The 115,343-nt window shown below is 56.8% G+C and carries 106 protein-coding genes (2 of these 106 only partly in view); 44 read left to right on the plus strand and 62 right to left on the minus strand.

All coding sequences use genetic code 11. The annotated features are described in order from the left end of the window. The 10 genes from OO306_RS03500 to OO306_RS03545 form a co-directional block, all read right to left on the minus strand. On the minus strand, positions 1–294 hold the 5' portion of the coding sequence (locus OO306_RS03500; RefSeq protein ID WP_265967708.1) for a transglycosylase. It extends 261 nt beyond the left edge of the window; 294 of the gene's 555 nt are visible here — the first part of the coding sequence; its start codon is at positions 292–294; its stop codon lies off the left edge, out of view. Beyond that, on the minus strand, positions 276–995 hold the full coding sequence (locus tag OO306_RS03505) for a TIGR03759 family integrating conjugative element protein (protein WP_265967709.1): 720 nt from the start codon (positions 993–995) through the stop codon (positions 276–278). The genes OO306_RS03500 and OO306_RS03505 overlap by 19 nt, the downstream gene beginning before the upstream one ends. Before the next feature lie 10 nt (positions 996–1,005). Then, entirely contained in the window at positions 1,006–1,677 is a 672-nt protein-coding gene (locus OO306_RS03510) for a hypothetical protein (protein WP_265967710.1), read from the minus strand. Beyond that, a complete protein-coding gene (locus OO306_RS03515) occupies positions 1,674–2,189 on the minus strand; it encodes a PilL N-terminal domain-containing protein (RefSeq protein WP_265967711.1) in 516 nt (171 codons plus the stop codon). The genes OO306_RS03510 and OO306_RS03515 overlap by 4 nt, the downstream gene beginning before the upstream one ends. A 130-nt stretch (positions 2,190–2,319) precedes the next feature. After that, complete coding sequence (locus OO306_RS03520) at positions 2,320–3,036, minus strand: hypothetical protein (protein WP_265967712.1); 717 nt, start codon at positions 3,034–3,036, stop codon at positions 2,320–2,322. A 64-nt stretch (positions 3,037–3,100) separates the two neighbouring features. After that, complete coding sequence (locus OO306_RS03525) at positions 3,101–3,595, minus strand: JAB domain-containing protein (protein WP_265967713.1); 495 nt, start codon at positions 3,593–3,595, stop codon at positions 3,101–3,103. 66 nt (positions 3,596–3,661) lie between these two features. After that, positions 3,662–3,919 carry a hypothetical protein gene (locus OO306_RS03530; protein ID WP_053867982.1) on the minus strand — a complete coding sequence of 86 codons (258 nt, stop codon included), beginning with the start codon at positions 3,917–3,919 and terminating at the stop codon, positions 3,662–3,664. 67 nt (positions 3,920–3,986) lie between these two features. Further along, the gene (locus OO306_RS03535; RefSeq protein ID WP_265967714.1) at positions 3,987–4,520 is read right to left on the minus strand and encodes an STY4534 family ICE replication protein; all 534 of its coding nucleotides are present in this window, start codon (positions 4,518–4,520) and stop codon (positions 3,987–3,989) included. A gap of 741 nt (positions 4,521–5,261) precedes the next feature. Further along, positions 5,262–7,229 (minus strand): DNA topoisomerase III, encoded by a 1,968-nt coding sequence (locus tag OO306_RS03540; protein WP_265967715.1) that lies wholly within the window; start codon positions 7,227–7,229, stop codon positions 5,262–5,264. Between the two features lie 97 nt (positions 7,230–7,326). Then, on the minus strand, positions 7,327–7,641 hold the full coding sequence (locus OO306_RS03545) for a helix-turn-helix domain-containing protein (RefSeq protein ID WP_265967853.1): 315 nt from the start codon (positions 7,639–7,641) through the stop codon (positions 7,327–7,329). Here OO306_RS03545 and OO306_RS03550 point away from each other — a divergent pair. Then, positions 7,576–7,743, plus strand: a complete 168-nt coding sequence (locus tag OO306_RS03550) for a hypothetical protein (RefSeq protein ID WP_265967858.1) — start codon at positions 7,576–7,578, stop codon at positions 7,741–7,743. The genes OO306_RS03545 and OO306_RS03550 overlap by 66 nt on opposite strands. Before the next feature lie 391 nt (positions 7,744–8,134). Here OO306_RS03550 and OO306_RS03555 read toward each other — a convergent pair whose 3' ends face one another. The 18 genes from OO306_RS03555 to OO306_RS03640 all read right to left on the minus strand — a co-directional run bounded on the left by OO306_RS03555 (position 8,135) and on the right by OO306_RS03640 (position 23,777). After that, positions 8,135–8,563, minus strand: a complete 429-nt coding sequence (locus OO306_RS03555) for a single-stranded DNA-binding protein (protein WP_265967716.1) — start codon at positions 8,561–8,563, stop codon at positions 8,135–8,137. A gap of 5 nt (positions 8,564–8,568) precedes the next feature. Then, on the minus strand, positions 8,569–9,063 hold the full coding sequence (locus OO306_RS03560; RefSeq protein ID WP_265967717.1) for a DUF3158 family protein: 495 nt from the start codon (positions 9,061–9,063) through the stop codon (positions 8,569–8,571). Beyond that, complete coding sequence (locus OO306_RS03565; protein WP_265967718.1) at positions 9,060–9,815, minus strand: PFL_4669 family integrating conjugative element protein; 756 nt, start codon at positions 9,813–9,815, stop codon at positions 9,060–9,062. Before OO306_RS03565 ends, OO306_RS03560 begins: the two co-directional genes overlap by 4 nt. Positions 9,816–9,966: 151 nt before the next feature. Next, positions 9,967–11,184, minus strand: coding sequence for an STY4528 family pathogenicity island replication protein (locus OO306_RS03570; RefSeq protein ID WP_265967719.1), 1,218 nt, complete (start codon positions 11,182–11,184; stop codon positions 9,967–9,969). Beyond that, positions 11,178–11,729: a DUF2857 domain-containing protein gene (locus OO306_RS03575; protein WP_265967720.1), complete on the minus strand. Its 552-nt coding sequence runs from the start codon at positions 11,727–11,729 to the stop codon at positions 11,178–11,180. The genes OO306_RS03570 and OO306_RS03575 overlap by 7 nt, the downstream gene beginning before the upstream one ends. A gap of 16 nt (positions 11,730–11,745) precedes the next feature. After that, a complete protein-coding gene (locus OO306_RS03580) occupies positions 11,746–13,284 on the minus strand; it encodes a ParB family protein (RefSeq protein WP_265967721.1) in 1,539 nt (512 codons plus the stop codon). A 14-nt stretch (positions 13,285–13,298) separates the two neighbouring features. Next, on the minus strand, positions 13,299–14,177 hold the full coding sequence (locus OO306_RS03585) for a ParA family protein (protein ID WP_265967722.1): 879 nt from the start codon (positions 14,175–14,177) through the stop codon (positions 13,299–13,301). A gap of 3 nt (positions 14,178–14,180) precedes the next feature. Then, positions 14,181–14,396 (minus strand): AlpA family transcriptional regulator, encoded by a 216-nt coding sequence (locus OO306_RS03590; protein WP_265967723.1) that lies wholly within the window; start codon positions 14,394–14,396, stop codon positions 14,181–14,183. 113 nt (positions 14,397–14,509) lie between these two features. Continuing rightward, positions 14,510–15,247 (minus strand): hypothetical protein, encoded by a 738-nt coding sequence (locus tag OO306_RS03595; protein WP_265967724.1) that lies wholly within the window; start codon positions 15,245–15,247, stop codon positions 14,510–14,512. A 673-nt stretch (positions 15,248–15,920) separates the two neighbouring features. Continuing rightward, positions 15,921–16,562, minus strand: coding sequence for a TetR/AcrR family transcriptional regulator (locus OO306_RS03600; RefSeq protein ID WP_265967725.1), 642 nt, complete (start codon positions 16,560–16,562; stop codon positions 15,921–15,923). Positions 16,563–16,727: 165 nt separating this feature from the next. Then, positions 16,728–17,552 (minus strand): CoA ester lyase, encoded by an 825-nt coding sequence (locus tag OO306_RS03605; protein ID WP_265967726.1) that lies wholly within the window; start codon positions 17,550–17,552, stop codon positions 16,728–16,730. Continuing rightward, on the minus strand, positions 17,549–18,391 hold the full coding sequence (locus OO306_RS03610; protein WP_265967727.1) for a MaoC family dehydratase N-terminal domain-containing protein: 843 nt from the start codon (positions 18,389–18,391) through the stop codon (positions 17,549–17,551). Before OO306_RS03610 ends, OO306_RS03605 begins: the two co-directional genes overlap by 4 nt. 19 nt (positions 18,392–18,410) lie before the next feature. After that, positions 18,411–19,367 (minus strand): electron transfer flavoprotein subunit alpha/FixB family protein, encoded by a 957-nt coding sequence (locus OO306_RS03615; RefSeq protein ID WP_265967728.1) that lies wholly within the window; start codon positions 19,365–19,367, stop codon positions 18,411–18,413. Beyond that, the gene (locus tag OO306_RS03620) at positions 19,368–20,117 is read right to left on the minus strand and encodes an electron transfer flavoprotein subunit beta/FixA family protein (RefSeq protein WP_265967729.1); all 750 of its coding nucleotides are present in this window, start codon (positions 20,115–20,117) and stop codon (positions 19,368–19,370) included. A gap of 48 nt (positions 20,118–20,165) precedes the next feature. Further along, positions 20,166–21,368: a CaiB/BaiF CoA-transferase family protein gene (locus tag OO306_RS03625; protein WP_265967730.1), complete on the minus strand. Its 1,203-nt coding sequence runs from the start codon at positions 21,366–21,368 to the stop codon at positions 20,166–20,168. Between the two features lie 61 nt (positions 21,369–21,429). Further along, positions 21,430–22,593, minus strand: coding sequence for an acyl-CoA dehydrogenase family protein (locus OO306_RS03630; RefSeq protein ID WP_265967731.1), 1,164 nt, complete (start codon positions 22,591–22,593; stop codon positions 21,430–21,432). 69 nt (positions 22,594–22,662) lie between these two features. After that, positions 22,663–23,259 carry a thiamine pyrophosphate-dependent enzyme gene (locus OO306_RS03635; protein ID WP_265967732.1) on the minus strand — a complete coding sequence of 199 codons (597 nt, stop codon included), beginning with the start codon at positions 23,257–23,259 and terminating at the stop codon, positions 22,663–22,665. Next, entirely contained in the window at positions 23,247–23,777 is a 531-nt protein-coding gene (locus tag OO306_RS03640; protein ID WP_265967733.1) for a thiamine pyrophosphate-binding protein, read from the minus strand. The genes OO306_RS03635 and OO306_RS03640 overlap by 13 nt, the downstream gene beginning before the upstream one ends. A 217-nt stretch (positions 23,778–23,994) precedes the next feature. Between OO306_RS03640 and OO306_RS03645 the strand changes: the two genes are divergently transcribed. Further along, positions 23,995–24,924, plus strand: coding sequence for a LysR substrate-binding domain-containing protein (locus OO306_RS03645; protein ID WP_265967734.1), 930 nt, complete (start codon positions 23,995–23,997; stop codon positions 24,922–24,924). 373 nt (positions 24,925–25,297) lie between these two features. Here the strand turns inward: OO306_RS03645 and brnQ are convergent, their stop codons facing one another. From brnQ to OO306_RS03660, 3 genes are all read right to left on the minus strand, one after another. Further along, the gene (gene brnQ / locus OO306_RS03650; protein WP_265967735.1) at positions 25,298–26,629 is read right to left on the minus strand and encodes a branched-chain amino acid transport system II carrier protein; all 1,332 of its coding nucleotides are present in this window, start codon (positions 26,627–26,629) and stop codon (positions 25,298–25,300) included. A 30-nt stretch (positions 26,630–26,659) separates the two neighbouring features. Beyond that, positions 26,660–27,850: a pyridoxal phosphate-dependent aminotransferase gene (locus OO306_RS03655; protein ID WP_265967736.1), complete on the minus strand. Its 1,191-nt coding sequence runs from the start codon at positions 27,848–27,850 to the stop codon at positions 26,660–26,662. Positions 27,851–28,219: 369 nt separating this feature from the next. Then, positions 28,220–28,840, minus strand: coding sequence for a LysE family transporter (locus OO306_RS03660; RefSeq protein ID WP_265967737.1), 621 nt, complete (start codon positions 28,838–28,840; stop codon positions 28,220–28,222). Between the two features lie 333 nt (positions 28,841–29,173). On the opposite strand from OO306_RS03660, the gene OO306_RS03665 reads away from it, so the two are divergent. Beyond that, entirely contained in the window at positions 29,174–29,647 is a 474-nt protein-coding gene (locus OO306_RS03665) for an Lrp/AsnC family transcriptional regulator (RefSeq protein WP_265967738.1), read from the plus strand. 39 nt (positions 29,648–29,686) lie between these two features. On the opposite strand, the gene OO306_RS03670 is transcribed toward OO306_RS03665, so the two are convergent. The 7 genes from OO306_RS03670 to OO306_RS03700 form a co-directional block, all read right to left on the minus strand. Continuing rightward, a complete protein-coding gene (locus tag OO306_RS03670; RefSeq protein ID WP_265967739.1) occupies positions 29,687–30,388 on the minus strand; it encodes an ABC transporter ATP-binding protein in 702 nt (233 codons plus the stop codon). After that, positions 30,389–31,156: a high-affinity branched-chain amino acid ABC transporter ATP-binding protein LivG gene (gene livG, locus OO306_RS03675; RefSeq protein ID WP_033702628.1), complete on the minus strand. Its 768-nt coding sequence runs from the start codon at positions 31,154–31,156 to the stop codon at positions 30,389–30,391. Continuing rightward, the gene (locus OO306_RS03680; protein ID WP_265967740.1) at positions 31,153–32,409 is read right to left on the minus strand and encodes a high-affinity branched-chain amino acid ABC transporter permease LivM; all 1,257 of its coding nucleotides are present in this window, start codon (positions 32,407–32,409) and stop codon (positions 31,153–31,155) included. The genes livG and OO306_RS03680 overlap by 4 nt, the downstream gene beginning before the upstream one ends. Next, entirely contained in the window at positions 32,406–33,329 is a 924-nt protein-coding gene (gene livH / locus OO306_RS03685) for a high-affinity branched-chain amino acid ABC transporter permease LivH (protein ID WP_265967741.1), read from the minus strand. The genes OO306_RS03680 and livH overlap by 4 nt, the downstream gene beginning before the upstream one ends. Positions 33,330–33,494: 165 nt before the next feature. After that, positions 33,495–34,817, minus strand: coding sequence for an MFS transporter (locus tag OO306_RS03690; protein WP_265967742.1), 1,323 nt, complete (start codon positions 34,815–34,817; stop codon positions 33,495–33,497). An 87-nt stretch (positions 34,818–34,904) separates the two neighbouring features. Then, entirely contained in the window at positions 34,905–35,822 is a 918-nt protein-coding gene (locus tag OO306_RS03695; RefSeq protein ID WP_265967743.1) for an NAD(P)-dependent oxidoreductase, read from the minus strand. A 24-nt stretch (positions 35,823–35,846) separates the two neighbouring features. Next, on the minus strand, positions 35,847–37,280 hold the full coding sequence (locus OO306_RS03700) for an aldehyde dehydrogenase family protein (protein ID WP_265967744.1): 1,434 nt from the start codon (positions 37,278–37,280) through the stop codon (positions 35,847–35,849). Between the two features lie 192 nt (positions 37,281–37,472). Between OO306_RS03700 and OO306_RS03705 the strand changes: the two genes are divergently transcribed. Beyond that, a complete protein-coding gene (locus tag OO306_RS03705; RefSeq protein ID WP_265967745.1) occupies positions 37,473–38,399 on the plus strand; it encodes a LysR family transcriptional regulator in 927 nt (308 codons plus the stop codon). Positions 38,400–38,871: 472 nt separating this feature from the next. Here OO306_RS03705 and serA read toward each other — a convergent pair whose 3' ends face one another. Next, entirely contained in the window at positions 38,872–40,101 is a 1,230-nt protein-coding gene (gene serA, locus OO306_RS03710) for a phosphoglycerate dehydrogenase (protein WP_265967746.1), read from the minus strand. Positions 40,102–40,809: 708 nt separating this feature from the next. On the opposite strand from serA, the gene OO306_RS03715 reads away from it, so the two are divergent. From OO306_RS03715 to OO306_RS03730, 4 genes are all read left to right on the plus strand, one after another. After that, on the plus strand, positions 40,810–41,727 hold the full coding sequence (locus tag OO306_RS03715) for a LysR family transcriptional regulator (protein ID WP_265967747.1): 918 nt from the start codon (positions 40,810–40,812) through the stop codon (positions 41,725–41,727). 199 nt (positions 41,728–41,926) lie between these two features. Beyond that, positions 41,927–42,823: an NAD(P)-dependent oxidoreductase gene (locus OO306_RS03720; protein ID WP_265967748.1), complete on the plus strand. Its 897-nt coding sequence runs from the start codon at positions 41,927–41,929 to the stop codon at positions 42,821–42,823. Between the two features lie 47 nt (positions 42,824–42,870). Beyond that, positions 42,871–43,452 carry an amino acid synthesis family protein gene (locus OO306_RS03725; protein WP_265967749.1) on the plus strand — a complete coding sequence of 194 codons (582 nt, stop codon included), beginning with the start codon at positions 42,871–42,873 and terminating at the stop codon, positions 43,450–43,452. A gap of 94 nt (positions 43,453–43,546) precedes the next feature. Beyond that, positions 43,547–44,554 (plus strand): 2-hydroxyacid dehydrogenase, encoded by a 1,008-nt coding sequence (locus OO306_RS03730; protein ID WP_265967750.1) that lies wholly within the window; start codon positions 43,547–43,549, stop codon positions 44,552–44,554. A 199-nt stretch (positions 44,555–44,753) separates the two neighbouring features. On the opposite strand, the gene ggt is transcribed toward OO306_RS03730, so the two are convergent. The 3 genes from ggt to eutH all read right to left on the minus strand — a co-directional run bounded on the left by ggt (position 44,754) and on the right by eutH (position 48,258). Then, entirely contained in the window at positions 44,754–46,481 is a 1,728-nt protein-coding gene (ggt, locus tag OO306_RS03735; RefSeq protein WP_265967751.1) for a gamma-glutamyltransferase, read from the minus strand. Between the two features lie 127 nt (positions 46,482–46,608). Beyond that, positions 46,609–46,965, minus strand: coding sequence for a DUF1937 family protein (locus tag OO306_RS03740; RefSeq protein ID WP_265967752.1), 357 nt, complete (start codon positions 46,963–46,965; stop codon positions 46,609–46,611). 48 nt (positions 46,966–47,013) lie between these two features. Continuing rightward, positions 47,014–48,258 carry an ethanolamine utilization protein EutH gene (eutH, locus tag OO306_RS03745; RefSeq protein ID WP_265967753.1) on the minus strand — a complete coding sequence of 415 codons (1,245 nt, stop codon included), beginning with the start codon at positions 48,256–48,258 and terminating at the stop codon, positions 47,014–47,016. 435 nt (positions 48,259–48,693) lie between these two features. On the opposite strand from eutH, the gene OO306_RS03750 reads away from it, so the two are divergent. Further along, on the plus strand, positions 48,694–49,467 hold the full coding sequence (locus OO306_RS03750) for a DeoR/GlpR family DNA-binding transcription regulator (RefSeq protein ID WP_265967754.1): 774 nt from the start codon (positions 48,694–48,696) through the stop codon (positions 49,465–49,467). A gap of 133 nt (positions 49,468–49,600) precedes the next feature. Here the strand turns inward: OO306_RS03750 and OO306_RS03755 are convergent, their stop codons facing one another. The 4 genes from OO306_RS03755 to OO306_RS03770 all read right to left on the minus strand — a co-directional run bounded on the left by OO306_RS03755 (position 49,601) and on the right by OO306_RS03770 (position 55,373). Then, complete coding sequence (locus OO306_RS03755; protein ID WP_265967755.1) at positions 49,601–51,073, minus strand: amino acid permease; 1,473 nt, start codon at positions 51,071–51,073, stop codon at positions 49,601–49,603. A gap of 228 nt (positions 51,074–51,301) precedes the next feature. Next, positions 51,302–52,717: a glycerol kinase gene (locus OO306_RS03760; protein WP_265967756.1), complete on the minus strand. Its 1,416-nt coding sequence runs from the start codon at positions 52,715–52,717 to the stop codon at positions 51,302–51,304. A 27-nt stretch (positions 52,718–52,744) separates the two neighbouring features. Continuing rightward, a complete protein-coding gene (locus OO306_RS03765) occupies positions 52,745–53,983 on the minus strand; it encodes an NAD(P)/FAD-dependent oxidoreductase (RefSeq protein WP_265967757.1) in 1,239 nt (412 codons plus the stop codon). After that, the gene (locus tag OO306_RS03770) at positions 53,970–55,373 is read right to left on the minus strand and encodes an NAD(P)/FAD-dependent oxidoreductase (RefSeq protein ID WP_265967758.1); all 1,404 of its coding nucleotides are present in this window, start codon (positions 55,371–55,373) and stop codon (positions 53,970–53,972) included. Before OO306_RS03770 ends, OO306_RS03765 begins: the two co-directional genes overlap by 14 nt. Before the next feature lie 614 nt (positions 55,374–55,987). On the opposite strand from OO306_RS03770, the gene pyk reads away from it, so the two are divergent. The 5 genes from pyk to gpmI all read left to right on the plus strand — a co-directional run bounded on the left by pyk (position 55,988) and on the right by gpmI (position 62,929). Next, entirely contained in the window at positions 55,988–57,436 is a 1,449-nt protein-coding gene (gene pyk / locus OO306_RS03775) for a pyruvate kinase (RefSeq protein ID WP_265967759.1), read from the plus strand. A 180-nt stretch (positions 57,437–57,616) separates the two neighbouring features. Beyond that, a complete protein-coding gene (gene eno / locus OO306_RS03780) occupies positions 57,617–58,918 on the plus strand; it encodes a phosphopyruvate hydratase (protein WP_265967854.1) in 1,302 nt (433 codons plus the stop codon). A 13-nt stretch (positions 58,919–58,931) separates the two neighbouring features. Beyond that, positions 58,932–59,696 (plus strand): triose-phosphate isomerase, encoded by a 765-nt coding sequence (gene tpiA / locus OO306_RS03785; protein ID WP_265967760.1) that lies wholly within the window; start codon positions 58,932–58,934, stop codon positions 59,694–59,696. A 67-nt stretch (positions 59,697–59,763) separates the two neighbouring features. Further along, positions 59,764–61,386, plus strand: coding sequence for an NADP-dependent glyceraldehyde-3-phosphate dehydrogenase (locus OO306_RS03790; protein ID WP_265967761.1), 1,623 nt, complete (start codon positions 59,764–59,766; stop codon positions 61,384–61,386). A 13-nt stretch (positions 61,387–61,399) separates the two neighbouring features. Next, positions 61,400–62,929 carry a 2,3-bisphosphoglycerate-independent phosphoglycerate mutase gene (gpmI, locus tag OO306_RS03795; RefSeq protein WP_265967762.1) on the plus strand — a complete coding sequence of 510 codons (1,530 nt, stop codon included), beginning with the start codon at positions 61,400–61,402 and terminating at the stop codon, positions 62,927–62,929. Positions 62,930–63,126: 197 nt separating this feature from the next. Here gpmI and OO306_RS03800 read toward each other — a convergent pair whose 3' ends face one another. The 3 genes from OO306_RS03800 to OO306_RS03810 form a co-directional block, all read right to left on the minus strand. Further along, complete coding sequence (locus OO306_RS03800) at positions 63,127–64,749, minus strand: choline dehydrogenase (RefSeq protein ID WP_265967763.1); 1,623 nt, start codon at positions 64,747–64,749, stop codon at positions 63,127–63,129. 153 nt (positions 64,750–64,902) lie between these two features. Beyond that, positions 64,903–65,853, minus strand: coding sequence for a delta(1)-pyrroline-2-carboxylate reductase family protein (locus tag OO306_RS03805; RefSeq protein WP_265967764.1), 951 nt, complete (start codon positions 65,851–65,853; stop codon positions 64,903–64,905). Between the two features lie 97 nt (positions 65,854–65,950). After that, positions 65,951–67,987 (minus strand): NADH:flavin oxidoreductase, encoded by a 2,037-nt coding sequence (locus tag OO306_RS03810; RefSeq protein ID WP_265967765.1) that lies wholly within the window; start codon positions 67,985–67,987, stop codon positions 65,951–65,953. 455 nt (positions 67,988–68,442) lie between these two features. On the opposite strand from OO306_RS03810, the gene OO306_RS03815 reads away from it, so the two are divergent. The 4 genes from OO306_RS03815 (at position 68,443) to OO306_RS03830 (ending at position 72,354) form a co-directional block, all read left to right on the plus strand. After that, the gene (locus OO306_RS03815) at positions 68,443–69,075 is read left to right on the plus strand and encodes a TetR/AcrR family transcriptional regulator (protein ID WP_265967766.1); all 633 of its coding nucleotides are present in this window, start codon (positions 68,443–68,445) and stop codon (positions 69,073–69,075) included. 224 nt (positions 69,076–69,299) lie between these two features. Next, entirely contained in the window at positions 69,300–70,295 is a 996-nt protein-coding gene (locus tag OO306_RS03820) for a glycine betaine ABC transporter substrate-binding protein (RefSeq protein ID WP_265967767.1), read from the plus strand. Between the two features lie 81 nt (positions 70,296–70,376). Next, positions 70,377–71,264, plus strand: coding sequence for a proline/glycine betaine ABC transporter permease (locus tag OO306_RS03825; RefSeq protein ID WP_265967768.1), 888 nt, complete (start codon positions 70,377–70,379; stop codon positions 71,262–71,264). Further along, positions 71,257–72,354: a glycine betaine/L-proline ABC transporter ATP-binding protein gene (locus OO306_RS03830; RefSeq protein ID WP_265967769.1), complete on the plus strand. Its 1,098-nt coding sequence runs from the start codon at positions 71,257–71,259 to the stop codon at positions 72,352–72,354. The genes OO306_RS03825 and OO306_RS03830 overlap by 8 nt, the downstream gene beginning before the upstream one ends. 177 nt (positions 72,355–72,531) lie before the next feature. Here the strand turns inward: OO306_RS03830 and OO306_RS03835 are convergent, their stop codons facing one another. After that, complete coding sequence (locus tag OO306_RS03835) at positions 72,532–72,915, minus strand: VOC family protein (RefSeq protein WP_265967770.1); 384 nt, start codon at positions 72,913–72,915, stop codon at positions 72,532–72,534. A gap of 72 nt (positions 72,916–72,987) precedes the next feature. Beyond that, positions 72,988–74,100: an S-(hydroxymethyl)glutathione dehydrogenase/class III alcohol dehydrogenase gene (locus OO306_RS03840; protein ID WP_265967771.1), complete on the minus strand. Its 1,113-nt coding sequence runs from the start codon at positions 74,098–74,100 to the stop codon at positions 72,988–72,990. A gap of 140 nt (positions 74,101–74,240) precedes the next feature. On the opposite strand from OO306_RS03840, the gene OO306_RS03845 reads away from it, so the two are divergent. After that, complete coding sequence (locus tag OO306_RS03845) at positions 74,241–75,248, plus strand: GlxA family transcriptional regulator (RefSeq protein ID WP_265967772.1); 1,008 nt, start codon at positions 74,241–74,243, stop codon at positions 75,246–75,248. 3 nt (positions 75,249–75,251) lie between these two features. Here the strand turns inward: OO306_RS03845 and OO306_RS03850 are convergent, their stop codons facing one another. The 4 genes from OO306_RS03850 to OO306_RS03865 all read right to left on the minus strand — a co-directional run bounded on the left by OO306_RS03850 (position 75,252) and on the right by OO306_RS03865 (position 80,036). Then, complete coding sequence (locus OO306_RS03850) at positions 75,252–76,136, minus strand: aldo/keto reductase (protein ID WP_265967773.1); 885 nt, start codon at positions 76,134–76,136, stop codon at positions 75,252–75,254. Between the two features lie 73 nt (positions 76,137–76,209). Then, positions 76,210–77,595 carry an MFS transporter gene (locus tag OO306_RS03855; protein WP_265967774.1) on the minus strand — a complete coding sequence of 462 codons (1,386 nt, stop codon included), beginning with the start codon at positions 77,593–77,595 and terminating at the stop codon, positions 76,210–76,212. 154 nt (positions 77,596–77,749) lie between these two features. Then, entirely contained in the window at positions 77,750–79,078 is a 1,329-nt protein-coding gene (locus OO306_RS03860; RefSeq protein WP_265967775.1) for an FAD-binding oxidoreductase, read from the minus strand. A gap of 73 nt (positions 79,079–79,151) precedes the next feature. Continuing rightward, on the minus strand, positions 79,152–80,036 hold the full coding sequence (locus OO306_RS03865) for a dihydrodipicolinate synthase family protein (protein ID WP_265967776.1): 885 nt from the start codon (positions 80,034–80,036) through the stop codon (positions 79,152–79,154). 432 nt (positions 80,037–80,468) lie between these two features. Here OO306_RS03865 and OO306_RS03870 point away from each other — a divergent pair, with 432 nt between their 5' ends. From OO306_RS03870 to OO306_RS03915, 10 genes are all read left to right on the plus strand, one after another. Beyond that, the gene (locus OO306_RS03870) at positions 80,469–82,481 is read left to right on the plus strand and encodes a sigma-54-dependent Fis family transcriptional regulator (RefSeq protein ID WP_265967777.1); all 2,013 of its coding nucleotides are present in this window, start codon (positions 80,469–80,471) and stop codon (positions 82,479–82,481) included. Between the two features lie 424 nt (positions 82,482–82,905). Then, positions 82,906–83,580, plus strand: coding sequence for a hypothetical protein (locus OO306_RS03875; RefSeq protein WP_265967778.1), 675 nt, complete (start codon positions 82,906–82,908; stop codon positions 83,578–83,580). Between the two features lie 30 nt (positions 83,581–83,610). Further along, the gene (locus OO306_RS03880; protein WP_265967779.1) at positions 83,611–83,940 is read left to right on the plus strand and encodes a cupin domain-containing protein; all 330 of its coding nucleotides are present in this window, start codon (positions 83,611–83,613) and stop codon (positions 83,938–83,940) included. Positions 83,941–83,970: 30 nt separating this feature from the next. Continuing rightward, positions 83,971–85,491, plus strand: a complete 1,521-nt coding sequence (locus OO306_RS03885) for an FGGY-family carbohydrate kinase (protein WP_265967780.1) — start codon at positions 83,971–83,973, stop codon at positions 85,489–85,491. Between the two features lie 99 nt (positions 85,492–85,590). After that, on the plus strand, positions 85,591–87,216 hold the full coding sequence (locus OO306_RS03890) for an NADP-dependent glyceraldehyde-3-phosphate dehydrogenase (RefSeq protein WP_265967781.1): 1,626 nt from the start codon (positions 85,591–85,593) through the stop codon (positions 87,214–87,216). Positions 87,217–87,516: 300 nt separating this feature from the next. After that, a complete protein-coding gene (locus OO306_RS03895) occupies positions 87,517–88,365 on the plus strand; it encodes a glycine betaine ABC transporter substrate-binding protein (RefSeq protein WP_265967782.1) in 849 nt (282 codons plus the stop codon). A gap of 74 nt (positions 88,366–88,439) precedes the next feature. Next, complete coding sequence (locus tag OO306_RS03900; RefSeq protein WP_265967855.1) at positions 88,440–89,507, plus strand: glycine betaine/L-proline ABC transporter ATP-binding protein; 1,068 nt, start codon at positions 88,440–88,442, stop codon at positions 89,505–89,507. A gap of 29 nt (positions 89,508–89,536) precedes the next feature. Further along, the gene (locus OO306_RS03905; protein WP_265967783.1) at positions 89,537–90,382 is read left to right on the plus strand and encodes a proline/glycine betaine ABC transporter permease; all 846 of its coding nucleotides are present in this window, start codon (positions 89,537–89,539) and stop codon (positions 90,380–90,382) included. Further along, positions 90,375–91,223: a proline/glycine betaine ABC transporter permease gene (locus OO306_RS03910; protein WP_265967784.1), complete on the plus strand. Its 849-nt coding sequence runs from the start codon at positions 90,375–90,377 to the stop codon at positions 91,221–91,223. Before OO306_RS03905 ends, OO306_RS03910 begins: the two co-directional genes overlap by 8 nt. Before the next feature lie 289 nt (positions 91,224–91,512). Then, on the plus strand, positions 91,513–92,502 hold the full coding sequence (locus OO306_RS03915; protein ID WP_265967785.1) for an isopenicillin N synthase family oxygenase: 990 nt from the start codon (positions 91,513–91,515) through the stop codon (positions 92,500–92,502). Positions 92,503–92,545: 43 nt separating this feature from the next. On the opposite strand, the gene pdxY is transcribed toward OO306_RS03915, so the two are convergent. Next, positions 92,546–93,412, minus strand: coding sequence for a pyridoxal kinase PdxY (gene pdxY, locus OO306_RS03920; protein ID WP_265967786.1), 867 nt, complete (start codon positions 93,410–93,412; stop codon positions 92,546–92,548). A gap of 141 nt (positions 93,413–93,553) precedes the next feature. Between pdxY and yddG the strand changes: the two genes are divergently transcribed. From yddG to OO306_RS03945, 5 genes are all read left to right on the plus strand, one after another. Then, on the plus strand, positions 93,554–94,480 hold the full coding sequence (gene yddG / locus OO306_RS03925) for an aromatic amino acid DMT transporter YddG (protein ID WP_265967787.1): 927 nt from the start codon (positions 93,554–93,556) through the stop codon (positions 94,478–94,480). A gap of 148 nt (positions 94,481–94,628) precedes the next feature. Beyond that, positions 94,629–95,519 (plus strand): alpha/beta hydrolase, encoded by an 891-nt coding sequence (locus OO306_RS03930; RefSeq protein ID WP_265967788.1) that lies wholly within the window; start codon positions 94,629–94,631, stop codon positions 95,517–95,519. Positions 95,520–95,590: 71 nt separating this feature from the next. Then, positions 95,591–97,534 (plus strand): methyl-accepting chemotaxis protein, encoded by a 1,944-nt coding sequence (locus OO306_RS03935; protein WP_265967789.1) that lies wholly within the window; start codon positions 95,591–95,593, stop codon positions 97,532–97,534. Between the two features lie 357 nt (positions 97,535–97,891). Beyond that, positions 97,892–98,944, plus strand: a complete 1,053-nt coding sequence (locus OO306_RS03940; protein WP_265967790.1) for a GlxA family transcriptional regulator — start codon at positions 97,892–97,894, stop codon at positions 98,942–98,944. Between the two features lie 246 nt (positions 98,945–99,190). Further along, complete coding sequence (locus OO306_RS03945) at positions 99,191–100,066, plus strand: EamA family transporter (protein WP_265967856.1); 876 nt, start codon at positions 99,191–99,193, stop codon at positions 100,064–100,066. 9 nt (positions 100,067–100,075) lie between these two features. Here OO306_RS03945 and OO306_RS03950 read toward each other — a convergent pair whose 3' ends face one another. The 4 genes from OO306_RS03950 to OO306_RS03965 form a co-directional block, all read right to left on the minus strand. Next, on the minus strand, positions 100,076–100,318 hold the full coding sequence (locus OO306_RS03950; RefSeq protein WP_265967791.1) for a hypothetical protein: 243 nt from the start codon (positions 100,316–100,318) through the stop codon (positions 100,076–100,078). 270 nt (positions 100,319–100,588) lie between these two features. Next, positions 100,589–100,843: a hypothetical protein gene (locus OO306_RS03955; RefSeq protein ID WP_265967792.1), complete on the minus strand. Its 255-nt coding sequence runs from the start codon at positions 100,841–100,843 to the stop codon at positions 100,589–100,591. A 32-nt stretch (positions 100,844–100,875) separates the two neighbouring features. Continuing rightward, complete coding sequence (locus OO306_RS03960; protein WP_265967793.1) at positions 100,876–101,187, minus strand: non-heme iron oxygenase ferredoxin subunit; 312 nt, start codon at positions 101,185–101,187, stop codon at positions 100,876–100,878. Between the two features lie 12 nt (positions 101,188–101,199). Further along, the gene (locus OO306_RS03965) at positions 101,200–101,799 is read right to left on the minus strand and encodes an oxidoreductase C-terminal domain-containing protein (protein ID WP_265967794.1); all 600 of its coding nucleotides are present in this window, start codon (positions 101,797–101,799) and stop codon (positions 101,200–101,202) included. Between OO306_RS03965 and OO306_RS03970 the strand changes: the two genes are divergently transcribed. From OO306_RS03970 to OO306_RS03985, 4 genes are all read left to right on the plus strand, one after another. Next, on the plus strand, positions 101,792–102,460 hold the full coding sequence (locus OO306_RS03970) for a hypothetical protein (RefSeq protein ID WP_265967795.1): 669 nt from the start codon (positions 101,792–101,794) through the stop codon (positions 102,458–102,460). The genes OO306_RS03965 and OO306_RS03970 overlap by 8 nt on opposite strands. A gap of 315 nt (positions 102,461–102,775) precedes the next feature. Continuing rightward, positions 102,776–103,690 (plus strand): DMT family transporter, encoded by a 915-nt coding sequence (locus tag OO306_RS03975; protein WP_265967857.1) that lies wholly within the window; start codon positions 102,776–102,778, stop codon positions 103,688–103,690. Positions 103,691–103,892: 202 nt separating this feature from the next. Beyond that, complete coding sequence (locus OO306_RS03980) at positions 103,893–104,087, plus strand: 4-oxalocrotonate tautomerase (protein WP_265967796.1); 195 nt, start codon at positions 103,893–103,895, stop codon at positions 104,085–104,087. A 50-nt stretch (positions 104,088–104,137) separates the two neighbouring features. Next, positions 104,138–105,418 carry an FAD-binding oxidoreductase gene (locus tag OO306_RS03985; protein ID WP_265967797.1) on the plus strand — a complete coding sequence of 427 codons (1,281 nt, stop codon included), beginning with the start codon at positions 104,138–104,140 and terminating at the stop codon, positions 105,416–105,418. A 7-nt stretch (positions 105,419–105,425) separates the two neighbouring features. On the opposite strand, the gene OO306_RS03990 is transcribed toward OO306_RS03985, so the two are convergent. Then, a complete protein-coding gene (locus OO306_RS03990; protein ID WP_265967798.1) occupies positions 105,426–106,085 on the minus strand; it encodes a GntR family transcriptional regulator in 660 nt (219 codons plus the stop codon). A gap of 122 nt (positions 106,086–106,207) precedes the next feature. Here OO306_RS03990 and putA point away from each other — a divergent pair, with 122 nt between their 5' ends. From putA to OO306_RS04005, 3 genes are all read left to right on the plus strand, one after another. Continuing rightward, positions 106,208–110,170 carry a trifunctional transcriptional regulator/proline dehydrogenase/L-glutamate gamma-semialdehyde dehydrogenase gene (gene putA, locus OO306_RS03995; RefSeq protein WP_265967799.1) on the plus strand — a complete coding sequence of 1,321 codons (3,963 nt, stop codon included), beginning with the start codon at positions 106,208–106,210 and terminating at the stop codon, positions 110,168–110,170. 29 nt (positions 110,171–110,199) lie between these two features. Next, a complete protein-coding gene (proC, locus tag OO306_RS04000; protein WP_265967800.1) occupies positions 110,200–110,991 on the plus strand; it encodes a pyrroline-5-carboxylate reductase in 792 nt (263 codons plus the stop codon). An 84-nt stretch (positions 110,992–111,075) separates the two neighbouring features. Continuing rightward, complete coding sequence (locus OO306_RS04005; protein WP_265967801.1) at positions 111,076–111,924, plus strand: VOC family protein; 849 nt, start codon at positions 111,076–111,078, stop codon at positions 111,922–111,924. Positions 111,925–111,967: 43 nt separating this feature from the next. Here the strand turns inward: OO306_RS04005 and OO306_RS04010 are convergent, their stop codons facing one another. Continuing rightward, positions 111,968–112,570, minus strand: coding sequence for a TetR/AcrR family transcriptional regulator (locus tag OO306_RS04010; RefSeq protein WP_265967802.1), 603 nt, complete (start codon positions 112,568–112,570; stop codon positions 111,968–111,970). A 303-nt stretch (positions 112,571–112,873) separates the two neighbouring features. On the opposite strand from OO306_RS04010, the gene OO306_RS04015 reads away from it, so the two are divergent. The 3 genes from OO306_RS04015 to OO306_RS04025 all read left to right on the plus strand — a co-directional run. Further along, positions 112,874–114,055 (plus strand): FAD-binding oxidoreductase, encoded by a 1,182-nt coding sequence (locus OO306_RS04015; protein WP_265967803.1) that lies wholly within the window; start codon positions 112,874–112,876, stop codon positions 114,053–114,055. Positions 114,056–114,146: 91 nt separating this feature from the next. Beyond that, positions 114,147–114,821, plus strand: a complete 675-nt coding sequence (locus OO306_RS04020) for a GntR family transcriptional regulator (RefSeq protein WP_265967804.1) — start codon at positions 114,147–114,149, stop codon at positions 114,819–114,821. A gap of 23 nt (positions 114,822–114,844) precedes the next feature. Further along, positions 114,845–115,343, plus strand: the 5' portion of a protein-coding gene (locus OO306_RS04025; RefSeq protein WP_265967805.1) for a helix-turn-helix domain-containing protein. The gene runs 251 nt beyond the window's last position; the window shows 499 of its 750 coding nt (coding positions 1–499); the start codon lies at positions 114,845–114,847; its stop codon lies off the right edge, out of view.

Here is a 115,343-nt window from a genome sequence, read left to right on the forward strand (position 1 = left end):
GACATCAATGCGCTTGGGATCGTGACGGATCAAGGCCTGTTTGAGTGCGGCACACGCCTCATCACGGCGGGCGAAACGCTGCGGCGTACCAGCAACATTCAGGGTCCAAGGCCAGGGCATGAGGTGACCTCGCAGCGGCGTGCCGCTCTCTTGGAGGGCGATGGCGAACAGCACTGACGCGGGGATGCCGGCGCGTGCGGCGGCCAGTTGATACGCCGGCGGTGGCAGCGCGTCGGCGTGAACGGCCGTGGCGCAGGTCAAGGCCAGCGCGAGGATCAGTCGATGCGCTGCCATTTCCCGTCCACCTGCTGGTAGCGTGCCGGTAAGGGGCGGCTGGCGCCCAGGGCGAACCAGCGGCCACGGTCATGGTTGAGAGTGACCTGGCCACTGCTGACCTGGGAGGGGGTAATGCCCGCGCCCCGAGCCCACCGGCGTAGACGCGTATCGTCACCTTGGCTGCCGACCAGGTACACATCGAAGTGCGCGCCGCCTTGCAGCCATTGCTGGGTGTTGGCGACGCAGGGCGGGCAGCGTTCCTCGACAAACAGGGCAAAGCGGCCGGCAGGGGTGGCTGCTGGATCGTCGGCCATGCCCTGCACGGGCAGCATACCCGGGAACAGTCGCGCCCAGGCGGCCGTGTAGGCTTTTTGGTAGGCCAGTTCGCGCTCGGCGCGTTTGGCTTCGAGACGGACCTGCAGCTCGGCGTAGCGTTGCCGTTCCTGGTCCGAGTCGGTTTCCACGCCGAGGGTGGTGAGCGGGTCGAGCTGCGGCGACCAGTAGTGGCGGGGCCCAGCCTGCAAGCGCTCGAACTTGGCCCACTCATTCTCCGTCAGCCCCCAGGCCTTGGCCCGAGCCGCGTCGGATGCCTGCCGACCCAGTGGCATCTGTTCGCTGAACTGCGGAGCCGAGTCGACCAGTTTTGGCGCGGTCCACGCCAGTCCTGCGAATAGACAGGCGGGGAGCAGGATGAGCGAAAGGCGGGAGAACCGAGCCATAAGCACCTCGTCACGGCAGGGGCAGTGTGTGGTCGCCCTGTCCGGGGACATGGAACACCACCTGGTTCGTGCGGATCGCGCGCAGCTGCCAGCTGTTCAAGCTGTCGCCAGGCTGTAGCAAGTGCACGGTCGTCAGCGAATGCCCCCCCGCGGGCAGGGCGGTCACGAACCTGACGTCACCTCGGGTCTCGATACCCAGCAGGGTGAAGGGTGGGGCCAGAGGCTTGGCCTTGGCTTTCTCACCGCTGGAGGCCTGCGGTTGCGTATTGGTGGTTTCAGGCGCAGAAGGGCGGGTCGACAGTTTCTCGAGCGTGGCCTCTGCCGCGGCCAACCTTTGTCCCAAAGCCGTCAGATCGTTGCTGCTCGGTCCTGGCGGTGCTGCCTGGAGCGCCTTGAGCGAGGCGGCTAGCTCATCCTGCTGCTGGCCGAGGGCTGCCTGCGCCGCAGTGTGTCGATCTTGTGCGTCGGCCAACGCCACGACCTGCGGCTGCAGCGTTGTGAGCCGTTCGGCCAGCGTATCGATATCGCGGCGCAGGGCCGGCGCTGGGTCGGCCGGGGCGTTGCGGGCCGAAGCCTGAAGCTCGGCCAGTTGTTGATGATGGTTGTAGGTCTCGGCGGCGAGCACGGCGGCGCCCAGGCACAGGGCACCGACCACCAGGGCCTGAAAATGGAGGACCTTCATGGCGTGAGCTCCAGGGTCGAGAAGGGGGGAGCGGGCGACGGCACGCGCAGGACATAGCACACGGTCCGTTCGACTGGATCGATGTCGAGTCGCCAGGCCGGGCCGCCGATGATGGTCAGGGCGTCCAGCAGCGAGATCGGTCCGAGCTGGTGCTGGACCGCGGGCAGAGGGCGACGGAACAAGCGATCCACCGCTGCGCTATCTGCACACAGCGTGTAGCCTGAGCGTCGCAGCACGTGGCCCAGGGCTTCACCGACGGTGGCATGCAGGGCTGGCGCAATTTGTACGTTGACCAATTGATACAGCGGCTGGCGCTGCTCCAGCCTTGGCCGGGTGGTGACCAGGGTGTAACGGTCCTGGCGCACCCAGGCCGGCAGCTGGGCTTTCGGCTTTGGCAATGCCGCCGGCAACGCGGCTGGTGCTGCGGGTGCCGGGGCTGGAGGCGGTGGCGGCGTGCTGCAGCCCGCCAGGGCGATCATCAGTCCGAGGGTGGAGAGTGTGGGTGTGTGCATGACCGTGTCTCGACAAATATTGCCGATACGATGGCGAAGGCGTGAGTCGAGTCCCCACTGGAAAACCGAATCTGGCCAGCCAGCTTTTCAGTCGGCTACCACAAAAAAGGCGCCCGGAAGGGCGCCTTGGTCAGTCTTCGGTGAATAGCGGTAGCTCAGCCAGTGGTGCGGCGTCAGGGTCAAAGATCAGCAGGCGGGTGTCTGCCTGGCCTGCCAGCATCAGCAGCTGGAGCAGCACCGGCGGAACATGGTCATCGCGCATGCGCGCACAGACTTCGCCGGCGCTCCAGCCGATCCTGCTGGCTTCATGTGCCGCTACCCAGGGTGTTGAGTACAGCTTGCACCCCACGGCATGGTTGCTGTTGAGCTCGAAGCACTCGAAGAAGCGCGCTGGCGAATTGCACCAGGTGCAAACCTGCAGGAACTCGAACTCGTCTGCGGGCAGGTGCGCGCTGCTGATCTCCCAACTGCGGCTGTAGTGTCCGGTGGCAAAGGACAGTTGCTCGATCAGGTTACGCGCCGCCTCGACGTTGCCGAGGTCGCCTAAATGCATCGGGCGCCCGAGCTGATTGCCCATGATCTGGTAGAGCACGGTGTTCACAAGGCCGTCGGCCGGGCAGCGCATGCGCAGAAACTCGGGGACGCACTCACCGTCGGTGATCACCGCGACGTCGTCATCGAACAGGCACGGCTGCAGGCTGATGGCGTCATCGGGCAGCTCGTTTTGAGCCGGGTGCAGCGCGCGGTAGCACGGCGGGCAATCGTCGGCATAGCTGATCTGCAGGACACGCTCATAGCGCAGGTCTTGGAAACCGCGAAGAAACGGATTGGGCGGGGAAGTGTGCATGGTCGTTCTCCGAAAGCGCCGAGGCCACCCCGAACGGGCGGTGACCTCAGGGCAAGGTGGGCTGTCACATCCAGCCATATTCGGCCAACGAAAGCGGGGTGCCTTCGCCGACGATGATGTGGTCCAGGACGCGCACCTCGATCAGGGCCAAAGCCTCGGTCAGGCGGGTGGTGAGCACCCGATCGGCGCCGCTCGGTTCCGAGCAGCCGGAAGGGTGGTTGTGGCTGAAGATCACGGCGGCGGCATTGTGTTCGAGTGCCTTGATGACCACCTGGCGGGGATATACGGAGGCACCGTCAATGCTGCCGGTGAAGAGGATGTCGAAGCTCAGCACACGGTGGCGCGAGTCTAGGCAAAGCAGGGCAAACACCTCGTGGTGGTAGGGGGCGAGCTGCAGTTTCAAGTAGGCCGCAGCATCGGCGGGGGTTATCAGCACCTCGCCGCGCTGGAAGTGACGCTGGTCCAGCAGCTGCAGGGCCTCGGTGATCAGCGCATCCTCACGGGCGCGTTGGGCCAGTACGGGATTGATCGGGTCGACCAGGTTCAAGGCGGTGTTCATGGGCAATTCCTCGTGAGAGCTGAGGCGCCTCCTGAGGGCGTGCCCCAGGCTGGTTTAAGTGTGTGATCAAAGGCGCGTAAAGCGATGTCGAGTGCCGTGCAGCGGGCTTTGGCAGCCCTCGCACGGTTGCGTGGAGAAGGCCTCGATACCGGCGCCGGTCTGCGGATCGAAATCGGCGCTCAGGGGTAGCAGGGCTTGCAGTTGGGTGCGCATGTGGGTGATGCGTTGCTCGACTTCAGCCTCGCTGTAGTACAGCGACAGCCCGCTGAAGTCGTCGTAGGCGACCGCCTGCAGGCAGTCCTCGCAGAGCCAGAAGCTTTCCATGGCGACCTCCGACATAAAGGAACAACAGGCGCTCATAAGAGCGCCTGCTGCGGGCGGCCAAGCTGCCTTAGGCAGATTGGCGAGCGGCTGTGGATTTACATGCAACGGGTGGGGTTGGCTGGCCTTGGTCAGCCTCACCGTCCGCTTGTTCCGACTCTGCTTCTTCAGCAGCCTCAGAGGCGGCGGCAGCGTCGGTGCGAGCTGGCGCACGGTAGCTGAACTGGCCATCGACTTTGATCCACTCGATGAAGATCAGGCGACCTTTGAGGCTGGCGCCGGGTTGCCCCTTGCGCTCGCCTTTCTCGTACATGAAGGGATCGACCCAGAGGTCGCCGATGCGAAACGCGATGAGGACCTTGCGTTCAGCGCGGACGTCTTCCAGGTGTTCACGGATCAGCCGGTCTGCTTCACCGCTGGCGACCTTGCAGTCGAAGCGGGTGTACTCGACGTCGTCCGAGGCACCGTGCAAGGCAGCGATGTCACAGGCCATGAACGCTTGGCCGCGGCGAACCGGGACTTCGCGAACACGGTTCAGATAACCGATGCCTTGGGTGTGCAGGTTGAAGTAGGTGGTGGGGGCGTTATTGCTTGCAGTAGTCATGATGGAGCTCCTGTTCAGCAGAACGCGGACATCCACCGGCCCTGGCGGCTGGTGAGTTCCGCAAGGGGAGGTGCAAACATATGATCGGTCGAGAAGGCGCTCATCACCGATGGGACGGTGACCGTGCGAGCTGCCGAGCGCGAGTCGCACTTTGGGGGAGAACCACCCGAAACGGGCGTAGCCTTGAAGGTCCTGGCTACCTGGGTGCTGTCAACGACAGCGGTGTGCAGCTCATCTATAAAACGCCGCGAAAGGCACGTCAACCATGGTCTTCAGGCGCTCTGAGCGGGCGGAATCGGGTGGCTTTCGGTGGATTCTCGGCGACGAAAAAATAGCCCGACGGTCATCAGGCTAGGAAGAGTTGGACCACCCTTGACCCGGCGATGTGGCACCGGAGTCCGTCGCAGAGCTCCACTGCCGATCCACCTGGATCAACCGACCCTTGTCGTGGCCTGGGTCGGAATCAACTGGCACGCATCCGCGCACAAAAGGTGCCCAGTGTTTCGCCGGCGGGCACCGGAGCTGAGCATCGTCGCCGAAGCGGATGACCCCTATGGCCTGGTACAAGCCGCACGGGTCATCCACCTGGGAGACTTGGAGCGCTGAGAAGTCATCCGCGGATGCGCTGAAGTGTGGCTCCGAACTCTAGGAGTCTGACCGAGCTGCCCGGAGCGAATCGGTCTTGGTCGCCAAGCGGCGAGGGGCCAGATCACTACATCAGCGCTGCGGTTTGCCGTCAAGTCATGTGTGTTTCGCCCGCTTGGCTTTCGCCACCGGTTTGGTGCCCTTGCACTCGGGGTAGCGGATGCAGGACCAGAAGCTGCCGGTGCGGCCTTTGCGCTGGCGCATGGCACTGCGGCACACCGGGCAGAACGGCCCCTTGCTGGGGGGCGGGCATAGGGTGAGCGTGGCGTTACTGCGCACCAGTCGAGTCAGCCATTCTGCCTGTTTGGCGAGAAAGGTCTCGACGCTCAGCTGGCCCGATTCGATGCGATCCAGCGCCTGCTCCCACAGCGCGGTCATGACTGGATCGGCCACCTCCGGTGGCACCGCTTCGATCAAGGTATGCGCCGCCGCTGAGGCAGCCAGGCTGCGTTTCTTCTTGATCAGGTAACCGTGATCGATCAATCCCTGAATAATGGCCGCGCGGGTGGCCTCGGTACCGAGCCCGCAGCTGTCCTTGAGCTTCTGCTTGAGCCGCGGATCGGCCACCTGGTTGGCGATGGTTTTCATCGCTTTGACCAAGGTGCCTTCGGTATAGGCCTTGGGCGGTTGTGTGCGCTGTGCGTTGAGCGTGGCGTCGATCAGCGCCACCGCCGCGGATTCACGCAACGTCGGCAGTTGCTGCGCCTGTTCAGCCGGCTCGTTACCGTCGGCCTCGTTGATCACTGCCTTCCAGCCGCGAACTAGGATCTGCTTGCCACGGGCTAACAGTTGGTCTGCCTGGCTGTGCAGCAGCGCCTGGGTTTTCAGGTACTCATGCTCGGGCATGAACTGCGCGAGGTAGCGTGCGCGAATCAGCGTGTACACCGCCCGCTCGCGTTCGGAGAGCTGCGCCAAATCCAGCGACACGGCAGTGGGAATGATGCCGTGGTGCGCGGTGATCTTGCTGCTGTTCCAGGCACGGGAGCGACGGCTTGGGTCGACTTCCTTGAGCACTGACCCCAGCGATGGTGCAGCGGCGGCCAAGGCGCGGAGCACGCGCGGCACCTCATCGAGCATGCTCTCCGGCAGGTAGCCGCAATCGCTTCGCGGATAGGTCGTCGCCTTGTGGGTTTCATACAGGGCCTGGGCGGTGGCCAGGGTCTCCTGTGCACCGAGCCCAAGCTTGGCCGAGCAGATCTCCTGCAGTGTGCCCAGGTCAAACGGCAGCGGCGGGCCTTCCCGCACGCGCTCGACCTCGACGCTGTCGATCTGCGCGCTGCGGGATTGCGTGAGGCGCCTGAGCGCCTGCTGCGCGGCGGTTTCGTCGATACAGCGTCCAACCGCATCACTGGCCGCGGCTGTGGGTTGCCAGCGCGCGTGAAAGCGGATCCCGTTCTGCTCCAGGTGCGCATCGACGGTCCAGAATGGTTGCGGCACAAAGCTCGCGATCGCCCGGTCGCGCTCGACCACCAGGCGCAGGGTGGGCGTCTGTACGCGTCCCACCGGCAGTAGTCCATCGAAACCGGCGCGGCGGCCGAGCAGGGTAAACAGCCGGCTCAGGTTGATGCCGATCAGCCAATCGGCACGGGAGCGGGCCAGAGCACAATGGTACAGCGGCAAGGTCTGCTCCCCTGGACGCAAGGCGCCCAAGGCTCGACGGATCGACGCCACATCCAACGCGGACAGCCACAGGCGCAGAATCGGCCCCTGATACTGGCATCGTTCGAGAATCTCCCGGGCGATCATCTCGCCTTCGCGGTCGGCGTCGGTGGCGATGACCACTTCGCTGCAGGTTCTTAGAAGTTGGCTGATTACCTTGAGCTGGCCTGCGACCTTGGGCTTGGCCACCAGTTGCCAGCGGCTGGGAATGATCGGCAGATCGTCCAACGACCAGCGTTTGTAATCGCCATAGGCTTCAGGCGGCGCGGTTTCCAGCAGATGGCCGACGCACCAGGTGACGGTGATGTTCTGGCCCAGCAGACAGCCATCGCCGCGGCGGCTGGCCTGCAGCACACGGGCAATGTCGCGGGCTTGGGAAGGTTTCTCGCAGATGAACAGGCGCATACACGGTCCCTCTCGGTGGGTACCGACAGGGTGGGGGTGTGATCGCGGAACGCCAGGGTAAATCCGAAGGTGGCGACTTCATATCGGCGGGCGAGCGCTACTTGCGTTGCGCGAGGTGACTGGCCAGCGCTTTCAGAGACTCCAAGGCGAACTGCTTATCCGCTTCATTGAGCTCCTTGATGATCGCGTTTATCTGCACCCCCAGGTCCTGTGGCCGAGGGCTGATTGCCAGGAGTAGCTCATCGACGGGACAGCCGTACAAGTCGGCCAATTGCAGCAGCTTGGACACCGAGAGCTCAACGAAGCCTCGCTCCAAGCGCGATACAGCTTCGCCGGAAATCCGCAGATGCTCGCCCACCTGCGCCTGGGTCAAGCCTCGGGCACGGCGATACTTCGCCAGCTGGCGACCGATTTGATGTGGGCTAGGCTCTTTGACTGGCAATGGGAGGCGCTCTTTATTTCGACCTATATGGTCGAACAGCAACCCAAAGATATGAACGACTCAGAAGGTTGACTCACAACGCTACGAGGCGTATCACTGAAAATATGTTGGATGACTCGACCGTCACCACGGAGACAACGAATTGCACGGATCACACCAGAGTGAGGCGGATGCGTTAGCGATCAAGGCCTATGAGCTGTTCATGGCCACCCATCTGGAACCGGACAATGGGGGCGCACGCGCCCGGTTGATTGCCTGGGTTCAGGAGAGTCCGGCGCACTGGCGGGCGTTCCTTGCCCTGGACCAGTACTTGGAGGAAGTGAAGCAAATGCTAGAAAGTGAGCGGAGCAGAAGCGCCCGGCGAGAATGAAATAACGGCAGCAGCCGATGCTGCCCGCTGAGCTGTCTGTACTGTTTGAGTGATATCGCGCTGCGGGTGGCGATTCCACTGAGTACCACACAATTATCCCGATTTGCGTGGCGCTTTCTTACCACTCCCCTTGCGCGAAGAACTGGCGTTGTCGCTGGCTTTCTCGCGCATGGTCACCGAGGTCAGGCGGTGCGGCAGGATACCAATGCGACGCGCCTCTACCTTGAACGTCACCCGAGCGTTGTCTTCGCTGTCCTCCCATTCCTCCTTGACCATGCGCCCTTCGACCAGGACGCGCATGCCCTTCTGGTACAGCGTGCTCCAGTGTTCGGCGTCGCGGTTCCAGAGTTCCACGGGTGCCCAGTAACCGCCGCGATCCTCGTAGCCGCCTTCTCGCGGTACCGGGTTGTCGAAATAAACATTCAGCCGCAGCAGGCGCCGCGGCTCATCCGGGTTGGTGTTGAACTCCTGGAATTCCGGAACGCTACCGATGTTGCCTTCACCAACAAACAAAGTACTCATACGGGTTACTCCTCGGTGGGGGAACGGATTAGGGCGAGCTCGGCGGCCTCAAGCTTGCTGGCACCAGTGATGGCCTGGCGATACAGCGACTGCAGACTGCTCATCTGCAGGTTCAGCACCACGCGGTTGGTCTCCAGCTGATACAACGCCTGCCGCAGTTCCGGGTGCAGCCTCGGTTGAACCACCGCCTCCTGCCACACCTGTACGCCCATCCGCTGAAAGTCCGGGCTGCGCCAGCGGAGGAAATCAGTGCCCGTCGCGCTGTGCTGGACGACCATACGCAAGTCCAGCAACGAGAAGGGTGGCTGAGCCATGATCGCCAGCATCACCGCCATCAACTCGGCTACCTGGTTGCGCAGGCGAAGGAGCGTCTCGGCGAACTGATGCAGTTCCCCCTTACCCTTAAAAGGCTTTAAAAGGCCTTTTAGGGAGGCACCTTGTGCGAACTCGCGGTAGGCATCCGCTGACAAACGCCGCGCGATGGCTTCGGTTAGGGTCATGCATCACCCCCGTCAGCCGCAGCGCCCGGGGTGGGTTGTTCATCGACCTCTGACGCACTGGAGCTTTCGTTCTCCGGAGTAGCGTTGTTGTGTGCGATCGGTGGAGCGAACTGGGAGCGGCGCGTCCCTTGGAGAATGTCTTGCGGGGGCATGCCGAACTTGTCGATGGCTTCGCGAGCGCGGGCGTTATTGGCGGCCATGTCGTCCCGGCTGACGCCGGCCACGCGGTAACGCTGCGCGAGGCCGAACAGGCTACGCAGCAGATGCGCACCGCCATCGATCCAAGTCTCCATGTCGACCCGGCCAATCAGCGCGGTATGGTGGGCGAGCAGCACCCTGCGGACAAACGAGTCGTAGTCGGTTAGCAGGTAGATCGCGAGAAAGCCCAGCTGGCTACCGATGAACAGCGGAAGGGTCACCGGATGGATGTTGAGGTTGTCGCCGACATCGACCTGAGTGGGCATGGCGCGTTCGACCTGGCTGACCTGCTGAGTCAGGCCCCCCATTTCACCCCTGGCCTGCAGCAGCTTCTCCTCCAGCTGCAGCATGAACCAGTCGGCATACGGATCGCCCTGACTGCTGGCATGCTTGAGCAGGTTGGTAACGCTGATGTAGCCGGGCATGCCCAGAATCGGGTGCACCCCTTCACGGCCACTGCGACCCTGCCACAGCCGCGCCGCGTGATGGGTGTGCAGGGTGAGGGTGATGCTGCTGCGCAGAGAACCTAGATTGAGCTGATAGTGATCGGCCATCGCCAGTACCTCGTCGTCGGAATGAGGCCGACGATGGGCGTATCCGCGATGCTCCGCGCGGATCAACGCGAAGATGCTTTGCCCGTATTTTTCAGGTAATGGACTTCCTTGGAAATGATCGCATCGGCATTGATTCCACCGACTTCCAGCCCTAGCTAGCCACACCGGCGCCGCGACAGCGTTGCTTCAGTTCCTGCAGACAGGAAAGGGCGAGGGGTGAGGCGGTGCGCTGACCGTTGCGGCGTGGCCGTTCGCTGAGCGGCTCCGACACGGTTTTCGGGTTCAACGCCGGCGAAGGTACGGACGCTGCGGGTGCCGTCTCGGCGCGAGCGGCCCACAGGGTGAACTCCCCTTGGCAGGCACGCTTGATCAGGCCCATCAGGTAGGCGATCGGTTTTCGGATCTCACCGCGGGCGCAGCGCACCGCTGCTTCGTTGATGACCGCTTGTTGCTGTTCGGGTTCGAGCTGACGCATCGCCTGGGAGGCCATGCGTCGCTCGGTCGGGTTGAGGGGTAGATCCTCAGGCCATCGCGCTCGTCCAAACTCCACCTGCGCCAGTACCGTATTTTTTTTGCTTTTGACTTTCTGTACTGTACAGTCGGCGTCGGCATTCCGAATCACAGCCGAATCCGGCGACTTGCCGCAGAGTTTGGAATCGGTTGGCGAGAGTTCAGAATTCCGAACGGTGTGGTGTTCGCTTGGTTCGGAATTGTTTGCAGCCTCGCTCGAAAGCTGCAGCACCTGTTGTTGCGCCGACGGCCTAGGTGAGACGAGTTTCTCCTTGTCGACCTGTGCGACCTGCGGGTCGGCCTGGATTTCCGCAAACACATGCTGCGTCACCTCACGTACGCCTTTGGTCGCATGGGTGAGGTTTTGCTGTAGCAGCGCCGCATAGCCGGCGTCCAATTCTAGCTGTTCCGCCGGGGTCAACGGATCGCCATGCAGCACGTAGACGCAGCCACGCAGGCAGCCTTGCGCATCGCGCGTACGTTCGACCAGGCTGAGCCAGCGGGTCGTCCGGAGGACGTTGAGCGCGCGGGCGATCGTTTCACGCGACGCCTGGGTGCCACAAGGACTCGTTGCCAGGTAGGGCTGCAGATCCTGATAACGCGGCGTTTTTACCTGGCGCTCGGTGATCAGCCAGCGCAGCACCTGCCAGGTATTGCGCTCCAGCGGGGTCAGGCGGCGATCGAGCAGCAATGCCTGGGGTAAAGGATTGTTGTCGCCGTAGTAGATCGTGCGCAGCGCGGGCTCCTCCGTGGCCGCCTGCAGCTGGGCCTGCGTCGCCTGCCACTCGAGACGGCGCCGGAGCGCGTCGTAGCACTGGCGCACAACATCCTGCCAGTCGACCTCGTAGAAGCTCAGCATGGCGTACCTCCGTACAATTCGACCTGCTGCCAGACCAGGGTCAGGCTGATAAGCTGTTCCTCCGCCAGCATCATCATCGTGTCCAGCGGATCGTTTTCCGGATCTTCCGCACGCAGCTGGCTCCAGCGGTTCCATACGGCGTGCTCCTGAGCTTCGCTGAGCTGAACCGGTCGGCCGCGGTGGGTCTCGATCTTAAGCACGCGGCGCCGCAGTGCGGTTTCCGAATGGTCCAGGCCGAAGCAGCGGTACATGATGTTGGAGCTCGCACCCAATTTGAGTGCCCGGTTGATCAGTCCCTCGTTCTGCTCGTCACGGTCGGCCTGGGCGATGAGCCGTCGCAGCACGGTCGTGTCGACTTTCACCTCGACCCAGGCAATTGACGAGTGCGCCAAGTGGGAGAGGGTGGTGGGCGGCAACGACTGAAGCACCTCAATGTCTTCATCGGTCAGACCCAGGGCCTTGCAGCGCTGCAGACGGCCATGGCGCAGCTCATGCAGCACCTGATTCAACATGGCGTGGTTCAACAAATTAAAGGTTGTGGTCATGAGGTTGCTCCTCACGTTAGCGAGTGGGCGACAGCGTCAGCTCGATCAACCGTCGGGCGTGACGGATCAGCGTGAAGAGCTGCTCCAATTGGGCGTCGGGCAGTCGCTCAAGGCCGATCGTCAGGGCAGGGCGTTCGGGGAACGGCATTTCATAGGCGCCGATTAGCAACTGGCCGAACAGCGCGGCCGGTATTTGCTGACGTTGGTGCCAGGTCACCTCATCCTGCAGGCGCAGCAAGGCGGAGAGCAGCAGCTGAATGCCGGTGTGTCGCGGGCTGAGCAACTCAATGTGATCCGGTGACAGGCTGAACCCGAGGCCATCTGCACAGGGACCGACCATGGCACTGGCGTCGGCGTACGCGGCGAGATCGGCCGCCAGCGCGGCGCATTTGTCCCGCAAATTGCTGATCTCATCCTGCGAAGGCCGGCGTGACAAAGAGGGACAGACTGATGCTTGAGCGCTTTGCATGGCGTCTTGCGGCATCGCTGAAAGAGGGTCGTCGTTCAGCGCCTGGCGTATGCTTGGGAGGCGTGGTTCTTGCGCCGCGGTGGTATCGCTACTACTCCCCGCATGATCTGGGCTGGGCAACTCATCCACTGTTTCAGAGACGTCTTCGAAGGCAGATGGCTGTCGTGAGGCCTCGCCTGGTGGTTCCTGCGACGGAGCTTGAACAGTGTTCAAGCGCGGGGGCGAGAGGCGCGGCTCCTGGTGCATGTCTAAGGCCAGCAGGCGCGGTGTTTGCTTCAAAGTCACCGCCATTTTCGCAATCAGTTCGTCCTGCAGCTCGCTCGAATCCAACTCGGGCTTTTCACCGTCGAACGCCGATAGCACTGCAAACCATAACAATGCAAACTCATGAGCGTCACCGAAATACTGGTTCCAGACCGATTCCGCCCGGCGCCGCAAGCTGATGAGCCGTTCGATGGCGGGTTTGCCCAGACCGGCATACAGCACCTGTGGAATTGCTGGCAGCAAGTACTCGAGCGCATCGAACATCCGACTGATATGGGACTGTGAGATCGGGTAGCCATCCTGGCTCAAGCGCGCGGAGAGCTCGCGCTGACTGAGGGATTTGTCCGGCTCCTGAAGCATGTCCTTGAGTCTTGCGACGGCGAGCGCCCGTTCGATGAAGGTGAGCTGGCCGTGCAAATCACTCTCGGCCAGGTGTCCGAGCAAGGCATGCGACTCGGACTGCCAAGGACGGAACAGGCAATGGATGCGGAAAAAACGCTCCTCATGGGTCTCCTGCCAGAGCTCACCGAGGATGCTCAAGCGCGTGTTGCCACCGTTCCGGATGATGAAGTGCTGCTCGTCCGGACGCCGGGTGATTGCGGGCGGCTGGTCCAGGCCGCGTCCGCGGATCGAGGCTTTCAGCTCGTCATACAGCGGGTTACGGATTACGCGTGGGTTCAGCTCATAAGGGCGCAGTTGTTCAAGGCTAACCACCATCGGCGTGTCGCCGACCGGCACGGCCGTGATGGCACGGCCGTGTTTTTCTGGGAAATGCGCCTGCTGCAATTGACGCGTGATGTCATCGGAAGTTGGCGGCTTCATCACACAATCTCCGATCAGGCGCGACGGATCAGTCGACGGCCGCCAGCAGGCGGTTGGCCGGATACGTGCGCGCCCGAGGCGACAATTCGCTCAGCCCACTGCGGGAGCAGCTCGATCGCCAGCGCACGCATGACCTGCGCAGCGCAAGGTCCGCGGCTGCCTGGGGGTGGGATGGGCTCGACTCGGTGCGCAGGCAGCCCCATCGAAGCGGCATTGAGGTAGGCCACCCGGTCGGGAATCACCGTGCTACAGACGCTGACATGGGGATCCGCTTGGAAGGATGCCCTCAGGCTCTGAGTTATCAAGCGGGTATCGCGGCGGTTGGCATTGACCTGGTTGAGCAACAGCTTCACCGCCGGCAACGCGACACCTAGGTAGCGATACGGCTCCAACTCCTCGAACAGCCCCAGCGTGCCACGGCGCAGCTCGCGCGCAGCAAGCATTTCTGGTGGGACCGGGCACAGGGCGCAATCGGAAGCGAGAATAACCATCTCCACCACCACGCTACGTGCGCCCTGGGTATCGATAATGAGCACATCGTAGTGATCCTGGAAGGCGGGCATGAGATTGCGTAGCCGCAGGCGGCCATCAGGGGCATGTAACAGCAGGGTGCTGATGTGCCCGGCGCGATCGTTGGACACGATCAGGTCGAGGTGCTGGATGACTGTGGTGCTGACGACTTGCTCAACGGCCGTGAGCCGCTGGGCGATGAGTTCGTAGCTACCGACTTCACGCGGGGTGCTCAAGGCGTAGTAGCTGGACAACGTCGGTTGGCTGTCGAGGTCGAGCAGCAACACCTGCAGCCCAGCGTCGGCAAGCAGTCCACCCAGGTTGGCGGCGACGGTGGTCTTGCCCGCGCCGCCCTTGGTCGATATCAGCGAGAGGACGTTCATGGGCTACTCCCTCACTGACAGTCGATCCTGAACCCACTGCTCGATCTCCACTGAATCCCAACCGACGGCACGCGTGCCAATGCGTCGGCACAGGGGGAATTGTCCGGCCTTCATCAGGTTGTAGATATGCGAACGCTTGAAGCCGGTTTTCTGTTCCACCTCATCGCGGCGCATGATGTGGCGGTCGACGGAAACTGCGGCAGGGCTGGCAGGTTGCATGATGTCACTCCGTAGCACCATGTGGTGCGCAGTGGGATGTGACAGTCAGTGAAGGTCGATGCGGGAGAAAAAACATTGTCAGGCAATGCCGAGCATTGCCTGACAATCTTGCGTTAGCCCTGTGTGGCTTGGGCCAAATAGCGTCGCGCGTCGGCAAATCTCCGATCAAGGGTACTTTTGCTCAGACCGGGCTGACCCGGAAACCGTCGGGTAATCTCTTCGACCAGAGCGCTCTGGGACGTGTAGATCGATTGCACACGGCCGTCTTTGGATTTCCCCAATGTCACTTCCAGCATGGTGCCAACGAGCATATTGTGCGTACCTTCAGAGGCCTCCGAGGGAATGCCCTGGGCCTCAAGTCGCGCTGTCAGCTCGCTGTTACACGCAGTGAGCGTTGCCACCTCTTCAACCCTTGCTGCAAGCTCGTCGCGCAGCTTGTCGATCGTGCGCTCAGCAGCAGCTAGCTCTGCTTGTTGTACCAAATGAGCACTCAGGCTGACGCATTCCGGATGGTGGGGCGTTCGCGAAAATAAGAATGCGGGCTTGTTGTCTGGGTAATTGCGTGCGAACCAAACCAATAGATCAGCACGGCGAATGGACCAGTACTGGCGGTGTATTTGGTGCTCTGCGGTAATCGGACGGCCCAGACAGGTTGCGGGCAACTCTCCGCTGACAATAGCGTCGTAGATGCACTCAGCGTAGACGTGCAGAATCGGCCATTGTGGAAAGTGCTTGAGCAGGCTTCCGGGTTGCGAGAGGTCAACCCGTAGTATTTCATCCTCGTGGTCTGCGAGGTCACTCCAGAGAATGGCGGCATCAATCGGATGGTATGAGCTTTTAATCGAGATCATGGCGCACAGCCTCCTGCTGTGTTCGTCCTGGAATCGCTGGCGGCGGCTGTTCTTGAATATGCCTCTATCTAGCGAGCCTGATTTCAATAAGACCTTTTAAGGATCCAATGTTCGTGACAGTTAGCCGATCCATAGGTTCAGAATCAGAGAAATGAGCGCGACATATTTCGACGCGATGCCTTCAGGCTCAGTGCTGACGTAACGTTACGCAGGACGAGTAGATCAAACCGGTGGGCCGGAACCAGGCTCGATGCGCGCCTATCAGGATCGTCCTGAACTCAACGCGGATGTTTTCTTCACACCGCCAGTCGATCACTTAGCCTGCGTACTGTGCCACAAGGAGATGAGGCATCTTGACCGCGCCGATAGGCAGATCGTCTGGGCCGCTTTGCCTCTTGCTCCTTCGTTGACGAACGACTTCTGATCGGGAGTCGGGGCCCAATAGAGCAACTTAGCCATTTTGGGCTATTGCCCGGGCGGTGCTCCTGTTCGCGTAGGCGTTTCCTGTGGCACAGCTTGACGAGGTTTGGGATAACCATCGATGTCGATGGGCGTCATCCGTTGTGCGTTCTATACGATTGGTGGCGACGCGGATAGCCTCCGCAGGTGTTGGAGTCGGCCAGCTGGATAATCGGTTGGCCGAAGGTGGGCAGGCCGCCCTGCAAGAGCATTTCTAGCGGCTGTCTTCATTCTCTGGCTGTCCTTGTGTCACTTCGAACCATGTGGGAATTGCTGAAGGCTGCAGGGCCTGCCGTAATAACACTTGACTTGTACTCAGCAGCCAAGTTTCTACCCCTTTTTCATCGATGAGTTCTTGACATTGGCGCAAATTTTCGGCTGTAACTAGCAGCGAAATGATCGCGTCGTGCAGGTTGCAGTCCTCCGGAGGCTCGAGGGAGTTGCGAGTTGCACAGCTCTTCACGAATAGGCGCAACGGCTCCTGCAGACGCTTCAGCGCCTGATCGAGCCAGGCGCGCTGCGTTTTGTTCAGATGGCGCGCTTCATGTCTTAATACCAGTTCCTCGTTGGGATGGGAGCGTTGCCGCGCTAGCAGAAAGCGCAGATATCCCTCAAGGTCTCGCGTGAAAGCGCACGTCCGCCATGCTTCCAGTCGCTGTGCGTGAATGTTCAGCAAAACATCCAACAGCAAGTCTTGCTTGCTCGTAACGTGATGGTAAAGGCTGCCAGGTTGCAGGCCAACGCGGGCGGCCAGCTGGCGCATGCTCATGGCGCCATAGCCGTGCTCCGCCATCAGTTCACCGGCCGCATCCAGCAGAAAATGCGGGCAGTCGAGTGTGCGCGCGGCTTCAGGCATAGGCTGGCAATCTGGAAAGCGCACGCAGTAGCCGGCAGATAGCGCGGCGGCAGCGGTTACGTGAAGGGCTCTTTTTCATTTGTTTACCTCCAAGCAAAAAAACAGGCAGGCTGCCAAGAGTCCGTCAGAACTGCGGAGGCAGCCTGCCTGGGGAAACCGTTTTGATCAGTCGTCTTGCGTGATGCGCTCGAGCGTGGCACGAGCACGCAGTATCACTGGGGCATCGACCATCTGCCCGTCGAGGGTGAACACGCCGGCGCCGCTTTCGGCGCCCGCAACCACTCGCCGCGCCCAGTCCACCTCGGCGGCCGAAGGTTGCAATGCCTGGTGAATGACCTTGACCTGGCTGGGATGGATACACAACGCGCCGCCAAAGCCCATGTCACGCACGAACCCGGTGTGCCGGCGCAGGCCTTCGGTGTCCTGGATAGACGGGTACACGCCGTCCAACGGAGCGGCAAGCCTTGCCACTCGGGTGTGCAGCAAGACGGCGTAGCGGGCGTGCGCCAGGACCTGCTCGGCGGCCTCGCTGCCGGTGCACAGGTTGAGGTCCAGCCCCAGGTCAAGGCTGCCGAAAGACAGCCGCTCGACGCCGACGCTCGCCGCCAGTTGCGGCAATGCGACCAGCCCGCGTGCGCTTTCGATGATCGGCCAGACGGGCTTGCCGGTCGCGTGTGCCAAACGGATCTGCTCGACGGTCTCGGCCTTGGGCAAGAGCATGCCGCGCACCCCCGCATGACGTTGGCACAGGGCCAGGTCTGCCTCATGCGACCAGTGCTCGGGGGCGTTTACCCGGACCAGTATCTGGGCCTGAGGATGCGTTAGCAAAAACGTCTCGAGGTTGTCCCGGGCCTGCTCCTTGGCGGCCTCTTCGACGGCGTCCTCGAGGTCGACGATCACCCGATCGGCGCCACTGGCCAACGCTTTGGGGATGCGTTCCGGCCGGCTCGCCGGGACGAACAGGGCACTGCGTACGACTGCCTGGCTCATTGTGCGGCTCCTGTGCTGAACGCCACTTCGCCGGATTGCGCCATACCGGCCGCGGCGGTCGCCCACACCTGCGCCTTGCCGGTTTCCAGCAGACGTCCACCGACTTCGAACGCGTCAGGTGAAATCAGTGGGCGCAAGCCGCGGAAGTTGAAGCGATGTACGCGTGCATCTGGATTGGCCTGCTGGAAGGCCCGCAGGCTGAGGGTAGCGATCAGCGGGCCATGCACCACCAACCCCGAATAGCCTTCTGTCTCGGTGACATAAGGCCAGTCGTAATGGATGCGGTGGCCATTGAAGGTGACCGCCGAATAGCGGAACAGCAACGTCGCATTGGGCTCGACAGTCTCCTGCCAGGCGCCTTCAGGGGCGGCCTCGGTGCCGCCGAGTTTGGGCGGGGAGGGCTCGCGGTAAACGATATCCTGCTCTTCCACCAACACGTTACGGCCGTCTTGAACAAACTCGTGCTTGACCGTGACGAACAGCAACGAACCGGTCCTGCCGTGTTTCTCTTGTACGTTGAGGATGGTCGAGCGGCGCGATACTTCGGCCTCCACGAGCAACGGCGAAATGAACTCCAGCCGGCTGCCAGCCCACATGCGGTTGCGGTTGTCTGCGGGTGGCAGGAAGCCGCCGCGGGCAGGGTGGCCATCACTGCCCAGGCCCACAGCGTCGACGGTGTCCTGGAAGAACGCCCAGTGCCAGAGCAAGGGCAGGGCGTCGCCTGGCCCAGGTGCCGGCTCGCTCAGGGTCGCGGCGATGCGCTTGACCAGGTTGTGGGTTATACGGTCGTGGCTGGTTTCGGTGCGGCCGATCCAGGCGCTGAGGTCTTGTTTGGTCATTGTGCGTGTCCTCGTCTGATCAAAGATGGCTGGCGAGTTCCGGGACGGCGTCGAACAGATCTGCCACCAGGCCGTAATCGGCCACCTGGAAGATCGGTGCCTCTTCATCCTTGTTTATCGCGACGATCACCTTGGCGTCTTTCATGCCGGCCAGGTGCTGGATCGAACCCGAGATGCCGACCGCGATGTACAGCTGCGGAGCGACGATCTTGCCAGTCTGGCCAACCTGCATGTCGTTCGGCACGAAGCCTGCATCGACCGCGGCGCGCGAGGCACCAACGGCGGCGCCGAGCTTGTCGGCCAGGGTGTACAGGTGCTTGAAGTTGTCACCGTTGCCCATGCCACGGCCGCCGGAAACGACGATCTTGGCAGCGGTCAGCTCAGGGCGATCGGACTTGGCCAGCGCTTCGCCGACGAACTTCGATGTGCCGGCATCGTGGGCAGCAGCGATGGCTTCAACCGAAGCCGAGCCACCTTCAGCGGCCACCGGGTCGAAACCGGTGGTACGCACGGTGATCACCTTGATGGCAGCGCTGGACTGCACGGTAGCGATGGCATTACCGGCATAGATCGGGCGCTTGAAGGTGTCGGCCGACTCGACCGAGATGATCTCGGAGATCTGGTCGACATGGAGCAGTGCGGCAACACGCGGGAGGATGTTCTTGCCATTGGTGGTGGCTGGGGCCAGCACGTGGCTGTAACCCTTGGCCCCGCTTTCTGTCACAAGAGCAACGATCAGCGGCGCGACGTTCTCGGGCAGCAGGTGAGCGTAGGCCGCATTGTCTGCAACCAGCACTTTAGCCACCCCAGCGATCTTGGCGGCAGCTTCAGCCACGCCACCAACACCTTGGCCAGCGATCAGTACGTGGACGTCCCCACCCACCTTGGCGGCGGCATCGACAGTGTTCAGGGTAGCCGGTGCAACGGCACCGTTTTCCGGACCTTGTAGAAGGTCAGCGACAACTAGGATAGTCATTTAGATTACCTTCGCTTCGTTCTTCAGCTTCTCGACCAGTTCGGCCACCGACTTGACCTTGATGCCAGCGCTGCGGGCAGCCGGCGCTTCAACTTTCAGGGTCTTGTTGGTGGAGGCGAGGGAAACGCCCAGCGCGTCTGGAGTAACGGTCTCCAGCGGCTTCTTCTTGGCCTTCATGATGTTCGGCAGCGACGCATAGCGCGGCTCGTTCAGGCGCAGGTCGGTGGTGACGATGGCTGGCAGGTTCAGCGATATGGCCTGCAGGCCGCCATCGATTTCACGGGTGACGTTCAGCTTGTCGCCAGCCACTTCCACCTTGGAGGCGAAGGTGCCCTGGGCATAGTCGGTCAGCGCGGCCAGCATCTGGCCGGTCTGGTTGTTGTCGCTGTCGATGGCCTGCTTGCCAAGGATGACCAGCTGAGGCTGCTCTTTGTCGACAACGGCTTTCAGCGCCTTGGCCACCGCCAGGGAGTTCAGCTCGTCCGCGGCTTCTACCAGGATCGCGCGGTCAGCACCCAGGGCCAGTGCGGTACGCAATTGCTCCTGGGCAGTGGTCGGGCCGACGGAAACGACGACGATCTCGGTCGCAACGCCTGCCTCTTTCAGGCGCACGGCTTCTTCCACGGCGATTTCGCAGAAGGGGTTCATGGACATCTTGACGTTAGCCAGGTCGACGCCGGAGTGGTCCGCTTTGACGCGAACCTTGACGTTGTAGTCGACCACACGCTTGATTGCGACCATCATTTTCATGGGCAGTTTGACTCTCGATTATGGTTCCAAAACTGCAAAAAAGAGGGGTCAGATGACCCCACAATTGCGCAGTTCCTCAATACGTTCGGCAGACAGGCCGAGCTGGGCGAGAATGCTCGCGCTGTGCTCACCCAGGTCTGGCACGGCATCCATGCGAGGGCTGAAGGCGTTGCTGCTGGCGGGGGGGAGCAGGCTGGGAATACTGCCGTTGGGCGTCGCCACGTGCCGCCAGCGCTCGCGGGCCTGAAGTTGTGGGTGCTGCCAGACGCCCTGCATGTCGTTAACGCGGGCGTTGGCGATGCTGGCTGTGTCGAGGCGGGCGATCACGGTGTTGAAGTCGAGTGCGGCGAACGCTTCGATGATCAGTGCGCGCAAGGTGTCGCGGTTTTCCACCCGCTTGAAGTTGGCCGAAAAGCGCTCATCGTCGGCAAGCTCCGGCTGGAGCAGGACCTGCTCGCAGAACAGCCGCCATTCACGCTCGTTCTGCAACCCGAGCATGATGGTGTTGCCATCGCCAGTAGGGAAGGGGCCGTAGGGGTAGATGGTGGCGTGTGCCGCGCCCGCACGAGGCGGCGGCGTTGCACCTTCATAGGCGTAGTACAGCGGATAGTTCATCCACTCCACCAGGCTCTCCAGCATCGACACGTCGACATGGCTACCTTCACCTGTCTTGCCACGCAGCAGCAGGGCGGAGAGCACGCCGGTATAGGCGTACATGCCGGCGGCGATGTCGGCAATCGAGTTGCCCGCCTTGGCCATCTGATCGTCGCCCGGGCCGCCGGTTACCGAAAGAAACCCGCCTTCGCTCTGGATCAGCAGGTCGTAGGCCTTCTTCTGCTCGTAGGGGCCACCGGCGCCATAACCTGAAATGTCGCAGACGATCAATTTCGGGAAGCGCGCGTGCAGTGCTTCAAACGACAGGCCCAACCGCGCAGCGGCGCCCGGTGCCAGGTTTTGCACCAGTACATCAGCCTGTTCCATGAGCTGGTCGAGAATGTCGCCGGCGAGCTCCTGCTTGAGGTCAAGTGAAAGACTTTCCTTGGAGCGGTTGGTCCAGACGAAGTGTGAAGCCAGACCATTGACTCGCTGGTCGTAACCACGCGCAAAGTCGCCGACACCCGGCCGTTCAACCTTGATCACCCGGGCGCCGAGGTCGGCCAGTTGACGGGTGCAGAAGGGCGCGGCGATGGCATGTTCGAGGCTGATGACGGTGATACCGTCGAGAGGGCGGATGCCCGTGGGCTGGCTCATGGTTATTATCTCTCTTGTCATGGCAGGCCCCTGCCGCCTGGGCGACAAGGGGCGACTTCGGTCAGAACGAGCGTGGCAACTCCAGCAGGTGCTCGGCGACATACGACAGGATCAGGTTGGTCGAGATCGGCGCAACCTGGTACAGGCGGGTCTCGCGGAACTTGCGTTCGACGTCGTATTCATTGGCAAAGCCGAAGCCACCGTGGGTTTGCAGGCAGGCGTTGGCGGCTTCCCAGCTGGCCTTGGCGGCCAGGTACTTGGCCATGTTGGCGGCAGCACCGGCGTTCTTGCCGCTGTCGTATTCTTCACAGGCACGCCAGCGCATCAGGTCGGCGGCTTCGATCTCGATATGCGCCTCGGCGATCGGGAACTGTACACCTTGGTTTTGTCCGATCGGGCGGCCAAACACCACGCGGTCGCGGGCATACTGGCTGGACTTCTCGACGAACCAGCGACCATCACCGATGCATTCGGCGGCGATCAGGGTGCGCTCGGCATTGAGGCCGTCAAGGATGTAACGGAAGCCTTTGCCTTCTTCGCCGATCAAGCTGCTGGCAGGGATCTCCAGGTTGTCGAAGAACAGCTCATTGGTCTCGTGGTTGACCATGTTGGCGATCGGCTGCACGGTTAGGCCGTTGCCGATGGCTTCGCGCAGGTCGACGAGGAAGATCGACATGCCTTCGGATTTCTTCTTCACCTCGGCGAGCGGCGTGGTGCGGGCCAGGAGGATCATCAGGTCGGAGTGCTGGATGCGCGAGATCCACACCTTCTGACCGTTGATCACGTACTTGTCGCCCTTGCGCACGGCAGTGGTCTTGATCTTGGTGGTGTCGGTGCCGGTGGTGGGCTCGGTGACGCCCATCGACTGCAGGCGCAGCTCGCCGCTGGCCAGCTTTGGCAGATAGTAGTTTTTTTGCTCCTCACTACCGTTACGCAGCAGCGTGAACATGTTGTACATCTGACCGTGAATGGTGCCGGAGTTGCCCCCACAGCGGTTGACTTCCTCGAGGATCACCGAGGCCTCGCCCAAGCCCAGGCCCGAACCGCCATATTCCTCAGGGATCATCGCCGAGAGCCAGCCAGCGTCGGTCATGGCTTTGACGAAGGCCTCTGGAAAGCCTTTTTCCTCATCAATCTTGCGCCAGTACTCGGCAGGGAAGTCGCCACACAAGGCGCGCACGCCTTCACGGATGGCATTGAGTTCTTCGTTATAGTAGTCGCTCATTATTGTTCTCCAGGCGAGGCAGGTTTGCAGCGTCGTCGTGGTTCCGCTGCAAACCTGCTCCTAACGCGGTCAGAGAGGCTGGAAGCCGAGGGCAGCGCGGAAGCGGTTCTTGATGTAGTGACCGTCGCGCGGCGGGAGCACCCGCGGCGGGTTCTCCGCCTTGATCTTGACGGTGGCCAGTTTCACCCCTTCACGGCTGGCGAAGCGTTCGCGCAGGTCATGCACGCCTTCCATCTGGCGAATTTCACTGGTCCAACAGAAGCCGCAGGTTTGTGCGACCTGGTCGAGCTTGATGCCGAAGCCGGCATGGCTGACCTGCATGCCCGTTTCACCGAAGTGGCCGTTGTCCAGCACCACGATGGTCAGGTTGGCCGGTTTTTGCAGTGACACGGTGGCCAGCGCACCAAAGCCCATCAGCAGCTCACCGTCACCGGTAATCACCACGACCGATTTTTCCGGCTGGGCATTTGCCAGGCCCAGGCCCACGGTGATGGCGCTGCCCATTGCGGCCCAGAGGTAGTAGTTGCCGTCGTGGTCACCGGCGGCCATCACGTCGTAGGACGCAGAGCCCAGGCCGGTCACCACCAGCACGTCCTTGCGACCGGCGAGCAGGGTGCGGACTACTTCACGGCGGCACAGGGTGTGGCTAGCGCTTACTTGACCCATTTCTTTTCTCCGATCAGGCGCTGACCCAGCAGCAGGGCAGTGGCGGAATCGCCGTTGAATGCCATGGTGGCCGCGCCATGGAGCAGCGGCGCGACGTCTTCGGGCTTGTCTGCCCGCCAGGTCATCACCTTCATCAGTTGCAGGGAAGCCTCGGTGGCTTGCCCCATCGGGTTCTGCCAGGCGTTGAACTCGGCCCAGTCGCCGCGCATGGTGACCACCATCAGCAGTGGGAAGCCGGCGCAGTTCTGCAAGGCAAGGGTGTTGATGCAATTGCCTACACCACTTGACTGCATCAACAGTGCGCCACGCTCGCCGCCGAGCCACGCGCCGGCCAGGTAGCCAATACCTTCCTCTTCGGTAGTAAGGACGACTGCCTTGATATCGGGATCCTGATAGGACATGCGGATGGCCGCCGAGTGGCCGGCGTCCGGGACGAATACGACATGCTTGACGTCGTGAGCCTTGAGGACGCGGAAAACGTCTTCTTGCCAGCTTTGTTCAGCTTCTTGCGATGACATGGGTGTCTCCAGTGCTGCTTTTATTTCCGTTCATCATGGCTGTCAGGAGGTACGACGACGAATACCATTTTTGTCTTTTAGATATGCTGGTTTGGCATACCTGTGGCACGGTTTTAAGTCGAAATTCTCATGGCTCTTGTCTTTTCCACGCATGCCTATAGCCGATGGGCACAGCTCTGGTTAGACTCGGAAGTTGACCCTTTCAATAAGCGTGGTTATGCCCGTGGATGTCGTTCAGCTCAAAACCCTTATCCACGTGGCCGAATTGGGAAGCTTGAGCAAGGCATCAGAACGCCTGCATATTGCCCAGCCGGCGCTCAGCCGGCAGATACAGCAGTTGGAAAAAGAGTTGGGTGTATACCTGTTCGAACGCCATGGCAGAGGCATGCTCCTGACTGACGCGGGCAATGAAGTTCTATTGCACGCAAGCCGGATCATGAACGAGCTAGAGGCCATTCGATGCACCGTAGCCGGCGGCGGCGCCAGCTTGCGCGGCTCAGTGGCGGTAGGCACCCCACCGACCATCGCCGAAATTGTCACAGTCCCCCTGGTCAAGCGTATTCGCGAGGCGCACCCAGACTTGTCCATCCGTTTTTCTTCGGCCTTCAGTGGTTATTTGCTCGACTGGCTTCAGCGAGGCGAGCTTGAACTCGCAATCTCATACGACCTAGAGCCTCGTCACAGCTTGCGTATCGTGCCGGTGATGATGGAAAGCTTGGTGCTAGTCGGGCCGCCGGAAGCGGGGCTGAGAATGGACAGCCCCGTGCGTTTTGCGAGCATTGGTGATCAGCAGGTTGTGCTACCCAGTGCCCGACATGGGCTGCGCAAGATCATCGATGAATGCTTGGCAGAGGTAGGGGTTAAGATCATCACGCAGGTTGAAGTGGATTCCTTCGGCGCGATGATCGACCTGGTGAGGCATGGCTTCGGATTGACTACCTTACCGCTCGCTCCAATCTATGCCCACGTGCAGGGGGGGACGCTTAGCGCCGCTCCGTTGGTGGACCCAACGCCCATGCGAAGGCTAGTGATGGTCACGCCAGCGGACCGGCGTGTTAGCTTGGCGACCCGGCACGTCGGCGATACTTTCGTGCAGCTCGCATCAGAATTGGTGGGGCAGGGGATCTGGGCGGGTCATATGATTTGACGCCAAACCGTGCCTTCCGAGTAGAGTCGGGGGCAGTTGACTTCGCGGGATGTATCGTCGCGGCCGTTACGCCTCAGAAATAGCTGAAACTGTACTGATACGCCTGGAGTAGCATCAGGGGCTACAGTGGTCCGCAACTTGAAAGTTGCAGTTTCCTGCAGGTGCGGCTAATGCAATCTTCGGCTATTTACGTGAAATGGTAGGGCTTCCACTACCTGGCGAGTAATGGTTCTGTATCAAATAACGGGGGTGGTGCCCTAGCATTTTGATGTGGAGCTAGACACTAAATGATGTCTGTCGCGGCCTCTATAGATTCTAAATCTGGACTGCCACGAGGCAGCCAGACTCACTGAAATTTAAAGTCGGTGCTGGGTCATACGGCATCCTCGGGATGGGGGGAGCGCGTCGGTCGAGTGGAACTTATCTGGTCAAGAGTACATGCAATGATGAAAATGATAGTGGTTGGTACTAGCCAGCTGAGATTTGCCTCTGAAAGAGGCAGCGAAGCTACTAAAAACTTAAGCGATGGGATGTTCAAGCCAAATGCATTGGCGCCGTCTATTACGCCAAATAGAAGCGAACAAAGTGCGGCTGGTGCTATAATACGCTTTGGTTCTTTGAATTTGTGCGATATCAAGCTAAAAACTACCAGGGCAATACACGGCGGATAAATTGTGGTCAATACGGGTACTGAGTAGCTAATTATTTTGCTTAGTCCAAAATTTGATATAATCAGTGCGCCGGCAGTGAGGGTGATGGTGATGGCTTTATAGCTATACGGCAAGATGCCGGCGAAGTAGGTGGCGCATGCTGCAATAACGCCAATTGCTGTAACTAAGCAGGCTATAATAATTAGGAGCGATAGCAAGATATAGCCTTTTTGGCCATAGGTGTGGCTTACATAATGACTGATGAGTGTTGCCCCATTGGTTGCTCCCTCTGCTAGGGTACTGCTGTTTAATCCGAGTTTGAAGAGGCTAGCATAAACTAATGATAAGCCTAGTCCTGCAATGCAGGCAGCGATACAGCTGTATTTGAGGATTTCTTGTTTAGAAGTTATGCCCCGACTTTTGATAGCGTTGACTACAATGGCCCCGAACACAAGTGCTGCTAAGGCATCCATAGTCAGATAGCCTTCTGTTACGCCTTTTTGAAATGCGGATGAGTCATATGGAGCTACTGGCAGGCTTGGGTCTCCGATCGTCCAAATAAAGGCACCGATGCCTAGGACTGCTAATGCCAAGATTTTTACGGGTGCGAGACCGCGCCCTACTGTATCTAACAGGCGGTTCGGGTAAAGTGAAAACAGTAAAACTACTGCGAAGTATATGGCGCTGTACAAAGGCAACAGGCTTGCAGAGTCGCCTAGCCAAGGTTTGAGTCCTATTTCAAAAGAGACTGTAGCAGTTCTGGGGACAGCGAAAAATGGTCCTATGGAAAGGAAACAGATTATTGCTAGCGTACGTGCAGCGGGTTTTCCAAGAGGGGCAGAGAGCTGATCAATAGATCCATCGAATCTGGCGAGCGCAATTATTGTAATGACGGGTAGGCCCACTGCTGTGAAAAAGTAACCGCAAGCAGCAATCCAGACGTTTTCACCTGCCAGTAGCCCAATCATTGGTGGGAATATTATATTTCCGGCCCCGGCAAACAGCGCGAAGGTCATAAAGCCTAAGGCAGTTATGTCTCGATAAGATAGTTTCATTTGGTTGTCCTGCTAAAAGCTTAACTTAGATTAGCGATTAAGAAATTTTTGAAAGCGTTCAAGGCCTTCTTCCAATTTGGTGCGCTCGCACGCATAGCACCATCTAAGGAATTTGTCTGCATCTGAGCCAAAGGCAAGCCCTGGTGCGAGACCTAATCCTGACTCACTGACTAGGCGCTTACAGAAACTAAGGCTGCCGTCCTGACTTGGAGATGGGAAAAATAAATACATAGCGCCTTGTGGACTTGCTATAGGCTCTTGAAGTATCGAACTAAGTTCAGTTACAAGAAAATCTCGTGATTGCCTGAGTTTTGACCTGAATTCGGCCACGTCTTTTTCACTGTGTTTCAGTGCTTCAACACCTGCAAGTTGGATAAAGGCCGGGGCGCAAGATGTGTTGTACTCAATCAGTTTTTCTAGGTTTATAACGATGTCTGTCGGTGCAACGATCCATCCGAGTCTCCATCCTGTCATGAGCCAGCTTTTGGAGAAGGAGTTGATACAGATTATACGCTCGTTGCGGTCTGTAATATCTATAAATGATGGGGAAGCAGGTTCTTCAGATTCATAGTGTAGGCGTTCATATACTTCATCTGAAATAATCCATATGTTGTGCTTGCGGCAATGCTCCACCAGGGAAATTTGTTCTGCTCTTGACATCGTCCAGCCGGTGGGGTTGTTAGGTGAATTTATCAATACCGCTTTTACGTCAGGCGTAAGTGCTGTTAGCAACAAGTCGAGATCAAGCCCCCAACTACCGCCATTGAAATTCAAAGATACACACTCGACTTGGCAGCCTAGGATTTTCGGTATTTCTACAATATTTGGCCAAAGGGGGACCAGTGCGACAACTTTGTCACCTTTTTCCATTACTGATTGGGCAGCTAGCATAATTGCACTGACGCCAGCGCTTGTGACGGCGATTTTGTCAGGCTCAGTATGTCCGTGTAATTTAGAAATGTAACTACTAAGCTCTTGGCGAAGCTGAGGAAGTCCAAGGTTCTGAGTGTAAAATGTTTCGCCGCTTGTAATTGCAGAAATGGCTTTGTCGGAGATCTGCGTAGGAGTGGCGTAGGTAGACTCCCCGAACCAAAATGCTATAACGTCTTTATTGTGCATCCCAGCATTTGCCACCTCGCGAATGTAGGAAGGACGAAGGCTCTGGATAGATACAGGCGAAAGATTGCGTTCTGAACTGCTTACAAAGGATGGTTTACTCATGATGACTCCATTTTTTGTGATTGTCATGGTGAAATAAATCGTGAGTATTTAAGGTCGGCGTCGAGTGTGGCAGAGTACAACTAGAGCAATAAGTACAGTTACAAGTCTTAAGATTTCACTGTTTTCAGGGCTCATCACTCAATAATTGCCTTCTGTCATCAAGCGGTTGAGGTAACTGCCAAGTGCTGATAGTTGACTCATAAAATAGCAATTGCACTCGGAATGAGTATTGCAATAACGCTTTGTTTTTTTTATTTTTTTGAGACGTTCATTTCGCCAATTTGGTTTATTTGGTCTGTCTATTTTGCCTTTGCAAAATTATGCTGCGTTGTATCCGACTGTATTATATTGGTATGCATGATGATTCAACTAGATTTTTACGAGGCAAATCATTGTTGCCATGGCTGCGAAACATGTTCCGAACGCTTGATTTATTCTTTTCATGGCAATTTCATTGCTTATAAGGTTCGTGGCCTTGCTTGCAATGAAGGTATAGAAGATCATTACTGCTGCATCAATGCCGATCATGGTTATTCCCATGATTGTATACTGACTCACGATAGATTCTCGCAGGTCAATAAATTGTGGCAAAAGAGCCAAAATGAAAATCATGGCCTTGGGGTTGCTGAGATTCGTTAATAAACCTTTTGCGAAAATATCGAAACCCGATGAGCTGTGATTGATCTGTTTTTCAAGACCAGTAGTTGATGCGGATCTGAACTGACTAAACGCCAGATAGAGGAGGTATGCTGCTCCCCCCCATTTTACTACGGAAATTGCAACCTCTGAAGAGGCCAGTACTGCACCTAAACCGCAAATTACCGCAATGATTTGGAGTGAAAGGGCACACTCCAGACCTGCAAGGTTCCAGAGGCTACAAGTGAACCCTTTATTCAGGCGAGTTGAAATTGAAGAGATTACGCCTGCACCAGGTGCCAAGCTAATGAGTAAGCAGGTGATTGCATACGCGGTAAATGTTTCAGTGCTCATGTCTATCTACGCTTATCAGTTTGCTGAATTCTTTTGTTATAGGGGATGTGGTGTAGAAATATAAAAAAATTCCAGAAATTAATGCTGTGCTAATTGCCAGGCATGGGCTCGCGTACGAGTAAAGTGTAAAAAACACACCCGCGCTGACTACTAATGCTGCAGCAAATGCTAGAGCATTATGCAATGAGGTCTGACTGAGGCTTTGCATGTGGGAAACCTGATCTTCTTTGAGTGTTTCTAATGTATCCTGTGGCGAGATTTGGATTGTGCTAAAATTGCGCACGGATCAGTGGTATTTTAGAGTGATCAAGTTGCGATCATGGAGAAGCTAGAATGAGCGTTTCAAAACCTAAGCTTGATCGTCTCGATCGGGAGATTCTAACCGCTCTGCAGCGTAATGGTCGGCTTTCGAGCGCTGAGCTCGCTGAGCTCGTTAGCCTGAGCGCCTCACCTTGTTGGAGGCGTGTGAAGCGGTTGGAAGAGACTAGCGTTATCCGTGGTTATCACGCAGATATCGACTATGAAAAATTAGGCTACGCGATTACTGCTTACGTTCAAGTGTCCCTTACGCAAAAAGATATGACTAGTATGACTAAGTTTGAGCAGTCAGTCACTTGTCATGAAGAAGTGGTTGCATGTCATTGCATATCGGGCGGCTATGATTATCAGTTAACAATAAGGGCGCCAGATCTCGCTCATTTTAATGAGTTTATGAGGGAGTATATTAACTCTTTTGTTGGTGTTAAAGATGTGTGCACTTCTTTTGTTATGCGTCAAATTAAAGCACCTGTACATTCCGGAATTTGAAACTATAAAAAAGCGGTGCGGTCTGAGACCGCACCGACCTCACCCCCCCAAATAGGCTTCTTTCACTCCGCTATCGTTAAGCATAGAAGTTCCTGTGCCTGACATAACCACCCGACCATTTTCAAGCACATAAGCGCGGTCAGCGACCCTAAGTGCCTGGTTGGCATTCTGCTCCACCAGGAAAACGGTCACGCCATCGCGGCGCAGCTGTTCGATGATGTCGAAGATCTGCTGGATGATGATCGGCGCCAGGCCCAGCGAAGGTTCGTCGAGCAGCAACAGCTTGGGCTTGCTCATCAGCGCCCGGCCAATGGCGAGCATCTGCTGCTCGCCACCGGACATGGTGCCGCCACGCTGGATGTAACGCTCCTTCAGGCGCGGGAACAGCTGCAGGACTTTGTCCAACTGCTCCTGGTAGTCGCCCTTGTCGGTGAAGAAACCGCCCATGGCGAGGTTTTCTTCGACCGTCAGGCGGGCGAACACGCGGCGCCCTTCCGGGACCACGGCGATACTCTTGCGCATGATGTGCGAAGAGGTCTGGCCAACCAGCTCTTCACCCAGGTACTTGATGCTGCCGCTTTGGGCCTGCGGCGAGCCGCACAAGGTCATCAGCAGCGTCGATTTGCCCGCGCCGTTGGCGCCGATCAAGGTGACGATCTCGCCCTGGTTGATCTCCACGTTGACGCTGTGCAGCGCCTGGATCTTGCCGTAGAAGGTGGAAACGTTCTCGAACTTCAGCATTTACGCTTCCCCCAGATAAGCCTTGATCACTTCAGGATTGTCGCGAATCTGCTCCGGCGTGCCATCTGCCAGGGGGGTGCCCTGGTTGATCACCACGATATGGTCGGAAATGCTCATCACCAGCTTCATGTCGTGCTCGATCAGCAGCACGGTGACGTTGTGTGACTCGCGCAGATAGGCGATCAGTGCCTTGAGGTCTTCGGTCTCTTTCGGGTTAAGGCCCGCTGCTGGTTCGTCGAGCATGATGATCCGTGGCTGGGTCATCATGCAGCGGGCGATTTCCAGGCGGCGTTGCTGGCCGTAGGCGAGGGTGCCGGCGGTACGGTTGGCGAACTCGGTCAGGTTGACCTTCTCCAGCCAGTACTGCGCGCGCTCCATGGCCTCCTTCTCGCTGCGGCGGAAGCTCGGGGTCTTGAACAGGCCGGCGAAGAAGTTGGTGTTCAAGTGCCGGTGCTGGGCGATCAGCAGGTTCTCCAGCGCGGTCATTTCCTTGAACAGGCGCACGTTCTGGAAGGTACGCACCACGCCCTTGCGGGCGATCTGGTGGCCGGCCAGGCCCTGGATCGGCTGGCCATCGAGCAGGATGGTGCCGCCGCTGGGCTTGTAGAAGCCGGTCAGGCAGTTGAACACCGTGGTCTTGCCGGCGCCGTTCGGGCCGATCAGCGCCACCACTTGCTTTTCCTTGACGGTCAGGGCCACGCCGTTGACCGCCAACAAGCCGCCGAAGCGCATGCTCAGGCCGCTGACTTGCAGAATTTCGCGGCTCATCGACGCAGCTCCAAATGTGGACGTTGCATAGGCAGCAGGCCTTGCGGACGCCAGATCATCATCAACACCATCAGCGCACCGAACATCAGCATCCGGTATTCGCTGAACTCACGCATCAGCTCGGGCAGCAGGATCATCACGATGGCCGCGAGAATCACGCCCAGTTGTGAACCCATGCCACCGAGCACGACGATGGCGAGGATGATCGCCGACTCGATGAAGGTGAACGACTCCGGTGTCACCAGGCCCTGGCGCGCAGCGAAGAAGCTGCCGGCGAAACCGGCGAAGCAGGCACCCAGGGTGAATGCCGAGAGCTTGATCACAGTGGGGTTCAGGCCCAGTGCGCGGCAGGCGATCTCGTCTTCACGCAGGGCTTCCCAGGCGCGGCCGATCGGCATGCGCAGCAGGCGGTTGATCACGAACAGCGCGAGCAGGGCCAGCAGCAGGGCTACCAGGTAGAGGAAGATGACCTTGTTGATCGAGTTGTACGCCAACCCGAAGAACTCATGGAAGGTCTGCATCCCCTCGGCCGCACGGCGTTCGAAGGTCAGGCCGAAGAGCTCGGGCTTGGGGATGTTGCTGATGCCGTTGGGGCCGCCGGTCCAGTCGGTGAGGTTACGCAGGAACAGGCGGATGATCTCGCCGAAGCCGAGGGTCACGATCGCCAGGTAATCACCGCGCAGGCGCAGCACCGGAAAGCCGAGCAGGAAGCCGAAGGTGGCGGCCATCAGGCCGGCGATCGGCAGGCAGACCCAGAAGCTCCAGCCCAGGTAGTGCGAGAGCATGGCGTAGCTGTAGGCGCCGACGGCATAGAAGCCGACGTAACCGAGGTCGAGCAGGCCCGCCAGGCCGACCACGATGTTCAGGCCCAGGCCCAGCAACACGTAGATCAGGATCAGCGTGGCGATATCGACCGCACCGCGCGAGCCGAAGAACGGCCACACCAGTGCCGCAACGATCAGACCAATGATCACATAGCGCTGGGTCTTGGGCAGGGTCAGGTAGTTGCTGACGGCCGGCGGGGTAAGCTTGCGATCCGAACGGCGGCCCATCACCGAACTCCACTGCTTGTCGAACAGCACGCGCAGGAACATCAATACCGAGCACGCGGCGATGATGCTGATGGTGAACGAACCCTGGCTGTGCACGACCAGGCTGATGCCGTCGATGCTCAGTTTCAGGCCCAGTACCGGGAAGGCCACGGCCCATACCAGCAAGGCGCTGAAGAACGCCTGTTTGAGATTTTTGTTCATACTTTTTCAACCTCCGGGCGGCCCAGGATGCCGGTCGGCCGGAACAGCAAGACAAGAACCAACAAGCCGAATGCCACCACGTCCTTGTACTGGTCGCCGAAGATGTCAGCGCCAAAGGCTTCGGCTACGCCCAGCACCAGCCCGCCGAGCATGGCGCCCGGAATGCTGCCGATGCCACCCAGCACCGCCGCGGTAAAGGCTTTGAGGCCCACCAGGAAACCGGCGTTGGGGTTGATCACCCCGTACTGCATGCTCAGCAGCACGGCCGCCACCGCCGCCAGGGCGGCACCGATGACGAAGGTGAGGGCGATGATGTTGTTGGTGTTGATGCCCAGCAGGTTGGCCATCTTGATGTCTTCGGCGCAGGCGCGGCAGGCGCGGCCCAGGCGGGAGCGGGAGATGAACAGGGTAAGCAGGGTCATGGCCACCAGGGTGACGACGAACACCAGGATCTGCATGTAGCTGATCAGGACTTCTTCAGCCCCGCCCGGCCCGAAGGAGATGCTCCCTGGGATCAGGTTGGGGATGGATTTGTCCTTGGAGTCCTGGGAAAGCAACACGGTGTTCTGCAGGAAAATCGACATGCCGATGGCAGAAATCAGCGGGATCAGACGGTTGCTGTTGCGCAGGGGGCGATAGGCAACCCGTTCGATGCTGTAGCCATAGGCACTGGTGACGAAGATCGTCGCGACGAAGGCAACGGTCATCAGGATCGGCAGCGAATGGATACCCATCATGGCCAGGCCCGCCAGGGCGATGAAGGCCACGTAGGAACCGATCATGTACACCTCGCCGTGGGCGAAGTTGATCATGCCAATGATGCCGTACACCATCGTGTAGCCGATGGCGATCAAGGCATAGGTGCTGCCGACTGTAAGGCCATTTATTATTTGTTGAATCAGATAGTAGTGCTCATCCATTGCGGATATCCAGTTGTTATAATTATTAAGGGCTCTGAGTTGTCGATTGATTTGTAGTATGTTCTAGAATGCTATGTCTCATTGTGGAAGCTAGGGTGGGAAGCCGGGAGCGCACTTGCACGGTGGTTTCTGAATTTGCAAGTGCGCTCAAAAGAGAACAAAAATTTAACTGGCTTCTCTGTGTCCAAGATGACCCTCAGCGCGTGAGTTGGAGCAAATTTCGTTCTGCGGGCGACGAACCAATGCGTAATGGATGACCGCTGCGCACACAGCTACACATCCTGTGACAATGAGTGCGCTCTTGAAATTTCCACTGTGTTGAGCAAGGTATCCGGTAACAATCGGTGCTGCAGATCCTGCTAAGTAGCCTCCGAAGTTTTGGGCCCCGCCCAGCGAGGCTGTTTGATTTGACGGAACAATACTTGTTACGAGCGCCCATGAAGATGCACATGCTAGCTGAATAAAGAACTGCGCCAAACTAATGTAAATCGTAGCTACAACGACGGTCGACGCGTAAGCTGCAGGGATAGTGAAGGCGGCGGAGAGCAGCAAGCCAATGGTAACTAAGCTTTTCCTGGTCTGTATAATTTCGGCGCCTCGCTTGATCCAGCGCTCTGAGATGAAACCTGAACTAATCGAGCCGGCAATGGCGAATAAGAATGGGATTGTAGTAAACCAGGCTGTTTCGGTTAGTGAGATGTTGAAGGAACTATTTAGATAAGCGGGTAGCCAGCTGAGATACATCCACATAACATAAATAATGCCCATGAATCCAAAGATCACACCCCACGTTGACCTGTTTTTGAAAAGATTAAGCCAGTCTTTGCTTGTCGGTTTTTCGTTACTAGATTTCAATGATCCTTGGTCAAGGTGCTCCACTTCTTCGGGCGATAAATTGTATTGGGCTCGAGATTTATAAGCTACAAGCCAGATAATCCCCAGCAAAATCCCAGAGACCCCCATTATGATAAACATCCAGCGCCATCCGAATGTAAGCATTAGGCCAGTCAGAATGGGTGGGGCAAGTGCTGTTCCCATTGATGCAGATGATGTGAATATTCCAACAGCGCGACCGCGCTCTTTCATGTTGAACCATTCAGATATGCACTTTGCCGCAGCTGGAAATTGAGGCGCTTCGCCGGCGCCGAGTATTACTCGCGTTAGAAGAAGCGTTTTGAAATTATGGGTTAGGCCTCCGGCAAGTTGAGCTGCTGACCATACGATCAAACCGATACCTAACAAAAGTCTTGAGCCGGCTCTGTCGAGAAAAGCTCCGACAGGTAGCTGCAGGAAAGCATACGTTAGAGAAAAGGCAGATAACAGATAGCCCATCTCTATTTTGCTAAGACTGAATTCGTCGCTAATGGCCGTGTTAGCAATTGCTAACGTGGCCCTATCCATGTAGTTGATAATTCCGATTATGACTAGAAGAAATAGTAGACTGCGCTGGATCTTTTTGATTCGGATGTTGTTGTTTTTATTTTTCATCTTTTTTGGATTCCAGATGTGAAAAGCCCCAAGGGATTGACATATTAAGGAATGGCAAAATTCTTGGGGCTGAGCGGTATATTAAGATTAGTTGTCGAGTGTCCAACCTTCCGGGGTGCGTGGTTTATTTATGTTGGATAGATTGCAGATTACATCTGTAATGCCGGTAAAATCGTAATGGCCAAATTTAGCCGCTCGAGCTTGACTGAAGAACTCATAAACACTGGCTGCGAGTGGCATGGGTAGAGAGTTGGTATGAGCAGACCCTAGAACAAGGCTCATGTCTTTATGCGCCAGATCGATAGTGAAGCCAGGGGTTAAATCATTTGCCAGAACTTTGTTAGGGAAGTTTAGCCGCAACTGCCCATTCGTTGCGGAGGTGCCATATAACACGTTGAGAGTTTTTGTGAGGTCCAAGCCAAAACTTTGGGAAAGGGCCAACGCTTCGCCATTCATCTGGCAGAGCGAGATAACCATGAAGTTATTGACAAGCTTGGTCTTTCCACCGCTGCCGACAGGTCCGCAGTGGTAAATGGTAGTGCCCATGGCTTTTAGCAGCGGTTCAACTCGTTTAAAGTCCCCGTCACTGGCACCCACCATGAAGAGCGACTCCCCACGATCAGCATGGATAGCGAGGCGACCAACGGGGGCGTCTACGACGCTGTGGCCATGAGTGAGTGCAATTTGGTGAAGACGCTCAGTGCTAGCAGGATCAACAGTACTCATGTCCAGAAGGAGTGTGCCGCGCTTGGCGTTGGCAAAAATTCCATCATCCCCTAAAGTGACCAGTTCTACTTCTTTCGAACTGGGGAGCATAGTCACAACGATGTCGCACTCAGTCGCAATTTCTTTAACTGAGGAACTGACCTGTGCCCCAGCGCTTTTCAATTCAGCAGTTGCGGAAGTGTTTAGATCAAAAATGAAAAGCTCAAATCCTTTTTTACAAAGGTTGAGTGCCATTGATTTGCCCATGCGGCCTAGGCCAATAAAGCCGATTTTGCTCATTGTTGTTGTTCTCGCTTGTCGTGGTTAATGGTGGCTTACATATGCCGTTTTCATGCGGGTGTAGAAGTCAATTGCACGCTCGCCCTGTTCGCTAGAGCCGAAACTCGAGGACTTAGTGCCATTGAGCGGAACATGATAGTCAATGCCTGCTGTAGGAAGGTTGACCATAACCAGTCCGCTCTTACTGTTTAAACGGAAATCTGTAGCGTAACGATGACTTTGAGTGCAGATGCCCGCGCTCAAACCGAATTCAACGTTGTTGGCTACTTGCAGGGCTTCTTCATAATCCGTAACACGAATTACGCTCGCAAACGGCCCGAAGATCTCTTCTTGGTTTATCCGCATGGCGCCATGGGTGTGTGTAAAAAGAGTTGGCTGCATATAGTGGCCTGTGCGGTCCAGTTCCAGACGGTGCCCGCCGTGTGCAAGCTCAGCCCCTTCGCCTTTACCGACTTCAATATAGTGCTCAATCATTTGCAGCTGTTTCTCACTAATGACAGGTCCGATATCTGTAGTCTTCTCCAATGCTGGACCTACCCGCAAAGACTGCATTCGCTTGCAAACGCCCTCCACGAAGCGGTCATGGATTTTTTCTGTGACAATGAAACGACTGGACGCGGTGCAGCGTTGGCCTGCGGAAAAGAACGCGCCGTTAACCGCGCATTCAACGGCGGTATCGAGATCGGCGTCATCAAGAACAATCAGGGGGTTCTTGCCTCCGAGTTCCAACTGGATCCGGATCATGCGTTGCCCGGCAATCTCGGCAAGTTGTCGGCCGGTGGGAACACTTCCCGTGAAGCTCAATGCATCAATGCCGTCGAGTAATGCATTACCGGTCACCCGACCTGGCCCATTTACTAAGTTGGCCACGCCCTTGGGGAGACCACAACGTTCCATGATCTTGAAAACTTCGGTAGCAATACCGGGAGTTTCTTGCGAAGGTTTCAATACTACCGTGTTACCGTACGCCAAAGCTGGGGCGAGTTTCCACGATGCAATCGCAATCGGGAAGTTCCATGGGGTAATGAGACCGATGACGCCAACAGGTTCTCGGCTGGTCATGATACCGATGTTTGGCCGAGTCGAAGGAATATTTTGGCCACTCATTCTCAGCGCTTCACCGGCAAAATAGTGAAAAACTTGGCCGGCTCGGGTCACTTCACCAATGCCTTCAGCGCGAGTTTTGCCAGCCTCGCGCGATACAAGTTCGCCTAGCTCTTCCTTCCGGGACAGGATTTCAGTGCTAATCCGCTGAAGCAAATCACTTCTCACCTGAATAGTGGTGCTAGCCCAAGATGGTTGCGCGTCGCGTGCTGCGGCAATCGCGCGCTGTACATCCTCGACTGTTGCAGCACTATAGATACCTACTAAGTCGGTGACGTCCGATGGGCTCCTGCTCTCAAACGTTTCAGTTGCGGATACCCACTCACCGCCAATCAAATTTCGCTGTACTTCCATTTCTCTTCTCCTCATGGTTTCGAAGACCTTTCCAGCGACATTGGGCTGCCGCGTACGAACTGGATCCATCATAGAAACGCATGGAAGCCTGGGTCGAATAGCATTTACTGATGACTCCATCATCTATGGCTATACTGTCTTTTCTCGGAGCAGCGCGTGCTGACGTTGGTCCCTGCCAGGAGGAGAAGCGCATTGGATATACGTCAAATTCGGGCTTTTTTAGCAATCTCTGACACTGGGAGTGTTACGCGGGCGGCGGAGATGCTGCATCTGGTTCAGCCGGCTGTGTCCCGCCAACTGAAACTGTTGGAGGAGGAACTGGGCGTTTCACTATTTGAAAGGGGGCGCAATGGGATGGAGTTGACGCCTGAAGGGGAAATTCTCAAGGTCCGCGCAAGCAGAGCTGTACGTGAACTGGACTCAGCTCGGGTAGAGATTCGACCATCAGGGGAAATTTCGGGTAACGTCACCATCGGCTTGCTGCCAAGTAGCTGCGAGGTGATCGCGGCTCCATTAACCCTTGCCCTGAAAGAACGCTATCCCGGTATTCGTTTGTCAATATCGGTAGGGTTCACTGATCATCTGATGCAGTGGATGGAAACCGGTGAAATTGATTGCGCATTACTTTACAATTTAAAACCTTCACCTGCGTGGCATTCGATACCATTGCTTCACGAAAGGCTGTGGCTCTGTGGTTCTCCTGCTTTAGCTGAAGCACTCGACTCTGCAGATAGTCTGCAAACGTTAGGTGAATTTCCAGTGATTTTGCCGAGCCGGCAGCACGGCTTGCGGACATTGGTAGAGCGAGTTTGCTCAATGAATCGTATCCCCTTGAATATTGCTGCGGAAACAAATTCATTATCCGTGCATAAAGCGTTGCTGGTTAGCGGGTTAGGTGTCAGCGTGATTCCTAAAGTTGCTATCGGTCAGGAGGTTTCTGATAGGCTGTTATGGGCGGTACCTATACCTCATCCGGAATTTACCCGGCGGATTGATCTGGCCTTACCTAGTTCTCGGCGGACGAGTCCGGCTGTAGCATGCGTCACTGATTTACTGCAGTTGAATATGCGTAAGTCTGTCGACTCTGGCTTTTGGTTAGATGCCGTATGGGTAGGTTGATTGGCAGCGAAATGGGAGGACTGCCACAGGCGGACCTGTTATTCATCGTCTATTGAATACTGCCTGCCATGTATCGCACCGAACACCTACCCCATACGCTTATTTTGGAAACACTGGGTTGCTACGCCCGCTGCTTCGGCCATACAAGGTCTATCCGTAAACGCCCTATTTTTTCGGGGTAGCAGATTGGTCACTGATGGCGCGCCCCTGGACGGGCTTTACCAATTAAAACAGGCAATCGCGAAGACAGGCACGTAACAGACGAGAACAATCATCATTAAAACCTAAGAGTTTTTGTTGCAAGGGCTTTCGCGGCAAGGCTCGCGATTGATGGTATTGCTGCGCACGTGTCGTTACGATTGCTGGATCTATGCCAGGGTTTAAGCTCAGGACAATGACACGTGGCCAAGCCTGCCGTTTCAAAAATGGCCCGCGATCGGGCCATTCGGGGGGAGCGCTGAGTAAGCCTTCTTCAGTACAGAATACGGCAGCGAACGGTCCCGTCGATGTCCTGGAGCTTAGCCAGGGCCAATTCGGAGTGCTCAGCATCCACGTCTATGACCACGTAACCGATACCGCCTTCAGTCTGAAGGAATTGGCCGCTGATATTGATGCCGTTTTCCGCGAACACTTTGTTTATCTGACTGAGTACACCCGGGACATTGCGGTGAAGGTGCAGTAGGCGGTGTTGACCAGGATGAGAGGGTAGGGCCACTTCCGGAAAGTTTACAGATGTGATGGTCGTGCCGTTGTCGCTATATTTGGCCAGTTTCTCCGCGACCTCCAGGCCAATATTGGCTTGAGCTTCGGCGGTTGACCCGCCTACATGTGGCGTCAAAATTACGTTGTCCAGGCCGCGCAATGGGCAGTCGAAAATGTCCTGATTGGAGCGTGGCTCAACCGGGAAAACATCGATAGCCGCGCCTGCGAGATGTTTATCTTTTATTGCACTGGCGAGGTGATTCAGCTCCACAACGGTGCCGCGCGAGGCATTGATGAGCAAGCTGCCTTTTTTCATAGATCGGATTTCTTTCTCTCCTATCATCCATTGGGTAGACGGGAGCTCGGGCACATGAAGTGAAACGATGTCAGCAGCCTCCAATAGCCCCTGGAGGCTGCTGACCTGGACCGCGTTGCCCAATGGCAACTTGGTCATTGGGTCGTAGTAGATCACGTGCAGGCCGATGCTTTCGGCCATCACCGACAGCTGCGCACCGATTGAGCCATAACCGACAATGCCTAATGTCTTGCCGCGCACTTCGAACGAGTTGGCGGCACTTTTGATCCAGCCACCGCGATGGCAAGACGCATTTTTTTCGGGAATACCGCGGGCCAGCACCAGTATTTCGCCCAAGACCAACTCGGCGACCGATCGGGTATTGGAATAGGGGGCATTGAAAACGGCAATACCTCTGGTCCGGGCCGCGTCTAGGTCGACTTGGTTGGTGCCAATGCAGAAGCAACCGACGGCAATAAGCTTCTTGGCTTCGCCAAAAATCTCATCAGTGAGCTGCGTACGAGAGCGTATGCCCAAGAAGTGTACATCTGCAATCTTAGCCTTGAGTTCTGCCTCCGGCAGCGAGCCAGTCAGGTGCTCTACATTGGTATAGCCGGCAGCCCTCAGCGTACCCACCGCGTTAGGGTGAACACCTTCGAGGAGGAGAAATTTGATTTTGCTCTTGTCGAGGGACGTTTTGCTCATCGTTAGAACCTGTGCTCTGAATGAATATGCAGTGTCAGGCCAGTGTCTGCATCCCACCGGCGGACCTAAACTAGCATGGGTACCCGCTGCGGGTGGCTTCGTTTGATATGAGGCGTATTCAGGCGGAGTATGATTATTTTTGGCTTGAGCGGGTGCACCCAAAGCCGCTATCCGCGACCCTCTCTAGTCTTATCTGATTCGACTGTAAGCCTTGATTGACGAGGGGTAACAGCATTTAGCCTAACGCTGCTGGGAGATGAGCAGGGCAGCTCATGGGCATCCTATTCATTCATTTGAAGGAAGACGATGAGGCAATGGCATAACATGAGGGCATAACCTATCGCACATTCAGCATACGATGGGTCGTGCTACAGCTCTATCATCCGTGCTTCTCAAGCCGCTTTCAGCGCTAGGTCAGTCTGGGTAGCGCGCGGTTGAATGAGGTCAATGTGGCACTGCTGAACGGCGCGCATTCGACTTGAGCTGATGTAGCGTTCGTGCGCTGGAGGAGAACTGCTCGCGAACAGCTTGTGAGGCGTCCACTTCTTAAAGTTCCTGATTCACGCTATAGATCGATTCTGCATCGCCATTTGGATACAGCGACCCAGCCGGAAATCAATCGGTGGGCCTATAGCTGCTTCCGCCATCATTTTGACTGGAGAGTGACAGGCTGTCGGCACTCCTGGTTGTAGATAGTCAGGTATAGTAATGAAATTTCGCTTGCGTCAGATGGAAGTATTCCGCGCCGTCATGCTTACGGGCTCCATTAATGGTGCCTCCAAGCTATTGTTCACCTCCCAGCCGGCCATCAGCCGCATCGTGGCCCATACCGAGCAAACACTGGGCTTGAAACTGTTCGAGCGGGTAAAGGGTAAGTTGATTGCTACCCCTGAAAGCGAAGCGCTTTTCCATGAGATCGAAGAGTTTTATCAACATGCTTTGAGGGTCGACGAGTTCTCTCGTAATCTGGCCGAAGGCCCGTCAGGCACACTGAGCATCTCAACCAGCCCATGCCTGAGCAAAGGCCTGATGCCAAGGGTTATCACTCTCTTTCAGCAGCGCTACCCAAAGATTCGCATCCATTTCCACGCCACTTTATTGAACAGTATGGCCCAGGAGGTGCTGAGCAATAAGGTAGACATGGCCGTCTCAGCGCTCCCGCTGGAACACGCCCATCTGACTGCAGTGCCATTCACGGAGGGGCGGATGGTGTGCGTCGTTCCACGAGGGCACGAATTAGGACAACAGAAGTCGGTGAGCATGGCGGACATGGCTCGCTACACGATCATAACTCATGACCCGGGTGTGCCGTTTGGGCAATTGGTCTGTGCAGCCTTCAAGAAAGCCAACGTTGCGTTCAATAGCCGAATCGATATTCATCAGACGGACGTTGCCTGTTCATTCGTGAGGGCAGGTGCAGGGATTGCCATCGTCGACGAGTTCACCGTGGAGGGCCTCGGGTGGGACGAGTTGCAGGTAATTCCACTGGTTGATGAAATCAAGCTGACGCCGAGTATCGTTCGCTCGAAGTTTAGCCACGGCCGCACGTACGCAGACAAATTCGTCGAGATGCTGCTGCAGCAAGTGGCCAGGGAACGCGGGCCGTTGACTGGCACCAACCAATAACGCTGCCCCCAAGGTACCTCGGACAACTGCGGTGTCCGAGGTTCTCGCTTTGCACATTACATGTTGAAAGTCGAGACAGGCATTAACCTAAAGGCATAGGGTGGCGCCAATTCAGCACTCGTCGTGGGCCGCCCGCGCTCCTAGTATCTCTGGCCATCGCCCTGTAACACCGGGCCTTTCAACTGGAGATATCTTCCTCATGAAGATCGGATTAATCGGGGTTGGCAACATCGGTATTCACTTTGCCAACCGCTTGCTCGCGGCAGATCACGAGTTGCTGGTAAATGATCGGAACCCTGTTGCCTTGGCGAAGCTGGCTGAAAAAGGAGCAACCGTTGTTGAAAGCGCCAAGGACCTGGCGTCCCGGGCGGAGATCGTGCTGCTCTGCCTCCCGCTGCCGCGCATCGTGGCAGACGTGGCGGCCGAAGTAGCCCAGGGCAGTGCCGTACGCATCGTGGTCGACTTGTCCACCACCGGTCCAACTGTTACCCATGAGGTCGAAGCAGTCCTCAAGACGCGCGAAATCGCCCTTGTCGGCGCCCCCGTCAGTGGCGGCACCGTAGCGGCTGAAAAAGGCACCCTGGCCATCATGCCGGCCGGCCCTGAACAGGCTTTCAAGGCAATCGAGCCGTTGCTTCAGGTGCTTGGCAAGAACATCTTCTACCTAGGCGCCGATCCAAGCCTGGGTCAAACCATGAAGATTATCAACAACACTCTGTATGCCACCACCATGGTTGCCAGCAGCGAAGCACTCGTCTATGGCGTCAAGGCAGGCCTCGATCCGAAAACCATGCTGGACGTGATCAACGTTTCCAGTGGCCGTTCCTTCGCCACGCTCGAGCGCATTCCGCAGTGCGTTCTGGACCGTAGCTTCCCGGTTCGCTTCACCACGGAGCTGCTCCACAAGGACGTGAAAATGTGCATGGACGAAGCCGAGAAGCTCGGCGTGCCCATGCAGGTCAACCCGGCCACCCGCCAATTCCTAGCTTTCGCGCTGTCGCAAGGCGACGGTAACAAGGACAACGCCTACCCCATTCGCCATATCGAGCAGTGGGCGGGCGTAGAGTTCGGCGCCAAACCGGCCGATGCAAAGTAACAAAAAGACTTCCACAAACCTCTCTCGTACCTGCCAAGGAAACTGCAATGTCCTTCATCAAAATCCGCAAGAAACTGTTGAATGTCGAAAACATCTACCACGAAGGCGGTCCGGTTCGTCACGAGCCAATCAAGCAAGGCTCGATCTCGGTCATCATTGAGAACCCCTACGCCGGGCGCTACGTTGAAGACCTGTCGCAACTGGTCAATGAGGGTAAATCCCTGTCCGAGGTACTGGTTCAGGAGCTGATCGAAGCACTGGGTGGCATCGAAAAGATTCAGGGTTATGGCAAAGGGGCGATCGTTGGCCTCAATGGCGAACTGGAGCACGGTGCAACCTGGCATGAAGCAGGTGGCTGGCCGATGCGCGCTGCACTGCCGAAAGCCAAGTCGATTGTGCCATCGGCCAAGATCGTCGCTGCGGCCGGGACTCGCCTGTACATTCCGGTGCATCATATCGAAGCTGCTTATGTACGCAGCCACTTCAGCACAGTTGAAGTCGGTACCGTTGATGGTCCGCGTCCAGATGAGCTGCTGTTTGCCCTGGTGATGTCCACCGGTAGCCGAGTCCATGAGCGCCTGGGCGGCCTGCGTCCAGAGCAGATCTCTGTGGGTGACGGCCAGCGCTGATCGCCGGCGCAGCTTCAACAAGTAGTTAGCTGTGCCGCAGGTGCCGATAGGCGCATCCGGCAGAGCCGGTCAAACAAGAAGAAGGAGATATGCCGTGGAGCGTTCCGCTTTGCAGCCGCCATTGAAACCATCCGCCAACACTGTTGGCGGTAAACCGACCTTGCTCGTTCTGGTGTTCCTTTCCGAAGAGCACCGAGAACTGGTGGACCAGCAGTACGAGCTGCTTTACTCGCCCAATGAAAACCTCGGCGCAGATCGCAGCAATGGCGCCGCGCAGATCGCTGCGCGCGGAAACGACATTCGAGTGGTCCTGACCAACGGAACCAATGGCCTGCTCGCCGCCGAAATCGCCGCGCTGCCGAATCTTGAGCTCATCTGCACATTGGGGGTTGGTTTCGAAAACGTTGACCTTGGCGCTGCACGGGACCGTGGCATCCCGGTCTGTAACGCGGCCGGCACCAACGCGCCTGCAGTCGCTGATCACGCCATGGCTATCCTGCTGGCGGCCATCCGTCGTGTACCTTTTCTAAACAGCGGAGTACGTAACGGGCTGTGGCGTGATGACATTCCGCGCCCGCCCCATGTCTCCGGACGTAAACTCGGTATTTTCGGCCTCGGCTCGATCGGTAAGGAAGTGGCCAAGCGTGCACGTGGCTTCGATATGGAAATCGGCTATCACAGTCGTACCCGTCGTGATGAAACTGGCTTCCAGTGGTTCGACGATATTGTCAGCTTGGCTGAATGGTGCGACTTTCTGGTCATCGCTGCACCTGGCGGCAAAGCTACCTACCATATCGTCAGTCATGATGTCCTCAATGCCTTGGGCACGCAGGGCGTTCTTGTCAATGTAGCTAGAGGAACATTGGTGGATACTGAAGCCGTCTCCGACGCGTTGCGCGAGAGTCGTATCTGGGCTTGTGCCCTGGACTGTTATGAGAATGAACCGACACCGCCGGGCCGCTTACTGCAATTCGACAATGCCGTGCTTACACCACACATCGGTGGTATCTCGCCCGAGGCTATTCACGCCTCTGTCGTACGTTTCCTTGAGAATGCTGAGCTTCACTTTTCTGCTCAGCCGTTGCTGACTCGAGTGAACTGAACGTCCATTTGAGAATTGGGGATTTCTCAAGCAGTTGATGGTCGACGAGCATGGCTTGTATGGGCGGTGAATCCTGCCACGGTAGGGTTTATCTATAAAAAATGCTCCGCATCTACATACGCGGAGCATTGGCTAGTTGACCAATTTCATCGCTAGCTTGGCCATAGTGGCACGGGCTATTGTTTTGGCATGTGTTTCTTCAGTAGCCCAGCGCTTCACCCGTTCCACGACGTGGATCGTTTGCGCCATAGTAGCGATTGTTGCCCACAGGCTTACCGTCCAAGGATGGTGCTCCTACCAGGATTGCGGCGACGTGGTTGAGCGGTTGTGGCCCAGTGAATTTGTGCCCCCAGCCTTCCAGGATTCTTCGAGTGTCGGCGCTGATGGCAAAATCTTCTAGGTGGGTTTCCTCTGGCAGCCACTGCTGGTGGAACCTGGGTGCGTCAACTGCTTCCTGAATATTCATTTTGTAGTCGACGGTGTTCAGGATTGTGAGCAGGGTGGCGGTGATGATACGGCTGCCGCCAGGTGTACCTACGACAAGCACCGGCTTCCCGTCTTTGCTCACAATCGTTGGGCTCATCGATGATAGAGGCGTTTTGCCTGGTGCGATGGCATTGGCTTCGCCTTGTACCAGACCATACATGTTCGGCTCGCCCACCTTCGAGGTGAAGTCATCCATCTCATCGTTGAGCAAAACTCCGGTACCGCTAGCCATGACCACGGCGCCAAACCAGTCATTCAAAGTGTAGGTAACCGAGACCGCATTACCCCATTTGTCCATGATGGAGTAGTGAGTAGTGTTGTTGCCTTCGTGAGGGGCCACGCCGGTGCCCAGCTTGGAAGACTCAGCAGCTTTATTCGGCTCGATCGCGGCTCGAATTTTCGCGGCGTAGCTCTTGTCGAGCAGACGGTCGATCGGGTTTTTCACGAAGTCTGGGTCACCCAGGTAGCTATTGCGATCAATGTAGGCATGTCGCATAGCTTCTATCTGGTAGTGAATTCCCTGGGCCGAGTGATAGCCCAGCTCACCCATGGGGTAGCCCTCAAGGATATTCATGATCTGGCAGATGACTACACCGCCTGAGCTCGGTGGCGGAGCGGATACCACATGGTAGCCACGGTAGTCGCATTCAACCGGCGCCAGCTCGCGGGTTTTGTAGTGATCGAGGTCTTTCTGAGTGATGATGCCTCCACCAGCTTTGCTGGACTTCACAAGCGCATCGGCTACCCACCCCTTGTAAAAACCGCTTTCACCCTTGTCCGAGATTTCACGCAGAGTTTTGGCAAGATCCTTTTGGACAAGACGTTGGCCGACCTCCATGGGCTTCCCGTTGGAAAGGAAGATCGAGCCTGAATCCTTCATGTCTTTCTTGAAGTCTTCGGTAGCAGTAACTAGCAGGTCGACATCCCCCTGCTCAAGCGTGAAGCCTTTCTCCGCCAAAGTGATTGAGGGAGCGATCAATGATGAACGGAATTGTGTACCGTACTTTTCCCGAGCGTATTCAAGGCCTGAAACGGTACCGGGCACGGCAACGGCTAACTGCCCGCGGGAGCTCAGCCCGGGAATGACGTTCCCAGCTTTGTCCAGGTACATGTCGGCGGTAGCAGCGAGGGGTGCTTTTTCACGGAAATCCAGGAAGGTCTTCTTTCCATCGGCGAGCTGAATGGTCATGAAACCACCCCCCCCCAGGTTGCCGGCGGCGGGATAAACCACTGACAACGCATACCCAACTGCTACGGCAGCATCGACTGCGTTGCCGCCTCGCTTAAGGACATCGACGCCTACCTTGCTCGCCAGGTATTGGGCGGTGACTACCATGCCGTTTTCTGCTGCTACCGGCGCTTGTGACGCAGCATTTGAGACAGAAACCGACAGCACCTGCACTGCCGCGAAGATGGACACACCAATTTTCTTATAATGCATAGCGAATTGATCCTGCAATTGCCGCTGGAAACTGTGCCATTGGGCAGGCCGTGACGCTGGCACAAGAAGCGTTAGAGGGTTGGAACGAGGGCGAAAATGAAGAAGGAGGCCACTGGCCTCCTTCGTTTTACTGGAACTCGTGGTTCACTTCAGACCACAGGCTTACCTTCTGGCCACGGTTTTTGAAGAATTCAATTTCACGTTTGATGCCCGAGCTCAGATCCCAACCTGGCAGGTCGAGGATGATCAGCTCTTCCATCACATCCATGAACACTGCATCGACAGGAGCCCAGAGCTTACCAATTGTTGCGTTGTCCTTGCCTTCGAAGGCCAGGTTGATAGGGTGCGACATCGACACTTGGCTGAATACGGCGTTGCCCGATTCAACAATCTTGGCAGCGACCTTGTTGCACTCCAGGAAGCGCTCATGGGTCACGTTTGAATCGGCGTGGCTATAAGGGCAGGCCAGGAAAATCTTACGCATGTTTACCTCTGTTTAAATACGGCGAGTGATCGCCTTTTGGGATACCGGTCAGGCGGAGCGGGGTGCTGCCTGCAAGCAGTCGATCTCGTCCTTCTCTGCACGTTCTTGCGCTTCGTAACGAAGGGCCGCAGGCACGGAAATTTTGATTGCGATACCTACTGCCAGCAGGCCGCCGAAGAGCTTGGCCAGAAGCACTGGCATGATCAGTGAGGGTTGGAAGTTGGCGGTGAATGCCAGGTGATCGCCAATGGTTGCTTGGGCGCATACGCCCAGAGCGACGCAAAGCACTTTGTCTCGGGCATTCAGGTTTTTGAACATGTGGTACACCGCAATAATGTTGGCGAATACCATGACGAATGCGGCCGCGCCTGGACCTGAAAGGCCGAACTGCCTGCCCAGTACTTCCATGGGCCGGCGGCAGTGCTGGTTGAACAGATAACAAATGGGGAAGGTGCCGGCGAGCATGATGCCGATGTAGCCCGCTATCTCGATGGCCCGGAACAGCTCTTTTTGGTCAGCGAACATCGGATCGAAGCCCCAGACCCCGAAGTTCTTCATGAAGAAACCGGTGAAGTGTTCCACGATCGCCAGCGCAAGAACGATCTTGATGAAAGCGTCCATGATTTTGCCAAACACCAGAAAGCCGGTGACCATGAGGTTGGCTTTGTACCGCAGCCCAGCTGCCAGGACGAAGCAGAAGACGAATAGCGGTGCGAGAAGCTTGAGGCATGCAACGAAGTCGAGGGTCAAATAGTGCAGGGCTGGGGAATTGGTCGAGACGATTTCACGTACAGGCAGGTTGAATGAGGTGATCATCACCAGCGATGCCAATACAGCGAACGGAATGCTGATCAGACCCGCCATCGCACCCAAGGCCAGGTACTTATGATCCTTGCGATCAAGCATCATCAAGCCTACCGGAATCAGGTATACGATGGTGGCGCCAGAGGTGTAGCCGACGATCATTGCTGTGATCCAGACGTCGCGGTTCGCAGCGATAGCGTCTGCAAGTTGATACCCGCCCATGTCTACAGCGATGATCGAGAGTGCAGCAATCGAGACGTCTGAGCCCATCAAACTGAAGTAAGGGCCGAGCGCCATTTCAATGAATTTCGACAGGAAGGGAATCGAGATCATGATCCCTGCCTGAGCCAGGAACACGGGACCGATTGAGTGAATTCCGTTCACGAACTCTTTACCCAAACCGCTTTCAGGCTTTAGAACCGATGCGCATGCACCGATCACCGCGCCCATCATGATCAGATAGATCACAAAATTTCCAAACTCAGCCATGGCTTCACCTTCATGTCCGCATTGGTCAAGGCCGTTGAGTCGCCTTGCCTGGAACTTTTTCTTGTTTAGCTCCTGGTCCGCTGAACCAGGAACACCTTCAACGTGAACGCGAATCGCAGGAGATGAACCGTAAGTCGGTTGTAGGATTCTGCCTGACGTTTCTGACCGTTTACTAACCACATCACATGCCATTCGTTGTTTTGGTGTGGTTTTGAGCTTGTAATGATCTGGATTCAGTCATGTTTGGGGCGTATTGTGACTGAAGTCTGCAAAGGCCCAGGTTGTGGTGACCTTGGGCAACTTTCGGTAATCACAAGGTTTTGAACGCTGTTGATGGCAAGCGTCCACCGTTAAGCGTTACCGATGCTCCAAGTGTGTGCATCGGTAACACGTATCGCTTCGTTTGGGGGCGCCAACACGTGTTAAGGAGTAGAGATGCGACCTAGTGAAAGGCGTCAACACATTCTGGAGCTGCTGCGGCAGCGAGAGCGTATATCGGTAGAGGAACTGGCCCGCTCTCTCAGCACGTCTCAAGAAACGATTCGACGTGACTTGACGGTGCTCTCGGAGGAGGGGCAGGTCACCAAATATCATGGCGGTGCTTCCCTTCCACCTCGCGGAGAGCACGAGAACACATTCCAGACGCGCATGAACGAGTTCTCGCCTGAAAAGCGTATCGTTGCTCGGTACGCGGCTGGACTCTATTCCCCTGGGGATAGCATCCTGATCGATACGGGCACCACGACTCTCTTCTTCGCGCGTGAGCTTGCAAAGCTCAGCCGGATTACCGTTATCACAAACTCGTTGATGATTGCCGAAAGCATTGGTGCTAGCGGTAACCGGGTGTTCATGATTGGCGGGGAGTATCGTCCTGAATCAGCTCAGAACACCGGGGCGTTGGCAATGGAGCAGATCGCACGCTTCAACGCAGAGCACGCGGTGGTGACCATCGGAGCGCTCAGCGCGGACGGAGCTTTTGACTTTTCGATCGAGGAAGCTGAGATCACCAGGGCGATGATTGCGCGCACCCGTTACCTTACGGTGATCGCCGATTCTTCAAAAATGGGAAAGCGAGCATTGTTCCAAGTGTTCCCATTGGAGCGCATCGACCGGTTGATCATTGATCGAAAGCCGGTGGGAGAGTTGGCGAAGGCACTCGCTGAGGCTCATGTAGAGGTTCACGAGGTGCTAGCGAGCAATCGTCCATAGTTGTTCGTGCGTCGTACCCTTGTGCTGCCCAGTTAAACGGGAAACCCGCCGTTTAGTGAACCGCCTGGCTGGGCTGTCAATCTGAAATCGGCAGCCCAGACAGGCAGGCTCTGAAACGATAGCTCTGGGTTTCTTACAGATAGGTTCCCAAGGGGGGCATGCGTTCCAGCTGCTTCCTGCGGTTAAGCCATACGGCCAAGAACACCACGACACCGACCAGCATCGAAGCCAGGACGTACATCTGCGCTACGCGGAAATCGCTAGGGATGATGAACACGCACATATCAACGGAGAGCCAGATGCATGCGCCGATTACTACAGGCCATTCCCACTTACCCAGAGTGAAGTCATCAGGGTGGTGAACGTGCTTATGCCGAGTGAAGATGTACAGGAGTACGGTTCCGCTATAAAGCAATGCTGGGAACAACGTTGCTGCCCCTAGCAATTGTGTCAGCGCGTCGGGAACGCTGTAGAAGCTCAGCACAATCCCAACAGACACAACACATGCCAGCAAGGTCGCCCAAAGCGGGCCGCCAGTTGGGCGCGGCACGATGGAAAGTTTTTCGGAGAAGGGGAGGCGGCCATCCCGAGCCATGGCATGAATCAGCCGGCTGTTGCTGGTCATGATCACCAGTCCGCAAGCGAAGATTGCCACGCACACTACCACCAGTACGATCTTGCTGAAGACATCACCTAAGGTCATTCGGATGACGCCGGCTACCGGGGCAGAGCTGTGAGTCAACTCTTCAACATGATCGCCTAACCCCAAGCTCACGACGATCAGAAACAGGGTGCCGAGCACGCCGCTGACCAAAACGGCGTTGATCATTGCCTTCGGTACTACCTGCTTAGGGTTATGGGTCTCTTCAGCAAGATTGGCTGCAGATTCCCAACCCACCAAAGTGAACGCACCTAGCAGGCCCGAGAGCATGAAGGGGCCGAGCCAGCCGTAATAGTTGTCGTTGTGTACGATGCCGGTGGATACCAGGTTTGAAACGTTACCCCTGCCGAAGAATGCCACGGCGGCACCGATAGCGATGATCAAACCGAAGACGGCAATGACTTCGGCGCCGACTGCCATGTTGTTGATCTTGGTGAGGATTGGTGTCGACCAGATGATCAGGCCGGTCTGGATGAGGATAAGGATGAGGGTGGTGATAGCGCCCGCCGATGCGCTGTACTCCCAGCCGAGTAACGGGAACAGGGCGACTTGGGCTAACCCATAATCCACGGCAACGGTGACGATAGATAGGAAGGCGAAGCTGGCCCAGCCAAACCACCAACCAAGCACCGGGTTTACAAGGCGACTGGCCCATTGGTAGCTGAAGCCTGACAAGGGAATTTTGCTAGCCAGCAGACCGAATACTAGTGCTACCAGGATGGTGCCTAGCGTAACCACTGGCCACGTCCATATCCCGATCGGGCCACTAGAGGTCAGCATGCTGCCGTAAGTGGAGAACAATCCCGTGGTAATTGAGATGAAGGAGAACGCTACGGCAAAGGATTCGAACTTGCCTAGGGTTCTTTCGAACTGCGCTTTGTACTGTTCTTCGGCGGGTGGGCTGTCGTTGAGTTGCGCCCGAGTATTCGTTGCATTCTCAGACATCTGGATGTCTCCTGAAGTGTATTCACTACAAGCAGACTCGTCCCGATTATGATTGTCAGGGTGAGTTATTTTTATCGACGTACGCGGTATGGAAAGGAATTAAATGGTGTGGTTTTGTGTTTTTACCTCATCTTGAGCGGACATTTAAAAGCAGTGATCTGGGTAAAATCGCCCACAAGACAGAGTACAAATCTCTGCCTTGCTGACCACTGACAAAGACGGATTAGGTTATCTCCAGCTTCTGCATCGTTTCACGGCATCAGAGAATGTTTCGCGCCATTGCTGGGCCTCGGCTGGACTGATGCGAGGGCGGAATTTTGTGCTGGTGTTACGCGGAGGGTTCAGTTCGATACCGATTCCCTTTGCAGCCAATGCGGCGCAGCCAAATGACGTCAGTTCATCGAAGCGTTGGGTCACAATGCAACGCTGCAGCGCATCAGCCAAGAATTGGGCAAAGTAAGGGCTGCGAGCGAGGCCGCCATCGATGGAGAGTTGATCGGTTACGTTCAGGAACCCATCCATGGCAGAGATCACTTCGACACTGCGAAGTGCGACGCCTTCCAGCAGTGCCTGGCACATATCTTGGCGGGTGGTGCCGCCGCTCATGCCGACCCACAGTGCAGCTGCGCTGCGATCCCAATGGGGGCAAGCAAGACCTGACAGCGCTGGTACAAAAGTGAGGCGTCGCGAGATTGCAGGAGGCTCGTCAAAGCCAGCGAGTTCGGAAAAATCGCTGAACAGCCCGAGACGCCCAGCCCATTCCACTGCAGCACTCGCATCATAAACGCCACCGTCCATTGCATAGGTGGGCTTGCCTGCTATCTGCCACGCGATCGTTGCCAGCAATCCTTTCTCTGGTGCGCGAATGATCTGGTCGCCTGTAACGGTTAGAGCAAACGCACCGGTGCCAAAAGTGATCTTGGCATCTCCGCCAGTGCGGCAACCGTGGCCATAGAGCGAGGCCTGCTGGTCGACGATCGACGCGGTCACCGGAGTAACGCCAATTTCTCCAAAAAACCCAACTGTGTCGCGGATCTCCGGCAGTGTTTCCATTGGAACGCCGAACAACTCGCACAGCTCGCTATCCCATTGGCCGGTGGCAAGGTTCATCAGGGAAGTGCGTGATGCTGTTGTTACATCAGTGGCAAACACTCCAGTCAGGCGATCCAGGAAATAGGCGTCGGTAGTGCCTAGGCGCAGACGGCCGGCCTTCAGCGCACTCTGCGCTGCCGGCAGATTTTGAACGATCCAGGCCAACTTGCTAGCCGAGAAATAGGGGTCCAGGGCAAGGCCGGCTTTCTCCAGCGTCAACGACTCTGCCCCAGTTGCGCGAAGTCGGCTGATTTCGGGTGCGGTACGGTTGTCTTGCCACACGATTACAGGGGATAGTGGCTCACCGGTTTTTGCGTCCCACGCCAGGCAGCTTTCACCTTGGTTGGCGATACCGATTGCATCGACTTTTCCGGTTGCTTCCAAGCAACGCTGCAGGTTGTTCAGCAGCTCGATCGGGTCGTGCTCCACCCAGCCGGGATGCGGATGGTGCTGTTGATGACGCAGCGATTGTTGAATGTCGGCAGAACCATTCTGGGTCACGACAAGAACGCGCGTACTGGTAGTACCTTGGTCGAGAGCGGCGATACGCATTTTTTTGTAGTCTCCTCGGCTATCTTCTTACTCGCCGACAAAGTCGACTTCGATCTGCTGCACGCCCTTCGGCACATTCAATGATGCAATCGGGACGAGTATTCGGCGCTCAGGTAGAGCAGAGGTAGTACGTGACCACAGCTCTTTCCCGTCTGCTGTAATTAGCAGGCGACCACGTGTAGCGCGGTTGACGCGCATCTGCAGGTTCTTCATGCCTTCAACGGGTGATAGGGTTAGGCGCTGAGGTACGCAAAGCTTGAGTTGCCCTTTGCAAAGGATCTCTACGCTCTGGCCAGGGGCGGGCAATTGGCCACGAATGTCACGGACAATCAGGGAGGCGATCTTTCGGCCTTCACGATATGACCATCCTGCGGTTTCAATTGGGCGCAAGAGATTGCCGGCAGCGAAATAGGCGGGGTCAGAACACCTGCCATACTGGTCAATGACTGGGCCGCCGCTTTTCAAATCAAGTTTGAGATCGCTCAGTCGTACCAGGCTGGACTCAGGGGTGAAGCGCCCGGTCAAGAGCACGCCATCACATTCAAATTCGCGAATGGAGCCATCTGCCATTTTGACGCTGGCACCTTCGACACGTCCTGTACCATGAATCTCATGCAGTTGCGCACCAAAGTACATAGGTACACCGCAGAGCCGAGGGAACAGGGAAAGCGGCCAGCGCGCAGTAGCGCGGCGGTTCGCCTCGATCATCGCGACGGGCTTGATGCCCGCTTTGCGACAGCTGAGAACGGAGGACAGGCTTACCAGCTCGGTGCCCACAATTAGCGGGCGCTCAAAAGGTTTTAGATGTTCCAGATACACGTACGACTGAAAGGCTCCAGTGTTGATGACGCCGAGAGGACGGTCACCGCCCACCAGTCGAGCTGAGCGAGGCGTTTCACGGGCGCCGGTTGCGATCAGCACGCGCTTGGCTTGAATCTGCATCGCTCCTTTAGGGCTTACTACATCAAGTTGGCCATGAGAGCCCAGGCGGGTCACCGAATGTAGCACTCGAATGTCTACACCGGCTTTCTTGGCCTCGTTGACGTTACGCTTGGCATAGTCTGGCCCTGTATAGATTCGACCATACTCCCAGAATCCGAAAGGCGGGTGACCACAGTGGCGGGGAATGCCGCCAGCCTCTGGCTCTCGCTCGATCACAACTACCTTATCAATGCCTTGTTTGCGCAGTTCGATAGCTGCAGAAAGTCCCGACGGGCCACCACCGATGATGGCGACGTCTACGTTTTCGATGTTAATGGGACTCATGGCAAACACCTGTAGCAAGAGGAATGGCAAGATGGCCGGCGCTCAGCTCAGCAACCCTCGCCCCACAATAGAATCCTTGGCAGCGTCCCATGCACGCGCGGGTTCGGCGCTTGAGTCCGCCAATATCGCCAGGTGGGAGAGGGCTTTTTAGCGCAGCTTTGATCTCCCGGAGCGTGACCATTTCGCAGTGGCACACAATCTCTTCATAACCTGGATTCTGGTAGTCGCGTGGCAGGTGCTCAGCGAGGTTTGGCATGGTTGGCCACATCATGTTAGTGGGGGCTATATGCTCAAAGTCGTAGAGGCTGAAGACGTATTTGGCGATACCCAGTGCTGCGGTAAGACCCGTCGAGCGAATGCCGCCAACCGTGATCCAGTTTTTCCCATCGACCTTACGAACCCGATACTCTTTCTTTTCTGAAGCAGGTCGTAAGGCCGCATAGGTAGCAGTTACTGGCATACCTTCGAGAGCTGGAATGCGTTCAACTGCAGCGTCTACCAGTTGCCCGAGAGTCTCGCTATCTAGGCGAGCATAGATACGGTCGTCCTGCTCTTCTGCAGTCGGGCCTACCAGCAAGTTGCCATACACTGTTTTGGTCAGCACGATGCCTTTGGTGCGCTCATTCGGTACAGGCAGCACGATGTTCGACAGATAGCGTGATGCTGCCTTATCGAAGACCACAAACTGGCCCTTGCGTGGGTGAATGGAGAAGCTGGACTCGCCTAGAAGTTTCTCCTCGAGGATGTCTCCAAACAGGCCGGCGCAGTTGATGACAGTTCGGGTAAGGAACACGCCTTGGGACGTCTCCAATCGCCATGTGCTGCCATCAAATTGACCGCCAAATACCTCGGCGTTGAACTGGGTTTTGCTGCCCAGCATCATCGCTTGCTGTAGATAGCCCAATGGCGCAGACCAAGGATCAATCAAGAACTCGCCCGGTACTTCAGCAGCGCCCAGAGCGTGGTTAGCAAGGTGGGGCTCTAGGGCCCGAACGCGGGCGCGGTCAATGACCTTGACGTCAGCAACGCCGTTATCATGAGCTTGTTTAACGATACCTTGCAGTTTCGACAGATCCTCTTCACTCCATGCAACGACCATTGCTCCTGCCTTGAGCATCGGAAGATTCATCTTGGAGTGGATGTCCAGATACTCCTGGTAACCATCCTGCATGCAACGCAATTCGAGACTGTCACGGGGAGCGTCGAAGCCGGTGTGAAGGATTGCGCTATTGCCTTTGCTAGCACCCGACAGAATGTCGGAGCTCTTCTCCAGAAGAAGCACGCGGGCGCCTTCCAAGGTGAAACGTCTCACCATTGCGCATCCCACAACGCCGCCGCCGACAACGACGACGTCGTAGACATCGGTGTGATTAGGTAATGGTTTTGTCATGTTATTGCCTGTAAGGGATAAATCAGCCATGCCAATGCAGGTGCATCCCATATGCCACTGACTGAAATGTTGTTTTTTTGACTGATTCTGGTAGGTGGTCAGTCGATTGCGAGCGATCGCAGTAAGAGAGGGTCGATCACCGGCTAGTGGGTATAGTCCTTGAATTATCGGCCCTATCGGGATTTTTAAGGCATCTGGAGCACCTCAAAATTCTGCTGGGAAGAATTGCCCGATTTGAGTTCTTGTTAATCTATTCGGTCAATTTGGGGGGGCAGTCATCAAACTGTGGTATCAGTCACTCTGCATTAGGTTGATACCGTGCTACACGATAATGGTGCGCATGTTACCCATTCACACTTATTTGCCTTGGCCTATCTGCGTTTTTGGCTTTGACTACCCATGGAGTGACCCCAAATTTGTGGAAGTTTAGATTGGCAGTCCACATTTTTTAGGTGCGTTGATACGAGGTTTCGGTCACAAATTTTTATTATTGATGACTGAAACGTTGCTTTTTTTCATAATTCCCACAGGTAAAAGTGACATCGGCACAAATGGTGCGGCTTTCTCATACCCACCAGCCTGGGCTGTGCCCTATTAAGCGAGATGTCACTGCTATGCATCGCAGAACCAAAATTGTTGCCACGCTTGGCCCCGCCACCAATACGCCAGAAATGATCGAAGGCCTGATCAAGGCCGGTGTCGATGTCGTTCGCCTGAATTTTTCCCATGGGTCTGCAGAAGACCATATGGGGCGTGCCTCACTGGTGCGTTCATTGGCCGCGAAGCATGGTCGCTTTGTCGCAGTGCTGGCCGACCTACAAGGCCCCAAGATCCGGATCGCTCGCTTCGCTGATACGAAGGTCATGGTAGCCAAAGGTCAGACTTTCACGCTCGACGCTCTACTTGGTCGGGACGAAGGGGATTCAACTCGAGTAGGTATCGACTACAAGGCGCTGATCACTGATAGCCGCCCTCACGACATTCTGCTCCTGGATGACGGCCGGATTGAGTTGGAGGTTCAGGAAGTACTTGAGAGCTCTTTGGTCTGCACCGTGTTGGTGGGAGGGCCTCTCTCGAACAACAAGGGGATCAACCGGAAAGGAGGTGGTCTTTCCGCAGCAGCGCTGACTGAAAAAGACCGTGAGGACATTAAAACTGCAGCTCTGATGCAAGCCGACTACTTGGCGGTTTCTTTCCCGCGTGACGCTGAGGACATGCATCTTGCGCGAAAACTGATGCTGGAGGCGGGGGGTCAGGCAGGCCTGGTCGCAAAAATCGAGCGCGCTGAAACCGTGCAGGATACAAATATTCTGGACGCCATCATTGAGGCTTCCGATGGCGTGATGGTCGCACGCGGTGACCTTGGCGTTGAGATTGGTGATGCCGAGTTGGTCGCCGTCCAGAAACTAACCATCGATAGAGCTAGAACGCTCAATCGGGTGGTAATCACAGCGACCCAGATGATGGAGACGATGATCACCCAGTCGCTTCCAACGCGGGCGGAAGTGTTCGACGTTGCAAATGCTGTTTTGGATGGTACCGATGCAGTGATGCTGTCAGCCGAAACTGCAGCGGGCGCTTATCCAATTGAGACCATTGAGGCGATGAACAGGGTGATTTTAGGCGCTGAAAAACACCCTTTGGCTCATCGCTCCAAGCACCGGATGAACGAGGTTTTCCACCGCATCGATGAGTCGATAGCGATGTCAGCGATGTATGCCGCGAACCACCTGGCTGGCGTGAAGGCAATCATCTGCATGACCGAGTCCGGTGATACACCGCGACTGATGTCCAGAATTCGTTCGCATCTTCCTATTTTTGCGTTCTCTCGTAATCCACGTACCCAGAACCGAGTAGCGCTTTTCCGTGGCGTAAGCACAGTGCCATTCGATGCAGACAGCATTCCTACAGATGAAGTGAATCAACGAGCCATCGATGAGTTGCTGCATCGAGGTGTGGTTGCTGAGGGCGATCACGTGCTGATCACCAAGGGCAGCTACCTGAATGCGCAAGGCGGAACAAACACCCTGCGCATTGTGCGTGTTGGCGATCTCATCACCTGAGAGGAGTGTTACATGACCGACCTGAGTAACAGTGCCGCTGCACATCGACGTGAACATGATCTCCATGATGAAGGTGAATGGCCGCGTGATTTTGACTTTCGCGTGCAAGTGGCAGAGCAGCAGGAACTGCTAGCCCCAGACTCTAAAACCGCAACCCATATAGCTCCGTTGGTACCGTCTGTGAAAAAGAACACCCTGATCCAAAACGTATTCGCCCGCGAAATCCTGGACTCTCGTGGTAACCCTACAGTTGAAGCCGTAGTCACACTTGAATGTGGCGTGGTGGGGGAAGCGAGTGTTCCGTCCGGTGCGTCGACTGGGTCTCGTGAAGCCCTCGAGTTGCGCGATGGCTCATGGCGCTACCATGGTAAGGGCGTAATGCGCGCCGTGGAGAACGTTAACAATCCCATTCGAGAGCGGATAATTGGTTTAGACGCGCTGAGTCAGCGTGTGATTGATCAGGCCATGATTACCCTTGACGGAACTGACTCGAAATCTATTCTCGGTGCGAATGCAATCTTAGCGGTATCGCTGGCAACGGCCAAGGCCGCTGCTGCGGCTCTCAACATCCCGCTCTACGAACATCTGGCTTCGCTGTACAGCACAGAGCAGCGGATGGCGATGCCGGTTCCAATGATGAACATCCTCAACGGTGGTGAGCACGCTGATAACAACATCGATATTCAGGAGTTCATGATCCAGCCCGTCAGTGCCACAAGCTTCCGTGAAGCACTGCGTATGGGTGCTGAAATTTTTCACTGCTTGAAGAAGGTGCTGAACGAACGTGGTCTGAACACTGCCGTGGGCGATGAGGGCGGGTTCGCCCCGTCTTTGTCGTCTAACGAAGAAGCCTTGGTCGTCATCAAGGAAGCTGTAACCCTATCGGGCTACGAGCTTGGGAAAGACATTACTTTGGCCCTGGACTGTGCTGCGTCTGAGTTCTTCAAGGACGGTCGCTACGTATTGGCAGGGGAGGGCAAATCTTTCTCTTCCGTTGAGTTTGCTGAGTACCTGGTGGGCCTGTGTGATGCCTACCCGATTGTCTCCATTGAAGATGGAATGGACGAGAGCGATTGGGATGGGTGGGCATACCTGACCAAACGTCTGGGCAGCAAGGTGCAACTGGTCGGCGACGACTTGTTCGTTACCAATACTCAAATCCTGAGTGAAGGTATCCAGCAAGGCATCGCCAACTCGATCCTGATTAAGTTCAACCAGATCGGTAGCTTGAGTGAGACCTTTGATGCTATCCGCATGGCGCAGAAAGCTGGTTACACAGCGGTGATCTCCCACCGCTCTGGCGAAACCGAAGACACCACCATCGCCGACCTCGCTGTCGCTACCGGCGCGGGGCAAATCAAAACCGGTTCACTTTGCCGCTCTGATCGCGTGGGCAAGTACAACCGCCTTTTACGCATCGAGGAAGCACTACTCGCGCGTGCTCCATACAGTGTCGAACTCCTGCTCTCTCGTAAGTCGTGAGTGGGGGATGAACATGGCTAACAAGCTTGTTATCGGCAATTGGAAGATGAATGGCTCCCGCAAGAGCAATGCTGAATTGTTGTCCAAGATCCTCGCGCCGCTGGAGCGATTGGAGAGCGTTGACGTCGCGATCTGCCCTCCATTCATCTACCTCGAGCAACTGGCAAATTTGGTCGTCCAGTCGTCAATCCAGTTGGGTGCTCAGGACCTGAATCAGGCTGAGCACGGGGCGTTCACCGGAGAGATCTCAGGGGCGATGCTTCGAGACTTCGGTTGCCATTATGTCCTGGTCGGCCACTCCGAGCGCCGTAGCCTCTACGGTGAGGGCAATGATTTGGTGGCCACTAAATTCCAAGCGGCACTACGATCAGGGCTGACGCCTGTGTTGTGCGTGGGTGAGACGTTGGAACAGCGCCGTAAGGGCGTAACCCTGGAGGTGGTGAATAAACAACTTCAGGCTGTCCTCGACCTTCTTGGCGTGAATCAACTTGGCGGTGGAGTGTTGGCATACGAACCGGTATGGGCGATCGGTACGGGGGAAACCGCTACGCCTGAGCAGGCGCAAGAAGTACACCGTCATATTCGCCAGTACATCGCTGAGAACAACTCTGAGGTAGCACGCACAACTCGGATTCTCTATGGCGGTAGCGTCAAGGGGGATAACGCCGCCGAGTTGTTCGCTCAACCTGACATCGATGGTGGCTTGGTCGGTGGTGCATCGCTGGATGTGCACTCGTTCCTCTCAATCTGCAAGGCGGGTCAGCCCCGGCATACCTGATTGTATTCGCACGGCGTGGCCTGCTGATAGGCCGCTAATCTTCAACACATTCCAAGAGAAATCCAAGATGACCACGCACCGCTTAGCCAACCTTTTTCCCTCCTTGAATGATATCCCTGAGGCCTACCGGCTGGGAGCTCCCGTGGAGCAGCGCGAGTACCTTGTGGGTGGGCAGCTCCAGCATTGGTCGGGCAGCCTGCTGAAGGTCACCAGCCCGGTTTACCTTTCCACCCCAGAAGGTGATCAACAAGTCGTTCTAGGCAGCTTTCCTGAGATGGATGCTGATGCTGCCCTCACTGCCTTGGACGCAGCCGTCAAAGCTTATGACAACGGTCAAGGTGAGTGGCCTACTATGCGAGTTGCTGAGCGCATTCGCCATGTCGAAGCTTTCCTCGCCAGGATGCGTGAGCAGCGTACCGCGGTGGTCAAACTGCTGATGTGGGAGATCGGCAAGAATCTTAAGGAATCCGAGAAAGAGTTCGACCGTACCTGTGATTACATTGTCGATACCATCAACGCACTGAAGGATCTGGATCGTCGCTCCAGCCGCTTCGAATTGGAGCAGGATACCCTTGGGCAAATCCGCCGTGTGCCGCTGGGCGTCACCCTGTGCATGGGCCCTTACAACTACCCACTGAACGAAACCTTCACCACACTGATTCCGGCCCTGATCATGGGTAACACCGTGGTCTTCAAGCCAGCCAAGTTCGGCGTGCTCCTGATTCGCCCGCTGCTTGAGGCCTTCCGCGACAGTTTCCCCGCTGGCGTTATCAACGTGATTTACGGCAGTGGCCGTGAAACCGTGAGTGCCCTCATGGCTAGCGGCAAGGTCGACATCTTCGCCTTCATTGGCACGAACAAGGGCGCGAGTGCTCTCAAAAAGCTGCACCCGCGTCCGCACCGTCTGCGAGCTGCGCTGGGGTTGGATGCAAAAAACCCAGGCATCGTTCTTCCGGAAGTGGATTTGGATAGCGCGGTCAACGAAGCAGTGACCGGTTCTCTTTCCTTCAATGGTCAGCGCTGCACTGCCCTCAAAATTCTCTTCGTGCATGAAGACGTGGTCGATCAGTTTCTCGAGAAGTTCAACCACCAGCTTGCCTCTCTCAAGCCCGGTATGCCTTGGGAACCAGGCGTTGCATTGACGCCACTGCCTGAACCCGGCAAGGTTGATTACCTCAATTCGCTGGTCGCTGATGCCCAAGAAAAAGGTGCTCGCATCGTCAACGAAGGCGGGGGTGATGCTCGCGGCTCATTCTTCCTCCCTGCAGTTTTGTACCCGGTCTCCACGGAGATGCGGATCTACCAGGAAGAGCAGTTCGGCCCGTTGGTACCGGTAGTTCCATATCGTGATCTGCAGACTGTAATCGACTATGTCTTGAACTCTGACTTCGGTCAGCAACTGAGTATCTTCGGCACCAACCGCGCTCAGGTCGGTCGCCTGGTTGACGTGTTCGCTAACCAAGTCGGTCGTATCAACCTCAACACCCAGTGCCAACGTGGCCCGGATTCCTATCCCTTCAACGGTCGCAAGAATTCCGCGGAAGGGACACTTTCCGTGCATGACGCCCTGCGCGTGTTCTCGATCCGTACCCTGGTAGCCACCAAGTTCAATGAGCAAAACAAGGAACTGGTTAGCGACATCATTGGTAACCGTGAATCGAGCTTCCTCACCACTGACTACATTTTCTGAGTGAGTACCTAAGATGACCACCTGCACACTGATCATCCTTGATGGGATCGGTGTGCGGGCGGAGGTAGAGTCTAATGCCTTTGCCGCTGCCCGCACGCCAACCTTGGACAGCTTGTTACAACGCTACCCACACAGTCTGATAGCAACATCGGGCTTAGCGGTTGGTTTACCTGACGGCCAGATGGGCAACTCCGAGGTTGGGCACATGAACCTGGGGGCGGGCCGAATCGTGTATCAAAACTTCACCCGTATCAACAAAGCCGTAGAGGACGGTTCCTTTGCGAACAACCCGGCCCTTATGCAGCTATTGAGTGGGACGCGAGCCCGTGGCGGTGCGATACATGTAATGGGGTTGCTCTCACCTGGTGGCGTTCACAGTCACATAGATCAGATAATCTCTGGTTGCCAGATTTTTGCTAAGGCGGGGATTGAGCGGCTGTACGTGCATGCATTTCTGGACGGTCGTGACACGCCTCCAAAAAGCGCAGGGGAATCGATAGCTGCGCTTGAGCATGCGCTGGCGGAGCAGCAATGTGGTCGAATCGCGACAGTGATTGGGCGGTATTTTGCGTTAGATCGAGACAAGCGCTGGAGTCGTGTGGAGTCAGCCTATCGGCTGATTACCCTAGGTGAAGCCCTGCACCATGCTGAATCCGCCGGCGACGCCCTCGACGCGGCGTACGAGCGAGGTGAGTCCGACGAGTTTGTCCAGGCTACCCGGATCGGATCGGCAGAGCCGATCGGTGAGGATGACGCGATCATCTTCATGAATTTCCGCCCCGACCGGGCACGCCAGCTATGCGAGGCTCTGATCTCACCGATCTTCGAGGCATTTCCACGGCTTAAGGTAATCCCCAAAAACCGTTTGCTGACACTGACTCAGTATGCCGACGACTTGGACGGTCCTTGCGCATTTCCACCAGAACCGATTAGCAACAGCCTGGGTGAGTACTTGGCAGGGCTCGGAAAAACTCAGCTCCGAATCGCTGAAACAGAAAAATATGCTCATGTCACATTCTTCTTCAACGGCGGTCGGGAGGAACCTTTTGATCGTGAGCGTCGAGTTCTGATCCGTTCACCTCTCGTCACGTCCTACGATCTGCAGCCAGAGATGAGTGCGTACGAACTGACGGGTAGCCTGGTCGCCGAAATACTCAGCCGCGAGCATGATCTTGTCGTCTGCAACTATGCCAATGGTGACATGGTTGGGCATACGGGTTCGTTTGATGCTGCAGTGAAGGCGGTGGAGGTGTTGGATGAATGTTTACGCCAGGTGGTAGAGGCAACCCTTAAGGTGGGAGGGCACTGTCTGATTACTGCTGATCATGGCAACGTCGAACAGATGAGCGATCCTCTGAGCGGTCAAGTGCATACGGCGCATACTCTGAATCCTGTGCCGTTGATCTACGTGGGTAACGAATGCAACGCTTTTGATTTAGTGGATGGCCGCCTTTGCGATATCGCACCCACTGTTCTCGAGCTCATGGGACTGGCCCCGCCCAGCGAAATGACTGGCAGAAGCTTGATGCAGTCAAAAGCCTAGTCATGCACTAAAAGCTACTTGCTCGTGGTGTCTTCGCCGTTGCGATAACGCTGGCTACCTGTGTGAAGTAGTCCGGGCCAGCGTGTGCGACTACCAACACTTTAGTGGCTTGGGCCTCGGCGCCATTGGCCGTTGATCAGCAGTTGCAGGTTTTCTTCATACATTGGCAGGTTCCTTTTTTCGTAAGGTGTGAATCATCAGGCTCTGTAGAACGAGGCGGTGGAGGGCGCCAGTGGTTGCTTGCCTCGGATTCGATCCGCGATCTTTTCCGCCATCATCATGATCGAGGCGCTGAGGTTGGCAGTGACCGAGTGCGGCAGGATCGAGGCATCGACGATCCGCAGTCGGCGCATGTTGTGGACCAGGCCCTCGGTATCCACCACCGAGTTGGCGTCGGCCCCCATCCGGCAGGTGCCGGCTGGATGGAACGAGGTTCCGGTGTTGGCGCGCACGAACTGTTCAAGTTCCGCGTCGCTGCGCGCACCAGCACCAGGTGAAAGCTCTTCGCCCCTGATGCCATCCCAGGCCGGCTGCGAAATGAGTTCGCGGGCCAGGCGGATGCCATCGATCATGTCCTGGCGGTCCTGGCGGGTGCTCATGTGGTTGAACACGATGTGCGGTGCTGCGCCAGGGTCGGCAGAGCGCAACGAGACCTGGCCACGGCTTTGCGGGCGTGACAGGTCGAGCCAGAACTGGAAGCCCGGTATGGCGATGAGCCGGCCATTCTTCAGCTGGCGTGTCAGCGGCAGGAACTCGAACTGCACGTTCGGGTAGTCGACGTCCGGGCGAGTGCGCAGGAACGCGCCAGCTTCAAAGAAGTTGGTGGCGCCCAGGCCTGACTTGAACAACAGCCACTGGGCGCCGAGCTTGGCCTGGCCGACTGGCCCGAGCTGGGACACCAGCGAATCTTCAAGCTTGGCCGAATACTGCACGTTGATGCCGGGATGGTTCTCGAGGTTCTTGCCGACCTCGGGCAGGTGCAGGCGCGGCTCGATGCCGTGGCGGCGCAGCATGTCGCTGTCGCCGATGCCGGACAGCATCAGCAGCTTGGGCGAGTTGAAGGCGCCGGCGCACAAGATTACTTCGCGGCGGCACAGGATGTCGTGGGTAACACCGGCGTGCTCGACCTTGATACCAATGGTGCTGTCGCCGTCGAACAACAGCCGATGGACGAGGGCATGGGTCATGATCTCGAGGTTGGGGCGCTTTTCGGCAGGGTGCAGGTAGCCGCGTGCCGAAGACCAGCGCACGCCATCATGGACCAGCGCCTGGGCAATGTGCAGGCCTTCCTGGCGGTAGCCGTTGTGGTCTTCGGTGACGCTCAGGCCGGCTTGCTCGCCGCCCCGCAGGAAGGTGTCGTAGAGCTTGTGCTCGGCCTTGCAGCGGCTGATGCGCATGGGGCCATCGCCGCCGCGCCAGTCATTGGGGCCGTCGGCGAAGGTTTCCATGCGTTTGAAATAAGGCAGGCAGTGGGCGTAGCTCCAGTCCGTCAGGCCGTGCGCCGCCCAGGCATCGAAGTCGAGCGGGTTGCCGCGGTTGAAGATCATCGCATTGATGGATGAGCTGCCGCCCAGCACCTTGCCGCGCTTCTCGTCGATGACGCGATCGTTCAGGTGCGGTTCGGGGCCGGATTCGTACTGCCAGCCAAGTTTCTTGCTGGAATAGGCGAAGGGAAGGGCGGCCGGCATATCGATGATCAATGAACGATCGCGCCCACCCGCCTCGACCAGCAGCACCTTGGTTTCAGGGTCTTCGGAAAGGCGCGAGGCGATGATGCAGCCTGCCGAACCGGCGCCGATGACGATGTAATCGTATTCCACATGAACCTCTCAGGTGATATCAGCCAATGAAGCGCGGCTGCACTAACTCCACTAGCAGCGCCTTTATGATCGGTTCAGGGATTCCAACTCGCCATCAAAGTCAGTTCATGGCGTTCTCCGATCAGTGAAAAATGGGCGACGAACACCCTCGCATCAAGGAGATTTTGGATACCTGTCGTAATGACGCAATGCGCAGCGTACGGCGGCCAAGTCGAATGCAGAGCCTCCTACGCACTTGAACATGCGCGGCCGTTGAAAGTCGATATGTCCCTCGATAGCGTCGGCAAGGGTGCAAATTTTCGACCAATCAACTTCTGCTTGCAGGTAATCGCCGGCCTCCCGTCGCCCTCCGTTGGGCTCATCGATGAATAACTGGCTGCCATTGACGACACCAGGCGCGTACTCAGCCATCTCTGGCAAGAAAGCGCCGACCCCGATCAACAGGCGGTCCTTCATGGGTTGTTCGTGATAAATCGGTGAACGAGCAGTGGTAGTCGTGATGACCACGTCTATCTCATCGAAACCACTCGAGTACAGCGGTCGAACCGAGAGCGGACTGCCGCGGTGCTGTTGGCAGAACGCCTCGCTGAGCTCAGCTGTGAGGCCTTTAATTTGTACCGTGGCGGTGGGGTAGAGCGCCTCTAGTGCTTGCAGATGTCCAGCTGCCTGAGCACCGGTGCCAATGATCGCCACTAGAGGCGATTGGGTACGTGAGAGCAATTGCATTGCCACCATCGACAGCGCTGCAGTTCGGCGCGCGGTGACCGCGATGCCGTCGAGTTGCGCCACGGGGCGGCCGGTGACTACGTCCCATGCAGTGACCAACCCGTGAATGCTGGGCAGCCCAGACGCGGGGTTGTCTGGCAGGTAGGTGACCAGCTTGTGCACACCGAGGTCATGGCTTGTGCAGGGCAATGACGACATCTGGCCGTTGGTGCCATAAGCCAGAATCTGGCGTTCAGGGCAGTCGATTTTGTTGTCGCGCAGCTCGATGACCGATGTACGAATTTCGTCGCACAGCGTATCGAAAGGGAGCGCTTCTATCGTGGCGCGATGGTCGAGCAAAAGGGGACTGAAAGTGGACGATGCTGCTATAGCTTGCATGCCGAAGACTCCGTTGTCTCGGCACCCGCACGGGTGCGTTGGACTGAACCGTCGATCTCGAGGAAATGAGCCGGGCGTAGCGCCCGGCTCGCGCCTGTTAAAGGTCTTTGGCGAGGCGAAGCCCGTCGAAGATGGCCGCATGGGTATTGCGCGCCGATACTGCGTCGCCGATTCGGAACAGTTGGAAGTTACCGCCCGGATTGCGGATGACCGACTGGGCAATGCCACCGATCAATTGATCGTGGGACATTTCCCCGAGGTTGCTGGAATGTGGCTTGAGGTCGAAGTAAATGTCATCCAGAGGAATGGTGCCGTGGTTGACGATTACTTGGTCAACGACACGCTCTTGATCGACACCGCCATAGTCGCTACCGATATGCGCAACCAGCTTGTCGCCCCGACGCTCGACTGCAGTGAGGCGGTAGGTCACGGTGAACGTGACATTAGGTTTTTGCAGCGTGCGCATGTAAGGCACCAGGTTCATCGCCATGATCTCGGGCGAGAACGACCGGTCTGGCGTCATGATTTCCAGGTTCGCACCGGTGCTAGCGATGAACTCGGCCGCTTGCAGGCCGGGGTGATCGCCGGCGTCATCGAAGATCAGCACATTCTTGCCAGGCTTGATATCGCCAGAGATGATCTCCCAGGCAGAAGTCACCAGATCATTGCCGCTGATGAGAATCTCGGTGTGCGGTAGGCCGCCAGTGGCTACGATGACCACATCAGGGTTCTCGGCCAGGATCGTGTCCGCTTCAGCCCATTGGTTGAAATGGAACACCACACCAAGCTGCTCGCATTGGGCCATGCGCCAATCGATGATGCTGATCATTTCATGGCGACGCGTGCTTTGCGCGGTCAGACGAATTTGCCCGCCCGGGTTGTTTGCGGCTTCATACACAACCACGTTATGCCCACGCTCGGCACTCACGCGCGCAGCTTCCAGGCCGGCCGGGCCTGCACCGATAATGACAACCTTGCGCTGACGAACCGCCTTCGGAATAACGTGCGGCATCTCCAGTTCGCGGCCAGAGGCGGCGTTGTGGATGCAAAATGCAGCGCCACCCTGGTAGATCCGGTCGAGGCAATAGTTGGCACCCACGCACGGGCGAATATCGTCCTCGCGCTTTTCGCGAATCTTGCGCACCAGGTGCGGGTCAGCCAGGTGCGCACGGGTCATGCCTACCAGGTCGACCTTGCCGGTAGCTACCGCGTGACGGGCAGTGGCTACATCCGGGATTTTCGATGCATGGAATACTGGGAAGCGAGTTGCCGCACGAATCTCACCCGCGAAATCCAGGTGAGGTGAGTTAGCCATCCCCTGAATCGGAATGGTGTCGGTCAAGCCTGCATCAGTGTCAATATGCCCGCGGTTGACGTTGAGGTAATCGAACATGCCGCTGTCTTTGAGCATGTGCGAGATGGCCAGACCTTCCTCTTTGCTCAAGCCGCCATCAATGACCTCGTCGGCGTTGTAGCGCATACCTACGATGAATTCGTTGCCGACCCGTTTGCGTACTTCCTTGACCACTTCAAAGGTAAAACGCAGTCGGTTTTCCAAGCTGCCGCCGTAGGGGCCATCCAGGTCGTTGGTCATCGGAGACCAGAACTGGTCCATCAGATGGCCGGCAGCAAACAACTCGATGCCGTCCATGCCACCCGCCTTCATGCGTTCGGCGGCATCACCGTAATCTTTGATGATGCGCTCGATATCCCATTCTTCGATTTTCTTGGGAAAAGCACGGTGTGCTGCTTCGCGCTTGTGAGAAGGGGACACCACAGGCAGCCAGAAGCCTTTGTCCCAACGTGTGCGACGGCCAAGGTGAGTCAACTGAATCATGACTGCGGCGCCTTCTTCGTGAACTGCGTCAGTCAGGTCCTTTACCCAAGGCACCACTTCGTCCTTCCAGACCAGCAGGTTGTTGAAGACGGGGGGGCTGTCCTTGGAGACGGATGCTGAACCTGCAGTCATGGTCATGGCTACACCGCCGCGCGCACGTTCCACATGGTATGCCCGATAGCGTTCCTTGGGCATGCCATCTTCCGGGTACGCCGGCTCGTGAGAGGTAACGATGATGCGGTTGCGCAAAGTGAGGTGCTTGAGCTGGAAGGGCTGCAGCAAGGGATCGTTTGACATTTTGTTTTTGTCCAGTGGTGTCACGGTGAAGCCAGATTAGGAAAAAATGTACATCAGTGTCAATAAGGTGTTCATGTATGTCTTCTGAGTGTTCGGTGGTGTATATTTTTCTTGCGAAGCGTGAAACGGTTTGTTAGAAATTGACCAAAGATCGCCAGCTCACACGCGCTCCGTTGGGTGAGCTGGTGCCGAAGGCAGGCACCAAGCTTGTGCCATGAGTCGGGAGTCAGGCCGTGCTAGCGAAACGATGGGCCCAGGCGCAACCGTGGGCTGTAACAACAAACACTCCAAGCGAAAGCGCTGCGCTTTTGGGGTGTGGGCTGGCGCAGTCAAGGCCAAGGCAATCAGGCATACTCTCGAGCAGGCGAGGTCATGCGGCAGTGGCGGTTAACAGCGAGTATCAGTGCGCAGGTAGTGACGATGAGGCCTCGTATGACACAACTTTGGAGAATGTAGTGAACGATACGGGTTGGCGCGGCTCACCAGAGGTCTGGATTGGTGCCGCCTACGAGGCGTTTCTCGAATCAGGCGTCGAGGGTGTGAAAATCATGCCTTTGGCCAAGAAGCTCAATCTCTCCCGCACAAGCTTCTATTGGTTCTACTCCGATAGAGAAGCACTGCTGGATGGATTGGTCGCACTTTGGCGCGAAAAAAACACTGGCAGTGTCATCAAACAGGCTAATGCCTACGCGGACACGTTGGTGGAGGCGATGCTCAATGTCTCGGATTGTTGGTTCAGCGATGAGGTATTTGATTCACGCTTCGAGTTCGCAATGCGCAGTTGGGCGTTGCATTCACCGTCAATTCAGGCCGAAATTCAGGCTGCTGACGAGCAGCGCCTGGAGGCACTGCGGCAGATGTTCGCACGTTTCGGGCGCGAGCCTATCAACGCCGACGTCAGCGCACGTGCGCTTTATCTGGTTCAGATCGGTTATATCACCATGCAAACCCATGAAGACATGGCTGTTCGCATGGGGCGGATTGCCGAATACGTTCGGTTGTTCACCCATCTGGTACCGACCGATCGGGAGCTCGAAAGATTCTTCTCGCGACATAACTTTTCTCAGGCTTTGCTGGCGACGGCCTGATAAAAGTTAACCAACGCTGAGTTTAAAGTCGCCCCCGTCGACGCTTGATGCGAGCGACTCCCTTTTCGTATTTGCGTGCGTTGCCGCGAGGGGCGGTTGCGTGCCCCAAAAAGCTACACCTGTTCACCCGGGTGCTCGCTGTATGACGCCGTTGGCCATGGATGGCGAAACTTTCAAGTGCGTATAACGCTTGCAGAACTGGCCAGAGAAAATGAGGAAATAACATGAATAAAAAGATGACTGCAATTGTGGTGTCGTTGATCGCAGCAAGTGCGGCAAACGCCAACGCGGATTGTGGAGAGGTCACCATCGCGAGCATGAACTGGAAGAGCGCGGAGGTCTCCGCCGAACTCGACAAGCTCATTCTCAATGAAGGCTATGGTTGCGATGCCAACATCGTGGTAGGCGACACCGTCCCCACCATTGTCTCGATGGCTGAAAAAGGTCAACCGGATATTGCCCCGGAAGCCTGGATCGATATGTTGCCCGAGGTCGTGAAAAAAGAAATCGATAAAGGCAAGCTGGTCAAGGCTGCGCCTATTCTTTCCAACGGTGGTGTAAACGGATGGTGGATTCCGAAGTACTTCGCTGAAGCACATCCAGACATCAAGACCATCCAGGACGTGCTCAAGCATCCAGAACTGTTCCCAAATCCTGAAAACCCCAAGCAGGGCGCCGTGTTCAATGGGGCTCAGGGCTGGGCCGGCACTGTTGCGACTGCACAATTGTTCAAAGCCTACAAAGGCGAAGAGGCTGGTTTCAAACTGGTCGATACCGGTTCGGCGGCAGGCCTGGACGGTTCGCTGATCAATGCCTACGAACGCAAGGCCGGATGGGTGGGCTTCTACTGGGCGCCTTCAGCCCTGCTCGGCAAGTACGCCATGGTCAAGCTCGATCACGGCGCACCGTTCGACAAGAACAACTGGGATAATTGCATCACCGTCAGTACTTGCCCGGACCCAAAACCTACTGCCTGGTCGAGTGACCGCGTTTACACCCTGGTGTCTGATCGTTTCGCTAAAAAGGCAGAGGCTGATGTAAAGGGCTATCTCGATAAACGCTCATGGTCGACCGAAACCATCAGTGCGCTGATGGCCTGGATGGATGAAAACCAGGCATCAGGTGAAGAGGGGGCACGGTATTTCCTGAAAAATAACGAAGCGCTGTGGACGCAATGGGTCACTCCGGAAGCTGCCGCGCACATCAAGCAATCGCTGTAACATAAAAATAATAACTAACAAAAAAATACTTGCTGCTGCCAGTAATAACAAAAAACCGATGGCCGAGTGCCAGGAGGAATAATGGACTGGTTTGATAAGTTTCCGCATATGGACGACGAGTCCTTGCGAACGTTGAAGAAAACCATCGACGAGGGCTTTCGATCTTTCACACGTGCTTACGGTAATGGCATCGAGGATCTTTTCACCCCCTTGAAAGTTTTTCTGAGTTTTACCGAGCGGCTGATGATCCAGACGCCTTGGCCCATCGTCATCGCCGTGATCCTGTTGTTGGTGTGGTTTGCCAGCCGTAGCCACAAGGTGGTTATTGGCGCGTTGGTGGCGTTGCTGGCCATTGGTTACTTCGACATGTGGGAAGACACGATGCGCACTGCATCGATGATCTTCGTCTGCACAATTCTATCGGTAGCGTTAGGGATTCCTATCGGTATTTGGATGGCACGCTCTGACCGGGTGCAACGGATTATCAACCCGGTGCTGGACATCATGCAGACGATGCCGAGCTTCGTGTATCTGATCCCGGTGGTGATGTTGCTGGGAATCGGTAAGGTGCCAGGCTTGATCGCCGTGGTCATCTATTCGATCCCACCGATGATTCGACTTACCAATCTCGGCATCCGTCTGGTCGACAAGGATGTGCTGGAGGCCGCAGACGCCTTTGGTTCTTCAAGTTTTCAGAAGCTACGCAATGTTCAGCTGCCGTTGGCGTTACCAACCATTATGACCGGCGTTAACCAGACCATCATGATGGCCCTGGCCATGGTCGTGGTTGCCGCGATGATTGGCGTACAAGGGCTTGGGCAACCCGTGCTGAAGGCGATCTCAAACCAGTACTTCACCCTCGGTATATTCAACGGTCTGGCCATCGTTGGATTGGCCATCGTCTTCGACCGTGCCACCCAGGCATACGGCAAGCGAATCCAGAAGCACATGGAGAACCAGCATGGCTGATCAACGCTTTTCCGGGATCAGGATCAACGGCCTTTACAAGATCTTTGGTTCACACCCCGAGGATTACATCGACGCGGTGAAGACTGGGCTGTCTAAAACTGACCTGTTGAATAAGCATGCTCACGTTCTCGGCCTGCGCGACATCAACCTGGATATACCCTCTGGCTGTATTCAAGTGATCATGGGGTTGTCCGGATCTGGCAAGTCCACGCTTATCCGACACATCAACCGCTTGATCGATCCCACTGCTGGCGAAGTGCTTGTTGACGGCGTAGACATCGTCAAAATGAACGAGCAAGCGCTGCGCGAGTTTCGTCGGCAGCAGACGGCCATGGTGTTCCAGAAGTTCGCACTGTTGCCGCACCGCACGGTGCTTGAGAACACGGTTTATGGCCTCGAAATCCAGGGCATGCCGCGCAGCAAGAGCAACGACATCGCAATGCGTTGGCTTGAGCGAGTGGGTTTGAAAGGCTTCGAACAGCGCTATCCCAACCAGCTCTCCGGCGGTATGCAGCAGCGTGTGGGCTTGGCCCGTGCGTTGGCCAACGATGCTCCGGTGCTACTCATGGACGAGGCCTATTCGGCGCTTGACCCATTGATTCGAGTCGACATGCAGAGCGTGCTGCTGGATATCCAGAAGGAAATCAAGAAAACCATCGTATTCATCACCCATGACTTGGACGAAGCGCTGCGTCTTGGCGATCAGATTGCCATTTTGCGTGACGGAGAGATCATCCAGCAGGGTTCCAGCCAGGACATTGTTCTTAGGCCGCAGGATGAGTACATCGCGAACTTTGTGCGTGAGGTCAACAGAGGTCGCGTGGTCCAAGTGGATGCAGTGATGACCCCGTTCCAGCTTGGCCATAAGGTCAGTGGACCGACGATTGCGTCTGGTACCTCATTGGAAGAGGCCGCGCAGCTGCTTTGCCGGTGGCCGGACGGTGAAGTTGCCGTCACTGGCGCGAACGGCGAGCGTCTGGGTTTGATCAATCTACGCCGTGTAGTCGAGGCGATGGTGTGCTTCCAGAACCAGCCATTGAATGGTCTGGCTGGCGCCACACCCGATTCAGGGGCTCAAGCTGTTTCCTGATGATTCTTGTTGTGCCTGCGAAACCTTGCCGGATATCCATGGTGAACGCCGTGGCCATCCGGCTTTTTTTATTGTGAGAGAGATAAAAAGGAGCAGGTCTTGGGCGGTTGCGTGCGGGGAGGTTGCAAGGCGCGTGGGCGAGAGGTGTGCGGCATCGGGCGATGCCGCAGCGGGGTGTTACTCAGCGTTGAAGCAGTAGGCGGCGAGTTTGTTGCCGTCCAGGTCACGGGCGTAGGCTGCATAGGCGTTATCAGTCCAGCTGCGTGGGCCCGCTGCACCTTCGTCCTTGCCACCGGCTTTGATGGCCGCTTCGTGGAAGGCGTCGATGGCTGCGCGGTTCGGGGCCTCGAAGCTGACGGTCACACCGTTGCCAACGCTTGCCGGTTGGCCGTTAGCAGGCTTGAGGACAAAGAACGATGGTTTGTCGATGCCCCAGATGGAACCGTTGTCACCCAGATCTGTGATGCGCTTGAAACCCAGTTTGCCCAGCACTTCGTCATAGAACTTACGGGCTTTGGCCAGATCGTTGGTGCCGACGGTCACATGGGTGTAGATGGACATAGGTATCTCCTTACGTTGTGGATGGCCAGAGGCTCTTGGAAAAAAGTGCCGGCCACTCCGGCACTTGGGAATCTAGAAGTGCACAACCGAGCGAATGCTCTTGCCTTCGTGCATGAGCTCGAAGGCTTCATTGATTTGCTCCAGACCCATGGTGTGGGTGATGAACTTCTCGAGCGGGATTTCGCCTTTCTCAGCCTTGGCGACATAGGAGGGCAGTTCGGTGCGCCCTTTCACGCCACCGAAGGCCGAGCCGCGCCACACACGGCCGGTCACCAACTGGAAGGGACGAGTACTGATTTCAGCGCCTGCTGGTGCGACGCCGATGATGGTCGATTCCCCCCAGCCCTTGTGGCAGCACTCCAGGGCGGCGCGCATCAGCTGTACATTGCCGATGCATTCGAAGGAGTAATCCACGCCGCCGTCAGTCAACTCGACGATCACATCCTGGATGGGACGGTCATGTTCTTTCGGGTTGACGAAGTCCGTAGCGCCGAGCTCTCGAGCGATGTCGAACTTCGTCGGGTTGATGTCGATGGCGATGATGCGCGAAGCCTGGGCCATGCGTGCGCCGATGATCGCAGCCAGGCCGATACCGCCCAGGCCGAAAATGGCCACCGTAGCGCCAGCCTCGACTTTGGCGGTGTTGAGTACTGCGCCGATACCGGTGGTGACACCACAGCCGAGCAGGCAAACCTGTTCCAACGGCGCGTCCTTGGGGATCTTGGCCAACGAGATCTCTGGCAGCACGGTGTACTCAGAGAACGTCGAACAGCCCATGTAGTGATAGATCGGCTTGCCCTGATAACTGAACCGGCTGGTGCCGTCGGGCATCAGGCCCTTGCCCTGGGTAGCGCGCACGGCCTGGCAGAGGTTGGTTTTGCCGGAGGTACAGAATTTACATTGCCCGCATTCGGCGGTGTAGAGGGGGATGACGTGGTCGCCAACAGCCAGCGAGGTCACACCTTCGCCGACTGCTTCGACAATGCCTCCGCCTTCGTGGCCGAGGATGCAGGGAAACACACCTTCCGAGTCCTGGCCCGACAACGTGTAGGCATCGGTATGGCAAACGCCGGTGGCCTTGATTCGCACCAGCACTTCACCCTTCTGCGGAGGCTGCACGTCGACTTCTACGATTTCCAGGGGGTGGTTGGGGGCAAAAGCGACTGCCGCACGAGACTTGATCATAAAAACGGGTACCTGCCTGCTGTGTTTATGTACGAGGTACCCACGATAGGAAAAGCAGTGATGGATTGTTCAAAGATGTGGCAACGATTCCGGCCATTCACGCACAAAATCGGGCCAAATCTGGCAAGAGGTAATGCGACATGATGAATAAAGATGAAACGACGTTACGGCGAGTGGATATCGTGGTGTATCCAGAGTTCAAGTCATTCGAAGCCATTGGTCCCATGACGGTGTTCACCTACGCCAACAAGCATCTGCAAGCCATGGGCAAGCCACCGGGTTACGCGCTGCGCATCGTCGCCAGTCGGCCTGGCCCGGTGATTTCCGACACGTTGATGAGCCTTGAGGCCACCCACGGGCTGAGCGAGACCGATCTAGCCCATTCCGTCTTGTTAGTGGGCGCTCACGAAATTGAACGCATTGTCCAGGAGCAACAGGAACTGGTGGACTGGGTGCGCCGAGTGGCGCTGAAGGTCGATCGTTTCGCTGCCCTGTGCTCCGGTGCCTTTTTCCTGGCCGCCGCAGGGCTGTTGCATAATCGTCGGTCCACCACCCATTGGCGCATGGCCGATACGCTGGCTCGCAAATATCCCACTACCCGGGTAGACGTCGATTCGATTTTCATTCAGGAAGGGCAGTTGTGGACATCGGCCGGCGTGAGCGCCTCAGTCGACTTGGCCTTGGCATTTGTAGAGGCGGATCATGGCCATGAGTTGGCGTTACAGGTGGCGCGTGATCTGGTGATCTTTCTGAAACGCCCCGGTGGGCAATCGCAGTTCAGCGCGAACCTCACTTCTCAAATGACACAATCTTCAGATATGCGTGCAGTCCAGCAGTGGGTGCTGGATAACCTGGAACACAAGATCAGTGTTGCCAGCATGGCTGAGCAGGCGGTAGTCAGCTTGCGGCATTTCAGGCGGATTTTCACGCGCGAGGTGGGTATGAGTCCGATGGAGTTCGTAGAGCGTGCAAGGATCGACAAGGCAAGACGGCTGCTGAGTGAAAGCGAGCTGCCGTTGAAAAGCGTGGCGTTCCGCTGCGGTTTCGCCACACCCGACCAAATGCGCCTCGGGTTTCGAAAGTTTCTGGGTATCAGCCCCAAGGAGCACCGTGAGCGGTTTCTCGGTAACCGCCAGGTGCCAGGCTAAACATCAACCAGCGTTGCCTGCGCGGCGCTGGGCAAGCTCACAGACTTCCGACCAACCTGCAGGGAACGTGAACTGCAATGGATCTGGACCGAGCCGCTTGTCGATGTTCATGCTCGCGATGGCGGCCATGTCCTGCTCATCCAGTGCAAAGTCAAACACCTGAATGTTTTCTTCAATACGCGCCGGAGTGATGGATTTCGGTATAGCGATGACGCCGTTCTGAATGTGCCAGCGCAGAATGATTTGAGCGGGTGTGCGCCAATGCTTTTCGGCGAGACCGAGCACGATGGGATGGTTAAAGGTTTGACCTTGGCTCAAGGGGCTCCATGCTTGAGTGGCGATATCCAGTTTTGCATGGGCACAACGTAAGCAGGGCTGCTGGAGCAGTGGGTGAAGCTCGATCTGATTGAGTGCGGGCTTCACGCCCGTGGCATTGATGATTGTGTGCAGGTGGCTTTCATCGAAGTTGGAAACACCGATCGAGCGCGCCTTGCCTTGCGCTTGGGCTTCGATCAGGGCGCGCCAGGTATCGATGTATTTGCCAAGGCCAGGTGCAGGCCAATGTACCAGGAGCAGGTCGACAGTCGATAACCTCAAGCGGGCCAGGCTTGCTTCCAGCGCCCGGAGCGTCGAATCGTAGCCTTGGTCCGCGTTCCAGATCTTGGTCGTGATGAATACTGACTCGCGGGGTAGCCCGGCATCCTGCATACCTAAGCCCACACCCTCTTCGTTGCCATAGATTGAAGCCGTGTCGATGTGTCGGTAGCCGTGGCGCAGTGCATGATTCACAGCCAAGCGCGCGTCGACCTTGGACACCTTCCACACGCCAAGCCCGAGCTGAGGGATGGCTTCGCCATCGTTGAGCAGTAACGTTTGGTGAGTGGTCATGAGTTGTTGAGTCCGCGTCAGTGCGTTGTTTATAGCGAGGAGAAGCCCCCCGCTGTGGCGGGGGCTTTTCGTATCAGTAAGGGCGAGGTTGAGCGTTGCTTGCATGACCGGCAGAGGGCGCTGCCTGTGGGCTATTGTTAAGCGACGCTGCATCGTCAAGGCTCAGGCCATTGGTCTCAGGAGCCAGCCACCAAGACACCAGGAGCGCGAAGAAGGTAATGCCTGCTGCTACGAACATGGTATGGCCAATACCGATACTGGTCAGTGACATGGGTACAAGGTAGGTACCCACCATCGCACCGATACGCGACATCGAGGTGCCGAAGCCGACCGCGCCGGCACGGATCTCCGTTGGGAAGATCTCGTTCGGATAAACCAATTGCAGCACCTGCGCGCCGCCGACGAGCACGGCATAGCCGCCGAACATCAGTAGTACCAGGCCTGAAGGTGCATCCGGGAACCAGCCCAGCAGAAGCAGTGCCAGAGCGGACCACAGCAGGCTGTTCAGCAACAGGCTGCGCCGGCCCATACGGTTCACCAGCCAAGTGGCGATGATGCAACCCACTACAAAAAGGGTGGTGATGGCAATCGATCCATACGCTGCCCAGTCTCCGCTAAGGTGCATGGCGTCCAGCACCTTGGGTGCAAAGGCATAGACCGCGAACACCGGAATTACTGAGCAGGTCCAGAACGTGGCGACGAAGAACATGCGCTTGCCGTAGCCGGAGCGCAACAGGTCAATGAACGACAACTTGAGTTCGGATTTCTCTTGTGGAAGGTTCTGAAGGCCGAATTGTGGGCCAAAAATCCTTTTGATAACGGCTTCGGCTTCCTGCTTGCGGCCCTTTTTCAGGAGCCAGCGTGCTGATTCAGGGGTACCCAGGCGGATCACGAACAACAGCAGAGCAATGATGGTGCTGCTGGCAAGGGCGATGCGCCAGGCCTCGGGATGTTGGCTCTGCAGTATCGCTTCACCGGTAATGTAGGCCACGGCCGCGCCAGCGAACCAGCATATGGTGAGCCCTGCGAGGCGGGGGCCACGATAGCGTTTTGGCAGGAATTCGACGAGGAATGCAGTCGCAACGGGGTATTCGATACCAACCCCAATACCGATCAACAAGCGAAGCAGGAAGAGGGTGAGGGCTGACTCCACCCACAACTGCGAGATAGAGCACACAGCGAACAAAGTTGGGCCGATGAAATAGATGAATCGTCGCCCAAGACGGTCGGTGAGGTAGCCGCCGAGAAAGCCACCAAAAAAGATACCAATGAGAGCGGAAATTGCGATCAGACTTTCCCAGAGGCTGTTCAAGCCCAGGGCAGGGGAAAGCGCTGGCATGGTGACGCCGATGATGCTCAATACGTAACCGTCGACGAACGAGCCGCCGCTGGAGCGGAGTGACAATAAGCGATGAAAGCGGTTGAGGGGTACTTCTTCGATTGAAATTGTTCTGGACATGGGTACACCTTTTTTTATCGAAATCGCGAATGACCAAGCAGTCCGAATGCTCTGTGCGTTGCGCTGACGTGTTGGCCAGCGCGTCGGTCTTTTTTTTATTCTTGTACGCACTGCGGGATTGGCAACAGGCAACGCCGCAGCGGAAATCAGAGGGTTAGATTTCCTCCCCGGCCGTCATCTCCTCGTACATCAACTTGGCTGTAGCGCCTGTCGTCAGGAAGGGTTCTGGAGGGCACCAGCTGGGCTTGTTGGTCTTTTGCAGATAGCGAAGCTCTCCGCTGTCCACACCACATACCAAGTCGGCGAGGTACAACCCGAGCATGCTGCTGCGGGTAATTCCCAAACCGTCTCCGACGGTACCGGCGAAAACATTTTGACCAACGCTGCCAAACAGCGATTGCGTATTGCGCGTCAGCGGGATCATGCCGCCATGGACATATTCAAAGTTGACATGAGCCAGTCGAGGGAAGCGTGCTTCGAATGCCTTGCGCAATTGCTTGCGGGCGTAATGTACGCGTTGCGGTGAAGTGCACTGATGCGTGGAGAAGGTGAAGCCGTTGCGTATGAAGATCCGCCGGGTCGAGGTGAAGCGGACCGTGCTGCCTGCCGGGTGCGCCGCGGTACATCCCCACGGGGCTACACCACGAAACTGTTCGAGCTCCTGGGTCGTGAGCTCACGGGTCAGCGCGCCGAAGCTATTGATGCCGAAGAGTCTTCCGGATTCCTTGATGCCAAAATGGTTGACGAAAGCACTGACGGTCAGGATGATCTTCTTCGCCCTGACGGTGCGTCCGTTGGCTAATCGCACACTTGGACTCGAACCTTCTTTCACTTCTATGACGGCGGTGCGTTCATAGATACGCACGTTGGCCGGCAAGGTTGTGGCGATGCCGCGCACCACTTCCGCCGGGTTGATCAGGATCGTGCCTGGCGTGAACAAGGTCTTGAGGTAATAGTCCGTGCCCAGCGCGGCGGCGCTCTGTCCGCGGTCAAGGAGGGTGCTGGGGCTACCAATGCCCTCCAGGAAACGAGCAAGGTTGTCCAGGGCAGGGAAGCATTTTTTTTCCCGGGCGCCCAGGTACTTACCCGTTTCGTCCCAGTCGACTTGCAAGTCGTTGGCCTGTTTGATAGCCCGCATGCGGTCGATGACAACCTTGTTCAGGCGCAACCGCCACTTGTGATGATCGGCGTCGACCTTTGGGTCGCCCACCGTCACGTGTGGTACATCGATCATGAAACCGGCATTGCGACCGCTGTCGCCCATACCGACCTGAACAGCGTCGAACACCGCGATCGATGCGCCTGGCTTATTCTCTGCGAGCTTGGACGCAGCCATGATGCCAGCGAAACCGGCACCCACTATGACATAGTCATAGTCGTTCTCGATTTCCTCAGGCTTGGCGAAAACATGGTGGCGATTATTGGCGGTAAGGAACCAGCCCAACTCACCCGCTGGCGCAGGGAAACGATTAACTTCTTTCATGTCTGTCTCTTGTTGCTTGTTGTGAGACACGGGGTCGTTGCGGGCGATGCAAAGCAACGCCCGCAACAGTCTGTCAGTACAGCTTGGTTTCGCGCAGGATCGCGTCGATATCGGCTTTTTCAGCAGCCGAGAGCGGCAGGCGCGGGCGACGGCAGTAGCCACCGGTCAGGCCAACCTGATCCATGACGTATTTGGTGGCCTGGATGAACTTCGAGGTGTTTTCGAAGTAGCGAGCCAATGGGCGGTAGTTGCGTGCCAGTACGCGGGCTTCCTCGGTCTTGCCAGCCTCGACCAGCTCGAGCAGCTCACGGACCATCTTCGGTGCGAAGTTACCACCCAGGCATACCCAGCCGCGGGCGCCAGCGCTGAAGGCTTCGAAGTACATGTCTTCGTAACCGCAGATCGGGGTCAGCGAGCCTTCCAGTTCATCCACGATGCGGGAGATGCGCTTGACGTCGTTGGACGATTCTTTGATCGCCACGATGTTCGGATGCTCGCTGAGTTCTTTGACCAGCTCGAAGGGCATGTCAATGCCGTTGCTACCAGGGTTGTTGTACAGCATGATGCTGACCGATGTGTTGTCCGCGACTTCCTGGTAATAAGTGCGAAGCTCGTCTGGACGCAGGCCCAGGCCTGGGTGGGACAGCAACAGCACACCAGCGCCGCCGTGCTCACCCACATGGCGAGTGAGGTCGATGACTTGGCGAGTGGTGGTAGCGATTGCACCGGCCATCAACGAGCAACGGCCATCCAGGCGTTTTGCGGCAAATTCGAAGAGTTGCTTGCGCTCATCGATGGTCATGGCGCTGTATTCGCCCAAGGTACCTGCAACGCAGACACCCTGGCCGCCTTTCTCGGCGTAGAAGTCCAGGTTACGACCGAAACCGTCGAAATCGATATCACCGTTTTCCTTGAACGGAGTGGCCACTACTGTATGGACGCCGCGAAGTGGATTCATGTCTTTCTTGTCCTTTTTAGGGTGGGCAGTACAGGTTCTAGATCGTCGATTGAGTGATCTGGTGTCTGTACTGCAGAACCTGTGCCAGCTTGGCGCGGCCTTCCAGTCATTTTATTTTTCTATAAGTATATGATTTATAAGAAAATTTACTCAGCATGAGCAACTGCTTGTGAAATAATTTAGTGTGCCATTTTGAATCGTTTCGACTGATGCAGGATGTTGAGGAAAGACAAAATCCGGTGTATTGTGCCAAATTGATACGTCCAGCTGCCGGGGGGCGTGCATTTGTTTCATATTGGAACGCTATGTGATTCGGCGTGAGGGGAAGGAAGGCCTTTGAGCTCGGGCGAAAACACGCCTAGAATCGTATGTGCTGTCCCATAGTGAGACGATCCTCAAACAATTAAAACGTCGACACGAAAGAGGTGCATCATGATGCTGGGTGATTTCCGCACTGTTCATACCCGCCAGTTGTGGGAACAGTTCGTCGCAGGTGAGGACATCAATCACCAGTCTCTGCCAGGTCATGTGTATCGTGCCTGGAAGGCATGCCGGGACAATGCCATCGACCCGCACAAAACCCTCGATATGCGCTGCTTGCCGGATGACGAATTGTCCGAAATGCTCAAGCGCTATGCCGAATTGCTGGATATCGCCAAACCGGTGCTGGAGATGGTTCTGTTCTCCACCAGCGATACGCCGTTCATCGTTATGCTGACCTCCGGAGAAGGCGTGATTCTGCACGTCACAGGGAACCTGGAAAGCCTCAGCGTGCAAGAGAACTTCTACAATCAACCAGGCGTATTTTGCGAGCGAGGCCTATTCAGTGCTCGCGCGACCACGCTGTGTCTGGAGGAAAAAAAGGCTATTTCCTTGTGCGGAAGTGAGCACTATCTCGAGGTCTTCCACAATTCGCTTTGCTATGCAGCCCCTGTCCTGGATCAGAGCGGCAAGGTTCTAGCCTGCGTATCGCTTGCTTCTTCAATAAGCAATCGCAATCAAAAGACGTTATCGATGGTCTGCGCTGCTGCCGATACCATCAGCTCGCAATTGCAGCGCAAGCAACTATATGAATCGAAGGCCTATCTCAGTTCAATGGTGTATGCCATTTGTGGTGTGCTACCCGACGGCATCATCGCTCTGGATGCTCAGCACCGGATTACTTACGTCAATGCGGCCGGTGAAGAAATCCTCGGTTCCGTTTTTGCTGATGTGGAAGGCCGTGCAATCGTAGACTTTTTCGATGCTGCAAGCCTGCAAGAACTGACCAACTTGATTGATGGCAACAAGCGACACAGCGTATCCGTAGCGCTCAAGGGGAACGCCGAAGGCAAGTGGTTGTGCCGCGTTCAGCCATTGTCGGGGGCCAACCAGGCGTTTACCGGTATGGCCTTGTTCCTGGCATCCGACAAACAAATCATGCAGGGCCTGACCCAGGTGGGGGGTAACCGAGCTTACTATACGCTCGATGACATCAAAGGCGCATCGCCTCAGCTTAAACGCTGCGTGCAACTGGCCAAGCGGATCGCGAAAAAGGCTAATCGCGTCCTTATCAATGGCGAGAGTGGCACTGGCAAGGAGCTATTCGCTCAAGGTATCCATAACGCCGGCCCGCGCCGGGCGCAGCCTTTCGTGGCCATTTCATGCGCCTCGATTCCTCGCGAATTGATAGAGGCGGAGCTGTTCGGGTACGTTTCAGGTTCCTTCACTGGGGCTAACAAGAACGGTGCGATCGGCAAATTCGAACTGGCTCAGAATGGCACGCTCTTTCTCGACGAGATTGGTAGTTTGCCGCTCGAAGCCCAAGGTAAGCTGCTACGGGCATTGCAGCAGAACGAGATCGTTCGCATCGGTGGGAAAGTCCCGATTCCTGTCAGCGTCAATGTCATTTCCGCGAATAACGTCGATCTGCGTGAGATGGTCAAGACCAAGATGTTTCGCGAGGACCTACTGTATCGCTTGAACACGGTTGAAATTACAATCCCACCATTGCGCGAGCGTGCCGGGGATACTGAGCTGCTGATCAAGCATTTCGTGGAAAGCTTTGCTCGCCTGCAGAAGCGTCGGATGAAAATTTCGGCTGGTTGGATGGAGGCAATGGTGCAGCATGTCTGGCGCGGGAATGTGCGGGAACTTGAGCACGCCTGTGAGGCTGCGATGATCTTGTGCGATGGCGACATGCTGACCCGCCGGCATTTACCACCGTCTGTGAGTGGTGCGGTGGATGATGAGCTGCATTCATTCGCTGCAGCGCCATGCGAATCCATGCAGGAGAACTTCCAGCGCTGGCTGCTCCAGGCTATCGAGCAGTGCGATGGCAACCTCACAACGGTTGCGAAGCGTCATGGGGTGTCGCGAAGTACGCTCTATCGCAAAGTGCGTGAATACGGCATTGATGTCGAAAATTTCCGAGCACGGCGCCGAGGAGAGGGCGCACTCGTGTAGCAAACTTCTCAAGCCTGTGTACTTGTCCCGCAGATTGCCCAGCCATATGGCTGGGCAATCTGCTTTTTGGGCCGCAGATCTGTGGCATTCGTGAACAATCTCCCGAAAGCGGTTAAAGCGTGCCATAGAGACACAATAGAAGCGGGTTGATCGGTCTAAGTCCCAAATTGACACATTAAGCGGCTCCGACAGCTGGCCGCCTCGTCAGTTAAGGATTCAAAATGCCTCGTTATGAAACAGTTGGCTGGGCCATTTTTTTATAAATATCCTTGTAAATCAATAGCTTAGATACTTATGTGCAGTGTTCTATCTTGGCACGGCTGCTGCAATGGAGATGTTCAGGAGTGTTGTACAAACCTGACACATCCCATACGGGACTGCTCATGCGGTACCTGGCGACAACCACAGCTATGGAAGAAGAACTATGAAACCCCAACTGATCGTCATGCTCACCCACAACGACTTGACGGTGAACAATGCGCTTGAACTCTTCGAGGCGTGCAAAGACCTTCCGATTCCTTTCTGGGGCTTCAAAGATGTTGGCATCCCTGATGCTGCGATGCGCGAGCTGATCGATGCAATGAAACGCGCAGGGAAAACCACTTTCCTCGAAGTCGTCACGTTCGACGAGGAGTCCTGCCTGGCTTGCGCAAAAATGGCTGTGGACTACGGCTTCGACTACCTCACCGGTACCCTGTTTTTCCCATCGGTTGCCGAGTATCTCAAGGATAAGCCAATCCGCTATTACCCGTTCGTGGGTAATGTGGGTGGCAGCCCGGTCAAGCTCGTTGGCTCTCAGCAGTCGATCCTCGATGACGCCGCACGACTCGAGGCGGCAGGTGTTCATGGCCTGGACCTGGTTGCTTATCGCTACGTGGATGGCGACCCGGTGCAGTTGGCGAGCGAGTTGGTGGCGAATGCCAAGACCGAAGTCATCATTGCCGGCAGCATTCAAAGCGAAGAGCGCCTGGCCATCATGAAAGAGATCAACCCGTTCGCGTTCACTATGGGCGGCGCCTTGTTTGACAAGCGCTTTGTCGCCGATGGCGACTTCCGCGACAACCTTGCTCGTGTCGTAGAAATCATGCACTCGCTGTAACTCTCTACCGTTCTTGATGAGGCTCTAACCATGGAAAGTCAACACAAAAAACAATCTGACACCCGTGTGTTCATGGAAGGCGACGAAGTTGCCCGTCTGTATTTCAAGACTGAACGTATCACCTTTGGCTCTTCGCAACTCAGCCCGGGCCAAACCGGTGCGGTCGACCCCGGTCATCCGCACTCCCATGAAGTGTTCTTTTGTTCGCGTGGCAATGTGTTGTTGCGGGTCGGTGATGTGTATCACGAAATGCACGAAGGCGATGCGGTGCTGGTGCCGCCAGCGGTCCCACATCAGCTCACCAATATTGGTGATGGGCGGGCCCTGGTGACCTGGAGCCTGGCGCCCAGCGAACTGTGATACCAGCGCAAATCCAATAAGGTCTTGCACATGAAATATGTACTAGGCATCGATATCGGCACCACGGCGATCAAGGCTGCGGTGTTCGACGAGAATGGGCGGGAGCAGGGTAGCCACACCTGTGAGTACACGCTGCTCACTCCCTCACCTGTAAAGGTAGAACTTGAAGCACGCACTTATGTGAATGCGTTCAAGGTTGCCGTTTCAAATGCTGTGTCGAAAGCCAGGATTGGCAAGCAGGAGATCGTGTCGCTGGGTATTTCGGCCCAGGGTGAGACGCTCTTCTTCCTGGACGAGAATGCTGAGCCGTTGCGCCCGGCGATCGTCTGGATGGACAACCGTGCCACTGACGAAGCCAGCTGGATCGAAGATCAGCTTGGTCGTGAGTTGGTACACAAAACGACCGGGCAGGTGGGCATGTCGGCGACATGGCCAGCTTCCAAGATCCTTTGGGTCAAACGTAACGAGCCCGAGGTATTCGAACGTACCGCGCGCTTCGTGCTGATTGAAGACTACTTCGTTTATTTGCTGACAGGCCGCTTCGTATCCGAGGACTCGCTGCTTTGTTCGACTATGTACTGGGACATCAACACCCGCAAGTACTGGCCGCAAATGCTCGACTTGCTCGGCGTGCGGGAAAGCCAGTTGCCTGAAGTGTGTCATCCGGGGGCGCCCGTAGGGCAAGTTGCTACAGGCGCAGCCAACGAGTTTGGTTTGTCGCCTAAAACGCTGGTTTGCCTGGGCGCTCTGGATCAGGCATGCGGCGCAATTGGAGTGGGCAACGTACGTCCTGGCATCTTTTCGGAAAGCACTGGCGCGGCTTTGGCATCCGTGGCGATGGCTGAGGCGCCAGTCATTGATCCGGCCGGTCAGATGCCGTGCTTTGCCAGCGGTATTCCTGGCATGTACATGGTGCACGCCTATTCTACCGGCGGCATGGCAATTCGTTGGTTCCGCGACGCATTCTGTGCATCGGAAATGGATGTGGAGCGAACCTGTGGTTTGAATGCCTACGGCTTGATCGACTGTGTCGTGGAAAGTGTGCCTCCAGGGAGCGATGGGCTGCGCGTCCTGCCGCACTTGCAAGGTTCTGGGCCACCCGATACGGAGTGCCTGGCAAAGGGGGCATTCCTCAATGTCACCCTGGCGCATTCCAAGGCGCATTTCGCTCGAGGGATCATGGAAGGGGTATCGATGGTGCTGCTTCGCATGCTCGAAGCCACCCGTGCATTGGGTGTTGAGGTCAATGAGATCCGCTCGCTCAGTGGCGGCGCGAAAAGCCGCGCGTGGTGCCAGATCAAGGCTAACGCTTCTGGATTGCCAGTGCGCACAATGCAGACCACCGATGTGGCGGCGTGCTTGGGCGCGGCGATTCTCGCCGGCGTCTCGGCAGGTGTCTGGAGCTCGGTGCAGGACACCGCCTCCCGATTCGCCGAGTATGACTTGGAATACAAGCCAGACCCACAGCACCTGCCGCTATATGAAGGCATGCTCCGTGAGTACAAGTTGCTGATGGTTGAGCTTTCGCCTTCTTTCAAGCGCGCGTCCTGAAACCTCTCGAATCCTAGCATTGCAACCAGGTGCGCCCGTCAGGCTTAAGCAGCCTGACGGGCGTCTTTCGCCTGGGCATTTTTCGCAGGTACCTACCGTATGAATCCAAATGATCCGCTGAATAATCTGTTTCCTACCCTTGAGCAGATCCCTGAACAATACCGACCGGACAGCCCTATCGAGCAGCGCGAGTACCTTGTTGATGGGCAACTGCGTACTTGGACCGGCCCCATGGCTGAGGTCAGAAGCCCCATTTACCTGCGCGAGGGGGATAGCCATCACCAAGTGATGCTGGGTAGCACGCCTTTGCTTGATGCAGACGCTGCGTTGGAGGCGCTCGATGCCGCGCTCAAGGCTTATGACAACGGTCGCGGCAGCTGGCCGACCTTGCGAGTGGCTGAACGTATCCAGCATGTCGAAACGTTTCTGGCGAACATGCGCCTGCGGCGTGATGCGGTGGTCAAGTTACTGATGTGGGAAATCGGAAAAAATTTGCCGGATGCACGCAAGGAGTTCGATCGCACCTGCGACTATATCGTCGACACCATCAATGCATTGAAGGCATTGGACCGACGCTCAAGCCGTTTCGAGCTTGAGCAGGGAACTTTAGGGCAGATTCGCCGGGTGCCGCTTGGCGTGTCGCTGTGCATGGGGCCTTACAACTATCCGTTGAACGAGACGTTCACCACCTTGATACCAGCGCTCATCATGGGTAATACCGTGGTGTTCAAGCCGGCCAAGTACGGCGTTCTGCTGATCCGTCCCTTGCTTGAAGCTTTCCGCGACAGCTTCCCGTCGGGGGTAATCAACATCATTTACGGCAAAGGGCGTGAAACTGTCAGTGCGCTGATGGCTAGCGGCAAAATCGATATCTTTGCCTTCATAGGTACCAACAAGGGTGCCAGTTCGTTGAAAAAACTCCATCCCAAGCCTCACCGGTTGCGCGCGGCATTGGGGCTGGATGCCAAGAATCCAGGCATTGTCCTTGCCGATGCCGACCTGGATGTGGCGGTGAACGAGACCGTGACGGGTGCGCTGTCGTTCAATGGCCAGCGTTGCACTGCGTTGAAGATTCTATTTGTGCATCGATCATTGGTCGAGCGCTTCCTGGAGCGCTTCAATGCCAAGGTTGCCGGGCTCAGGCATGGCATGCCATGGGGGCCTGATGTCGCTCTGACGCCTTTGCCGGAGGAGGGTAAGGCTGAGTATTTGGCCGGACTGGTGAGCGACGCGCGGAGTAAAGGCGCCGATGTGGTCAACCCCGGTGGCGGCGAGGTCCTGCATTCGTTCTTTTCACCTGCGGTCCTGTATCCGGTCGGCCCAGGGATGCGGGTCTATCATGAAGAACAGTTCGGCCCTGTGGTGCCGATCGTTCCCTTTGATGATATCGATACCGTCATGGATTACGTAATTAATTCGCCCTTCGGTCAGCAGCTCAGTCTTTTTGGGCGCGACCCGGAACAGATCGGCAAGCTGGTGGACGTGTTCGCCAACCAGGTAGGTCGCATCAATATCAACACCCAGTGCCAGCGAGGCCCTGACGCCTACCCGTTCAATGGACGCAAGGACTCTGCCGAAGGCACGCTTTCGGTTCATGATGCATTGCGGGTGTTCTCTATTCGCACACTGGTTGCAACCCGCTTCGATAGCGCCAATAAAAATCTGGTCAGCGAGATCATCGCCCGGCGAGCGTCCGGTTTCTTGAGCACAGATTATATCTTTTGAGGGTTAGCGTGTCAGTCTGGAGCATTTCGGCGCGTTGTTGGTGAGCGATGTGCCAGGCTGACACGCATTCTCGAATTATTAACGACATGCACTCATCTCAATACTGTGCCATTTGGGTACGACCACCAAATGGGGTGTCTAACGAACTCACGCTAAGTTGGCCGAGATAGAGCGGTTGGTGCGGATATAGCCTGGCGACAGGCTATTATTCTTTTTGGCACATTCTTCGCAACATAAGCCTTGCCCTAGACAGCCTTGTAGGCTGCAGATCCGAAAGCTTTACAACAAAAGGTAATAAAAATGAAAAGCTTCTTGAAGTTGTGCGCTTCGCTAATGATTTTGATGCTGGTCGCCTTCGGCGCACGTGCAGAGGAGGGCACGGTAAAAGTAGGTAGCCTTGCCTGGGAAGACCAGATGGCGGTTGCCTTGCCAGCAGTGAAATTTTTGCAGAAGCAGGGTTACAAGGTGGAGTTCGTGAAGTTTTCGGAGTGGGGAATCGCTTTCGGTGCCCTGCAGAAAGGTGATGTCGATGTTTTGCTGTCCAGCGTCGATTATCTGACCTCCGACTACTGGGCCAAATACAAGAATCGATTGGAAAAGCTGTCGATTGCCTCTTATGGCATCCTACAGGGGCTGGTCGTACCGTCTTACGTTCAAATCGATTCGGTTGATCAGCTTAACGGTATTGTCGACAAGACAGGCGGGAAGATCATCGGGATTGAGCCAGGTTCTGGCCTGATGCGTGAAGTGGGTGATGCAGTCAAAGCTTATGACCTGAAGTATCAAGTTATCGATGGCAGCACCGCAGCCATGGTGGCGCAACTGCAATCGGCACTCGAGCGCAAGGAAACGATTGTTACCACGCTGTGGCAGCCGTCTTGGATGATGCAAAAGTTTGATGTCAAGTTCCTCAAGGACCCCAAAGGGGTATTCGCCCCGTCGCAAGCCTATTACTGGATTGCCAACAAAGGCTTCGCTGCGAAGAACGAGGGTATTCGCCAGTCGCTGGCCACCGTCTACGTTCCGCTTGACGATGTAACCCAGATTACTGCGGATATGAACAACGGCAAGACCATCGATCAGGCAGTCGATGCATGGTGGGAGAAGAATCAGAAACTCGTCGGTAAATGGTCGGTGATGTCCAAATAACCAGCGGAATCGTACCGACCATTTGAAAGAAGTCCCCGGGCATCGCCCGGGACTTCGGAGGCAATATGAACATGATGAAACTCTCTCCTGTGGACGTTAGCGCCGTTACTCGTCCTGTCGCCATCCAGTGCCGCTCGGTTTGGAAGTTCTTTGGTAATGAAAGCGCTGCGGCTATCGAAGCGGCGCGCAAAGGCACGCATGACAAGGACCAGATGCTGGATAAATTTGGCTGCGTGGTAGCCGTGGCCGATGTTTCCTTTGAAGTCTACGAAGGTGAAACATTCTGCATCATGGGTTTGTCTGGCAGTGGCAAATCAACGCTCATCAGGCATTTCAACCGGCTGATCGAACCCAGTGTTGGCGAGGTGGTGGTACAGGGCAAGGACATTTGCAAGCTCGGTGACGTCGACCTGCGCCAGTTGCGTTCACGCCATGTGGGCATGGTGTTTCAGAATGTGGCGCTGCTTCCGTTCCGCACGGTACTGGAGAACGTCGCGCTCCCCTTGGAAGTTCAGGGGGTAAGCAAGAAGCAACGCTTGGAGACCAGTCAAGCCGCGTTGGAAAAGGTCGGTTTGAAGAATTGGGCGCAGCGCTACCCCTCAGAGCTTTCCGGTGGCATGCAACAACGTGTGGGGATCGCCCGAGCGTTGGCTACCGATCCGCAAATCCTGCTGATGGACGAGCCTTTTAGCGCGCTGGACCCGCTAATCCGCAAGCAACTGCAGATTGAGTTCAAGCAACTGTCGACCCGCCTCAACAAGACTTCGATCTTCATCACCCACGACCTTGAAGAGGCGATCCGCATCGGTGACCGCATCGCGATCATGAAAGAGGGCCGAATCGTTCAAATCGGGACGCCTGAGGAAATTGTGCTCAATCCTGCGGACGAGTACGTGGCCGACTTCGTCGAAGGTATCTCGCGGCTGCATCTGGTCAAGGCCCATTCGATCATGTCACCCGGTGCCGATAAAGTGCCCGCCGGTGCTCCGCAGGCTTCGTTGGATTCGGATCTGCAAACGCTGATCGACCTGACGCTGACGCAGAAGAGCGAGCATATTGCTATCGTCGAGCAAGGTCAGACGCTGGGTGTGGTCACCCGGGAAAACTTGCTGAAGGCCGTGCGCGGCATTGAAGTCAACTGACTGGCGGCGAATGCGAAGAGGGTTGTGAAATGAGTGAATTCACCGATGCATTCGATTTGCACGTCAATGACGCGTTGATGTGGCTCAACGATAACGCAAACACCTTGTTCGAATGGGTGCGCGCTTCGCTGGATGCTGCTTTTCGAGCGCTGGATTGGTTGTTTGCGTTGCCACCGTACTGGTTGGTCATCGCGGCGGTGTTCATCGCTGGCTGGTTCGCGGTAGGCCGTGTGTTCGCGGTGGGCGCGGCATTTGGGCTATGGCTGTGCCAAGCGATGGGGTTGTGGAGCGAGACCATGAGCACGCTGACTCTGGTGTTGAGTTCGACGCTCAGTGCCCTGTTGATTGCGATCCCGGCCGGTGTGTTCATCGGGCTCACTTCTGGCTTGATGAAAACCAGCGATGTCGTGCTCGACTTCATACAGACCATGCCGGCCTATATCTACTTGCTGCCAGGCATCGCGTTGCTGGGGTACGGACCGACCACAGCCATGTGGGCGACCAGCTTGGTAGCGATTCCGCCAGCCATGCGCCTGACCGCCCACGGCATCAAGATGGCGCCGGTATCGTTGCGAGAGCTGGGTGCCGCCGTGGGAATGACGCGCTGGCAAACTGTCTACAAAATCCTCGTGCCCTGCGCCTTCCCGTCAATGATGGCGGGTGTCAACCAGAGCCTGATGATGGCCTTCGGGATGGTGGTGATTGCAGGCATCGTAGGGTCTGGCGGCCTTGGGCAATCGGTGTACGACGCGGTGCGCATGTTGCAGATTGACCAGTCCATCAATGCCGGTATCGCTATCGTGGTACTCAGTATCGTGCTGGATCGGTTTTCGCAAAGGCTGGTCAAGTTTGATACGGAGAAAAGTCATGGCTGAGGTCATCGTTTCACCAGGCTCAGTGGTAGCTCCTGCGCTGACCTGGCTCAATGTCAATCACCATGGCGTCTTCGCCGCCATTGCCGGTTTCTTCGATTTCTGGGTGAGCGGTATTGCTGGTCTGCTCAACAGCTTCGATCCGGCCATCGTTATCGCGGTGCTGAGCGTGGGTGCATTGCTGATCGCCGGTTGGCGTATGGGCCTGCTCACGTTAGTCGGGCTTGCGGTATGTTTGTGCATGGGGATGTGGCTGGCTACCGTGCAAACTATTGCGTTGGTGTTGTTGGCAGTCCTTTTGTCGATGGCGTTCGGTATTCCCCTGGGCATCGTTATTTCCCGCAACAAACGCCTTCAGGCGTTGGCCCGGCCCGTGCTGGACTTGATGCAGACGCTGCCACCATGGGTCTATCTGGTACCAGCGGTCATCCTGTTTGGCCTGGGGACTGTACCGGCCTTGATCTCGACCATCGTCTACGGCGTGGCACCCATGGTGCGTCTCACTATTCTTGCGATGACCCAGGTGCCCCGTGAGCGTATTGAGCTAGGGCGCGCAGTAGGGGCCACGCGCTTCGAGATGTTACGCAAGATTGAGTTGCCTTCGGCTTTGCCGACACTGTTGGTTGGGGTGAATCAGTGCATTCTGTTGTCTCTGGCAATGGTGGTGCTGGCTGGTCTGGTCGGTGCTGGCGGGCTGGGGGCGGAGGTGACGCGCGGGCTCACACGTCTGGACTTTGGTCTGGGGCTGCGAGCATCGCTGGCGATCGTCGCATTGGCGATCGTCATGGATCGTGTGTTCCGAGGGGCGATTCCAGCGACATACATGCCTGCCAAGCGCACCTGATATCGGTCGATACGTGCTGATGAAGGTAAAAGAAGCCTGGGTGAAAGCCCGGGCTTCTTTTTTGCGTGTCGTTCAGTCTACCGATCACGATGTCCCGATTCGTTGTTGTTTTGGCCTCATTCCATGGAGAGCGGTCCTCAATGACAAGCTGCGTTCTTTTATCGTCTGAATGTGTCACGCGCAAATGACGTGCAGTGACTCACGCCGCGTTTACCTGACTGCCACCGTTCAGGCACGCCGCGTCATGCAAAAAGCGATTACATAAATGCAATAACATGAGGATGTTGGCATGAGAGGCAATTTTGATCGCAGCCTGAAGACTAACACCACTTCGTTTCAGGAAATCCCGCTGGTGGACCTGGGCCCACTGATCGACGGAAGCGATCCGGCCAAGGTTGCCAAGGAAATCGGCGAAATTTGTGAAAACGTAGGGTTTCTGTATGTCAAGAACCACGGCGTGCCCACGGCCCTGATTCAGTCGGCATACGCGATGTCCAAAGCTTTCTTTGCCTTGCCAATGGAGGAAAAGCTCAAGCTGAACATTGCCGATTCCGGGCCAACGCTGCGTGGCTACGTACCGATGTACACGGAAAACGCAGATCCCGCCAATACTCGGGATTTCAAGGAGTGCTTCGATTTCGGCAAGCACGAAGAAGAGGTCTCCCCCTTCTTTGGACCGAACCCTCATCCCGAAAAACTGCCACGCTTTCGTGAGGTCTTTGATGCCTACCACGATGCGATGATGGCCTTGGCGCGGAAACTGATTAGTGCGATCGCCATCAGCCTGGGCCTACCTGCCGACTACTTCGAGAAGCTGCAACGTCACCCAATCACCATTCAGCGGCTTTCTTACTATCCCCCTCAGACGGGAGAGATTACCTTGGGTGAAATCGGCACCGGTGCTCATACCGATTACGGCTTTCTGACCATCCTGTCGCAGGACTCGATCGGAGGCTTGCAGGTCCAAAATCGGGAAGGGGAGTGGGTGAGTGCTCCACCTGTCGAGGACGCATTCATCGTAAATATTGGCGATCTAGTTCAGACCTTCACCAACGATCGCTACGTTGCCACTGTGCATCGCGTTATCAACGTGAGTGGTAATGAGCGCTATTCCATCCCGTTCTTCATCGATCTCGATTACGAAGCGGTGGTGGAAGTGGTACCGACCTGCGTATCGCAAGCGAAGCCACCGAAATACGAGCCGTATGTCTGCGGTGAATACAAGTACCAGAAATTTCTGGATACCTACACCCACCTGAAGCAACGCGAAATGGCCTGAAACTCTACGCGCAGGTCAGGCTGGCCTGTCCTGCGCAGTCCCCTCAGACCGGTTGTGCATCGAATGTCGGATTGGGGCTGGCCAGTTGCTCCTGAGCCTGGATCAGGGGTAGATCTCTCGAACCCGCTTTCGTGGCCTTCACCAGATTGTAAAGTGTGGACGTACTCTTACTCAGCGCATCAGGCAAACAATCGCTGATCATCAAGCGGCCCAGCAGCGTCGCCGAGAACACATCCCCCATGCCGTTGGGCATCGGATAAAGCTCCAGTCGCGGGGTGAGCACCAGCCAAGCACCACTGCCGTCAACGGCCAACGTGCCCAGTTGATCGCCAGGAATATCCTCGGTTGTCAGGCTGGTCACCACTATTGTGTCGGGTCCGCGCCGGCGAAGTTGTCGGGCAATGTTGACGGCCTCGTCGACGGTTCGCAGGCGGCTGCCGGTCAGAAGCTCCGCTTCGAACTGGTTAGGCGTAAGAATGTCGGCACAAGGGATCGCCAGGTTGCGCATGAACTCGGGAATTGTTTGGTTGACGAATACGCCGCGGCCAACGTCGCCCATGACGGGGTCGCACAAGTATCGGACGTGAGGATTTTCTCGGCGAATTTCGTTGACCGTCCTCAGGATTTGCGCCCCGATCGCAGCTTCACCAAGATACCCCGACAACACAGCCTCCACTTGGCCCAGTACGCCTCGCTCACGCAACCCCTCCAAAACCTCGCGGACATGTTCAGCTTCGAATACCTGACCACGGTATTGCCCGTAACCTGTGTGGTTTGAGAACTGCACCGTATGCACGGGTAGCACCTCAAAACCCAAGCGCTGCAGGGGGAAGACCGCCGCAGCGTTACCGACGTGCCCCATGGCGACGTGTGATTGTATGGAAAGAATGTAGCGAGGCTGACTTGTCATCTCCGAGTGTGCTTCTTTTTCGAGGCTGGAAGGTGTGGATTATTGCATATTCTGGTTTTCTAAAGCCGTTTATCGGAAGTTTCTGATGATGGCGCGCCTTGCCGCGCGTATAATTTGCGCCCGTTTCGTTGAGGTCAGCAAATGTTCAGCAGTAAACGCAGCGCCACGGTCTGTGGTTTGGTGGCGATTTTTATGTGGAGTACGGCGGGAGGGTTGATTCGAAGTATTAGCGAAACATTCGGTCCCATTGGCGGGGCAGCATTGATCTACTCGATTGGCGCAGCTTTTTTGATTGCGGTGCTGGGAAGGCCTCGCCTGCGAGGGGCTCCGATATTCTATTTAATTGCAGGTGGCGGCCTGTTCGTACTGTACGAGGTGTGCATGTCGCTGTCGCTGGGTTATGCCACTTCTCATCAACAGGCGATCGAAATCGGTGTGGTGAATTATCTGTGGCCTTCTCTGACGGTGTTGGTTGCAGTGTTCATGAATGGTCAGCGAGCCACCTGGTTGATTGCTCCAGGCACAGGGTTGGCGGTATTTGGCATTGTCTGGGTGGTCTGCGGCGATGATTTGTCGCTGCGCGCTTTGAGCGCCAGCGTGGGGGAAAACCCGATTGCCTTCAGCCTGGCGCTTGCGTGCTCGTTGGCGTTCGCGCTGTATTGCAATGTGACCCGTCGCTATGGGGGCACGGGCAACCAGATCGTCCTGTTCTTCATCTTCACGGCCGCGGTGCTGTGGATCAAGTATGCACTCAGCGACGAACGCCTCAATACGTTCACCCTGGGCAGCGGGGTGGAGTTGGCGCTTGCGGTGTTAGCCGTGGCAGGCGGATATGCTTTGTGGAACACCGGTATCACACGCGGCAACCTGAGCTTGCTGGCCACCGCGTCTTACTTCGCGCCGGTACTGTCATCGGCATTCTCGGCTGTATGGCTGAGCACGGCGCTGGCGTTGCAGTTTTGGCAAGGTACGCTTTTGGTCACGGCAGGTTCATTGATCTGCTGGCTGGCTACTCGCTCTAGCGACTTGAGGCAAGTAACAACTGACGTGTTGAGCAGAGAGTCATAAGAGGTACGTCTGGCAATCGGTAGCTCATGAGGCGCACAACAGTCCAATAAAAAGCTAACAGTTTCGTCAGTGTTGAGTACTATGGTTGCGGCTTTATTGTGTTCGTTATCTGGATTTATTCCGCAATGCAATAAAGGATTTTTGCATAATGGTTACTTTTGATTTGTCTGTGCAGGTCGATGCGCCGGACAACACCTGGCTAAATGATCAATATGACGTCCGGGGAAGTGTGAGTGATTTTGAGCAATACCCTCTGCGCTATCGGGCACTGAGTGAAAATGCCCTGGCTGTTTCCGCTTGTTACCGCGACGTTTCCTACGGTCCTGGTGCCAATGAAAAGCTGGATATCTTTCCTGCTGCGACCGCGGCTGCACCGGTTTTCTTTTTTATCCATGGTGGATACTGGCGTGCATTATCGAAAGCGGGCTCGGCATTCATGGTGCCTGCACTGACCCAGGCCGGGGCTTGTGTGGTGGTGCTGGAATATGACCTCGTACCGACTATGGATCTGGATGGCATTGTCGATCAAGTGCGTCGAGCGCTGGCATGGACGCATCATCATATCGTCGATTTCGGTGGGGACCCGAACCGACTGTTCGCAGCTGGCCATTCAGCAGGAGGCCATCTGGTGGGGATGCTGCTGGCCGATGGCTGGCAGCGCCAGGTTGGCGAGCCTGCCGAGCCGCTTCGAGGCGCAATCGCGATCAGTGGTTTGTTTGACCTGCAGCCTTTGACGCAGACCTTCGTTAACGGATGGATGCGTCTCGACGCGACTGCTGCAAAGCGCAATAGCCCCATTCAGCACTTTCCCAGGCACGGTAGTGCCGAGCTTCTGGTCTGCCACGGCAGTCTCGAAAGCAAGGCGTTCGCTCGCCAGTCGACAGCTTATCTGGCCGCCTGGCAGGTCCAAGGTTTGCCAGGCAGCAGCTTGGTGAGCCCAGGCATAAATCACTTCGACGTGGTGCTGGATCTAGGCGACCCCACAAGTGGGCTCTTCAAGGCTGTCTGCCATCTGATGCAGCTGTCTGGTCACTGCTGATAAGCGCTTTAAGCATTGGCAGACCCTGCCGACACCTGCCTCTTTAAAGAAAACAACAACTTGGAGCGTGGATGAACATCAAGCAGAAATTGACCTGGGCTTTCGCAGTGATTGCGGGGTTGCCCATTGTTCTAGTCGCCATTTTGGTGATCGTTACATTACGCGGCGAGGCTCGTAATGCCTTCGTCGACAGCAGTGGCCGAGAAATCCGCCAGGTGGCAAATGCAATGGGGATATTTTTCGATGGCATTGACCAGAACGTGGCTTATCTGGCAGCCCACCCGTTGGTGGCATCCACCGGCAACGACCTCAACAAATTCATGAGTGCCACTCCCTCATACGAACTCACTGACCAAGCCACCAGGCTGCTCGACTTGTTCACTCAGCTGGCTGCATCGCATCCGAGTTATTCTTCGATGTCGTATGGCGTCAGCGATGGTGGCTATGTGGCTTGGCCTCCTGGACAAAAATTCGCTAACTACGACCCCCGACCACGTCCGTTCTATCAGTTGGCCATGGCTAATCCGGGCAAAACACTGCGCACCGATGCTTACTACTGGCCAGCAGACGATACGGTGCTGATTAGTACGGTTCGTGCCGTACCCAACCAGTTGGGGCAAATGAGCGGTGTGGTAGACGTAGACGTGTCGCTCAAGGGGCTCGCCGAGATCGTCAAGAAGATCAAGCTCGGCGAGAGCGGTTACCTGATGTTGATGGATAAGAACGGCATTGTCCTGGTAGACCCTCAAGATGCCAGCCATAACTTCAACCAGCTCTCAAGCCTCGGTGAGGGGTATGCACAACTGGCGAAGGCAGGGCGAGGCTTGGTTGAAGTGGATATCGCTGGCGAGCGCTACATGGCCAATATCCACCCTGATCAGCAGTTGGGCTGGACGTTCATCGGGTTGATACAAGAAGGTGAGGTGATGCGCGCCACTACCCGCCTGACCTGGTTGATCGGTAGCGCTGCATTGCTATTGGCTGCATTTTTCGCCGTGCTCGGCGCCAAGTTCGCGAGGCTGATCGTGCGTCCTATCAACAGTGTTGCCAGTGGCCTGGAGGGCATCGCAGAAGGTGAAGGCGATCTGACTCGCAACTTGGAAATCCGTGGTTCCGACGAAACCGCCCAACTGGCCGGTTGGTTCAATCAATTCCTGGGTGCCATACGTGGGTTGATCCGGCAGATCGGCGCGGCGGCAGGTAAAATGCTCGAGGCCTCTGGCAGTTCCGGCCGAGTCAGTCACGACATGGCTGAAGCCGCAAGCCGGCAGCGCGAGGCGGTGGATATGGTTTCAACAGCATTTCACGAGATGGTTGCCACCGCCAATGAAGTAGCCCGCTCTTGCAGCCAGGCGGCGATGTCTGCCGAAAGCGGTCAGCAGCAAGCCCATGAAGGCCAGCAGCAGATCGACGCGGCAGTACTGAGTGTCGATCATCTAAGTCAGGAAATCGAGCGATCGGCGCACTCGATACAACAACTGGAGCGCGACAGTACCGCCATCCAGTCGATTCTTGGCACTATCCGCTCGATCGCTGAGCAAACCAACTTGCTGGCCCTTAACGCAGCCATCGAGGCGGCCCGTGCTGGTGAGCAAGGACGCGGTTTTGCCGTGGTCGCTGACGAGGTTCGTGCGCTTGCTAAACGCACTGCAGACTCCACTGCTGAAATTGACGGCCTGCTAGGTAATCTGGCAAACCGAACAGCTCAGGTGGCTCAACAGATGCACGCCAGCATCGACGTTTCTCAGCAGTCAGTAAGCCGCATCGGCTTGGCGCGCGACAGCTTTGGGCTGATCCGTGAGTCGGTGGACGTCATACGTGATATGAATACGCAAATCGCTACTGCCGCCGAAGAACAACACCAGGTTGCCGAAGACATCAACCGGCACATCAGTCGTATTCACGGTGATGCTCAGCTGGTGGCGGAGCTTGCGCACACTGCACGGGGCGATTCAGAAAATCTTGCGGACCTTTCCAATGAATTGGATACGCTAGTGCGCCGGTTCCGTACCTAGCGACAGACCCAAATCCAAGTCTGCGCAGAGGCAGCGATTCACAGCGCTGCCCTCTGGCAGGTCGTTACCTAGCAGTAGGCGGCCCGCGGTGTGTGCCAGATTGGGATTTCCTGGTTGCAACTTTTTTGCGTGTGCCAATTTGAAGCAAATTCCGGCTCAGGTTTTGAAGGGGGATTGAGGGTCTCGTCCCAGATTAAGACGTGTAAGGGGTGGGCGGGGCGGATGCCAGACTGTTACGGCGGGTAATTGCGGGCCTCAGCCTGACATTTTGCTGGCATGGATGCTGCTAGCTCATGAGTAATGCCAGGTAGAAATTGCCTCGATGAGAAAAGCACACCTAATTTGGATCGCAGGATAATGAGCATGCATGGTGGGGGCGCGGCTTCTGGAGCAAAACCGGAGTTGCGTGTGGCTTTCATATTGATGAATCACTTCACGCTTATACCGGTGGCGGGCCTGGTCGAATCGCTGAGATTTGCCGCTGACGAATTTTGTAGTAACCGGCAAATCTACTGCCAGTGGGACTGGATGACCTTGGACGATTTGCCCGTGACCGCGAGCTGCGGCATGCGTATAGCGCCAACGCGAAGCTTGAGCGATCTGGACGGTTACGACTATGTCGTGCTGGCCGGAGGCTTGCTCGATGAAGCGCTGAACGCCCCCGAATGGCTATCCGTGTTACTTCGGACGCTGCTCTTGAATGGCAAGCCTATCATTGCGCTGTCATCCGCCTCGTTTGTACTGGCTGAAGCAGGCCTCCTGGAGGGGCGTCGCTGTGCAGTGCATTTCACCGCCAGTGATGAGTTCGTCAATCGATACCCTCACACTGAGGCGATCATCGATGAGTGCTTTGTGGATGACGGGAATATCATCAGTTGCTCGGGTGGGACGGCTATTGAGTTGGCAGCCATGCTGATTCGCCGACATTGCGGAGCCATGAGGGCGAGCAGGGGCCTTGACTACCTGTTGCTGGACGCCAAACCAGCGAGCGCTGCGCCTTCGCGTTCACAGCCTAGTTTACGCCGGATGTTCAAAAGCCACTTTGTGGAGCGCGCCATTGCTTACATGCGCGAACATCTCGACACCCCGAGATCGCTGCAGGCATTGGCAGAGGAATTAGGGGTGCAGGAGCGGAAGCTACACCGCGCCTTTATCGATAGCACCAAGGTCACGCCCGCGCAGTTCTGGCGCGATCTACGACTCACTCATGCGAAAGAATTGCTGGTCAACACCGACCAGCACGTCACCAAGATTGCGAAGCTCACGGGGTTCACCGACGCGTCGCACTTCACGCTGTGGTTTCGCAAAACTTTCCACGAAACGCCATGTTCGTTCCGTAAGCGGCGCAGGCATGTCGACTCCGCATTCTGCTCCCGGCCTCGTTCCTTGGCATCTGCTGGATTGTCCTGATCATGACTGAATAAACGAGACAAGGTGGCGACTGGCAATGAGGCGCGTCGAGAATAACGGGCTGAGGCGCGCAGAGCATCCGTACGCTCGTTATCTGCGCAAACATTAAATAAGGATATGAGGTACAGCGTGGGCTTGAAGAGGATGAGCAACGCAGTGGGCCGCGAATTCAGCACACCGATGCGCGAGTTACCCAGTACCACCTCGCGGACGGAGAGCCTCGTGTTTCCCAGGCGCTATGCCGTGATGCTGATTGCCCTGGTCGCCTGCTCGTTCGCCGGTAGTCATGTGGCTGCGAGGGTAGCGTTCAACGACGGGCTTGGGCTGCTATTGGCATTGGCGTGTCGTTCAGGCTTCACCGCTTTGCTGCTTCTGCTGCTCGCGGTCTGGCGTAGCGACTCGCTCAGAATCCAAAGGCATTTGCGAGGCTGGCTTCTGTTGACGGGAGCCCTGGTAGCGGTGCAGGGCGTGCTGATCTATGTCGCGCTCAACCAGATACCTGTTGGGTTGGCGTTGTTGGTTGTAAACATGTCCCCCGTATTTTTTTGCCTGATCACGTGGCTGTTTGGAGGTCCGGCACCCACCCGCGCAGTCATTGCAATCATGGGATTTATCCTCAGCGGGTTGGTCATAGCGCTCAATGTTCCCCAAGTGTTGGCCGTACAGGCAAGCATGGAGAGCAACTGGATGTTAGGGGTCGCATGCGGGCTGGCGGCGGCAGTTCTCTATGCGTGCGCGCTTTGGATCACCAGCAACAAATTGCAGTGGATGCCGGGCAGCGTGCGCAGCTTGATGACCGTACTCATGGTTTTTATCGGCGCGCTTTTCGTCGGCGTCACCGGCGTCATTCCCGAAGGTTTGTCCGCGCCTGGAAGTACGGTAGGCTGGTTTGCCCTGGCCGTGGTGATGTGCCTCTACGGAGTGGCGTTTTCCACCTTTTTCATTCTGATGCCCAAACTGGATTTGGCTCGCACAGGTTCGGCGATGAACACCGAACCCGTGGCCGGGCTTTTGCTCGGTTGGCTTATGCTTGAACAAGCTATTGGAACCCTGCAGTTGGTGGGAGCTGGCATCGTAGTTACAGGTGTTCTGCTTCTGTCGCTGGCGAGGTCACGAGCATGACCTCGCTTCTTACATGCACTTCAGCGACAGCGCAGGCTCGATGAAACGGTAGCTTTCGCTGATGAGGCCATCGACTTTCAGCGCCAGACGATTTCGTATCGCCTGCTCACGTATGGCGGCGCAGACATTGACGTTCAACTCGGCTTGCCGCGGCGTGAAATCGGCATCCGTTTCCTTGACGGGCACTGCGGTTTTCATCAGTTGCGCAATGTTTTGCTCGGAGAGTGCTACTGGGTTGATATTGCGCTGCACATCCCGCTCACCGCGGCGGTTGTTGCTGCGGATCGTGAAGTCCGGCTGCTCGACACGGCCCGTGGGGCTATAGACAATCGAGGTGACGAGCCGGTCCAGAGCGCAATCTTCTTCCTTGCGCCGATGTTACAGCTCGCGTACCGGACGCTCAGGCAATGCCAGGCGTGTGATGCCGAAATCGTTGAGGGCTCCAAGGATCTCACGATGATCGTCTGATACCTGGATCTCTCGACGCGGCGGCCAGAAGTCGAAGTTGCCGTGGCCACCCCACTAACCCCAAACGTGAATCGCGAACATTTCCGGGAATACCTTGCGCTCGGTCCTACGCGTAGGCTTGATGTCGTAGAAGCACATGCATGCCATTTGAATAAGGTGGCTCGCTCCCAAGGCTGCCAGCGGTTCGTAGATGACGATGCCAAAGCGGTCATGGGCGTTCCAGTCTGGGAATACATCCCACATGCTGGCCTGTTGGCCTGCACACTCGACCTCGTAAAAATCGGAGCTCAATGCGTCGATCACGTGCATATCAGCCTCTTGTCATGGTGTAAGTTTCTCGGTCACAGCAGGCACTGCACTTCATCGCCTTCGATGCGCACCGGGTAGGTCTTCACAGCACATTCGGCCGGCCCCTCGAGCACTGCGCCGGTAGTGATGTCGAAGCGTGCGCCGTGCAGCGGGCATTCGATTTCGATGCCCTCCAGCCAGCCGTCCGACAATAGAGCGTAGGCATGAGGGCAGACATTCTCGGTTGCGAAATGTCGTTCATCGACCTGATAGACCGCGATCATTCTGCCCTCGACTTCACAGGCAAATGCCGCATCCGCTTGAACGTCGAGGGTTTCGCAAACTTTGATCCAGGTTTTTTCCATGAGTCAGTTTTCCTATCGGTTACCGATGAAGTCGGGGGTAGCGGAACTGATCGTTGACAAGTAAATGTCCGGCAACGCAGCGTTGCGTTTAAGTGCGCGCCTTATCGCCGACACATCCCGGCCCCGGTTCGCTGCAATGGCGCAAACCAGTTGCTGTTGGTTCCAGCCTAGCGCCAGCCATTGGTCTGCCTCTGGATCGCCGATGAATGAGTAAGTGCGGGCGAGGCGGGTGAGGCCGATGCACTGGAGGCCACTGGTGTACTGATCAGACCAAAGCCAGGGTATCTCGCTGTAGGTCGCGAAAGCATCGCCGGCAGCTGCTTGGCCGGCAATGCTGCCTTGATCGCTGGCGGCCGCCCATGATTCGGTGCGGGCGCTCTCGCCCAGGTGTGCAATGGGGTAACGGCTCACTTCACCCGCAGCAAAGATCTGCGGATCGGAGGTCACACAGGTCTCATCCACCACGATTCCGTCATCTACACAGAGTGCGCTGCTTGCAGCCAGCTCTACATTCGGTAGGACGCCAATCCCGACTACGACGATATCGGCCAGCGCATATCCGGCGCTGGTAGCGACTCGCGTCTTGCCACCAGCATCCTGGTCGATGGGCACCAATCGTTTCCCCACCGGCGTCACTTACAGTGGGGACCATTTGGCCAAGCTAGTACGTGCTGCGCGACAGAATCAGGCGATCATCATCGAGAACGACATGGCAGGGGAGCTTGGCCATGGTGAGCTCAACAGAATGTCGCTCAAGGCCTACGACGACGATGACACCGTACTGCAGTTCGGCGGTACCGTTTCGTACCTGTCCTCATCCTATGAAATCGGCTGGGTTCTGGCTGGGCGTCGCGCGGCCACTCTCATTGCCAACAGACACCTGGGTGGCACACACCTGCCGCATATTGCACTCCAGGCGACATTGGCCGATTACCTGAAAAGCCGGCAGATCGATCGTGATCTACGACATGCCTGCCATACCCTGGCGCAGCGTATGAGTCAGGGTATCGATCTGCCCACGACTATGTCTTGCGGGAGACTCGCTGTGTCGGCTCCCGCAGGGGGTTATCTGTGCTGGGTAAGGGGGTCTCGGAATTTCGACTCGATGAAGCTGGCGATGACTGCAGGCATTGACATCCTCGATTTCATCCCTGGCCCATTTTTCTCGCCCGCAGGAGCGTTCTCCAATTTCCTGGCGCTGAACTTCTCTGCAGAGTGGACGTGTGTGCGGAAGACCCAGTTGCGGCGGTTGATCGGGGCGATGCTGCTGTGAGTTGATCAGCGGGTCGGGGTCCATGCCGTCCAGGCCAAGGTTGTGCGAAATTCAGGTTTTTACCTCTATTTCAACAGTTACGCCGCTGGGCAGTAGTCAGGTAATCTAGCGCTTAGAATTCGGTGTTCAGTGAATTGGCGGCATTCTTGCTATGCGCAAATAATAGCGCGCCACTCTCAATGCTTCTTGTGATCGTATTCGTGTTGCAACGAAGCTCTGCGGCTGCGCCTGACGCCGCTGTGCAATCCTCCAGTCCGTCAGGCACATATGGGTGTAAATGTGAGAAAGCCGATCGATGGAGCTGGGTTGCTGATCATGACCAGCCTTTGCCTGCTTTGGGGTGTGCAGCAACTGTTGGTCAAGAGCACTGCGGTCGACGTATCGCCGATGCTGCAAATGATGATGCGCTCCGCTGGTGCCGCTGCCCTTGTTTGGGTGATGGCCCGCTGGATTCTGCGCGACCGTTGGGTAGCAGGCCTATGGCGCGGGGCGGGCCTCGCGGTCGGCTTGTTGTATTCCTCGCAGCTCATCCTGCTTTCACAAGGCTTGTTGTGGACCAGTGCCTCGCACATGACCGTATTTCTCTATACGGCCCCGTTCTTCGCAGCCATTGGCCTTCATATACGCTTCGTGGAAGAACGTATCGGTAGGGGGCAAGCGGCAGGGATGCTGCTGGCCTTCGCCGGCATCGTGATGGCGTTCCTGTCGCCCGACGCAGCAGAACAAGGTGTAGAACAGGCGTGGGTGCGCCTGTGTGGCGACTTCCTGGGGTTGGGTGCTGGTGCTTGCTGGGGGTTCACGCTAGTGGTAATACGCAGCAGCCGTTTGAGTCAGGCTCCCGCGACGCAGACGCTGTTTTACCAACTTGCCTGGGGAGCCGTGTTACTGCTGCCGGCAGCCTGGTTGGCGGACCAAACCTGGTGGTCGTTGAGTCAGTTCGCCTTGACGAGCATTGTATTTCAGGCGGTGGTCGTCGCCGGTGCTAGCCACCTCATTTGGTATTGGATGCTGAAAAGGTACCTTGCCTCCAGGCTCGGTACGCTGTCGTTCATGACCCCCTTGTTCGCTGTCGCCATGGGGGCGATTTTCTGGCACGAGCCAATCAGTCAGCGTTTTCTCTTCGGGACTTTGCTGGCGCTGACCGGCTTGGTGATCGCCAACTTTCCATCTCGCCGCGTCAAAGCGGGGGGATCTCGCAATGTTGCCGGTGGCACTGCCAAGAGCGAGTAACACCTCCAACGCGCACGTTGGCCTCTCCGAATTTGCTTCTAAGTTGCTAGAGCGTCAGGTGAAATAATCGTATACGATTGCAATTTATCCTATACGGTTGCTACGATGGTTGCACCCGTCTGAAGCGGTGCGCGGAGCAAGGAGCACCAGAGGTGCGACCTTTTTCGTATACGACTATCAACAATAATATTCTGGAGGTTGTATGCCAGCAGTACGCGTCGAGTTGAGCCCAGGTAGAACTCGTGAACAGAAAGCCCAATTCGTTCAGCAGGTCACCAAGATCGCCAGTGAGGTGCTTCGGTGTCCTGCGGGTAGCGTGGAGGTAGTCTTCATCGAAATTCCGCCCTATGACTGGGCGCGAGGTGGTGAGTTCCTGGCGCCGGCCCCAGGGGAGTGAGCAAGATGGGCGCTGCTCTGAGCGGTTCACGGGTGCTAGAACGTGAAGGTATGGAGTTGCCCGATTCTTTATGGGCAGCATCGGCCAGCGCAGCGCCCGCTACTCCACCTCTACTCGCAGATGCTGTGGCAGATGTGGCAATTATCGGCGCAGGCTTCACTGGCTTGTGCGCAGCGATTCAGCTGGCTGAGGCGGGCATTTCGTGCGTCGTGGTCGATGCCGCTGAGCCTGGTTGGGGTGCATCAGGGCGCAATAATGGGCAGGTCATTGCTGGATTGAAGCAGGACCCGGAGATCATCGAAAAAGTCTTTGCCGGCGATATGGGGCAGCGTCTCGTGGCATTTGGCGGGGATGCGCCGTCGAAGGTCTGGGCGCTTATTAAGCGTTACGGTATCGACTGTTCAGCCAACCGCAAAGGCTGGATTCAGCCGGCTTATACCCGTGGCGGAATCGCGGCGGTGCAGCGTCGTCATGCAGCTTGGACTCAACGCGGTGTCAAAGCTCACTTGCTTGGCGAGGGTGCGCTGCAGTCGAAATTAGGTACCGGCAAATATACACTCGGCTGGTACGACCCCCGTGGCGGCTCGATACAGCCAATGGATTACGCCAGGGGCTTGGCTCGGGTGGGTTTGGCGTTGGGAGTACGCATCCATGCTCAGTGCCACGCACGTAAGTTACAGCGCCGTAACGGGCAATGGCACGTGAGCGTTGGTGAGCATTTGCTGAAAACCCATCATGTGATAGTGGCAACCGGGGCGTATGCCGATGATCTAGTGCCTGGGCTTCGAAAATCATTTGTCCCAGTGCGTACGGCTCAGATTGCCAGTGAACCCCTTAACGCCGAGCAGCTTAAGCACATCCTGCCTGGTGGACAGGTCTGTTCCGATACCCGGCAGTTGCTCACATCCTTTCGCCTGTCTCCGGATGGGCGATTGGTCATGGGGGGGGCGGGTGCTACCTCAGGGCCGAGCCATCAGGCCATCGTGCCCTATCTGCAGCGCGCCGGTAACGAGCTGTTCGGGCATCTCGGGCCGCTGCGTTGGGCCTACCAATGGAGTGGTTGCTTCGCAGTGACCACCGACCACCTGCCGCACGTGCACGAGCCTGAGCCTGGCTTGCATATCTCAGTGGGCTGCAATGGCCGGGGGATCGCAGTATCCACATCACTTGGCTTATGCCTGGCAGAGCGGGTGATGGGCGCATCGGCGCTGGAACTGCCAGTGCCTGTGACGTCCATTGAAGGTGTAGCGTTTCACCGTTTTCACCGTTTTCACCGGTTGGGTGTCAAGCTTGCCACGACCTGTAAACGCTGGCAGGACCGCCTGCAATGAACGTGTTTCAGCTCGCTCGCAGCGCATGGCGGAACCAGCCTTGCACTTCACGCTGGGTATGTTCGATATGCTTGCGCAATAGCCTCACCGCACCTTCAGTATCACCTAGCTCGCAGGCCTGGAGGATGTGCACGTGTTCCTGATGCGAGCGCTCGTGGCCCGCCACGCTCGACACCCTCAGGCGCAGCATGCGCCCCATTTGGTCTTGCACCGAGCGGATCATTGCCGTCAGCCGTGGGCGATTGGCAGGTGCGTAGAGGCACTGATGGAACCGCATGTTGAGATCGCTCCATTCCGTTTGGGTCATGGCTTGGCTATAAGCGGCGAGCATTTCCCTGGCCAGGGCGATGTCCGACGAAGCCATGTTCGGCACCGCCAACTCCAGCGCCCGGCATTCCAGAGCGATGCGCATGTCGAGCATTTCGATGTAATCGGCCACTGTCAGGGTGGCTACGCTGGCGCCTGCGTTCGGCGTCAGTACCACCAGCCCCTCCGACTCCAGGCGCGACAACGCTTCGCGAACCGGGATCTTGGAAACGCCGATGGCTTGGGCTATTTCGTCCTGGCGAATCGGTGCGCCTTCGGCGAGCTGGCCATTGGTGATACGCCGTTTGATTTCTTCATAGGCCCTTTGCGCTGCCGTCGCGGTCTTGGGTGCGGGTGACATCGTTCGATCATCCTGGATGAGCTCGGGCGCGGTTGCCCAAAAGTAAACAGCTGAAAAGTATACCAAACATAAAAAACTTATACATTGGCAACGCCTTATAGGGGCGTTGCCCAGGAGCAGACATGAATACTTCGACCACCACGGTTGGCGTCAAACTGTCCCCGGAAATGCGTGAGCGGCTGCGCCGTGCAGCCCAAGGCGTAGACCGAACGCCGCACTGGATCATCCGGCAACTAATCCATACCTTCATCGAGCGGTCCGAGCGCGAAGAATCAGTGGAAGAGTTGCTCAACTTCACAATTCCACGTGATAACGAAGCCGTTGCAGAGGTACTTGACGGTTATAGCGATCGGCTAGGCCAGCCATTCCTCGAGTTCGCCCAGGCGATCCATCCGCAGGGCACGCTGCGGGCAGCGATTACCGCAGCCTATCGGCGGCCAGAAATCGAAATGGTACCCATGCTCCTCGAGCAGGCACGGCTAGGCGCCGACATGGCCGCCAACGCCAATGCCTTGGCAATGCGTTTGGCCGAGCGCCTGCGCAGCCAGAAGAGCGCAGGTGGGCGTACAGGCCTCGTGCAAGGGCTCTTACAGGAGTTCTCTTTGTCTTCGCAGGAAGGCGTGGCCCTCATGTGCTTGGCTGAAGCGCTGCTGCGTATTCCCGACAAAGGTACCCGCGATGCGCTGATCCGCGACAAGATCAGCTCCGGCAACTGGAGCCAGCACCTAGGGCAAAGCCCGTCGGTTTTCGTCAATGCCGCGTCCTGGGGCTTACTGATTACCGGAAAGCTGGTTTCGACCCACAACGAAGGAGGCCTCACTCGTACGCTGAACCGAGTCATCGCAAAAAGTGGCGAACCTTTGATTCGCAAAGCGGTTGACATGGCCATGCGTCTGATGGGCGAGCAGTTCGTAACCGGTGAGACCATCGCGCAGGCGTTGGCCAATGCCACCCGGCTTGAAGGAAAAGGCTTCCGTTACTCCTACGACATGCTCGGCGAGGCAGCGTTAACCGACCATGACGCCAAGCGTTATCTGGCGTCTTATGAGCAGGCTATTCATTCGATAGGTAAAGCGTCTCATGGACGAGGTATTTACGAAGGCCCGGGGATTTCCATCAAGCTCTCGGCATTACACCCGCGCTATAGCCGGGCGCAGTGTGACCGGGTCATGCACGAGCTCTATCCGCGCTTGCTCTCATTGACATTGCTGGCCAAGCGTTACGACATCGGCCTCAACGTCGATGCGGAAGAAGCCGATCGCCTGGAATTGTCCCTGGACCTGCTTGAGCGGCTGTGCTTCGAGCCCCAGCTCGCGGGTTGGAACGGCATAGGCTTTGTCATTCAGGCCTACCAGAAGCGTTGCCCTTATGTGATTGATGCCGTTATCGACCTGGCACGACGCAGTCGTCATCGTCTTATGATCCGGCTGGTAAAGGGCGCCTACTGGGACAGCGAAATCAAGCGGGCCCAGGTTGAAGGGTTGGAGGGATACCCGGTGTATACCCGCAAGGTCTACACCGATGTGTCGTACCTCGCCTGCGCACGCAAGCTGCTTGCGGCACCTGAGGCGGTGTACCCGCAATTCGCTACACACAACGCTCACACCTTGTCGGCCATCTATCAGATCGCCGGGCAAAACTATTACCCTGGGCAATACGAATTCCAGTGCCTGCACGGCATGGGCGAGCCGCTGTACGAACAGGTCGTGGGCTCTCTGGCAGATGGCAAACTAGGGCGCCCCTGCCGTATTTATGCGCCTGTTGGTACGCATGAGACGCTGCTGGCCTACTTGGTTCGACGACTGTTGGAAAACGGTGCCAATACTTCCTTCGTCAATCGCGTTGCCGACCATTCGTTGTCTATCCAGGAACTGGTGGCCGACCCCGTTGTGGTGGTCGAGCAACTGGGCTTGCAGGAAGGCAGGGTAGGTCTGCCTCATCCGCGCATTGCCGCTCCGGTCGATCTGTATGGCGATGCTCGCAAGAATTCAGCTGGCATTGACCTCTCCAACGAACATCGTTTGGCGTCGCTTTCCAGCGCGCTGCTCGCTACTGCACAGGTGGCGTGGGAAGCGGCACCCATTCTGGGATGCGACGTTGAGAGTGGTATTCGCCAACCCGTGCTCAACCCGGCCGATCTTCGCGATGTGGTGGGGCAGGTGCAGGAAGCGGTGGATGTGGATGTAGAGAACGCGCTGCGTTGTGCGGTGGACGCGGCGCCGATCTGGCAGTCGACCCCGGCGCCCGAGCGCGCTGCCATTTTGCAGCGTGCCGCCGACATGATGGAAGCGCAGATGCAACCACTCATGGGGCTATTGACCCGCGAAGCTGGCAAGACTTACGCCAATGGTATTGCCGAGGTGCGCGAGGCAGTCGACTTCCTACGTTACTACGCAGTGCAGGCTGCGCGTGAGCTGCATAACGATACCCACCGGCCATTGGGGCCAGTGGTCTGTATCAGTCCTTGGAATTTCCCACTGGCGATCTTCACCGGCCAGGTAGCAGCTGCGCTGGCGGCAGGTAACCCGGTGCTGGCCAAGCCTGCGGAGCAAACCCCTTTGATCGCGGCGCAGGCCGTGCGCATCCTGCTTGAGGCGGGCATTCCATCGGGCATTGTGCAATTGCTACCAGGTGATGGAGTGCGCGTAGGGGCGCGTCTGGTTGACGACTCTCGTGTGCGCGCGGTCATGTTCACGGGTTCCACTGAGGTCGCAAGGATCATTCAGCGTTCGCTGGCCGGGCGTCTCGACCCGCAAGGGCGCACGCTGCCGTTGATCGCCGAAACGGGCGGGCAGAATGCGATGATCGTCGACTCGTCGGCACTTACTGAACAGGTGGTGATGGATGTGGTGGCGTCCGCATTCGACAGTGCTGGTCAACGCTGCTCCGCATTGCGTGTGCTCTGTGTGCAGGAAGATGTGGCGGACCGCGTGCTTGAGATGCTCAAGGGCGCCATGGCTGAATACCATGTAGGCAATCCTGAGCGTTTGAGTGTGGACATCGGCCCTGTGATCGACGGTGGGGCGCGGCAGATGATTGAGAATCACATCAGCCGTCTTCGCAGTCAGGGGTGCCGTGTGTATCACGGGTCCCGTTTGGACCGCGATTGTCAGCACGGTACCTTCGTGCAGCCAACGGTAATCGAACTGGACAGCTTCGATGCCCTGGAGCGGGAAGTGTTTGGCCCGGTTCTGCATGTTATCCGCTACGCGCGTGAAGACTTGCCTGCACTGATGGAGCAAATTCGTGCAACAGGTTACGGACTGACGTTGGGGCTGCATACCAGGATCGACGAAACCATTGCCGCAGTTATCGACGCGGGTCATGCGGGAAACATCTACGTCAACCGAAACATGGTCGGTGCTGTCGTCGGTGTGCAACCGTTCGGAGGAGAGGGCCTGTCGGGCACTGGGCCCAAGGCCGGCGGTCCTCTGTATCTGCTGCGCTTACTCTCCACCTGCCCGGTGGATGCTGCGAGCAAAACGCTCGCCCAAGAGGATCTGCATGGTCAGGCGCAAACCAGTCTGCGTGAGCAGCTGCAAAAGCCGCTGCATGAGCTAATGGCTTGGGCGCAGGGTAAGGCAGCTGATGCGTTGCCAGCGATCAAGTCGTACGCCGACCATGCGCAGAGCGGTACCTCCCGTCAGCTTCCGGGCCCGACTGGCGAGCGAAATAGCTACGCCATTCTTCCCCGCCAGCGAGTACTGGGGCTGGCCGGCCAGGCGGACGATCTGTTGCTGCAATTGGCTGCCACCCTTTCTGTAGGTGCGCACATGGTCTGGGTAGAGAGTAACGGCGAGGCGCGCGCTTTGTTCCATCGCCTGCCGCGGTCGCTACAAGCACACATCGAGTTGTGCAATGACTGGGTGTCGGCAGATTTCGACGCAGTCATCCATCACGGTGATTCCGATCACTTGCGTGCGGTCTGTGAGGCTGTCGCCGAGCGCCCAGGAGCAATTGTTGGTGTTCAAGGTCTCGCCAGTGGCGATGCCGGGATCTGCCTGGAACGCCTTGTGATTGAGCGGGCGATCAGTATCAACACTGCAGCGGCCGGCGGCAACGCCAGCCTGATGTCGATTGGCTAAGCGCGTTGAATGACGCTCAAGGAGTAAAGATGAACGTATTGTTTCTGGGTTACGGCAAGATGGGTAGCGCGTTGGGCGACGCCTGGCTTCAGAGTGGCTGGGTCAAAGAGGTAGTCGCCCTTGATCCTGGTGCGTCTGCCACCGGCAAAGCAAAAATCTTCAGGCAAGCCGCTGATCTGCCTCATATGCGTTTTGACCTGGTAGTGGCAGCGGTGAAGCCAGCCATGGCCTCGCAAGTCATCGAGGCGTTGCCCGTTGAAGTTTGGGATCGCGCCACACTAGTGTCGGTCATGGCAGGGGTGAGCTGTGACGAACTCGAGCGCGCCAGTGGCTCGAGGGCACCCGTAGTGCGCGCTATGCCCAACACTCCCGTAATGGTGAACCGTGGTTGTACTGGCCTGTACAGTGCCACCTTGACCGACCCTGCTGCTCTTGAGCGTGTGCGCAACCTGTTCGGCGCGGTCGGCGTGGCAGTGTGGGTGAATGAGGAGTCGCAGATGCATGCGATTACCGCCATCAGCGGCAGTGGGCCAGCCTATTACCACCTGTTCAGTGAGGCATTGGCCGATGTCGGAGTTCGCTTGGGGCTGCCTCATGAGTTGAGCGCGCTCTTGGCTGCGAATACGGCGCTGGGTGCAGCCACCTTGCAGTGTGCACCAGAGGCCGATTTTGCGCAGTTGCGCAGGAACGTCACTTCTCCCAACGGCACCACTGCAGCTGCGATCGACGTTTTCGAAGCAGGCGGGGCGTTGCGCGCGCTGGTGCAATCTGCAACCGAAGCTGCTCAGCAACGATCGGTCGAATTGTCTCAGGGCAATTGACGTCGGTACTGATAACGGAGCGTTGCGGCGCTCCCTTCTTGCACACGATTCCAGCCACTCAAGGCTGGTCAGTAAGGCATCATCATGACAGCACAAGTAGGGCGCGTAGACCATCCCGTGGTAGCGGTGTGTGACTTGCAAAGTACCCGCAGCCAGTATCAGCAGTTAGGGTTCATCGTTCCTCCGAGTGGCAAGCATCAAGAGTGGGGTACAGAGAATCTGTGCATCATGTTCCCCGATGATTATCTCGAAATCCGTGGCATTGCCGATCCCGGCAAGTTCCTGGCAGGCGTCGATACCTTTCTGGAGCGTGGGGAGGGCCTCTACAGTGTTGCGTTCAATGCACAATCCGCCGATACCAGTTATCAGAGCGGGTTGGCGGCGGGGTTGGGTATCGAGCCACCGCGGCATCTGAATCGCAAGCTGGTCGTTGACGGCCGTGTACTGGATCTTCATTTCAAGACAGTGATGCTGCATCACGATCTTTTTCCAGGGTTGAGTCATGCCAACCTTTGTGAGCATCTGACCGCAGAGACCTTGCGCCAACCGGGTTGGATGGATCATCCCAATGGCGTCATCGGTTTTGGCAGGTTGACTGGCGTTGTGGAGGATTTCGAAGAAGCACGGTTTGCATATACAAGACTGTTGGGGGCAGAGCGTGTTGAGGCAGGCCGAGACCGCATCGTGTTGAGTTTTCCCGAGGGAGCTGATGTAGAGCTGATAACCCAACAGGAAGCACGTCGCCGCAGGATCGCCCAGACAGTGCGAGGCGCTGCCTACCTGGCGTCGGCAACATTGTTGGTCAACGACGTCAAAGTTACCGCTCAGGTATTCGACAGTAACGGCATACGCTACGAGTATGTGGCTGGCGATGTGTTGCAAGTGGATCCGGCAGATGCATGCGGGGCTTGCTTGTTCTTCAAGCAAGCCTAATCAGGGCTGTTTTCGTCGGCCCCTGAACGGGTGAGTCGGCAAGCTAAGCGCTTGCCGCTCCTATCGCTCCGTTAATCATCCTCGTCAGCTGTTCGACCTCTTCGCGTAGCGGCGGTGACGGGTCATTGCATCCCCAGGACTGCAAGCCTTGAATCATCCCAATGATCGCACCGGTCAGTAGCTTGAGGCGGCTATCCGGCGTCACGGTTGTACTTCGGTGGTCAGCTATCACCCATTCAAGGCAGCCAGCATATTCATCGACCAGATGCTGGACCTGTTGCTGTTGCTCCTGCGTCAAGTTGATGGTTTCGCGATGGATCAGGGTCATCCGCTTGTGTTCGCGCTTTTGAAAACACAATGAAACCTGAACGAACAAGCGCAGCCGCTCTTCACGGTTCTTCCCCCGTCTGATACTGCTGCGGGTCTCTGCCAGCAATGCATCGAGCGCTTCTTCGATCAGATCGAACAGCAGGGCTTGCTTACTCTCGATGTGGTTATACAGCGAGCCTGCTTGCATGCCCAGATGTGCTGCCAGATCCCGGAGGCTGGTCGATTGGTACCCCTGTGAGGTGAATAACTCCAGTGCTGCATGACGCAGCCGATCCTGTGTATCGGCAATGGCTTGAGGCGAGGTGGCACGCTGCATCTGCTGTCCTCCGAGCTGCAGCCTGGCTGCAGGGTTCTCCGTTCTTGTTTGATTGGCCCCCATGAGCATTCCTCGTTGCACCTTGCGTTAAAAAGATCGCTTTCTAGCCGGCTTCAGCTACGATCAAATTAATGTAAATGTGCAATAAAAAGAAATTGAGCAGGGGTTTTTGCACAATTTATCAAACCTCTCGGGACTCGATTAAAACTCTCAATCGAATTCCTATAAACCCAGTATCTACGGGGATTTACAGTGGATCCATAAAAGGATACAAAGTCAATATCCACCTGAGAGGAACACATAATGTCTGAAAAAATTGTGCAAAAATACGATGTCGCGATCATCGGTGGAGGCATCATTGGCTCCAGCATCGCCTACCATCTTTTGCAGGCGTCGCCAGGTATGTCGGTTGCCGTGATCGAGCCCGACCCCACGTACGAGTTCGCCAGCGCACTTAAGTCCTCCGGTGGTTGCCGCGTGCAGTTCACCGGCACAGAAAATATCCAAATGTCGCTGTATAGCCTTGAGCGAATCCGCAATTTCGAACACGAAATGGAGTCGAAGGGGCGTCCTGCACCGGTGGATTGGGTCGAGGGTGGCTACCTCTTCGTGGTCGAGCCTGAGCATGTGAAAGCACTTGAGCGCAACGCCCGCATTCAGGAAGACCATGGGTGTGTTGTAAAACTCCTGGATGCTGCTGGGCTGAAAAACCAATTCCCGTCGATCAACAGTGATGATCTGGGCATCGGCGTACTGACCCCGCACGACGGCTGGTGCGACCCCAACGGGCTGCTGCAAGGCTATCGTCGCAAAGCGATTGAGCTAGGTGCCCAGTACATCAAGGATCGCTTCGTCGATGCTGAGGCGAGCGGCGGCGTTGCACGTGCAATCACTCTGGAGTCCGGTGCCCGCATCGAGGCTGACGCGTTCGTCAACGCTGCTGGCGCATGGTCAGGCTTGGTCGCGGAGCGTTTCGACATGGCTTTGCCGATCGTGCCTATGCGCCGCTTCGAGCACTACTTCACGCCGGGAGCTCCGATGGAGCGCCTGCCATATGTGAAAGACCTTTCTCGGCTGGCATTCCGCTCCGAAGGCGAAGGCTTCTCCGGGGGGCTGGTCAACGGCAACGAGCCACGCGGCTTCAATTTCGAGGTTGACCACGAATATTGGGAGAACGTGGTCTGGCCAGCGGTGGCTCATCGCTTCCCGACGCTGGAAACCGCGAAGTGCCATCGCACCTGGTCAGGCCTGTATGAAGTCAACGAGTTGGATGGGAACGCCGTCATTGGCCGCTGGAACGCTGGCCTGACCAACCTCTATACCTGCGCTGGCTTCTCCGGTCACGGCATGATGCACGCCCCTGCAGCCGGTCGCGGCATTGCCGAGCTGATGCTCAAGGGCAGCTATCAGACGATCGACATGACGCGCCTGGGTTATGAGCGCGTCGAGCGTAATGAGCCTTACCGTGAGGAGGGCATCCTCTAACGCGTCATTCACTCCAGTTTCAGGCGCTCGCCTGTCCCTTGTTCTGACGGAGAATGTGGGCAGGTGGGCGCCTCCCTTATGATCAAAGCTTATGGAAAAAACCATTACCGCTGCACAGCCGGCACCGTTGACTGCGGACGGAATTGCCGAGTCGCTGCGTGAAGCCATTCTGCAAGGGCATATTGGTATTGGCGTGCAGCTCAAGCAGGAAGCACTTGCCAGGCAGTTCGGCGTAAGCCGCATTCCTGTCCGGGAAGCGTTGGGCAAGCTCGAGGCACAGGGCCTTGTGCGTCATGTCGCACGGCAAGGGTCGGTAGTAGCATCGAAATCCATCGATGAATTGGTCGAAATTCTCGACATTCGTATTGCCCTGGAAACTCGGGCGCTGCGGTTATCCTTACCCCGGCTGAGCGAAGCTGATTTCATGGCTGCGCAGGCTGTTCTGCAGCGCTATGAGGCCAGTGACATTCCCCGCGACTGGGCTGAGCTCAACCTTGAGTTCCACAGTATTCTTTACGGTGCTTGCAATCGGCCTACGTTGTTGAGGATGATTGCCGACACTGTCAAAGGAATCGATATTCATCTACGTGTGCTGCAGTCGTACTCGGTGGGCAGGAAGTCGTCCATGGCGGACCATGCTCATATTCTGGAGGCTTGTCAGGCTGGCAATACCCAACTCGCAATCAGCTTGCTCGAGGCGCACATTGCCCATACTCAGACTGCGTTGCTCGATGGGGCGCTTCTGCCAGGATTCCCGAGCCTGTAAGCCTTTCATACATTAAGGCCTCCATGATCGACCTCAAGTTTCTCACTGACCTTTCCTGCTCGGGCTCCAACATGACACTGGCGGAGCAGTTGTTTGATCTCATGCCGGACGTACAGTTTTTCATTAAAGATGCCAACGCCCGTTATCTCATCGTCAATCAAACCATTGCCGATCACGCCGGTGTTGCTGACAAGCGCGAGATGATCGGACGAACCTGTGAGGAGATTTTCGTCAACCCTGGCGTTACCATCTCGAAGCAGGATCTGCAATTGATCGAGCGGGGTACCGATGTGCTGAACGTGCTCGAGATGTGTCTGTCCTCAAGCCGGCAACGCAAATGGTGTCTCAGCTCGAAGTTCACTGTGCGCGGCCCTCGGGCAGGAGAGGCTGCATTGGTGGGGATTTCTCGCGTTTTGCCTGCCACTGCTGATCGTCACAATAGCTACAACGTGTTGAGTGAGTTCATGAATTACCTGAAGGAGAACTGCGGGGAGCCCATAATGATCATGGAGGTTGCCAGGC

Source organism: Pseudomonas sp. DCB_AW (assembly GCF_026240895.1).
Taxonomy (GTDB): Bacteria; Pseudomonadota; Gammaproteobacteria; order Pseudomonadales; family Pseudomonadaceae; genus Aquipseudomonas; species Aquipseudomonas kermanshahensis.

Excerpts from the sequence above, each read along its gene's own strand:
- OO306_RS03625 (WP_265967730.1), bottom strand. The coding sequence starts at position 21,368 with ATGAGCCAGCCCACGGGCATCCGCCCTCTCGACGGTATCACCGTCATC.
- OO306_RS03945 (WP_265967856.1), top strand. The coding sequence starts at position 99,191 with ATGCTGATTGCCCTGGTCGCCTGCTCGTTCGCCGGTAGTCATGTGGCT.
- OO306_RS03835 (WP_265967770.1), bottom strand. The coding sequence starts at position 72,915 with ATGTCCATCTACACCCATGTGACCGTCGGCACCAACGATCTGGCCAAA.
- OO306_RS03935 (WP_265967789.1), top strand. The coding sequence starts at position 95,591 with ATGAACATCAAGCAGAAATTGACCTGGGCTTTCGCAGTGATTGCGGGG.
- eutH (WP_265967753.1), bottom strand. The coding sequence starts at position 48,258 with ATGGCTGAGTTTGGAAATTTTGTGATCTATCTGATCATGATGGGCGCG.
- OO306_RS03755 (WP_265967755.1), bottom strand. The coding sequence starts at position 51,073 with ATGTCTGAGAATGCAACGAATACTCGGGCGCAACTCAACGACAGCCCA.
- OO306_RS03905 (WP_265967783.1), top strand. The coding sequence starts at position 89,537 with ATGAGTGAATTCACCGATGCATTCGATTTGCACGTCAATGACGCGTTG.
- OO306_RS03975 (WP_265967857.1), top strand. The coding sequence starts at position 102,776 with ATGACCAGCCTTTGCCTGCTTTGGGGTGTGCAGCAACTGTTGGTCAAG.
- OO306_RS03535 (WP_265967714.1), bottom strand. The coding sequence starts at position 4,520 with ATGACTACTGCAAGCAATAACGCCCCCACCACCTACTTCAACCTGCAC.
- OO306_RS03880 (WP_265967779.1), top strand. The coding sequence starts at position 83,611 with ATGGAAAGTCAACACAAAAAACAATCTGACACCCGTGTGTTCATGGAA.
- OO306_RS03990 (WP_265967798.1), bottom strand. The coding sequence starts at position 106,085 with ATGTCACCCGCACCCAAGACCGCGACGGCAGCGCAAAGGGCCTATGAA.
- OO306_RS03860 (WP_265967775.1), bottom strand. The coding sequence starts at position 79,078 with ATGAAAGAAGTTAATCGTTTCCCTGCGCCAGCGGGTGAGTTGGGCTGG.
- OO306_RS04015 (WP_265967803.1), top strand. The coding sequence starts at position 112,874 with ATGTCTGAAAAAATTGTGCAAAAATACGATGTCGCGATCATCGGTGGA.
- OO306_RS03830 (WP_265967769.1), top strand. The coding sequence starts at position 71,257 with ATGGCTGATCAACGCTTTTCCGGGATCAGGATCAACGGCCTTTACAAG.
- OO306_RS03660 (WP_265967737.1), bottom strand. The coding sequence starts at position 28,840 with ATGAGCACTGAAACATTTACCGCGTATGCAATCACCTGCTTACTCATT.
- OO306_RS03630 (WP_265967731.1), bottom strand. The coding sequence starts at position 22,593 with ATGAGCGACTACTATAACGAAGAACTCAATGCCATCCGTGAAGGCGTG.
- OO306_RS03970 (WP_265967795.1), top strand. The coding sequence starts at position 101,792 with ATGGGCACCAATCGTTTCCCCACCGGCGTCACTTACAGTGGGGACCAT.
- OO306_RS03850 (WP_265967773.1), bottom strand. The coding sequence starts at position 76,136 with ATGACCACTCACCAAACGTTACTGCTCAACGATGGCGAAGCCATCCCT.
- OO306_RS03750 (WP_265967754.1), top strand. The coding sequence starts at position 48,694 with ATGCGACCTAGTGAAAGGCGTCAACACATTCTGGAGCTGCTGCGGCAG.
- ggt (WP_265967751.1), bottom strand. The coding sequence starts at position 46,481 with ATGCATTATAAGAAAATTGGTGTGTCCATCTTCGCGGCAGTGCAGGTG.
- OO306_RS03980 (WP_265967796.1), top strand. The coding sequence starts at position 103,893 with ATGCCAGCAGTACGCGTCGAGTTGAGCCCAGGTAGAACTCGTGAACAG.
- OO306_RS03825 (WP_265967768.1), top strand. The coding sequence starts at position 70,377 with ATGGACTGGTTTGATAAGTTTCCGCATATGGACGACGAGTCCTTGCGA.
- OO306_RS03520 (WP_265967712.1), bottom strand. The coding sequence starts at position 3,036 with ATGCACACTTCCCCGCCCAATCCGTTTCTTCGCGGTTTCCAAGACCTG.
- OO306_RS03620 (WP_265967729.1), bottom strand. The coding sequence starts at position 20,117 with ATGAAAATGATGGTCGCAATCAAGCGTGTGGTCGACTACAACGTCAAG.
- OO306_RS03790 (WP_265967761.1), top strand. The coding sequence starts at position 59,764 with ATGACCACGCACCGCTTAGCCAACCTTTTTCCCTCCTTGAATGATATC.
- gpmI (WP_265967762.1), top strand. The coding sequence starts at position 61,400 with ATGACCACCTGCACACTGATCATCCTTGATGGGATCGGTGTGCGGGCG.
- OO306_RS03805 (WP_265967764.1), bottom strand. The coding sequence starts at position 65,853 with ATGCAAGCTATAGCAGCATCGTCCACTTTCAGTCCCCTTTTGCTCGAC.
- OO306_RS03560 (WP_265967717.1), bottom strand. The coding sequence starts at position 9,063 with ATGACCCTAACCGAAGCCATCGCGCGGCGTTTGTCAGCGGATGCCTAC.
- OO306_RS03600 (WP_265967725.1), bottom strand. The coding sequence starts at position 16,562 with ATGCCTGAAGCCGCGCGCACACTCGACTGCCCGCATTTTCTGCTGGAT.
- livG (WP_033702628.1), bottom strand. The coding sequence starts at position 31,156 with ATGAGCCGCGAAATTCTGCAAGTCAGCGGCCTGAGCATGCGCTTCGGC.
- OO306_RS03840 (WP_265967771.1), bottom strand. The coding sequence starts at position 74,100 with ATGATCAAGTCTCGTGCGGCAGTCGCTTTTGCCCCCAACCACCCCCTG.
- OO306_RS03635 (WP_265967732.1), bottom strand. The coding sequence starts at position 23,259 with ATGGGTCAAGTAAGCGCTAGCCACACCCTGTGCCGCCGTGAAGTAGTC.
- OO306_RS03505 (WP_265967709.1), bottom strand. The coding sequence starts at position 995 with ATGGCTCGGTTCTCCCGCCTTTCGCTCATCCTGCTCCCCGCCTGTCTA.
- OO306_RS03605 (WP_265967726.1), bottom strand. The coding sequence starts at position 17,552 with ATGAGCCAGGCAGTCGTACGCAGTGCCCTGTTCGTCCCGGCGAGCCGG.
- OO306_RS03930 (WP_265967788.1), top strand. The coding sequence starts at position 94,629 with ATGGTTACTTTTGATTTGTCTGTGCAGGTCGATGCGCCGGACAACACC.
- OO306_RS03615 (WP_265967728.1), bottom strand. The coding sequence starts at position 19,367 with ATGACTATCCTAGTTGTCGCTGACCTTCTACAAGGTCCGGAAAACGGT.
- pdxY (WP_265967786.1), bottom strand. The coding sequence starts at position 93,412 with ATGACAAGTCAGCCTCGCTACATTCTTTCCATACAATCACACGTCGCC.
- OO306_RS04020 (WP_265967804.1), top strand. The coding sequence starts at position 114,147 with ATGGAAAAAACCATTACCGCTGCACAGCCGGCACCGTTGACTGCGGAC.
- OO306_RS03690 (WP_265967742.1), bottom strand. The coding sequence starts at position 34,817 with ATGAAAAATAAAAACAACAACATCCGAATCAAAAAGATCCAGCGCAGT.
- OO306_RS03820 (WP_265967767.1), top strand. The coding sequence starts at position 69,300 with ATGAATAAAAAGATGACTGCAATTGTGGTGTCGTTGATCGCAGCAAGT.
- putA (WP_265967799.1), top strand. The coding sequence starts at position 106,208 with ATGAATACTTCGACCACCACGGTTGGCGTCAAACTGTCCCCGGAAATG.
- OO306_RS03885 (WP_265967780.1), top strand. The coding sequence starts at position 83,971 with ATGAAATATGTACTAGGCATCGATATCGGCACCACGGCGATCAAGGCT.
- OO306_RS03610 (WP_265967727.1), bottom strand. The coding sequence starts at position 18,391 with ATGACCAAACAAGACCTCAGCGCCTGGATCGGCCGCACCGAAACCAGC.
- OO306_RS03590 (WP_265967723.1), bottom strand. The coding sequence starts at position 14,396 with ATGCAACCTGCCAGCCCTGCCGCAGTTTCCGTCGACCGCCACATCATG.
- OO306_RS03700 (WP_265967744.1), bottom strand. The coding sequence starts at position 37,280 with ATGGAAGTACAGCGAAATTTGATTGGCGGTGAGTGGGTATCCGCAACT.
- pyk (WP_265967759.1), top strand. The coding sequence starts at position 55,988 with ATGCATCGCAGAACCAAAATTGTTGCCACGCTTGGCCCCGCCACCAAT.
- OO306_RS03915 (WP_265967785.1), top strand. The coding sequence starts at position 91,513 with ATGAGAGGCAATTTTGATCGCAGCCTGAAGACTAACACCACTTCGTTT.
- OO306_RS03695 (WP_265967743.1), bottom strand. The coding sequence starts at position 35,822 with ATGAGCAAAATCGGCTTTATTGGCCTAGGCCGCATGGGCAAATCAATG.
- yddG (WP_265967787.1), top strand. The coding sequence starts at position 93,554 with ATGTTCAGCAGTAAACGCAGCGCCACGGTCTGTGGTTTGGTGGCGATT.
- OO306_RS03875 (WP_265967778.1), top strand. The coding sequence starts at position 82,906 with ATGAAACCCCAACTGATCGTCATGCTCACCCACAACGACTTGACGGTG.
- OO306_RS03585 (WP_265967722.1), bottom strand. The coding sequence starts at position 14,177 with ATGAACGTCCTCTCGCTGATATCGACCAAGGGCGGCGCGGGCAAGACC.
- serA (WP_265967746.1), bottom strand. The coding sequence starts at position 40,101 with ATGAGCAAAACGTCCCTCGACAAGAGCAAAATCAAATTTCTCCTCCTC.
- OO306_RS03565 (WP_265967718.1), bottom strand. The coding sequence starts at position 9,815 with ATGGCCGATCACTATCAGCTCAATCTAGGTTCTCTGCGCAGCAGCATC.
- proC (WP_265967800.1), top strand. The coding sequence starts at position 110,200 with ATGAACGTATTGTTTCTGGGTTACGGCAAGATGGGTAGCGCGTTGGGC.
- OO306_RS03865 (WP_265967776.1), bottom strand. The coding sequence starts at position 80,036 with ATGAATCCACTTCGCGGCGTCCATACAGTAGTGGCCACTCCGTTCAAG.
- OO306_RS03570 (WP_265967719.1), bottom strand. The coding sequence starts at position 11,184 with ATGCTGAGCTTCTACGAGGTCGACTGGCAGGATGTTGTGCGCCAGTGC.
- brnQ (WP_265967735.1), bottom strand. The coding sequence starts at position 26,629 with ATGAAACTATCTTATCGAGACATAACTGCCTTAGGCTTTATGACCTTC.
- OO306_RS03740 (WP_265967752.1), bottom strand. The coding sequence starts at position 46,965 with ATGCGTAAGATTTTCCTGGCCTGCCCTTATAGCCACGCCGATTCAAAC.
- OO306_RS03510 (WP_265967710.1), bottom strand. The coding sequence starts at position 1,677 with ATGAAGGTCCTCCATTTTCAGGCCCTGGTGGTCGGTGCCCTGTGCCTG.
- OO306_RS03575 (WP_265967720.1), bottom strand. The coding sequence starts at position 11,729 with ATGACCACAACCTTTAATTTGTTGAACCACGCCATGTTGAATCAGGTG.
- OO306_RS03960 (WP_265967793.1), bottom strand. The coding sequence starts at position 101,187 with ATGGAAAAAACCTGGATCAAAGTTTGCGAAACCCTCGACGTTCAAGCG.
- OO306_RS03765 (WP_265967757.1), bottom strand. The coding sequence starts at position 53,983 with ATGAGTCCCATTAACATCGAAAACGTAGACGTCGCCATCATCGGTGGT.
- OO306_RS03900 (WP_265967855.1), top strand. The coding sequence starts at position 88,440 with ATGAAACTCTCTCCTGTGGACGTTAGCGCCGTTACTCGTCCTGTCGCC.
- OO306_RS03530 (WP_053867982.1), bottom strand. The coding sequence starts at position 3,919 with ATGGAAAGCTTCTGGCTCTGCGAGGACTGCCTGCAGGCGGTCGCCTAC.
- OO306_RS03525 (WP_265967713.1), bottom strand. The coding sequence starts at position 3,595 with ATGAACACCGCCTTGAACCTGGTCGACCCGATCAATCCCGTACTGGCC.
- OO306_RS03810 (WP_265967765.1), bottom strand. The coding sequence starts at position 67,987 with ATGTCAAACGATCCCTTGCTGCAGCCCTTCCAGCTCAAGCACCTCACT.
- OO306_RS04005 (WP_265967801.1), top strand. The coding sequence starts at position 111,076 with ATGACAGCACAAGTAGGGCGCGTAGACCATCCCGTGGTAGCGGTGTGT.
- OO306_RS03655 (WP_265967736.1), bottom strand. The coding sequence starts at position 27,850 with ATGAGTAAACCATCCTTTGTAAGCAGTTCAGAACGCAATCTTTCGCCT.
- OO306_RS03670 (WP_265967739.1), bottom strand. The coding sequence starts at position 30,388 with ATGCTGAAGTTCGAGAACGTTTCCACCTTCTACGGCAAGATCCAGGCG.
- OO306_RS03870 (WP_265967777.1), top strand. The coding sequence starts at position 80,469 with ATGATGCTGGGTGATTTCCGCACTGTTCATACCCGCCAGTTGTGGGAA.
- OO306_RS03680 (WP_265967740.1), bottom strand. The coding sequence starts at position 32,409 with ATGAACAAAAATCTCAAACAGGCGTTCTTCAGCGCCTTGCTGGTATGG.
- OO306_RS03955 (WP_265967792.1), bottom strand. The coding sequence starts at position 100,843 with ATGCACGTGATCGACGCATTGAGCTCCGATTTTTACGAGGTCGAGTGT.
- OO306_RS03645 (WP_265967734.1), top strand. The coding sequence starts at position 23,995 with ATGCCCGTGGATGTCGTTCAGCTCAAAACCCTTATCCACGTGGCCGAA.
- OO306_RS03770 (WP_265967758.1), bottom strand. The coding sequence starts at position 55,373 with ATGACAAAACCATTACCTAATCACACCGATGTCTACGACGTCGTCGTT.
- OO306_RS03845 (WP_265967772.1), top strand. The coding sequence starts at position 74,241 with ATGATGAATAAAGATGAAACGACGTTACGGCGAGTGGATATCGTGGTG.
- OO306_RS03760 (WP_265967756.1), bottom strand. The coding sequence starts at position 52,717 with ATGCGTATCGCCGCTCTCGACCAAGGTACTACCAGTACGCGCGTTCTT.
- OO306_RS03540 (WP_265967715.1), bottom strand. The coding sequence starts at position 7,229 with ATGCGCCTGTTCATCTGCGAGAAACCTTCCCAAGCCCGCGACATTGCC.
- OO306_RS03985 (WP_265967797.1), top strand. The coding sequence starts at position 104,138 with ATGGAGTTGCCCGATTCTTTATGGGCAGCATCGGCCAGCGCAGCGCCC.
- OO306_RS03910 (WP_265967784.1), top strand. The coding sequence starts at position 90,375 with ATGGCTGAGGTCATCGTTTCACCAGGCTCAGTGGTAGCTCCTGCGCTG.
- OO306_RS04010 (WP_265967802.1), bottom strand. The coding sequence starts at position 112,570 with ATGCAGCGTGCCACCTCGCCTCAAGCCATTGCCGATACACAGGATCGG.
- OO306_RS03890 (WP_265967781.1), top strand. The coding sequence starts at position 85,591 with ATGAATCCAAATGATCCGCTGAATAATCTGTTTCCTACCCTTGAGCAG.
- OO306_RS03665 (WP_265967738.1), top strand. The coding sequence starts at position 29,174 with ATGAGCGTTTCAAAACCTAAGCTTGATCGTCTCGATCGGGAGATTCTA.
- OO306_RS03595 (WP_265967724.1), bottom strand. The coding sequence starts at position 15,247 with ATGATCTCGATTAAAAGCTCATACCATCCGATTGATGCCGCCATTCTC.
- OO306_RS03940 (WP_265967790.1), top strand. The coding sequence starts at position 97,892 with ATGAGCATGCATGGTGGGGGCGCGGCTTCTGGAGCAAAACCGGAGTTG.
- OO306_RS03515 (WP_265967711.1), bottom strand. The coding sequence starts at position 2,189 with ATGCACACACCCACACTCTCCACCCTCGGACTGATGATCGCCCTGGCG.
- OO306_RS03640 (WP_265967733.1), bottom strand. The coding sequence starts at position 23,777 with ATGTCATCGCAAGAAGCTGAACAAAGCTGGCAAGAAGACGTTTTCCGC.
- tpiA (WP_265967760.1), top strand. The coding sequence starts at position 58,932 with ATGGCTAACAAGCTTGTTATCGGCAATTGGAAGATGAATGGCTCCCGC.
- OO306_RS03895 (WP_265967782.1), top strand. The coding sequence starts at position 87,517 with ATGAAAAGCTTCTTGAAGTTGTGCGCTTCGCTAATGATTTTGATGCTG.
- OO306_RS03550 (WP_265967858.1), top strand. The coding sequence starts at position 7,576 with ATGCTCGCCCACCTGCGCCTGGGTCAAGCCTCGGGCACGGCGATACTT.
- OO306_RS03555 (WP_265967716.1), bottom strand. The coding sequence starts at position 8,563 with ATGAGTACTTTGTTTGTTGGTGAAGGCAACATCGGTAGCGTTCCGGAA.
- OO306_RS03855 (WP_265967774.1), bottom strand. The coding sequence starts at position 77,595 with ATGTCCAGAACAATTTCAATCGAAGAAGTACCCCTCAACCGCTTTCAT.
- OO306_RS03725 (WP_265967749.1), top strand. The coding sequence starts at position 42,871 with ATGTCCTTCATCAAAATCCGCAAGAAACTGTTGAATGTCGAAAACATC.
- OO306_RS03580 (WP_265967721.1), bottom strand. The coding sequence starts at position 13,284 with ATGAAGCCGCCAACTTCCGATGACATCACGCGTCAATTGCAGCAGGCG.
- livH (WP_265967741.1), bottom strand. The coding sequence starts at position 33,329 with ATGGATGAGCACTACTATCTGATTCAACAAATAATAAATGGCCTTACA.
- OO306_RS03715 (WP_265967747.1), top strand. The coding sequence starts at position 40,810 with ATGAAATTTCGCTTGCGTCAGATGGAAGTATTCCGCGCCGTCATGCTT.
- OO306_RS03720 (WP_265967748.1), top strand. The coding sequence starts at position 41,927 with ATGAAGATCGGATTAATCGGGGTTGGCAACATCGGTATTCACTTTGCC.